The sequence below is a fragment of the Methylocystis sp. ATCC 49242 genome (assembly GCF_000188155.2).
Taxonomy (GTDB): domain Bacteria; phylum Pseudomonadota; class Alphaproteobacteria; order Rhizobiales; family Beijerinckiaceae; genus Methylocystis.
The window spans coordinates 1-115,004 of sequence record NZ_KE124773.1; the positions used below are offsets into that span (position 1 = coordinate 1).

At 60.3% G+C, this 115,004-nt stretch carries 97 protein-coding genes, 8 pseudogenes and 1 riboswitch (1 of these 106 running past the window's edge); of the genes and pseudogenes, 40 read left to right on the forward strand and 65 right to left on the reverse strand.

Going from position 1 to position 115,004, the window contains the following annotated elements:
• Positions 1-65 precede the first annotated feature (65 nt).
• The 3 genes from MET49242_RS01220 to MET49242_RS01230 all read right to left on the reverse strand — a co-directional run bounded on the left by MET49242_RS01220 (position 66) and on the right by MET49242_RS01230 (position 2,452).
• Positions 66-1,295: a family 1 glycosylhydrolase gene (locus tag MET49242_RS01220; protein ID WP_051133907.1), complete on the reverse strand. Its 1,230-nt coding sequence runs from the start codon at positions 1,293-1,295 to the stop codon at positions 66-68.
• 95 nt (positions 1,296-1,390) lie between these two features.
• Entirely contained in the window at positions 1,391-2,011 is a 621-nt protein-coding gene (locus MET49242_RS01225; protein WP_036279808.1) for a class I SAM-dependent methyltransferase, read from the reverse strand.
• Positions 2,012-2,104: 93 nt separating this feature from the next.
• Positions 2,105-2,452 carry a hypothetical protein gene (locus tag MET49242_RS01230; RefSeq protein WP_036279811.1) on the reverse strand — a complete coding sequence of 116 codons (348 nt, stop codon included), beginning with the start codon at positions 2,450-2,452 and terminating at the stop codon, positions 2,105-2,107.
• A gap of 1,532 nt (positions 2,453-3,984) precedes the next feature.
• On the opposite strand from MET49242_RS01230, the gene MET49242_RS01235 reads away from it, so the two are divergent.
• Genes MET49242_RS01235 through MET49242_RS01245 form a run of 4 tightly spaced genes read left to right on the forward strand, consistent with a single transcriptional unit; the run spans position 3,985 to position 7,613 of the window.
• Positions 3,985-5,679: a 2Fe-2S iron-sulfur cluster-binding protein gene (locus MET49242_RS01235; protein WP_158497228.1), complete on the forward strand. Its 1,695-nt coding sequence runs from the start codon at positions 3,985-3,987 to the stop codon at positions 5,677-5,679.
• A gap of 2 nt (positions 5,680-5,681) precedes the next feature.
• On the forward strand, positions 5,682-6,440 hold the full coding sequence (locus tag MET49242_RS01240; RefSeq protein WP_036279813.1) for a hypothetical protein: 759 nt from the start codon (positions 5,682-5,684) through the stop codon (positions 6,438-6,440).
• Positions 6,437-7,135, forward strand: a complete 699-nt coding sequence (locus MET49242_RS23760) for a hypothetical protein (RefSeq protein ID WP_084678818.1) — start codon at positions 6,437-6,439, stop codon at positions 7,133-7,135. Before MET49242_RS01240 ends, MET49242_RS23760 begins: the two co-directional genes overlap by 4 nt.
• Positions 7,136-7,142: 7 nt before the next feature.
• Entirely contained in the window at positions 7,143-7,613 is a 471-nt protein-coding gene (locus MET49242_RS01245) for a DUF4175 domain-containing protein (RefSeq protein WP_144259409.1), read from the forward strand.
• A gap of 249 nt (positions 7,614-7,862) precedes the next feature.
• On the opposite strand, the gene MET49242_RS01250 is transcribed toward MET49242_RS01245, so the two are convergent.
• From MET49242_RS01250 to MET49242_RS01260, 3 genes are all read right to left on the reverse strand, one after another.
• A complete protein-coding gene (locus MET49242_RS01250; RefSeq protein ID WP_036279819.1) occupies positions 7,863-11,003 on the reverse strand; it encodes an efflux RND transporter permease subunit in 3,141 nt (1,046 codons plus the stop codon).
• A 44-nt stretch (positions 11,004-11,047) separates the two neighbouring features.
• Complete coding sequence (locus MET49242_RS01255) at positions 11,048-12,259, reverse strand: efflux RND transporter periplasmic adaptor subunit (protein WP_144259427.1); 1,212 nt, start codon at positions 12,257-12,259, stop codon at positions 11,048-11,050.
• A 65-nt stretch (positions 12,260-12,324) separates the two neighbouring features.
• Complete coding sequence (locus MET49242_RS01260) at positions 12,325-13,653, reverse strand: TolC family protein (RefSeq protein ID WP_244430625.1); 1,329 nt, start codon at positions 13,651-13,653, stop codon at positions 12,325-12,327.
• A 367-nt stretch (positions 13,654-14,020) separates the two neighbouring features.
• On the opposite strand from MET49242_RS01260, the gene MET49242_RS01265 reads away from it, so the two are divergent.
• Positions 14,021-15,706, forward strand: coding sequence for a DUF3141 domain-containing protein (locus tag MET49242_RS01265; RefSeq protein WP_371212508.1), 1,686 nt, complete (start codon positions 14,021-14,023; stop codon positions 15,704-15,706).
• A gap of 37 nt (positions 15,707-15,743) precedes the next feature.
• On the opposite strand, the gene MET49242_RS01270 is transcribed toward MET49242_RS01265, so the two are convergent.
• Genes MET49242_RS01270 through atpD form a run of 9 tightly spaced genes read right to left on the reverse strand, consistent with a single transcriptional unit; the run spans position 15,744 to position 23,100 of the window.
• On the reverse strand, positions 15,744-16,589 hold the full coding sequence (locus MET49242_RS01270; protein WP_036279823.1) for a F0F1 ATP synthase subunit gamma: 846 nt from the start codon (positions 16,587-16,589) through the stop codon (positions 15,744-15,746).
• On the reverse strand, positions 16,589-18,118 hold the full coding sequence (locus MET49242_RS01275) for a F0F1 ATP synthase subunit alpha (protein WP_051133911.1): 1,530 nt from the start codon (positions 18,116-18,118) through the stop codon (positions 16,589-16,591). Before MET49242_RS01275 ends, MET49242_RS01270 begins: the two co-directional genes overlap by 1 nt.
• Positions 18,115-18,861, reverse strand: a complete 747-nt coding sequence (locus MET49242_RS01280) for a F0F1 ATP synthase subunit delta (RefSeq protein WP_036279826.1) — start codon at positions 18,859-18,861, stop codon at positions 18,115-18,117. The genes MET49242_RS01275 and MET49242_RS01280 overlap by 4 nt, the downstream gene beginning before the upstream one ends.
• Positions 18,862-18,864: 3 nt before the next feature.
• Entirely contained in the window at positions 18,865-19,107 is a 243-nt protein-coding gene (locus MET49242_RS01285; protein WP_036279829.1) for a F0F1 ATP synthase subunit C, read from the reverse strand.
• Positions 19,108-19,116: 9 nt separating this feature from the next.
• Positions 19,117-20,694 carry a F0F1 ATP synthase subunit A gene (locus MET49242_RS26470; protein ID WP_084678821.1) on the reverse strand — a complete coding sequence of 526 codons (1,578 nt, stop codon included), beginning with the start codon at positions 20,692-20,694 and terminating at the stop codon, positions 19,117-19,119.
• Position 20,695: 1 nt separating this feature from the next.
• Positions 20,696-20,977, reverse strand: coding sequence for an ATP synthase subunit I (locus MET49242_RS01295; protein WP_036279832.1), 282 nt, complete (start codon positions 20,975-20,977; stop codon positions 20,696-20,698).
• The gene (locus tag MET49242_RS01300) at positions 20,974-21,261 is read right to left on the reverse strand and encodes an AtpZ/AtpI family protein (protein ID WP_036279840.1); all 288 of its coding nucleotides are present in this window, start codon (positions 21,259-21,261) and stop codon (positions 20,974-20,976) included. Before MET49242_RS01300 ends, MET49242_RS01295 begins: the two co-directional genes overlap by 4 nt.
• Positions 21,254-21,676, reverse strand: coding sequence for a F0F1 ATP synthase subunit epsilon (locus MET49242_RS01305; RefSeq protein WP_036279842.1), 423 nt, complete (start codon positions 21,674-21,676; stop codon positions 21,254-21,256). The genes MET49242_RS01300 and MET49242_RS01305 overlap by 8 nt, the downstream gene beginning before the upstream one ends.
• Complete coding sequence (atpD, locus tag MET49242_RS01310) at positions 21,673-23,100, reverse strand: F0F1 ATP synthase subunit beta (protein WP_036279845.1); 1,428 nt, start codon at positions 23,098-23,100, stop codon at positions 21,673-21,675. Before atpD ends, MET49242_RS01305 begins: the two co-directional genes overlap by 4 nt.
• A 656-nt stretch (positions 23,101-23,756) precedes the next feature.
• Here atpD and MET49242_RS25385 point away from each other — a divergent pair.
• From MET49242_RS25385 to MET49242_RS01355, 9 genes are all read left to right on the forward strand, one after another.
• On the forward strand, positions 23,757-23,933 hold the full coding sequence (locus tag MET49242_RS25385) for a hypothetical protein (RefSeq protein ID WP_158497229.1): 177 nt from the start codon (positions 23,757-23,759) through the stop codon (positions 23,931-23,933).
• Positions 23,934-24,309: 376 nt separating this feature from the next.
• Complete coding sequence (locus MET49242_RS01320) at positions 24,310-25,683, forward strand: IS5 family transposase (RefSeq protein ID WP_036280056.1); 1,374 nt, start codon at positions 24,310-24,312, stop codon at positions 25,681-25,683.
• A 190-nt stretch (positions 25,684-25,873) separates the two neighbouring features.
• A complete protein-coding gene (locus tag MET49242_RS26475) occupies positions 25,874-26,275 on the forward strand; it encodes a copper-binding protein (protein WP_371212510.1) in 402 nt (133 codons plus the stop codon).
• A gap of 1,676 nt (positions 26,276-27,951) precedes the next feature.
• Positions 27,952-28,314, forward strand: a complete 363-nt coding sequence (locus MET49242_RS01330; RefSeq protein WP_144259410.1) for a hypothetical protein — start codon at positions 27,952-27,954, stop codon at positions 28,312-28,314.
• 1,111 nt (positions 28,315-29,425) lie between these two features.
• A complete protein-coding gene (locus MET49242_RS01335) occupies positions 29,426-29,824 on the forward strand; it encodes a FixH family protein (protein WP_036279853.1) in 399 nt (132 codons plus the stop codon).
• Positions 29,821-31,065, forward strand: coding sequence for a TolC family protein (locus tag MET49242_RS01340; RefSeq protein ID WP_036279856.1), 1,245 nt, complete (start codon positions 29,821-29,823; stop codon positions 31,063-31,065). Before MET49242_RS01335 ends, MET49242_RS01340 begins: the two co-directional genes overlap by 4 nt.
• Positions 31,062-32,450 carry an efflux RND transporter periplasmic adaptor subunit gene (locus MET49242_RS01345; RefSeq protein WP_036279859.1) on the forward strand — a complete coding sequence of 463 codons (1,389 nt, stop codon included), beginning with the start codon at positions 31,062-31,064 and terminating at the stop codon, positions 32,448-32,450. Before MET49242_RS01340 ends, MET49242_RS01345 begins: the two co-directional genes overlap by 4 nt.
• Positions 32,447-35,635, forward strand: a complete 3,189-nt coding sequence (locus MET49242_RS01350; RefSeq protein WP_036279862.1) for an efflux RND transporter permease subunit — start codon at positions 32,447-32,449, stop codon at positions 35,633-35,635. Before MET49242_RS01345 ends, MET49242_RS01350 begins: the two co-directional genes overlap by 4 nt.
• 21 nt (positions 35,636-35,656) lie before the next feature.
• A complete protein-coding gene (locus MET49242_RS01355) occupies positions 35,657-36,010 on the forward strand; it encodes a copper-binding protein (RefSeq protein ID WP_051133913.1) in 354 nt (117 codons plus the stop codon).
• A gap of 29 nt (positions 36,011-36,039) precedes the next feature.
• Here MET49242_RS01355 and MET49242_RS01360 read toward each other — a convergent pair whose 3' ends face one another.
• Together MET49242_RS01360 and MET49242_RS01365 are read right to left on the reverse strand one after the other, a co-directional pair.
• The gene (locus MET49242_RS01360; RefSeq protein WP_051133933.1) at positions 36,040-38,328 is read right to left on the reverse strand and encodes a copper-translocating P-type ATPase; all 2,289 of its coding nucleotides are present in this window, start codon (positions 38,326-38,328) and stop codon (positions 36,040-36,042) included.
• Between the two features lie 76 nt (positions 38,329-38,404).
• The gene (locus MET49242_RS01365; protein WP_036279868.1) at positions 38,405-38,611 is read right to left on the reverse strand and encodes a DUF2933 domain-containing protein; all 207 of its coding nucleotides are present in this window, start codon (positions 38,609-38,611) and stop codon (positions 38,405-38,407) included.
• A gap of 212 nt (positions 38,612-38,823) precedes the next feature.
• Here MET49242_RS01365 and MET49242_RS25990 point away from each other — a divergent pair.
• Together MET49242_RS25990 and MET49242_RS01370 are read left to right on the forward strand one after the other, a co-directional pair.
• Positions 38,824-39,025, forward strand: a pseudogene (locus MET49242_RS25990) (hypothetical protein); the annotation flags it as partial.
• A 471-nt stretch (positions 39,026-39,496) separates the two neighbouring features.
• Entirely contained in the window at positions 39,497-41,122 is a 1,626-nt protein-coding gene (locus MET49242_RS01370; protein ID WP_244430629.1) for an ABC transporter ATP-binding protein/permease, read from the forward strand.
• 685 nt (positions 41,123-41,807) lie between these two features.
• Here the strand turns inward: MET49242_RS01370 and MET49242_RS01375 are convergent.
• From MET49242_RS01375 to MET49242_RS01385, 3 genes are read right to left on the reverse strand one after another with little or no spacing between them, the layout of a single operon-like run.
• Entirely contained in the window at positions 41,808-43,400 is a 1,593-nt protein-coding gene (locus tag MET49242_RS01375; RefSeq protein WP_084678823.1) for a glycoside hydrolase family 15 protein, read from the reverse strand.
• A complete protein-coding gene (locus MET49242_RS01380; protein ID WP_244430631.1) occupies positions 43,322-44,677 on the reverse strand; it encodes a glucoamylase family protein in 1,356 nt (451 codons plus the stop codon). The genes MET49242_RS01375 and MET49242_RS01380 overlap by 79 nt, the downstream gene beginning before the upstream one ends.
• Before the next feature lie 35 nt (positions 44,678-44,712).
• Positions 44,713-46,539: an ABC transporter ATP-binding protein/permease gene (locus tag MET49242_RS01385; protein ID WP_051133916.1), complete on the reverse strand. Its 1,827-nt coding sequence runs from the start codon at positions 46,537-46,539 to the stop codon at positions 44,713-44,715.
• Positions 46,540-46,721: 182 nt separating this feature from the next.
• On the opposite strand from MET49242_RS01385, the gene MET49242_RS01390 reads away from it, so the two are divergent.
• Positions 46,722-47,822 (forward strand): glycoside hydrolase family 3 N-terminal domain-containing protein, encoded by a 1,101-nt coding sequence (locus tag MET49242_RS01390; RefSeq protein ID WP_084678840.1) that lies wholly within the window; start codon positions 46,722-46,724, stop codon positions 47,820-47,822.
• On the opposite strand, the gene MET49242_RS01395 is transcribed toward MET49242_RS01390, so the two are convergent.
• Together MET49242_RS01395 and MET49242_RS01400 are read right to left on the reverse strand one after the other, a co-directional pair.
• A complete protein-coding gene (locus MET49242_RS01395; protein WP_371212511.1) occupies positions 47,786-48,691 on the reverse strand; it encodes an IS3 family transposase in 906 nt (301 codons plus the stop codon). The genes MET49242_RS01390 and MET49242_RS01395 overlap by 37 nt on opposite strands.
• Positions 48,583-48,933: a transposase gene (locus tag MET49242_RS01400; protein ID WP_036280074.1), complete on the reverse strand. Its 351-nt coding sequence runs from the start codon at positions 48,931-48,933 to the stop codon at positions 48,583-48,585. Before MET49242_RS01400 ends, MET49242_RS01395 begins: the two co-directional genes overlap by 109 nt.
• Positions 48,934-49,028: 95 nt before the next feature.
• Here MET49242_RS01400 and MET49242_RS01405 point away from each other — a divergent pair, with 95 nt between their 5' ends.
• Positions 49,029-50,105 (forward strand): glycoside hydrolase family 3 C-terminal domain-containing protein, encoded by a 1,077-nt coding sequence (locus MET49242_RS01405; protein WP_256378561.1) that lies wholly within the window; start codon positions 49,029-49,031, stop codon positions 50,103-50,105.
• 137 nt (positions 50,106-50,242) lie between these two features.
• Here the strand turns inward: MET49242_RS01405 and MET49242_RS01410 are convergent, their stop codons facing one another.
• Both MET49242_RS01410 and MET49242_RS01415 read right to left on the reverse strand, forming a co-directional pair.
• Complete coding sequence (locus MET49242_RS01410) at positions 50,243-51,511, reverse strand: hypothetical protein (RefSeq protein ID WP_036279877.1); 1,269 nt, start codon at positions 51,509-51,511, stop codon at positions 50,243-50,245.
• 288 nt (positions 51,512-51,799) lie between these two features.
• The gene (locus MET49242_RS01415) at positions 51,800-53,110 is read right to left on the reverse strand and encodes an OmpP1/FadL family transporter (protein WP_036279880.1); all 1,311 of its coding nucleotides are present in this window, start codon (positions 53,108-53,110) and stop codon (positions 51,800-51,802) included.
• Positions 53,111-53,258: 148 nt separating this feature from the next.
• Here MET49242_RS01415 and MET49242_RS01420 point away from each other — a divergent pair, with 148 nt between their 5' ends.
• The 3 genes from MET49242_RS01420 to MET49242_RS23775 all read left to right on the forward strand — a co-directional run bounded on the left by MET49242_RS01420 (position 53,259) and on the right by MET49242_RS23775 (position 55,386).
• Entirely contained in the window at positions 53,259-53,690 is a 432-nt protein-coding gene (locus MET49242_RS01420) for a YeeE/YedE family protein (RefSeq protein ID WP_036279883.1), read from the forward strand.
• A gap of 9 nt (positions 53,691-53,699) precedes the next feature.
• On the forward strand, positions 53,700-54,146 hold the full coding sequence (locus MET49242_RS01425; protein ID WP_051133918.1) for a DUF6691 family protein: 447 nt from the start codon (positions 53,700-53,702) through the stop codon (positions 54,144-54,146).
• A gap of 491 nt (positions 54,147-54,637) precedes the next feature.
• Positions 54,638-55,386, forward strand: a protein-coding gene (locus MET49242_RS23775) for an IS5 family transposase (protein WP_256378562.1) whose coding sequence is annotated in 2 segments (ribosomal slippage) — positions 54,638-54,973 and positions 54,976-55,386 — 747 coding nt in all. Because the reading frame shifts where the segments join, the coding sequence is not laid out codon by codon here.
• A 577-nt stretch (positions 55,387-55,963) separates the two neighbouring features.
• Here MET49242_RS23775 and MET49242_RS01440 read toward each other — a convergent pair.
• The 3 genes and pseudogenes from MET49242_RS01440 to MET49242_RS26000 form a co-directional block, all read right to left on the reverse strand.
• Entirely contained in the window at positions 55,964-56,776 is an 813-nt protein-coding gene (locus MET49242_RS01440; RefSeq protein ID WP_036279258.1) for an IS5 family transposase, read from the reverse strand.
• Between the two features lie 303 nt (positions 56,777-57,079).
• Positions 57,080-57,651: pseudogene (locus tag MET49242_RS26480) on the reverse strand (mercuric reductase); the annotation flags it as partial.
• Positions 57,634-58,422, reverse strand: a pseudogene (locus MET49242_RS26000) (IS110 family transposase); the annotation flags it as partial. The pseudogenes MET49242_RS26000 and MET49242_RS26480, both read right to left, overlap by 18 nt.
• Positions 58,423-58,621: 199 nt before the next feature.
• Here MET49242_RS26000 and MET49242_RS01455 point away from each other — a divergent pair.
• Positions 58,622-59,203: an OsmC family protein gene (locus MET49242_RS01455; protein ID WP_084678825.1), complete on the forward strand. Its 582-nt coding sequence runs from the start codon at positions 58,622-58,624 to the stop codon at positions 59,201-59,203.
• A 363-nt stretch (positions 59,204-59,566) separates the two neighbouring features.
• On the opposite strand, the gene MET49242_RS23785 is transcribed toward MET49242_RS01455, so the two are convergent.
• Positions 59,567-59,689: a fructose-bisphosphate aldolase gene (locus MET49242_RS23785; protein ID WP_244430648.1), complete on the reverse strand. Its 123-nt coding sequence runs from the start codon at positions 59,687-59,689 to the stop codon at positions 59,567-59,569.
• 248 nt (positions 59,690-59,937) lie between these two features.
• Here MET49242_RS23785 and MET49242_RS01465 point away from each other — a divergent pair.
• A pseudogene (locus tag MET49242_RS01465) lies at positions 59,938-60,531 on the forward strand (IS630 family transposase); the annotation flags it as partial.
• A gap of 323 nt (positions 60,532-60,854) precedes the next feature.
• Here MET49242_RS01465 and MET49242_RS01470 read toward each other — a convergent pair.
• Positions 60,855-61,970, reverse strand: coding sequence for an IS110 family transposase (locus MET49242_RS01470; RefSeq protein WP_036279892.1), 1,116 nt, complete (start codon positions 61,968-61,970; stop codon positions 60,855-60,857).
• A gap of 106 nt (positions 61,971-62,076) precedes the next feature.
• Complete coding sequence (locus tag MET49242_RS01475; protein ID WP_202804150.1) at positions 62,077-63,141, reverse strand: histidine decarboxylase, pyruvoyl type; 1,065 nt, start codon at positions 63,139-63,141, stop codon at positions 62,077-62,079.
• A gap of 141 nt (positions 63,142-63,282) precedes the next feature.
• On the opposite strand from MET49242_RS01475, the gene MET49242_RS01480 reads away from it, so the two are divergent.
• From MET49242_RS01480 to MET49242_RS01520, 8 genes and pseudogenes are all read left to right on the forward strand, one after another.
• The gene (locus tag MET49242_RS01480; RefSeq protein ID WP_036279895.1) at positions 63,283-63,792 is read left to right on the forward strand and encodes a group II intron maturase-specific domain-containing protein; all 510 of its coding nucleotides are present in this window, start codon (positions 63,283-63,285) and stop codon (positions 63,790-63,792) included.
• A 313-nt stretch (positions 63,793-64,105) separates the two neighbouring features.
• Positions 64,106-64,882, forward strand: coding sequence for a carbon-nitrogen hydrolase family protein (locus tag MET49242_RS01490; protein ID WP_036279902.1), 777 nt, complete (start codon positions 64,106-64,108; stop codon positions 64,880-64,882).
• A gap of 225 nt (positions 64,883-65,107) precedes the next feature.
• Positions 65,108-65,307, forward strand: a riboswitch (cobalamin riboswitch).
• 465 nt (positions 65,308-65,772) lie between these two features.
• Positions 65,773-68,004: a TonB-dependent siderophore receptor gene (locus tag MET49242_RS01495; protein ID WP_244430637.1), complete on the forward strand. Its 2,232-nt coding sequence runs from the start codon at positions 65,773-65,775 to the stop codon at positions 68,002-68,004.
• Positions 68,005-68,095: 91 nt separating this feature from the next.
• The gene (locus MET49242_RS01500) at positions 68,096-68,683 is read left to right on the forward strand and encodes a hypothetical protein (protein ID WP_051133923.1); all 588 of its coding nucleotides are present in this window, start codon (positions 68,096-68,098) and stop codon (positions 68,681-68,683) included.
• Between the two features lie 94 nt (positions 68,684-68,777).
• On the forward strand, positions 68,778-69,392 hold the full coding sequence (locus MET49242_RS01505) for a hypothetical protein (protein ID WP_244430638.1): 615 nt from the start codon (positions 68,778-68,780) through the stop codon (positions 69,390-69,392).
• A gap of 69 nt (positions 69,393-69,461) precedes the next feature.
• A complete protein-coding gene (locus MET49242_RS01510; RefSeq protein ID WP_036279915.1) occupies positions 69,462-70,160 on the forward strand; it encodes an adenosylcobinamide amidohydrolase in 699 nt (232 codons plus the stop codon).
• 548 nt (positions 70,161-70,708) lie between these two features.
• Positions 70,709-72,066 (forward strand): annotated as a pseudogene (locus tag MET49242_RS01515) (IS1182 family transposase).
• A 245-nt stretch (positions 72,067-72,311) separates the two neighbouring features.
• Entirely contained in the window at positions 72,312-72,611 is a 300-nt protein-coding gene (locus MET49242_RS01520) for an NnrS family protein (RefSeq protein ID WP_036279918.1), read from the forward strand.
• A gap of 54 nt (positions 72,612-72,665) precedes the next feature.
• Here MET49242_RS01520 and MET49242_RS26005 read toward each other — a convergent pair whose 3' ends face one another.
• Both MET49242_RS26005 and MET49242_RS24635 read right to left on the reverse strand, forming a co-directional pair.
• The gene (locus tag MET49242_RS26005) at positions 72,666-72,887 is read right to left on the reverse strand and encodes a hypothetical protein (protein ID WP_036279922.1); all 222 of its coding nucleotides are present in this window, start codon (positions 72,885-72,887) and stop codon (positions 72,666-72,668) included.
• A 220-nt stretch (positions 72,888-73,107) separates the two neighbouring features.
• Positions 73,108-73,263, reverse strand: a pseudogene (locus MET49242_RS24635) (phage integrase N-terminal SAM-like domain-containing protein); the annotation flags it as partial.
• A 243-nt stretch (positions 73,264-73,506) separates the two neighbouring features.
• On the opposite strand from MET49242_RS24635, the gene MET49242_RS23795 reads away from it, so the two are divergent.
• On the forward strand, positions 73,507-73,830 hold the full coding sequence (locus MET49242_RS23795; RefSeq protein WP_084678841.1) for a YnfA family protein: 324 nt from the start codon (positions 73,507-73,509) through the stop codon (positions 73,828-73,830).
• A gap of 48 nt (positions 73,831-73,878) precedes the next feature.
• Here the strand turns inward: MET49242_RS23795 and MET49242_RS01535 are convergent, their stop codons facing one another.
• The gene (locus MET49242_RS01535) at positions 73,879-74,349 is read right to left on the reverse strand and encodes a helix-turn-helix domain-containing protein (protein ID WP_051133924.1); all 471 of its coding nucleotides are present in this window, start codon (positions 74,347-74,349) and stop codon (positions 73,879-73,881) included.
• A gap of 315 nt (positions 74,350-74,664) precedes the next feature.
• Between MET49242_RS01535 and merT the strand changes: the two genes are divergently transcribed.
• The 4 genes from merT (at position 74,665) to MET49242_RS01555 (ending at position 77,452) form a co-directional block, all read left to right on the forward strand.
• The gene (gene merT, locus MET49242_RS01540) at positions 74,665-75,045 is read left to right on the forward strand and encodes a mercuric ion transporter MerT (protein ID WP_036280098.1); all 381 of its coding nucleotides are present in this window, start codon (positions 74,665-74,667) and stop codon (positions 75,043-75,045) included.
• A 13-nt stretch (positions 75,046-75,058) separates the two neighbouring features.
• Positions 75,059-75,337: a mercury resistance system periplasmic binding protein MerP gene (gene merP, locus MET49242_RS01545; RefSeq protein ID WP_036279925.1), complete on the forward strand. Its 279-nt coding sequence runs from the start codon at positions 75,059-75,061 to the stop codon at positions 75,335-75,337.
• Between the two features lie 153 nt (positions 75,338-75,490).
• Entirely contained in the window at positions 75,491-77,125 is a 1,635-nt protein-coding gene (merA, locus tag MET49242_RS01550; protein ID WP_144259414.1) for a mercury(II) reductase, read from the forward strand.
• Between the two features lie 15 nt (positions 77,126-77,140).
• Positions 77,141-77,452: a hypothetical protein gene (locus MET49242_RS01555; RefSeq protein WP_144259415.1), complete on the forward strand. Its 312-nt coding sequence runs from the start codon at positions 77,141-77,143 to the stop codon at positions 77,450-77,452.
• A gap of 37 nt (positions 77,453-77,489) precedes the next feature.
• Here the strand turns inward: MET49242_RS01555 and MET49242_RS01560 are convergent, their stop codons facing one another.
• The 3 genes from MET49242_RS01560 to MET49242_RS01570 form a co-directional block, all read right to left on the reverse strand.
• Positions 77,490-77,804, reverse strand: a complete 315-nt coding sequence (locus MET49242_RS01560) for a DUF6118 family protein (RefSeq protein WP_036279930.1) — start codon at positions 77,802-77,804, stop codon at positions 77,490-77,492.
• Between the two features lie 160 nt (positions 77,805-77,964).
• Positions 77,965-78,678 (reverse strand): SMC-Scp complex subunit ScpB, encoded by a 714-nt coding sequence (locus tag MET49242_RS01565; RefSeq protein WP_036279932.1) that lies wholly within the window; start codon positions 78,676-78,678, stop codon positions 77,965-77,967.
• A complete protein-coding gene (locus tag MET49242_RS01570) occupies positions 78,675-79,712 on the reverse strand; it encodes a DUF1403 family protein (RefSeq protein ID WP_084678832.1) in 1,038 nt (345 codons plus the stop codon). Before MET49242_RS01570 ends, MET49242_RS01565 begins: the two co-directional genes overlap by 4 nt.
• A gap of 224 nt (positions 79,713-79,936) precedes the next feature.
• Here MET49242_RS01570 and MET49242_RS01575 point away from each other — a divergent pair, with 224 nt between their 5' ends.
• Both MET49242_RS01575 and MET49242_RS01580 read left to right on the forward strand, forming a co-directional pair.
• Positions 79,937-80,980: a tyrosine-type recombinase/integrase gene (locus tag MET49242_RS01575; RefSeq protein WP_036279933.1), complete on the forward strand. Its 1,044-nt coding sequence runs from the start codon at positions 79,937-79,939 to the stop codon at positions 80,978-80,980.
• Between the two features lie 148 nt (positions 80,981-81,128).
• Positions 81,129-81,386, forward strand: coding sequence for a WGR domain-containing protein (locus MET49242_RS01580; RefSeq protein WP_051133926.1), 258 nt, complete (start codon positions 81,129-81,131; stop codon positions 81,384-81,386).
• Positions 81,387-81,434: 48 nt separating this feature from the next.
• Here the strand turns inward: MET49242_RS01580 and repC are convergent, their stop codons facing one another.
• From repC to MET49242_RS24650, 12 genes and pseudogenes are all read right to left on the reverse strand, one after another.
• Complete coding sequence (repC, locus tag MET49242_RS01585; protein WP_036279935.1) at positions 81,435-82,763, reverse strand: plasmid replication protein RepC; 1,329 nt, start codon at positions 82,761-82,763, stop codon at positions 81,435-81,437.
• A gap of 193 nt (positions 82,764-82,956) precedes the next feature.
• Complete coding sequence (gene repB / locus MET49242_RS01590) at positions 82,957-84,024, reverse strand: plasmid partitioning protein RepB (RefSeq protein WP_036279936.1); 1,068 nt, start codon at positions 84,022-84,024, stop codon at positions 82,957-82,959.
• Positions 84,021-85,229, reverse strand: coding sequence for a plasmid partitioning protein RepA (gene repA, locus MET49242_RS01595; protein ID WP_084678833.1), 1,209 nt, complete (start codon positions 85,227-85,229; stop codon positions 84,021-84,023). Before repA ends, repB begins: the two co-directional genes overlap by 4 nt.
• Before the next feature lie 310 nt (positions 85,230-85,539).
• Positions 85,540-85,797: pseudogene (locus MET49242_RS24640) on the reverse strand (SLOG family protein); the annotation flags it as partial.
• 98 nt (positions 85,798-85,895) lie between these two features.
• Positions 85,896-86,279: a hypothetical protein gene (locus MET49242_RS26485; protein WP_371212509.1), complete on the reverse strand. Its 384-nt coding sequence runs from the start codon at positions 86,277-86,279 to the stop codon at positions 85,896-85,898.
• A 366-nt stretch (positions 86,280-86,645) separates the two neighbouring features.
• Positions 86,646-87,524 carry an ArdC family protein gene (locus MET49242_RS01610; RefSeq protein ID WP_036279941.1) on the reverse strand — a complete coding sequence of 293 codons (879 nt, stop codon included), beginning with the start codon at positions 87,522-87,524 and terminating at the stop codon, positions 86,646-86,648.
• Positions 87,525-87,812: 288 nt separating this feature from the next.
• A complete protein-coding gene (locus MET49242_RS01615; protein ID WP_036279942.1) occupies positions 87,813-88,313 on the reverse strand; it encodes a hypothetical protein in 501 nt (166 codons plus the stop codon).
• A gap of 193 nt (positions 88,314-88,506) precedes the next feature.
• Entirely contained in the window at positions 88,507-89,466 is a 960-nt protein-coding gene (locus tag MET49242_RS01620) for a ParB/RepB/Spo0J family partition protein (protein ID WP_036279944.1), read from the reverse strand.
• Positions 89,463-91,166 carry a DUF2130 domain-containing protein gene (locus tag MET49242_RS01625; RefSeq protein WP_036279946.1) on the reverse strand — a complete coding sequence of 568 codons (1,704 nt, stop codon included), beginning with the start codon at positions 91,164-91,166 and terminating at the stop codon, positions 89,463-89,465. The genes MET49242_RS01620 and MET49242_RS01625 overlap by 4 nt, the downstream gene beginning before the upstream one ends.
• Before the next feature lie 145 nt (positions 91,167-91,311).
• The gene (locus tag MET49242_RS01630; protein ID WP_036279948.1) at positions 91,312-92,256 is read right to left on the reverse strand and encodes a DUF4238 domain-containing protein; all 945 of its coding nucleotides are present in this window, start codon (positions 92,254-92,256) and stop codon (positions 91,312-91,314) included.
• A gap of 33 nt (positions 92,257-92,289) precedes the next feature.
• On the reverse strand, positions 92,290-93,285 hold the full coding sequence (locus MET49242_RS01635) for a tyrosine-type recombinase/integrase (RefSeq protein ID WP_084678834.1): 996 nt from the start codon (positions 93,283-93,285) through the stop codon (positions 92,290-92,292).
• Positions 93,272-93,655 carry a hypothetical protein gene (locus tag MET49242_RS24650; protein WP_144259417.1) on the reverse strand — a complete coding sequence of 128 codons (384 nt, stop codon included), beginning with the start codon at positions 93,653-93,655 and terminating at the stop codon, positions 93,272-93,274. The genes MET49242_RS01635 and MET49242_RS24650 overlap by 14 nt, the downstream gene beginning before the upstream one ends.
• A gap of 167 nt (positions 93,656-93,822) precedes the next feature.
• Here MET49242_RS24650 and MET49242_RS01640 point away from each other — a divergent pair, with 167 nt between their 5' ends.
• Entirely contained in the window at positions 93,823-94,650 is an 828-nt protein-coding gene (locus MET49242_RS01640; protein ID WP_084678835.1) for a potassium channel family protein, read from the forward strand.
• 105 nt (positions 94,651-94,755) lie between these two features.
• Here the strand turns inward: MET49242_RS01640 and MET49242_RS01645 are convergent, their stop codons facing one another.
• The 11 genes and pseudogenes from MET49242_RS01645 to MET49242_RS01695 all read right to left on the reverse strand — a co-directional run bounded on the left by MET49242_RS01645 (position 94,756) and on the right by MET49242_RS01695 (position 110,073).
• Positions 94,756-95,274 (reverse strand): hypothetical protein, encoded by a 519-nt coding sequence (locus MET49242_RS01645; protein WP_144259418.1) that lies wholly within the window; start codon positions 95,272-95,274, stop codon positions 94,756-94,758.
• A gap of 304 nt (positions 95,275-95,578) precedes the next feature.
• Positions 95,579-96,774 (reverse strand): annotated as a pseudogene (locus MET49242_RS01650) (IS256 family transposase).
• 397 nt (positions 96,775-97,171) lie between these two features.
• On the reverse strand, positions 97,172-97,498 hold the full coding sequence (locus tag MET49242_RS01655) for a hypothetical protein (RefSeq protein WP_036279954.1): 327 nt from the start codon (positions 97,496-97,498) through the stop codon (positions 97,172-97,174).
• Positions 97,495-98,442 (reverse strand): DUF2493 domain-containing protein, encoded by a 948-nt coding sequence (locus MET49242_RS01660; protein WP_036280113.1) that lies wholly within the window; start codon positions 98,440-98,442, stop codon positions 97,495-97,497. The genes MET49242_RS01655 and MET49242_RS01660 overlap by 4 nt, the downstream gene beginning before the upstream one ends.
• 571 nt (positions 98,443-99,013) lie before the next feature.
• Positions 99,014-100,012: a toprim domain-containing protein gene (locus tag MET49242_RS01665; RefSeq protein WP_036280116.1), complete on the reverse strand. Its 999-nt coding sequence runs from the start codon at positions 100,010-100,012 to the stop codon at positions 99,014-99,016.
• 18 nt (positions 100,013-100,030) lie between these two features.
• Entirely contained in the window at positions 100,031-104,500 is a 4,470-nt protein-coding gene (locus MET49242_RS01670; protein ID WP_036279955.1) for a strawberry notch-like NTP hydrolase domain-containing protein, read from the reverse strand.
• A gap of 99 nt (positions 104,501-104,599) precedes the next feature.
• A complete protein-coding gene (locus MET49242_RS01675; RefSeq protein WP_051133935.1) occupies positions 104,600-105,016 on the reverse strand; it encodes a hypothetical protein in 417 nt (138 codons plus the stop codon).
• 80 nt (positions 105,017-105,096) lie between these two features.
• Positions 105,097-107,175, reverse strand: a complete 2,079-nt coding sequence (locus MET49242_RS01680) for a ParB/RepB/Spo0J family partition protein (protein ID WP_036280119.1) — start codon at positions 107,173-107,175, stop codon at positions 105,097-105,099.
• 168 nt (positions 107,176-107,343) lie between these two features.
• Positions 107,344-108,078, reverse strand: coding sequence for a GIY-YIG nuclease family protein (locus tag MET49242_RS01685; RefSeq protein WP_036279958.1), 735 nt, complete (start codon positions 108,076-108,078; stop codon positions 107,344-107,346).
• The gene (locus MET49242_RS01690; RefSeq protein WP_036279959.1) at positions 108,071-108,931 is read right to left on the reverse strand and encodes a hypothetical protein; all 861 of its coding nucleotides are present in this window, start codon (positions 108,929-108,931) and stop codon (positions 108,071-108,073) included. The genes MET49242_RS01685 and MET49242_RS01690 overlap by 8 nt, the downstream gene beginning before the upstream one ends.
• Positions 108,928-110,073 carry a DNA cytosine methyltransferase gene (locus MET49242_RS01695; RefSeq protein ID WP_036279962.1) on the reverse strand — a complete coding sequence of 382 codons (1,146 nt, stop codon included), beginning with the start codon at positions 110,071-110,073 and terminating at the stop codon, positions 108,928-108,930. Before MET49242_RS01695 ends, MET49242_RS01690 begins: the two co-directional genes overlap by 4 nt.
• Before the next feature lie 364 nt (positions 110,074-110,437).
• On the opposite strand from MET49242_RS01695, the gene MET49242_RS01700 reads away from it, so the two are divergent.
• Positions 110,438-111,037, forward strand: a complete 600-nt coding sequence (locus MET49242_RS01700) for a hypothetical protein (protein WP_036279965.1) — start codon at positions 110,438-110,440, stop codon at positions 111,035-111,037.
• A 163-nt stretch (positions 111,038-111,200) separates the two neighbouring features.
• Here MET49242_RS01700 and MET49242_RS25395 read toward each other — a convergent pair whose 3' ends face one another.
• The 6 genes from MET49242_RS25395 to MET49242_RS01730 form a co-directional block, all read right to left on the reverse strand.
• Positions 111,201-111,614 carry a toprim domain-containing protein gene (locus MET49242_RS25395; RefSeq protein WP_158497232.1) on the reverse strand — a complete coding sequence of 138 codons (414 nt, stop codon included), beginning with the start codon at positions 111,612-111,614 and terminating at the stop codon, positions 111,201-111,203.
• A 485-nt stretch (positions 111,615-112,099) separates the two neighbouring features.
• Positions 112,100-112,675 (reverse strand): thermonuclease family protein, encoded by a 576-nt coding sequence (locus tag MET49242_RS01710; protein WP_244430640.1) that lies wholly within the window; start codon positions 112,673-112,675, stop codon positions 112,100-112,102.
• Positions 112,676-112,733: 58 nt separating this feature from the next.
• The gene (locus tag MET49242_RS01715; RefSeq protein ID WP_036279968.1) at positions 112,734-113,498 is read right to left on the reverse strand and encodes a hypothetical protein; all 765 of its coding nucleotides are present in this window, start codon (positions 113,496-113,498) and stop codon (positions 112,734-112,736) included.
• 6 nt (positions 113,499-113,504) lie between these two features.
• Positions 113,505-114,044 carry a hypothetical protein gene (locus MET49242_RS01720; protein WP_144259419.1) on the reverse strand — a complete coding sequence of 180 codons (540 nt, stop codon included), beginning with the start codon at positions 114,042-114,044 and terminating at the stop codon, positions 113,505-113,507.
• A 226-nt stretch (positions 114,045-114,270) separates the two neighbouring features.
• Positions 114,271-114,885, reverse strand: coding sequence for a hypothetical protein (locus tag MET49242_RS01725; RefSeq protein ID WP_036279974.1), 615 nt, complete (start codon positions 114,883-114,885; stop codon positions 114,271-114,273).
• Positions 114,885-115,004: the final stretch of a hypothetical protein gene (locus MET49242_RS01730; protein ID WP_144259420.1), read on the reverse strand. The gene runs 219 nt beyond the window's last position; the window shows 120 of its 339 coding nt (coding positions 220-339); its start codon lies off the right edge, out of view; it ends in the stop codon at positions 114,885-114,887. The genes MET49242_RS01725 and MET49242_RS01730 overlap by 1 nt, the downstream gene beginning before the upstream one ends.

Below are 115,004 nucleotides of genomic sequence, written 5' to 3' on the forward strand. Positions count from 1 at the left end.
CCTGCAAATTTTTCACACGCCTACTTTTGCGAGCTCGCTTTACCGACCGCTTCAGCCAACCCGAGCTAGCCGCAACATGGGCCCAGCGGCACCATCATACAGACACTGCCGGTTCGCATAGCCGCGCCCCATTCCGCAATCAGCTCCTTATAGGCCTGACCTACCGCTCGCGGTTTGCGATCGAGGTCGCAGAGCCCCAGCAAGTTAATCCGCCCGTTGTCCTCCCGGAGCGCGGTGTCCCAATCGATCTGGTCTGTTAGAGAGTACCAGGTGAACCCTAAAATCGGCACCCCGCTGCTGCGAACATGTAGGACATTCGCCCATTCCTTATAAAGCCAGCGAACCGCTTCGTAGCCTTTTGGACCTTCTTCGAAGTTGGTCTCTGTGTGCATGACCGGAATTTGGTACCGCCAGTAATATTCGCTGGTGATCTCGTTGTAGCCGAAGATTTCTCCTGAGAAGGTAGCTTTTCCGTCTGCTGCTACGTAATGCTCGTTGGCGCCATAATAGTCATTTCCCATGATACAATGTCGCTTTAGACCCTGGCGCATGAAAAAATCATATTCGGCCTCGGTCATACCATTGTCCATGAGGAACCGGTAAATTTCGGCGCTGACGGAGTGAGCGTAATTCAGGTCGAGCGAAAGAAAACGTCTTTCGTTTAAGAGGTGCGCTCTTTGTGCCGCCTTTGGGCTGCTGGGGTGAAAATACTCCGAAGATTCGCTTTGTATGAAGATTGCGTCCGGCCGTATCGTCAGAATTGCTTTCATGGCAAGCACATTGGCTTTGACGATGTGCTTGATCGCCGTCACAAATGCTTTGTCGGTGTGGAGTTCCTCGTTCCACCATCCATAGGCAGCCGAGAACGTCGCGCAGACGAACATTTCGTTGATTGGCGTGAACAGCTGCACCCAGGGAAAACGCTGAGCGAACGCCTTGGCATAGCTTGCAAACAATTCGGGAAAATCAGGATTCTGGAAGTCGCCAATCCAGTCCGGGACCCCAAAATGACATAGATCCGCTATCGGGATCAGCCCGCGCTTGTTGAGTTCAGCGAAGGCAAGGTCTGCGAACTCCCAATCAAACCGGTCGGGCCCTAGAAATGCTTTGTAGAGAGGCGGCCCGTAGCGCAGGGCGCCTACGCCTAGTTCCTGGGCCAAGGCGAAATCCTCGCGCCAAAGCTCGTAATGCCGGCAGGAGGCCATTTCATCGACGCGCTTGCGACCGTTGTTAACGGTCGGGCTACTATTCTCGATTCCGGTGGCGAATAAGAACTGTGGCACGGCAGGGTCCATGGAGCCTTGGCCAACGCTTATCTATGAAGCTCTCAGGGGAAGGGAAGCGATCGACTCTACCTTGCTGATCTCCGATGAGGCTTTCGGCCGTCTACTCAACAGGAGTTTGGCCGGGCGGAACCTTCGTAGAAATAGGTGAATATCCGAGGGCCTTGCGCATATTGCAGGCGAAGCCTTCCAAGCTCAAACCCTGCGGCCTGGAGGAGCTCGTCCACCTTGCGATCGAGATGACAGCCTCCCGAGACGCAACGCCAGAGGGGCGTCAGTCTGCGTTGCCAGCGCGCCACTTGACCATCCGGCGCAAGCCCGTGCTCGATATAGAAGAGTTTGCCTTGCGGTTTTAAGACCCGCCTGATTTCCCTGAGCGCGGCGAGAGGGTCGGGCACGGAGCAGAGCGTCCAGGTCATCACCACGCTGTCCATGGTTCTGTCAGCAAATGGCAGAGTCGCCGCAGAGCCCTGGACCAGCCAAGCTGAAACCCCCGCCTCCTTGGCGCGCTTACGCGCCATTGCAAGCAATCGCGGCGATGGGTCTAATCCAATGACAGTCTCAACTTGCGCGCCATATTTTGTGAAATTCAGACCTGAGCCGACGCCGATTTCAAGGACACGTCCGTAGGCCTGGCCGGCGACTGTCAGGCGGTAATCGTCGAGCTGGCTCTGGCGCATGGCCAAATCCAGCAGCGTCGGGAGCACATTACGTTCGTAAAAGTTCACGATAGCCTCGGCTTACTCGACATAAGACGCCATATCGTAAGCTCAAGACAGAATTCGGGTGCGGCGCGCTTTTAGGCGCCGCACCCTGGGGATTTATTGGTTCTTACCACCGTTATAGAGATAAAGATGGCTTTTCGGGTGTTGGAACTCGGGCAAGTCGAGGAAGGCGCGAATAACATTGAGATGAAGCAGCGCTTCGTGCTCGTTTCCGGCTTTGCAAAGGTCCACGGCCTCATGCAAATGAACTCGCATTGACATCACCGCCGCCGTTATGTGCTCGTGACTGCCAATTCCTTTTGCCATAGAACTCGGCTTGCTGCCAGGCACAAGCTTGAGCGCCCCCCAGTCGCTCTTCGTCTTCTCGATCTCCGCGTTACAGTCCGCGGCCGCGGTCCCGGCGGTGGCGGCGATGATTGCCGCCGTAAACAGGATAGTCCTCATCCGTAAGCGCCCCTGTTCAAGCCTAGCGATTATTGACTAGGTTACGCATGGAAACCTAACATCCGGCGCAGCGGGAACAAGCCCAATTGTAAGGCGCCAAGTAGCCTGACGTTCAGATCCAGCGGCATCTGGCGCGCCTAAGGATTGCAACCGCACTGGGCGCTTCAAGCTTCGACTATGCCTATCGCTGGGCGCGTAGTCCCTCTCGGCATGATGAAGCCGCCGCACCTGCGAGCGTAACGCTTATCGTTTTCGCGTTTTCGCCGAGAAGACCCCGCCCTTGGGCATCGTTGTGGCGCACGCCATGAGCGTCATTATTCTCGCCTACGGCATTCTTGGTGGTCATTTGGCCTCAGGTGCTGCCTATTTTCTAAGGGTAAAGGGGACCCTTTGACGTCGGCGATGGCAATTTGACGCTGGTCTCGAAGTCAACCAAGCGAGCGCGACGATCGCAGTCCAAGGGCTGCAGTCACTAACGTCACCGTAACCAGGGCGTCGGCTGCGCGGAGCGTGTGTCTCCCGTCGATATTCGCGGTCGCCACAAAGGGCCTTCAGGCGCCGATGACCTTGCAGCGCAAAAGCCTAAATCTCGAGAGGCGATCCAGCATTTTAAAATTGTCCAGCTCAAAACCTAACAAGCAAGATCACCGCAATCTATGAAAGTAAAGAAGCATCAAACCGATCGCGATCAGCCCCAGCGTCACGATCCAATTCGTTCTCGGCTGCTTTAACTCGGCCCCGCACTCCGGGCATGTACGCCCCGGCCCGCAGATTTCTGATTTGCATTGAGGACATTTGGCTGTTTGCATGCTTGCTCCGGGCTCCGAAAGATCATGGCGGCATGAGGCCCAAATCCGTACCGGCGACTTCCCGTCCACAGTGTTTCGTGGTGGCGCCCTTGTATCAAACACTCGCGCGGCTGCCATTCTGATATTACCATTCAGGTCCGGCACGCCTACACAAATGTAGAGGCGTCTCTCTTTCTTGCGAGGCATTGGCCGTCAAGCCGCATGGCCCGCGAGCATGGGCTTTCGCTTTTTTTCGTCGGGGCATACTTAAATCCCATATCTCCGGCCCGCTGGTAAGGGACCCGCAAGGCGAAATCTCATAAAGCAATGTGCGGGCGCCAAGCGGCAGTTCAGAAAAGCCAAAGCATGTTCCACTGTGCACGTGATTTGCGCCAACACTCGACAGTTCCGATAGCCACAAAACGAGGGCTGGGCGCTGCGCTGCCTCTCGACAAGCTAGCGGCGGCCTCGAAGGCGCCAATCGACCGGGAAAATACATGGGAGCGCTTTTTGGGCCGGCACAACAGCTGGCGCCATCACAAAAGCTCGGGGCGTTTTCGCCTCATTTTCCGCGCGGCAAGCGCCTTGGGACTGGGACTGGCGTTGACGGGTCCAGGTTTCGGCCAAATGCCAGCCGCGGAGCACAAATCACACCATCCCTCTGGCCTGAATATCCCTGGTCAGACGAGGCCGGGCGCCTCGCAACCGGTTAGCCCAGGGACGACCGCCGGGAGCGGCGACGGCATGGGCGACATGATGCGGGAGATGAGGGCGCCGCCGCCAAAAGAATTATATCCGTCTCTGATGGAGCTTCCGTCGAGCCTACCGTCCGTCAAACGGGACGAGCTTAAGCAACGGGCTCTTGATCGGATGACGGCAGGGCGGAAACTTCTGTCCGACGGAATAGAGGCGCTATCGCGATCGGCGGCAGGCGACGATGTCCCCGGTATTGAGCAGGCGACCGCGCGCCTGCGGCAAGGGCTGGCGCAGTTTGAGAGCGGGCTTGCGGTCCACCAAGCTTTGGTCGGGGGCAAACCACCCCGCAGTATCGCGCTCGAGTGGTTCCGGCGTGAGATGAGGATGGAGACGCCGGGCCTTGCGGAGGCGCCACGCGGCGTGTTCGGGCTCTCATGGTTCCATTATGTCACGATCTTCATCTTGCTGACTTTCGCAACCACGATGGTCTGGATGTGGATCCGGAGGATGAATCGGGCGGAAGCATTAGCGGCGAATTTGACCTCCGCCAAACAGGCGGTTCCCGCGACGCCAATCCGCCAGGAGACCGAGGCGCCAGGCGGGACCGAGACGCTGGCCGCCGAACAACAGACACCGGGGGGCGCAACAGCTTCAACAGCTTACAAGGTCGTAGCGCCGGCCGCGCTTCCGGCCGGCCGATGGTCAGGGCAACTTCGCGTCGCGCAGATTTTCCAGGAGACGATCGAAGTTCGCACCTTCCGCCTGATGCACCCAGCCGGAGGCGATCTGCCCTTTGTTTTCCAGCCAGGCCAGTTCTTGACTGTCTCGGTGACGATCGAGGGGAGGGAATTAAGGCGGTCGTATTCAATTTCCTCATCGCCCTGTTGTCGTGGCTGGTGTGAGATTACGGTAAAGCACGCGCCGCACGGTTCGGTTTCCGGATTCCTTCACGAGCAGATCAAGGCGAACGATCTGATCGGAGCTTCGGGCCCCTATGGGAAATTCAGCTTCCGCGGCACAGAATCGCCCAGCATCGTGCTCATCGCGGGCGGGGTGGGGATAACGCCATTGATGAGCGCCCTGCGCTATCTGACCGACCAGAGCTGGTCGGGAGGTGTTTTCCTGATCTATGCCTGCGCGACGCTAAAGGACATTATCTTCCGTGAAGAGTTGGAGTACCTGGTCCGGCGCCATCCGAACTTACACGTTTCGTTCGTGCTTAGTAACGAGACTTCGGCGAACTGGACTGGACCGCGCGGATACATCACTAAAGAACTTCTCCTCCAGACAGTCCCTGATCTAGGCTCTCGGCGTGTGCATCTGTGCGGGCCCCTGCCCATGATGCAGGCGGTGACGCACATCCTGGGCGAGATCGGGGTCCCCTCCGACCAGGTGAAAACCGAAACCTTCCTCGGCCCGGAGCTAACGCCCCCGCCTCATACCGGCGGGCCGGTCTCCGCTCCGCCGGCGCCGGGGCTGGCAGTTCCCGTGTGTTCATTCGTGCGGTCGGGAAAAACCGCGCCCTTGCCCGCGGACAAGACCGTGCTGGAAGCGTCAGAAGACGTCGGCGTTAACATCGAATATTCCTGCCGCCAAGGCTACTGCGGAGTTTGTAAGACGAAACTGTTGTCTGGCCAGGTCGCCATGGCGGTCGAAGACGGCTTGAGTCTGGAGGACAAGGCCGCTCAGCTCATTCTGGCCTGCCAGGCCAAAGCGGCGACGGATATTGCAGTCGAGGCGTAGCCATGCAGGAACGCGAGCGCGTCGTTATCACCTGTCTTGTCCTCCTCATTCTGATCCTGGCGCTTGGATTCTTCGTGCATCGCTCCCCGCGATTTGCAGGCTCGCTTTCGGGCGGCGTGCTGGGAGTGTCCGGCGCGCTGCTCATGGCGAGCGGGCTTGTCTATGCGCTGATCAAACGGGTCGGTCCCCTCAAGAATGCCGTTGAGCGAAAATTTCCCCTGCGAACCTTGCTGTCCTGGCATATCTACACAGGAATTATCGGAGCGATCCTGGCGCTTCTACACACCGGGCATAAGTTTCAAAGTACGCTCGGCATCCTGTTGACCGGCGCTATGCTGATTGTGGTCTTCACCGGCTATGTTGGGCGCTATCTATTCAATCAGGTTGCGCAGGAAATTTTCGAAAAGAGGGTGATGCTTTCAAAACTACAAATCCGTTACGACGCCCTTGCGCTGGATCTTCGGCGTGGCGCCGAACCAAACTCGGCTTTTCCGGGCGGAAACGTGTGGGCGCGCCTCGTCGCTGGTCTGCTCCTTCCGAGCTCGGTCGTCGCGGGTGGAAGCGTAAACGCGGCGCAAGCTTTTGATTTGGCGGAGGCGATGGCCGATGTTGAGTACTCGATCAAGATGCACGACGCTTTTAAGGCCGCGCTCAACTGGTGGCTGAAACTGCACATCGGCTTTTCGACTGCATTTTACGCCCTGCTGGGCATTCATATTTGGTCAGGCCTGTATTATGGGCTGAGGTGGTTCCATCCATGAGCAAATGGCTCTTGATGGCGATCGTGCTTGGTCTCGCTCTGGCGGCGAGCGCCCTGGGCGTCTTTCGCGTGCACGTGACGGCCAGCGCCTCGCGCTTGCAGGATTTTGTCAGCCCCGGCAAGCTGTCGGCGGCTCATGCGTTCCTTGAGAGTGACTGCTCAGCGTGTCACACGCCGCTTCATGGGATTGAAGCCGCCAAGTGCATAGCATGTCATGCCAACAATGAGACGCTTCTCCAACGGCAACCGACGGCGTTTCATTCTAGCATCGACCAATGCAGCGCCGGATGCCACCTTGAACATCAGGGCGCGGGTATGCGTCCAACCGCGATGAACCATGCGGCGCTCGCCTGGATTGGGTTAGGGGAGACGGACGCATCTGCGCCGCAGCGGTTGTTGAATTGCGCGACGTGCCACGCCACCAAAGACCGCCACGTCGGCTTATTTAGCTCCGATTGCAGTCTCTGCCATGGAACCGAGCGGTGGACAATCACCGGATATGTCCATCCCTCGCCTCGATCGAGCGATTGCGCGCAATGTCACCAGGCTCCGCCAAGTCACTATATGGAGCATTTTCGCATGGTTTCAGAGAAGGTAGCAGGAATGGAACATGCGCAAGTGAATCAATGTTTCCTCTGCCACCAAACGACGGCGTGGAACGATATCAAGAGGGTTGGATGGTACAAGCATCATTAGGGAGTGGGTGGCGCAGCTGGACTGGGCAATGGCGCCGCCGTTTTGGCGGCGTGCTCACAGCCTGTTGAGAGAGATCAACCAACGTAAAGCGGGAGGACTTAATATGACCATCAGGAAAACCATGCAGGCGACGGCGGTTCTTGCCTTCGTCAGCGTCGCAGCTGGCTTGACCCCTGTGCTTGCCGAGGAGAAAGGTCAAGGCATGATGGAGCAAGATCATATGGGCGGAATGATGGGACAGCGGCGCGGCAAGATGAACGGGATGGCCGACAAGGAACGGCAGGAGCATGTGAAGAAGATGGATAAGCAAATGCAAGATCTAAATCATCACATGAAGATGATGGAGGGCGTTAAGAACCCGGATGAAATGATGACCGAGATGAAAAAACACATGCAGATGATGACCAACATGATGGACGAAATGCTACGTCAGCAAGAGCAAACGATGGGTAGCCCGGGAGGGATGGAGGACCATTAATAAACTTTGTTTTACCAAGCGAATGTCGTTTCAAAACAGCGCTATGCGGACGTGCTCCACGCTCGAAAGGCGTCTGGCGAGAGCTGCCGGCGACCACATCGGCCGCCGTTCAGCTTCGCGTCAATATCTTTATCAAATGCGCCCTTACGCCGGCAGCTGCTTCTCATTTTTTAAAGCATGCAAGCAGAGCAAAACCCGCCGACCTGGCGCTCGTCAGAGATCCATTCCTGGCGGGAAGGGCGTGTTCGGTTAAGCGACGCGGCGGACCTCCGCCCACCATTTCCACAGCACGTAGATTGCCGGATAGATCAACAACTCCAGGAGGAAACTCGTGACCACGCCGCCGACCATCGGCGCCGCGATTCGTTTCATGACGTCCGATCCCGCGCCGCCGCCCCACATGATTGGCAACAAACCCATGAGGATGGCGAGGACGGTCATCATTTTTGGGCGCACGCGCTGGACCGCGCCCTCCATCACCGAGGCTTCCAGATCATCGAGGCTGTTCATCCGGCCCTCACGCTTCCAGCGATCATAGGCGACGTCGAGATAAAGCAGCATCACCATGCCGGTTTCCGCATCAACGCCCGCAAGTGCGATGATGCCCACCCAGACGGCGACGCTAAGGTTGTAGCCAAGCGCCCACAGCAACAGAAACGCGCCCACGAGGGAGAAGGGGACCGCCGACATGACGATAAGCACCTTGGGCAGCGAGCGGGCGTTTAAGTACAAGAGGACCGCGATGAGAAACAACGTAATCGGGATGACGTATTTCAGCATCTCTCCGGCGCGTTGCATGCCTTCGAAGGATCCGCTCCACTCGAGCCGATAACCGGGGGGCAGCTTCACCATTTCGGCGACAGCCTTTCTCGCGTCATCCAGGTAACTGCCGGTGTCTCGCCCCTCGATGTCGACATAGACGTAGCCAACGAGCTGGGCTGCTTCGCTTTTGATCAGAGTGGGGCCATCAACAAACTGTATGTCGGCGAGCTCCTCCAACGGCACCTGCGCGTCGGTAGGAGTAGCGACAAGCACGCGGCGAAGCTTGTTGAGGTCATCGCGCAACTCACGCCCGTAGCGAACGTTCACAGGGAAACGTTGCCGCCCTTCGATGGTCTGCGTCAAATTTGAACCGCCGACCGCCGCAACGATGACATCCTGCACGTCCGCCACCGAGAGGCCGTAGCGCGCAATTGCAGCACGATTAATGTCAAAGTCCAAATAGTAACCCTGCGCCACGCGCTCAGCAAAAGCGCTGCGCGTTCCTGGCACCGATTTAACCGCCGCTTCGACTTCGGTCAGGATGCGGCCGATCTCGGTGAGCTTTGGCCCATAGACCTTGACGCCAATGGGCGTTCGTATGCCGGTCGACAGCATGTCGATCCGCGCCTTGATCGGCATCGTCCAGCTGTTGGAGAAACCTGGCACGCTCGCCTTCATCGCCGCATTCATCTCGGCAATTAGTTTCTCTGGAGTCATCCCGGCCCGCCACTGATCCGCCGGCTTCAGGTTGATGACCGTCTCGACCATCTCCAGCGGCGCAGGGTCGGTTGCGCTGTTGGAACGACCCGCCTTGGCGAACACGCTTGCCACTTCCGGGAAGCTCATCAGGATCTTGTCCTGCTCCTGGATGGTTTGCTTCATGGTCTGGATCGACGAGCCCGGCAGCGTCGCAGGCATGAAGAGGAGCGACTCTTCCCATAGCGGCGGCATAAACTCACGTCCGAGGGTAGCGTAGATCGGGACGATCGAGGCGATCGCAAGCAGCGCCACAACCACCATTCCATAGCGGAATTTGAGCGCTATCCGCGCGACCGGGCGATAGAGCCATATCAGCAGCCGGTTGACCGGATTTGATTCCTCCGCCGGCACTCGGCCGCGGATTAATAGGGTCATCAGGAACGGCGTGACCGTGATCGACAGCATCGCCGCGAAAAACATGCTGAAGGATTTGGTATAGGCGAGCGGCTTGAACATTCGCCCTTCCTGATCCTGAAGGGCGAAGACTGGCAGGAAGCTGACAGTGATGATCAGCAACGAGAAAAACAGCGACGGGCCAACCTCTCGACCCGCCGCAATGATGACTTCGAGGCGAGGCAGGCGCTCGGCGGGGGGCTTGGCCTCCTCGCGTTCAATATGTTTATGAGCATTCTCGATCATCACAATGGCGGCGTCGACCATGGCGCCGATCGCGATGGCGATGCCGCCGAGGCTCATGATGTTGCTCGTGAGGCCGATCCATTGCATGGCCACCAAAGCCATTAACACCGCGAGCGGCAGCGTGATGATGGCGACAAGCGCGCTGCGCACATGAAATAGAAAGACCAAGCAGACAAGGCTGACGATGGCGCTCTCCTCTAGCAGCCTATCGCGGAGCGTCTTGACCGAATGCGTGATGAGTTCGGATCGGTCGTAGGTTATGACAAGTTCAACGCCTTCCGGCAGAGAAGGCTGGACGGTGGTCGTGATCGCCTCTTTGACGCGGTTCAACACGCCGTAGACGCTCTCGCCAAAGCGAACGACGACGATCCCGCCAGCGACATCGCCCATCCCGTTGAGGTCGGCGACGCCACGACGGATATCAGGACCGATCTGGACGAAACCGATGTCGCGAACGAGAATGGGCGTGCCATCGGACTGCGCCCCGACAGCGATGTTTTCAATGTCACTGGGCGTCTGAATATAGCCTCTGCCGCGGACCATATATTCGCGGCCGGTGAACTCAAGCACGCGCCCGCCGACCTCCTGGTTGCTGCGGCGGACTTGGTCGACGACCTTATTGATAGGGATCTTGTAGGCGAGGAGCTTGTCGGGGTCGACCGTGACTTGATATTGCTTAACGAGACCGCCGATCGGCGCGACCTCGGCGACGCCGGGAACGGCGCGCAGCTGATATTGGACCTGCCAGTCCTGCAGCGTGCGCAGGTCAGCGAGCGAATGTTTGCCAGTTTTGTCGATAAGCGCATATTCCAGCGCCCAACCGACGCCGGTCGCGTCGGGGCCGAGCTTGGGCGAAACCCCCTGCGGCAGCTTGCCCGCCATGCCGCTGAGATATTCGAGCACGCGGGTGCGCGCCCAATAGAGATCCGTGCCATCTTCGAAGATCACATAGACCAGCGACTCGCCATAAAAGCTGCTGGCGCGGACGGCTTTGACATGCGACGTCGACAACAACTGCGTCACGATGGGGTAGGTGATCTGGTCCTCGATGATGTTCGGACTCCTGTCCTCCCATTGCGTGGCGACGATCACCTGCACGTCGGAAACGTCCGGCAGCGCGTCAAGCGGCGTCTTGACGATCGCCCATAGCCCAGCCCCCAGAATCGCGAGCGCCATCAGGAGAATCAGGAAGGCGTTGCGGGCGCTGAATTCGATTATGCGGGCAATCATCGCTGACCCCTGGAGTCTGGCTGCGGATAACCTTCTCGAGCGGATCAGTGGCCCATTGTCGAGTGGTCGGGCGCTGGCGGCGCGGCATTGCCGCTCCCAGGCGGTTCGGGCGGCTTGGGCGCATTTTGCTCGCCGCCTCCGCCATGCTGCATCCCGGCCATGCTCCCGCCGCCCGCTCGTAGCCGGCTTTCCGAGTCGATGAGGAAATTCGCCGAGGTGACGATTTCCTCCCCCGCGCTTAGTCCTCCGAGGACCTGGAAGCTGCCGTCAAAGGCGAGCGGACTAATTTTCACCTCGACCGGCACGAAACGATCGGCGGACACAACCTTGAAAGCGATGTCGCGCTCTCCCGTGCGGATAATTGCCGACGACGCGACGGTTAGGCCGACGCCCATTTCATGAGAAATCAGCACATTGGCAAACATGCCGGGTTTGATGACGCCGTCGGGGTTGTTGAGTTCGATGCGAACCTGAACGGTGCGCGCCGCTTCTTCGACGACCGGCTCGATGAAAACGACCTTTCCGTCGAAAGGTCTATTTGCCAGCGAAGGGAATGTCACTTTGGCGGGCATCCCCAAGACAACGTGGGGAAGTTCATAAGCAAATATCTTTGCTTGCACCCAAACCGTCGATAAGTCGGCGACGTTATAAAGTTCCGCTTGAGGCATCACATATTGGCCTTGAAAGGCCTTCTTTTCGAGGATCGTGCCCGTGATCGGACTACGCAGGATGAGCGATTTGCTGGGCTTGCCGGTTCGCTCCAGCTCATCGATCGTCGATTTGGGAACATCCCATAAGGCCAAGCGCTGGCGCGTAGTTTCCACAACCGTCCGCTGCGCCTCAGAGGGGGAACTCCGGCTGTATTGCAGAGCGGCAAGGAACTCACGTTGTGCGGCGAAAAAGGCGGGGCTATAGATCGAAAGCATCGGATCTCCGGCTTTGACTTTCTGCCCGGTGACGGAGATGAACAGCTTCTCGACCCAGCCCTCGGTTTTCAGATGGATATGGGCTATCTTGGTTTCATTGGGCCGGACAATGCCGACAGTGCGGATGTTCATCACCAAGGTCGTCTTTTCGACGCGCCCGACCATGACGCCAATCCGTTGCTGGATTTCGGGGGCGATTTGGACTTCCGCATATCCTGAAGGCAAGGCAGGACCGGATGACGGAGGCGCCGCGCCGGCCGGCGGCATTTTCATTCCCGGCATTTGATGTCCGCTATGGTCCTGCGCCGCTCCGACGCCGGCGCCGACCATCGCCAACAGCAAAACCGCCACCCCTCCGAGGCTCAGATATCGCGTCATGGGTTCAAAGCTCGCTTCTAGGGCTTGTATTGTGGCAGGGGCGGAGGCTCGATCGTTGCGATCAGCGCTGGCCTTCCCAGCGTTTCAATGTCGACGCCGGCGAGGGCTTCGAGTTCGGCGAGCCGCCTTTCGCGCTCGATTCGGGCTTCCGCGACCAGCCGGCGGATGTTGATATACGTCCGCTTGCTGTCGATCAGATCGGCGAAGCCGACAGTGCCCGCGGCGTATGCCTCACGCGAACTGTTGAGCAATTGCTCGACGAGAGGCGTCAAACGCCGGTGGAAGAAACTCGTCTGACGTTCGGCGTTGCGCATGAAATAAAGCGCGGCGACGAAGCTGGCGGCTCGGTCCTTCTCTGTCTGGCGAATTACGGCCTGTGAGGAACGAACCATTGCTTCGGCGTTGTCAATGGCGGCCTGGATCTGCGGCAGCGTGGTCGGCAACATCACCATCGCGGCGACCGTCTGGGAAATGCTGCCGTTGACGCTGAAGGATGGGCTGATGTCCGGTACATAGGCAAGAAGCGCCACCTCTACCGCGTCTTGCCGTCCAGCGACCTGATGGGCGAGAGCCTCCAACTCTGGATTGCGGTCAACCGCCATAGCAATCAGCCGCGCATCGTCGCGAATGACGGAGCGGGGCGGCGGCAAGCCGGAAACCTCGAGCGGCGCATTAGCATCACGCGCCAGTAGGCCGTTCAATACGCTACGCGCCGCACGCACCTCCGCTTCCAGGTTGCGCAGGTTGTTCTTCGCCAACTCCGAGTCCGTCTCTACCTTCAACAAGTCCTGCAGCGGCGCGCCGGCTTGCGCGCGAGCTGCCGCGGACGCCGAGAGTTGCTTGAGGAGATTGACATTGTCTCGCTCGATACGCGCTCGCTCGGCGGCGAGCGCGAGATCGAGATAGGCGTTAAGGACGCGCCTTTGAAGGTCGAATTTCGCGACTCTGAACCTTTCGCCAGTTTCTCGCGCCGCCTCGAACGCCACCCGCCCCGCGGCTTCCACTTTTATCGGAAGCTGCAAATTCATCGAGGGGTCGAAACCGGCGCTGATGGTCATGCGATCCCAGGCCTTCATGTTCTCCCGCGAGAACATGTAGCTATAGCCGAGCGCCACCCTGCTGTTGGGCCAGGCGGCGGCTTGATTGACCTGAATCAGCGCTCCTTTCCAGTTGAAATAAGCCGACTCGAGGTCGCCATTGGCGAGAAAGGCCCGGAAAAGGATGTCCTGCCAGCTTGGCCGAAGCGGTAGTTCGGGAAGCTCTCGCAATTCCTGAGGCGTTTCGAACGTCGCGCCGGTCGTCGCCAGTTTAGCCTGTTCTTCGACGATCTCCGGCGGCGCGAGCACGCATCCGCTGAGGGCTAGCGGGCCGCCCAGGAAGCAGATAAGAAGAAAAACGCGGCAGGTAAGCATCCCTTTTTATTGCGGAGGCGCCGGCGCCCTGTCCAGCGTAACAGGGGCCTTTGAGGCGGCGTAGGGGCGATCTCCACAGGATGCGGCGGCTCCAGCGCCTTCTCGGCTAGGCTCGACTCTTTCCTAATCGTTGCGGCGCGACCAAGTCTTTAGGTCCTCTCTCTAAAGACGCATCACAGGACGCCAGGGGCAAATGGGCAGGCAGACAGAATCGTCACTCCCAGACCTACGCTTGGGGAGCGGTCCCCGCGATGACGCGCGAGCCCTCTCTGGAGAAAAGCGGCAACTTGCTTTTGAAGGGTTGGGCGAGATTAACGACGCTTTCCTCCGCCTATCCGGCGACGCGGTCCACTATCAGATCGATTTCTGGGAGCGATCGATCCTGTATTGGGACACGCTTCGACAGCGCGCCGATAATATGATTGCTCATGAACGGGCAGGAAAGCCGCCTCTGCTCGATTTTGACTATGAAATGCTCCTCGACGCGCGGCGTTTCGATCGGCCAGTTAGCTACGCCTTGTTGCGCATAACCCGCAGCGGCGACGCATGCTTCGACCGGTGCGTCGATCCGTCCAAGCCGCCCGTGATCCTGCTCGACCCGCGCGCGGGCCACGGTCCCGGGATTGGCGGCATGAAGCGCGACTCCGAAATCGGTATGGCGTTGCATGAAGGGCGCCCTGCCTATTTCGTGACCTTTTTCCCTGAGCCTTGCCCCGGCCAGACCCTCGCCGACGTTCTCCACGCCTTGCGGCGTTTCGCCGAAGAGGTTGCAGAGCGTCACCCGGGTAAACCGCCGGTGCTTTATGGCAATTGCCAAGCGGGCTGGGCAGTCGCCTTGCTTTCCGCAGATTGCGAAGGCTTCGTGGGCCCCGCGGTGCTGAATGGGTCGCCGCTGTCTTATTGGGCCGGCGAAGAGGGCGTCAACCCAATGCGCTTGGCTGGAGGACTGGTCGGCGGCGCTTGGCTGCCGCATTTCCTATCCGACCTCGGCGATGGTCGATTTGATGGGGCGTGGCTCGTTCAAAACTTTGAAAACCTCCGTCCGGAAGCTGTCTGGCAAAAATATGCAAATCTTTTCGTCCATATAGACAGCGAACGCGATCGCTTCTTGGCGTTCGAACGGTGGTGGAGCGGGTTTTATTTCCTCGGACGAGACGAAATCCTCGCCATTGTGGAAAATCTCTTCATCGGCAACCAGATCGAGCGGGGAAAATTCCGGGTGTGCGATTGCTGCTACGCGGATTTCCACCGAATCAGAAACCCGCTCATCGTCTTTGCCTCGCATGGAGATAATATTACGCCGCCTCACCAGGCGTTGGGGTGGATATCTGCGGTCTACAAGACGACCGAAGATCTGGAGCGTTCCGGACAGCGAATCGTTTATCTGACGAACCCTCACATTGGGCATCTTGGCATCTTCGTTTCGGCAAAAGTCGCGCGACTGGAGCATCGCGCCATTCTTGAGAGCCTAGCCGAAATCGAGACGCTGCCGGCGGGCCTTTATGAAATGAAGATCCATAACCCGACAGGCGACCGCGATTGCCGAAAGCCCCAGTTCCAGGTGTCGTTCGAAAGACGTAAGGTGTCGGATATTCGTTATCCGGCGCCTACATTGGATTTCGATTTTGCCCGACGCGTCTCTGAAACAAACGAGCTGCTCTATGCGAGCTTTGTAAGCCCTCTCATCCAAGCGATGGCTACTCCTTGGAGCGCCGCCATGCTCGAGTGGCTGCATCCAATGCGGACAAGCCGCTATCTTCTGTCCGAAGAATTTTGCCCATGGATGCCTGGTATTCGTGAGTTCGCCCGCGTCGTCGAAGACCAAAGATCCGGCCCCCTTCCTGAGGACAACTTTTTCTGCAAGATGGAGCGGGGCTGGATCGAGTTCGTGTCCAAATCGCTGGAAGCCTCCCATAACGCCAGGGACGCCTTCCAGGAGCAGGCTTTTGCCCTTCTTTATGGCAAGGCTCCTCCCACTGAGCGATGATGATCATTGCTGGCTCAGCGGAGCCAGCGGTCTCGGTTTAGCTTTTTGCCAACGCATCAGATCCGGTGATCAGCTCCAGGAGTTCGGTCGTTATTTCGCCTTGCCGCGCGACGCCCTCCTCTTGCTTGAGCTGTTGGAGCTTTTTCTCGACGTTTTCATGGGCTGATTCCATGGCCGCAAAACGTTCAGCATTCTCGCTTGCGATGGATTCGACGGCCGCCTCCATGAGCATGGCGAAGACATATTCGGTCATCAGCGATTCATGCAGGGCGATCGGCTTCAAGTTGAGAAGCGGCGGCTGGCGCGGTTGCTTAGGCGCAAGCGCCTTCAGATCGAGAGGCAACACCAAACGTGTTTCAATCGCAGGCGCGCCTCCCTGGCGGTGGCGTGCGTATACGGCTTCAACCCGCGATATTTCACCATTTACAATCAAAGTGTATAGTTTATTGACCAGCCGAAAGATGACTTCCGGCGCGCCGGTTAGACGCGTCGCCATCGGCGCGTTCCAGGCCATTTCTCTGCCCCGCTCTGTCACGAGCGACGCGCCGCGCGATCCCAACACGAACAGCAAGTCTGCTGGAGCGAGCACCCCTTCGGCAGCCTCGAGGAGCCGCGTATTGAAGCTCCCAACAAAACTATGCTCCGCCATATAGAGGACCGTGGCCTTCTTCCCGTGTCCCTCTTGCCTCTCGGCGGCCGGCTCCGGCATGAGCGGCAGAGTGCTGGCCAATGCTGCGGCGACGGCTTCCGTGTAGCGCGCTGCGGCGGGAAGCGCGCGTAGGGTTTCTTGCAGCCTCATTCCCGCGAGCGAGCGCATCGCCCCAACGATCTCGCTCAACTCGTGGATGCTGCCGATGTGCGCCTGGATCTCAGCGAGCCGCATTACTGCTCATCCTGTCGCTCAGGAGCGCTGGCTAATAATTCCAGCACATGGTGCAGGCGATTGCGCAGATCTTCTGACAGAGCCTCAGACCTCTCATCTAGCGATAGTGCTTCTGGGCAATGCTGAGCCAACCAAGGCCCCAAGCGGCTTCGGAATTTTTTGACTTCCTCAGGCTTTAGTTTGTCCAGAACGCCAGCGTTCAAGGCTAAAAGCAGCGCCACTTCTTCGCCGAGCGCTAATGGCGCAAACTGAGCCTGCGCGAGCACGGCGCGGATTCTTCGCCCGTGTTCAATCGTCTTTCGGGTCCGCTCATCCACCATTGTGCCAAAGCGGGTGAAGACCTCGAGCTCTAAAAACTGGGCGTATTCGAGCCGCAAGCTTGCTGACAGCCCTTTGAGTACGGGGGCCTGGGTCTTGCCCCCCACGCGGGAAACGCTTTTGCCAATATCGACGGCGGGCTTTTGGTCTTCGTAAAACAGACGTGGATCAAGATAGATCTGCCCGTCGGTAATCGAGATGAGGTTTGTGGGGATATAGGCGCTGATGTTGCCGGCCTGAGTCTCGGCGATCGGCAAGGCCGTCAAGGAGCCGCCCCCACGCTCCGGCGCAAGCCTGGCCGCCCGCTCGAGAAGCCGGGAATGAATGTAGAAAACGTCTCCAGGGTAGGCCTCGCGGCCAGGCGGCCGCCGCAGCAAGAGTGAGATCTGCCGGTAGGCCGCCGCATGCTTTGTGAGGTCGTCGATCACAAGCAACACATCGTGCCCCCGCTCGACAAAATATTCGGCCATCGTGCAGGCGGAATATGGCGTGAGCCACTGGAGACCAGGAGGGGAATTAGCTTCGCCCACGACAAACAGACAGCGTTCCGGCGCGCCGTAGCGTCGAAGGGCGTCGACAACCTGCGCAACCGATGAGGCTTTTTGTCCGATCGACGCATAGATGCACAGCACGTCGCTATTGCGTTGGTTTATCATCGAATCGACCGCAATCGCCGTCTTCCCCGTGCCGCGGTCGCCGATAATGAGCTCGCGCTGTCCTCGCCCTATCGGGATCATCGCGTCGATCGCCAATATTCCAGTCGCGAGGGGACGGGTGACCAGGGCGCGGTCAATGATGGTCGGAGCCGGCCGCTCGGTCGGCGCTGTCGAAGTATCGGGGATGGGGCCCTTGTCATCGAGCGGGGCGCCAAGGGCGTCGACCATGCGGCCGAGAAGCGAATAACCGACAGGCGTGCGTGCGACCTCTCCGGTTCCGCGGACGATTCCGCCCGAGGCGATACGACCCATGTCGCCGAGCAGCATGCAGCCTATCAGGTCTTCACCGAGGTCCACTGCCAGCCCGCGTACGCCGCCCTCAAAAATCAGAAGTTCATCGAGGCGCGTGTGCGGCAGCCCTGAGACCGTGGCGACTCCGTCGCCGACCTTTTCGACACGGCCGATTTGCTCGAGCCGTGGCTCCAGTTCGATCTGCCGGATTTTGGCGCGGCTGATGTCCGCCCAATCACGCAAATCCGCCGAAAGCTCGGTCATGTCCTGGTTAGCTCCGATCGAATCGCGCCGAAAGCGCTTCGCCACGAATAGCCCAAAGTCGCGTTACGGAAATGGAGTTCGGCGCCGGCGATGAGGTTGGGGTCCACATCGAATTCAAGGCCGACCTGTTCTCCGAGCAACTTACGAAGCCGCGCGCGCCAAATCTCTTTGGTGTTGTCGTCGACAGGCATAGGGATGCTGATCGTGACAGCAGGGTCGCCCCCCTGCTCATTATCGACGAGCGCCGCTCTTTCCGTCTTAGAAAGAGAAGCGAGCCGTCCCTCTAGTTTTTCAAACCAGGGTTCTGTTCTCACCTCAGTGGGCATCTCGCCTAGGAGACGCTTTGTAACCTCGTCCGTTAAATCAAGCGATAGGCTCCGGGCGGCTAAAGCCGCTTGCGCGCGCTCATCCGCGAGCGTTTTACGCCCCTCTTCAAGAAGAGTCTCGGCGTCGCGTTCGGCTTGTTCCCGTCTTGCCTGGGCAGCCTGCTCAGCCGTGGCCGAGGCCTTTTTTAACAGGGCTTCCCGTTCGCCAAGGATGGCGGTTCGCTCCGCTTCCGCCGCAGCGAGCAGTCTCTTTGCCTCTTCTTCCGCTGCGCTCGCCTCCGAAGCCTGTTTCTCCATTTCCTGCCGCCGCGCATCAATCATATTGAGCGTCGGCTTGTACAAAAGGCGATGGAGCAGCCACACGAGGATGGCGAAGTTTATCGTCTGCAGGCCGAGCGTCCACCAATCGAAGGTCATGGATTATCCTGCGTAGGGATTGGCGAACAGCAGCAGCAGTGCGATGACAAGGCAATAGATCGCCATTGTTTCGATCATCGCGAGGCCGACGAAAAGCGTCCGCGAAATGACCCCGGCCGCTTCGGGCTGTCGGGCGATCGCTTCCATTGCCGCCGCGACCGCTCGCCCTTCAGCCAAGGCGGGGCCTACTGCCCCCATGGAAACAGCGATTGAGGCGCCGATGATGCTGATGATTTTCGGGTCCATAGAGCCTCCTTAGCCTTTCTCAATGCTACCGATCGCGGCGCCGATAAAAACAGTCGCGAGAACGGTGAAGATATACGCCTGAATGATCCCAAGCAGCCCTTCCAGCAACATGAGCGGCACTGGCACGAAAAGCCCGGCAAGCGATACAACGAGGGCGATCATGAACTCACCGCTCATCACATTGCCGAACAGTCGCACCATGAGCGAGAAGGTGCGCGTCACTTCGGAGACGATATTGAGGGGCAACATGATGAGTTTTGGCTCGGCGAAACTTGCAAGATACTTGAGCAGTCCTCGGCTCCTGATCCCGAAGTAATGCACCGAAAAGAACACGATGAGAGCAAGCGCCGCCGGCGTTTCCAGCTTGCTTGTCGGCGCTTCGGCCCCCGGGATCAGAGAGGATAGATTGGCAGCCACGAGGAATATGAACAGGGTCCCGAGCAGAGAGAGGTAGGGTCTGGGGTCTTTCTGCAGCACGTCCTCGATTTGCCGCATGACGCCAATGACGATGAGCTCCAGCACCGCCGCGCGCCTATCGGGCACGGAAGGCAAGCTGCGCGTTACAAGCCACGAGCCGATGGAGAGCGCCAGCATGATCGCCCATGTCGTCACGACTGGGCGGGTGATGGGAACCGGTCCGATCTGGAAAATAACCGCGCTCTCGAGGGGGGAATGTTTTCGAGCCGGCGGTCGGACAGCTTTCTGTGCTTCGACGAGCTTAGAAAGCGTTGCAGACGCCTCAATGGCCGGGCGAAATTCAGGATCAACTCTGAGCGCAGCCTCGAGATCCTGCCGGGCGAGCGGCAAATTACCTTGCGCGCGATACATATCGGCGCGGTCGACGCGGGCTTGAAGAAGTTCCGGATTGAGCTGGATGGCCTCCGAAAAGTCCCGCAGGGCGTTGTCGAGTTCTCCCTTCGAGCGAAAGAGCGTCCCACGCTTCCAGTAAAGCTCAGCCGATTTTGGAGCCCGCCCGATGGCCTCGGTGACGTCAGAAAGCGCCCGGTCGACGTCGCCCTTGGCAAGATAAGCGTCGCCGCGGCCAACGTAAGCTTCGACCTGTGTAGGATCGATGTCGAGAACCCGCCGATAGTCGGCGATGGCGGCGTCCCATTGCTTTCCGGCCCGAAAAGCCTCTGCTCGGCGCAGGAGCGCAAGGACGAAGCGCGGTTGAAACGCTAACGCCTGGGTGTAGTCCGTGATGGCGCGCTCACGGGCGCCCTTGTCATAAAACAAGGCCGCCCTGTCGGCGTAGGCCTGAGCCGATTTCGGGTCAAGTTGCAGCGCGTGTTCCACATCGGCGATGGCGCGGTCGAGGTCTCCCGCCGCGCGATAAGCTTCGCCGCGATTTAGGTACGCCGCAATCCGGTTGCTTTTGCTCTCACGCCGCCCGGCGATAATACTGCCGCACGCTTCTATGCGATGTTGCAGATTTGGGCCGAAACATTCTCCGAAGCTGGCCTGCTGGGAAAAGCTCCCAGTCTGGAACATTAAGAGGAAGGCCACGGCAAAAGCGAAGCAAATTCGCGCTCGCCCTTGTACAAAGCTACGCAAAAGATAGAGTGCGCTTTGCCGAGTAAGGGCCATATCATCGGCCTCTTCGCTGTTGCAGCGCAAACTGGCGAGCAATAAGGAGGCCGACAAAGGTGGCGAGTAAGGGCGCGGCCCCAAGGCGCGCCATGAAGAACAGCAGGATCGTCACGGCGATTATTCGGGCCGCCGTAAGGGTGGTAGGGACCATCCAGCCCGAGCCCGCGACAATGCGCGCCACCGTTGCACGCATTGCCGCGAAATAAGCGAGCCCAAAGACGAAGCCCGATATGGCTGCGACTGCTGCGGGAAAAGCAATAGAAATAACCTCCGGAGTCATTCGCTTTGCATCCTTTTCCACGCTAGCGCGCATCCGAGCGCGAGGCCGATTGCGAGCAGACTCAAGGTCCAGAAGATGCCGGAAGCGAGACGGCCGTCGAGCCAGCGCCCAACAAAGACGCCGATCAATGTGGGCGTCACGATTGTCCAGCCCAAAGCGCCGATAAGCGCGAGGTTGCGTCCAATCGGGCGCTCCCCTTCTTGTTGGCCAAGCGCGCGTCGGCCCCGCCGTAATCTGACAGCTTCTTCAAGATGGTCGTGGTTCTTTCGCTTCCCCTCATTCATGCAACCGCGCGCCCTTTCCGCCCTCAGCCCTTAGAAAGCAGCAAATCTGTCTAATCGCTGCGAGGTATAGCCGTTGGGCGTCGATGCGAGCGGCTTTGTCTTCTTCTTGCGCTCGGCGGAAAGCGCTGAGCACTTCTGCTTCTAGCGTGACCAAATCGTCGGATTGCACGGCTTCCTTTGTGGCGATCGTAACCTCATCTCCCCCGCGCACCTCCAAGATTCCCCCACGCACCGCCGCGTGATGCTCAGTTCCCTTAGAGTCCCGCCAACTTACGACCGAAACCGTGAGCGCTGTAAGGAAGTCAGCGTGACCGGGCAAAACGCCAAACGCGCCTGATTCATCCTCGGCGCGAAGATAAGCGACATCCCAACCATCCAAGACGGTTGCAAGCGGGGTGTAAACGTTGAGTTTCATTTTGCGCTTCTCATTGTCGCCTCTTTCCCACGCGCCTCTGTGATATCGCCCACCATGTAGAGTGAGCTTTCAGCCCAGTCATCGGTCTCGCCCTTTAGGATTGCGCGACATCCAGCAAGCGTCGCCTCAAGCTCAATCGATCGGCCAGGCATTCCGGTAAAACTCACCGTGGCGAGAAACGGTTGGGTTAGAAAACGCATGAGACGGCGGGCTCTTTTGACCGTGCTGCGATCAGACGCGCTTAGCTCTTCGATACCGAGCAGAGCGATAATCTCCTGAAGCTCACGGTAATGTGCAATCGCGCTGCGGACATCCTGCGCGGTTCTGTAATGGACGTCGCCAACCAACCTGGGGTCAAGGAGGCTCGAGGTGGAGGCTAAAGGATCTATCGCCGGGTACATTCCCTCGCTCGCCATGTCGCGGGAAAGAACAATGGAAGAGTCCAGGTGGCTAAATATTTCCGCGACAGCCGGATCGGTAAAATCGTCTGCTGGCACATAGACGGCTTGGATCGATGTAATGGCGGCCCCAGCAACCGAAGCGATTCGCTCTTCGAATTCAGCAATCTCAGTCGACAACGTCGGTTGGTAGCCGACGCGGGAAGGAAGCCGCCCGAGCAGCCCAGAAACTTCTCCTCCTGCTTGGACTAGACGATATACATTGTCGACGAGAAGCAGAACGTTTTCATGGGCGGTGTCTCGGAAATACTCGGCGATGGCGAGCGCAGTGAGTCCGGCGCGCCAACGCGCTCCGGGCGGTTCGTTCATCTGCCCGAACACGAGCGCAGTCTGTTTCAGCACGCCAGATTGGCCAAGTTCCAGGAGTAGCTCATGGCCTTCGCGCGAGCGCTCGCCAATGCCGCCGAATACCGAGATGCCAGAATGCAGCTCGACAGTCGTTCGTATAAGCTCCATGATCAAGACTGTCTTGCCAACTCCTGCGCCGCCGAACATCGCCGCCTTGCCGCCCTTTACCAGTGGGGCAAGGAGATCAATGGCTTTAATGCCAGTGCGGAAAATCTCCAGGCTGCTCCCGCGCCTGGAAATTTCTGGAGGAGCCCTATGAATGGGGCGTCGTTCAATATCGAGTGGGAAAGCCGGCCCATTGTCAGCGGGCTCGCCCAAAGCGCCGAGGAGCCTTCCGAGCACGGGGGTTCCGACGGGCACTTGGATTGGAGAGCTCAGAGCGCGTGCGGGGGTCCCGCGCTTCAGGCCCGCCGTATTCTCTAATGCGACGGCGCGAACGGTGCTCGCATTTAGATGCTGCTGGACTTCCGCAATAACGGGAGCGCCAAGGTCCCATTGGATGGACACCGCTTCGTTTATGATCGGAAGATGCTCGGGCGAGAACCGCAGGTCTATCACCGACCCGTGCACCGCGATCACGCGTCCGGTCGGTCGGGCGTCATTGACTTCTCGATTCATCGAAGCGGCCAGTTTAAAGGGTCTTTCCCCGAAAGTTTCAGAGGGCGACGAAGTCCTGTCAACTCGCCAGCCGCCCTAGCGCCGATCTTCAGCGAATGGTCCCTCGGCAGCTATGCAGCATTTGGAAAAGCTTAGGCTCGATTTTCTGACCAAAAACCTGCTCGACCAACAAAATCTAAGCAGGGACCAGAAATCCCTGCTTAGGTTGTGTTATCTAGCACTGCCACTCCCACTGGCCCATATAATCGTTCCATTCCCAGCAGACGCCGGGGTTGAGGGGACGCCAAGGCCGGCTCCAATCGCGGTGCTGATAGCGCCAGTGCGCGCCGTAATTCTGCAGGTTCCCGCTACCAGGGAACGGGCCGGCGCGTTGGGCTTGTGCTGCCGGCGCAGCGAAGAATAGCGCCGCTAATGTCAAGAGGACGAGTTTTCGCATGTGGCTGCCTCCTCCGGATGGCGTCGCCGTCGCCGGGCGTCACAGGACTTGGCGGCGGCGTTACTTGGAGCGAGAGATAGGGCGGCGTGGATCCGAAGGGAGTGACGAAGAAGCCTGGAGACGAGGTCCGGCGCTCCGATAACCGAGAGCCCGCATTGGAGATGAGCACGCGTGCGCTTCTCATTTTTTGCCCTGTTGGCCGCCTTGGCGAAGGGTCGGCGTGACGACGGTGGACATGGATGATTGCCTCAAGGGGATAAACGGCGAAAACGCCGACCCGCTGGTCGGTGCGGCGCTGAACTGCGGCCTGATGCAAACCATCCTGCCGCCAGCCGAGATCATAGTTTCCTCGACGATGATGATTCGTGCGGCCGCTCAGGCTACGCGACGAACTTGAGCCCCACGGTCTTTCTGGCCCCCCAGACTTTCGGCCGCCAATCGCCTAACTTGCAGCAGTAGGGCGCAGAAGCCCGACGTCGAGACGTCGGAGGTGGCCTGGCTTTTCCGCGACCGCCGAGATCGTGGCGTTTTTATTTTTTTTCAGCAGACGCGCAGACGACAGAAGGTCGTCCTCTGGGGCGCAAATAAGCGGAGCACCGGAATAAGTCACCCGTGAACTATCCATAAGGCGCTGTTGAGACACTGTTTTCCGTATTGGAAAAGTATCGTTTTTTGCAAGAAAGCGGGTGCTTTCGGTCTGTTTTCCGGCGATTTGATCTGGGCGGCATGGCGTGATTCTCTCCTTTTCGGGATCGAAAAGGGAGACGCTTTCGATGCGGCCGAAGGAGCGACGCGACAGCGGGCAGAGCGATCTTTTCCGGGCGCGGCTCGATCAGATCGTCGACAGGGCGCATCCGCTCGTAAAGCTCGCCGCGGCGATCGACTGGGGCTTTCTCGAGCAGCGCTTCGGCGCGGTTTATTCCGACGGTCCCGGCCAGCCGCCGCTGCCGACGCGGCTCATGGCCGGCCTCGCGATTTTGAAGCACATGCACGACCTCTCCGACGAGGTTTTGTGCGACCGCTGGCTGGAAAACCCCTATTATCAGCTGTTCTGCGGCGAGGAGTTTTTCGCCCATCGGCTGCCGTTCGACCGCTCGTCGATCACCCGCTGGCGCCAACGCATGGGCGAGGAGAAGCTCGCGGCGCTATTGCAGGAGAGCCTGTCCGTCGCGACTCGCACCGGCGCAGCGAAGCCCGCCGACTTCACCAAGGTGATCGTCGACACGACGGTGCAGGAGAAGGCCGTCGCCTTCCCCACCGACGCGAAGCTCATGCACCGCGCGCGAGAGAGGCTTGTGCGGCTCGCCAAAAAGCATGGCGTCGCGCTGCGCCAGTCCTATGAGCGAATCGGCAAATACGCGCTCATCGACCATCAGCGCTACAAGCACGCCAAACAGCACAAGCGGGCGAACAAGGCGCTGCGCAAGATCAAAACATTCCTTGGCCGCGTCATGCGCGACATCGCCCGCAAGGCAAAGGGAAACGAGGCGCTCATCGATGTCTTTCGCCGCCCATTGTGGCTGGCCGAGCGCGTGCGCGAGCAGCGCCAGAACCAGAGGGGCAAGAAGGTCTACAGCCTGCATGCGCCGGAGGTGGAATGCATCGGCAAGGGCAAGGCCCACAAGCCCTATGAGTTTGGCGTGAAGGTGTCGGTGGCGACGACGCTGCATCGCTCGAAGGGCGGGCAGTTCATCGTTCACGCCAAGGCGCTGCCGGGCGCGCCTTACGACGGCCACACGCTGGCGACGGTCATCCCCGAGATGGAGCAAATGATCGGCGCGCCGATGCAGCGCATTCTCGCCGACCGCGGCTACCGCGGCCACAATGCCCCGCCAGAGCGCAAGTTCCGAGTGTTCATCGCCGGCCAGAAACGGCGCATGACCAAGGCGATCAAGCGCGAGATGAAGCGCCGCTCCGCTGTCGAGCCGGTGATCGGCCACGCCAAGACCGACCACCGCATGGGCCGAAACTTCCTCGCCCACGCCATAGGCGACGCCGCCAACGCGGTGCTGGCCGCCGCCGGCTACAACTTCAGACGCCTGCTGGCCTGGCTGAAGTTTTTGCGCGCCTTCATCGACGCGCTCTTCTCAGCCTATGGCGAAGCCCTGTCCGCAGCTTCAAGCGCATTCTTCACGGGAGACGAATAAAAATAACGAAGTAATGGCGTTGTGAGGCGCGGCCGTGGCGGCGACGTCCTTTCCCGGTCTCGCCCAGCAGCAGGAAGCTGGTCATGGCGGATGCTATGTGACCCTGAGCCCGACTGACGCGACGAGGGTGAAACGCATCGATAAGCTGCGGCCAACCGAGGCGGCCTCTACAGGAGCGCCATGGGTGCGGGTGGTTGTTCGAAAGGTCGATCTTCCCGCGACTCGCATTACCGTCGCCCATGGAGCCATCCATCGAATCCGCACGCCGGCGATGACGATACAAAACATCCCGGTTACGGACGCCGCCTATCTCGCCTCGCTCCGTGGGGGCGATGAAATCGAGATTCAATGCGACCATAGCGGCGGGGTCGCGAGAATCGTCAACATCCGCATAGGACGAAAATCGAGAGTCCGCCGTGATGACGTCGATTGCCGCCGGCTCTCTACAACGCTCCTCCATCTTGCGATCATACCGCGGATCGCGATTGCGGATCGTTCCTGGCCTGCGGACGCTCCGTATGCCGCCGTGGGCGCCATGCGCCTATTCGGTTTGGCGCCTGTCAAAACCCAGAACAGACCGGTTTTTCTGTAACGCTTGTGACCACGCAACATCCGCGTATCGCCGTACTGGTCGCGCTCGCCTGACGCTAGGGGGTCCCTCCTTGGCGCAGGCGAGACGGTGCGACAGCGGCTCGTCGCTGAAACCGCCCAACAGGCGTCCGGCGAAGGCGTGGTCAAGAGGGTCAACGCGGAGGCACGCAAGCTGCTAATCGCGCATGGTCGGATCCCATCGCGGGATCCGAGCCATTGCCTGAGCGGGTATCGTTGTTGTTCATGGAGTGGGCCTTGAAAGCGGCGTGGCGTGGTTAAACCCGAGCGTGTAGCGTTCGTTCAAATACAGGCGCCGATGAATGATGGGGACACAAGCAAGCCACCGGGACACCCCTTGTTGCTGAGTAGCCTACAGGCGGTCAGGCGTGTCCCTTCTATGTCATCGGGTAGGAGAGATAAGGCCGCAGACACTCACTTTTGCCGCTCTTGTGAGTCCGACCCGAGAGACCCATCTAAGGTGATGTTGACGCCCAAGCCCTCACAAGGAGGCTGCTTCCGGGCGAAGCAAAATGAGCGGAGGACCTAATGCGTAAGCTCGCTCTTTGGACCGCTGCATCTTTTCTCGCAGCCACAGGCTTTCCAGCGATGGCACAGAACAGCGCGCGAGGCACCGACCAAGATATTGGCGGGCACTTTCGGCACATGCACAGAGATTGGAGTCAGCAGGAAGGTCGCCACGTGCATAACGTTTGTTGGGAGTGGAACCCCGGAGTTGGATGGGTGTGGAAATGTAAGAACTAAAAATTGTTGGCCTGCAACCTCTCCATGGCCTTAGGCTCAAACAACGACGTCCTCGCGAGGTGGGCAAAGATCATCCGATTAGGGAGGCGCTTGTTACCGCACGCATCCTGCGCAACGCCCTAGCTTAAGCTAATTGGTCGTCCCGGGAGGGGATCGCGGCTTTATGCTGAATCAGATAGGCATTCCGAGCGATCGAATTCGGTGGCCGTCGCTGCCAGAGCGTCGCGTTGGGCGAGCTGTGGGAGACTGGCGCGCCTCCAGCAAGGACGCCAGCGTCATCATTAAGGTGGGGAAAAGCGAGCGGCCGCCTTTCTGCTGGCGACGGCAGTGATAAGCCGCATAGCTCCAGACCAGATTTTTGGCTATTGTTTGCGCGCCGGTTGTCTAATCATATTGCTCCGACAATTCACCCGAGCTGGCGTAAAGGCCGCACCGTCGCCATGAACATGTCGCCGCGATGCAAGGCCGCATTGAATAGCCCTTCTCCGGAGAGCGGCATCAACCGATGCAGTATCGAGAACTTGAGCTGATTCGGCGAGCATTTCGTTCAAGAGCCCTCGATTTTGTTTCGAAACGGCACTCATGAGCCTGTCACGCTCCACTTAATTGCAAGATTCTGGATTCAACCATTTCAATAGCTTAACCATGCGCTCAATTTGATAACGTGTATTTTATTTGAAAATCTGATCGCGTTTGTTGCACCTTATTTGAGACTTACGAAGTATCGTCTTCGCGACTTTTCTAGGACATTCGACCGATTCTTGAAAAATTGATTGGCGAATAAGATGCAGCGAAGCACCTAAAGCACCGCATTATAACAATTAAGCGCAGCGTGACAGACGTCATCCGCGCCCCCTCTGGATCTTTCGCACGCAATGATTACCTGATAAGAAGCGTGGGAGGGGGAATTGTTTTGTGGTCGCGCGCGTCGCTAAAATTCGTCAGTTGGGGAGCGCCGTGATCCTGCGCTGGCTGCGTCTGTTCATCTCCACGCTTATCATCGCGGCGGCTTTGATTGGCGCGATAGGCGCTTCTTACGCCGCGCCCAGCGCTCATTCCTGCGCGCAGATGGTCATGGATGACTGTCCGGACGGTCACGGCGATGCTGTGATCCCGATTGATTGCGACCCGCTCCTCTGCGGGGCGTGGCAGTTGCCGCCGTCATCCATCGCGCTATCGCCGGTTTCTGCGGCGTTCTCGCGATTGGCGTATTCGCGTGAAGAGTTGAGGCTTCGTGGGCTTTTAAGGTCGCCGGACCTTCGGCCGCCGATCGCCTGAAGGGCGCGCGCTTCACTAGCATCCGAATCAAAGAACGTGCCGAGTTGGCGGGTGCGAGCGCTCGCGTGGCCGGATGCAACAATCGAACTCAAAGTGCAATTCGGAGCGCCGAACGGCGCATGGTTTACCGCAGGCTGACAAGCCTGAAAGGAGTTAAAAATGCCTAAATTCTCACTCTTGATCGCCGCGGCGTTGCTCGCGACAAGTCTACCCGCCATGGCGCAAAGCGAAGAGCATCGCGAACATAGCGCCATGCAACACATCGGCGGACACTGGCGACATCAGCACCGAGACTGGAGCGGTTCATCAGGTGAGCCCGCCCATGTGCATAACGTCTGCTGGGATTGGGACGTCGCACGAGGCTGGGTCTGGAATTGCAACCGTTGACCGGTCGAAGAGAATAGAGGCTAATTAGTCTCTGAACGCAAAGCGAGGGCTCGCCGGATTAATCTGGCGGGCCTTCTTCATTATGGGCGCCGTCGAGAGTCGCGGGTCCCGGCTTAAACACGGGTCAGCCTGACGCGATCTTGGGCAGCGAAAGGCCCTTACAGGCAGTAGCTTGTCGTGCTATCCATTGTTCCAGAGAATGACAATGAAGCTAAGCTGGTTACGCTATCTAGTCTCCGTCCTTACGATTGTCGCGGCTTTGACGGGCGCGGCGTCGGGCTTTGCTGCGCCCTCGGCGCATTCTTGCGCTGGGATGACCGCGACAGACGACTGTCCAGATAGCCATAGCGACCATGCGCCGATACCGAGGCACTGCGACTCTCTCCTTTGCGGGGCCGTTCAGCTGGCGCCGACTTTCTCCATAGCGCCGTCAGTCGCCGCAGGGGTCGATTTTTTGCCTCAACCCCGCGACGACGCGATGCGTCGCGGCCTCTCGGGTTCTCCCGACCTTCGGCCTCCAATCTCCTAAAGCTGCAAGCGCCTTAACTGGGGGTATGGCAAGCTGTTTGTCTCAAAAGCGATGCGACGGACTTCGTCCGCGCCGCTTCGGATAATCAGGCCTTGCTCGCCCGGCCCGGCCGTATCCTCACGATCTCCCCCAGGTTCGTGACAATGGCCCTATTCCACGTAGCGACTCTTCCAAAGGGAAGCGGGAGTATTTCGGATGCCTCCCACAAATTTGCGGATGGCCTGCTGGGCGCTGCTGGCGCTCGGCCTGGTCGGCGCTACTAATGCCCAAGCCGCCATAGCCGACTACGAATTCAAGCTGGTCGATGCGAAACTCAAGAAAGGCCAGACGGTGGCCGCCGTCCGCCTCATCCATAAGCCGGACGGAAAGCCCGTGCCGGACGCCCTGATTTTCGCGACGCGGCTCGATATGGCGCCGGACGATATGGAGGCCATGACAAGCGCGATCGAACAAGCGCCGAGCGCGGAGCCCGGCGTCTATCGCTTCAAGGTCGATCTAACCGACGAGGGGCGCTGGCGCATCTCGCTGGCGGCGAAGGTCCAGGGGGAGAGCGAAACGCTGCAAAGTCGCCTGGTGCTACAGGCGACGCCATGAAGCGCCTATGCCGTCTTGCCTTCTTGGCTGTGACCGCAGTCGTTGCGGGCCTGACCGTGTGGCCTGTTTCAGCGGGCGAAAGGGAGATGCCGGGCGCGACGGTCGAAAGCGTTGTGGCGCTGGCCCGGCGGCTGAGCCCGGAGCTTGCGGCGTCTGTCCTCGACGCGGACGCCGCGGCGCATCGCGTCGGCGCCGCGGGCGTCCAGCCTGACCCCACGGTCACTCTCCAGGCGTGGGACGTGAATAGCCGCGGCGTTGGCCAGCGCTGGATCGGCGTCGAGCAGCAATTCAGACTGTGGGGGAAGACCGATCTGGAAAAGGGCATTGCCCAGGCGGACGCCGACGTGGCTCGGCGTCAGAGCGAGGCGATCGAGGTCGATCTCGTCGCGCGCGTGAAGACGGCCTATGCCCTATATGGCGCCGCCCAGCGTGCCGTTGACCTCTCGAAGTCGCTGAAGCAGCGCGTCGACGACCTGCTAGCGCTGCTTCGCCTGCGCTATGGCGCGAGTTCGGTCGATCAGCAGGAAGTCATCAAGGCGGAGATCGAAGCAGCCAATGCCGCTGCCGATGTCGCCCGACGAGAGGGAGACGCCAAATTGGCGGCGGCTCGATTGAACGCGCTGATCGGCCGCGCGGCCCTTGCGCCGCTCGCTTCTCCCAAGGGTTTCCGGCCGCTGAAGACGAAGCTCACCCTCGCCGGCGTTCAGGACCTCGCCCGGTCGTCAAACCCGCAACTTGCGGCGACGCATGCTCAGGTGCGCGCCGCCACGGGCGCCAAGGAGCTGACCGACCTCAACTACTATCCGGACATTACCGCCGGCGCGACCTTCGTGCAGCGGCCGACAGGGGAAAACAGCGGCCAGTTCCTGCTCGGGTTCAAGGTGCCGCTGCAATATGAAGCGAAAGACGCCGAGCAGCGCGCGGCGAGCGCCAGTCTCGGCGCGGCGCAGGCGCGCAACGAGGCGCTCCGCATCCGGCTTGACGGCGACGTCGCCGAGGCTTGGTTTCGCCTGGAAGCCATTCGCAAGGCCATCAAGATATTCGAGCAGCGGCAGCTGCCGCCCGCGCGACTATCGGTGGAAACCGCGAGCAAGGGATTCGATGCGGGAACGACTGACCTGGCGACGCTTCTCGAATCGGAACGTCGCCTTCGCGCGATCGAATTGGAGCTCCTCGCCTACAAGGTCGAGGAGCAGAGCAAATACGCCGACCTCGAACGCCTCGCGGGAGGCTCCCTATGAAACGCGCTCAAATCGTTCTCGTTACTGCCCTCGCACTGGTGGCGCTGAGTGGCGCTGGATTAGTGCTGCTGTGGCGCGCCAACTGGTCGGGTAGCAAAGCAACTACCGAAACGCATGCGCACGTCGGAACCGGTCCGATCATTTATTATCGCGATCCCGACGGCCCTTTCTTTTCCATTGCCCCGAAGAAGAACGATGCAGGAAAGGCTTATATCGGCGTTCGCGCGAGCGAAGACGTCGCTTTCGAAGACAAGCCGGCGGCGCCCACGCCGAACCCAACCTCAAGTCGCCGCATCCGCTACTACCGCAACCCGATGGGCCTGCCCGACACATCGCCGGTTCCCAAGAAGGACGCGATGGGGATGGATTATGTCCCCGTTTACGCCGATGAGTCTCAGGACGCCTCGACGGTCACGCTCAGTCCCGGAAAAATGCAGAAAACGGGCGTCCGCTCGGAGCCTGTCGAGCGGCGGACACTGACCGTTCCGATTCGCGCCTCCGGCCGCGTTGAGTTCGACCCGCGGCGCACTTCGGTCGTCTCATTGCGCTTCGAGGGTTTTATCGAATCCGTCGGGAAAATTGCGGAAGGCGATTATGTGCGCAAAGGGCAGCCGCTCATGCGCGTCTATGGGCCGGACCTTTCCAGCGTCGCTGCTGAATATGTGGCGGTGCTGAATTCGCGGGCCGCAGCACGCATAGAAGGCGCCAAACGTCGCCTCGTCAACCTCGGCCTCGATGAAGCGACGATCGCTACCATTGCGCGTAGCCGTCAGGTACCCCGCGTCATCACCTGGCCCGCGCCGCAAGGCGGCCATGTGATCGAACGCGCCGCCTTGACCGGCATGCGCGCGGCCCCGGGCGAGATGCTCTTCCGTATCGTCGACCACAGCGTCGTCTGGGTCCTTGCCGACATTCCCGAGCGGGATGTTCCGTCAGTCGCGCCGGGTCAGACAGCCATCATTCGTGCGCGGTCGTACCCGGACCGACCTTTCGAGGGGCGCGTCGCCGTCGTCTATCCGCATCTGAACGCGGAAACGCGCACGGCGCGCGTACGCATCGAACTTCCCAATCCCGGCGGCATGCTGCTCGGCGACATGTTCACGGATGTCGAGATCGCCGCCGGTGGAACCGACAAGGTTCTTGCGGTCCCCGACAGCGCCATCATCGACGCGGGCAAGCGACAGGTCGTGATCCTCGATAAGGAGGAGGGGCAGTTCGAGCCGCGGGAAATCAAGATCGGCCGGCGCGGCGACGGGTTTGCGGAAATTACCAGCGGCGTCGGCGAAGGCGACCGTGTCGTGACCTCAGCCAATTTCCTCATCGACGCCGAGAGCAATCTCAAAGCGGCGCTGCAGACGCTGGATCAGAGCGGGGCAGGCAAATGATCGGCCGGCTCATCGCGTGGTCAGCCCGCAACCTTGTGCTGATCTTCATCGGAACCGTCTTCGCGATCGCCACGGGCGTCTACGCGGTGCGAACCTTGCCGCTCGACGCCATTCCCGATCTCTCGGACGTGCAGGCGATCGTCTACACGGAATATCCGGGCCAGGCGCCGCAGGTGGTCGAGGACCAAGTCACCTATCCGCTCGCGAGCGCGATGCTCACCGTGCCGCGGTCGAAAGTGGTCCGTGGCTTTTCCTTCTTCGGCGTCTCGTTCGTCTATGTGATTTTCGAGGACGGTGTCGACGTCTATTGGGCGCGCAGTCGCGTGCTCGAGTACCTTAGCGCCGCAACCAAGCGCTTGCCGGCCAGCGCAACGCCAGTTCTCGGCCCCGACGCCACGGGCGTCGGCTGGGTCTATCAATATGCGCTCGTCGCCAAGCAGATGACGCTAGCGGAGTTGCGCTCGCTCCAGGACTGGACGCTCCGCTATGGCCTCGCCAAAGCCGAGGGCGTCGCCGAAGTCGCGAGCGTTGGCGGCTTCGTCAAGCAATACAATGTCGTCGTCGATCCGAACCGGTTGCGCGCCCTCAATATTCCGCTCTCCAGGATTCGCGAGGTCATCCGCGCCAACAACGCCGATGTCGGCGGCCGGACGGTCGAACTTTCGGAATTCGAGTTCATCGTTCGCGGGCGCGGCTATCTGAAGGGAATCGCCGATCTCGAAAACATCGTGCTGCGCGCCGGAGAGGGGACGCCGCTGCTGCTGAAGGACGTCGCCCGTATCGAACTCGGCCCTGACGAGCGACGCGGGATCACGGAGCTGAACGGCGAGGGCGAGGTCGCAAGCGGCATTGCGTTGCAGCGCTATGGCGCAAACGCGCTAACGGTCATCGACAATATCAGGGCGGCGCTGGCGCAGATTGCGCCGAGCCTGCCCAAGGGCGTCGAAATTGTCCCCGTCTACGACCGTTCGCAGCTGATCCACGCGGCGATCGAGACTTTGCGCAGCACGCTCGTCGAGGAGAGCGTCATCGTCGCGCTGGTGTGCGTCGTCTTCCTCCTGCATTTTAGAAGCGCGCTCGTCGCCATCATCATGCTGCCGGTGGGCGTGCTCATGGCCTTCGCGGCGATGAAGGCGCTCGGGCTCGGCTCCAACATCATGAGCCTGGGAGGCATCGCCATCGCCATCGGCGCAATGGTCGACGCCGCCATTGTCATGATCGAGAACGCCCATAAGCGACTGGAGAAGGCGCCGCCCGAGGCGTCCCGCATCGAGGTCTTGATTGACGCCGCAATAGAAGTTGGCCCCGCGCTGTTTTTCAGCCTCTTGATCATCACCGTCTCGTTCCTGCCGATCTTCACGCTGGAATCCCAGGAAGGGCGCCTGTTCAGCCCGCTCGCTTACACCAAGACCTTCTCCATGGCGGCGGCCGCCCTCCTGTCGGTGACGCTGGTGCCGGCGCTGATGATTCTCTTCGTGCGCGGGCGGATCATTTCGGAGGCGCGGAATCCGATCAATCGGGCCCTGATCTTCATCTATCGCCCGGTCATCCAACTGGTGATGCGTTTCAAGCTCCTCACCATATTGCTGGCGGTCGCCGCGCTCGGGATCACGATGCTCCCCGCGCGGCAGCTTGGCTCGGAATTCATGCCCGCCCTCAACGAAGGCGCGTTGCTCTACATGCCGACGACTCTGCCGGGCCTTTCGGTGACGAAGGCCGCGCAATTGCTGCAGACGCAGGATCGGATCATCAAATCCTTCCCTGAGGTGGAGTCGGTCTTTGGCAAGGCCGGGCGCGCCTCGACAGCGACCGATCCCGCGCCGCTCGAAATGTTCGAAACCATCATCAACTTGAAGCCGAAGGAACAATGGCGGCCGGGGGCAACGATCGAAAGCCTAATCGCTGAAATGGACGCGGCGCTGCAATTCCCCGGCGTTTCGAACGCCTGGACCATGCCGATCCGCAACAGGATCGACATGCTCGCCACCGGCATACGGACCCCAGTCGGGATCAAGATATTCGGCCGCGACCTGGCCCAGATGGAGAGCCTCGCCCGGCAAGTCGAGAAAGTGGTGAAGGGCGTCCGCGGCGCCTCCTCGGCCTACGCGGAACGCGTGATGGGCGGCTATTATCTCGACATTACGCCCGATCGGTCGGCGCTTGCCCGCTACGGCCTCATGATCGACGATATGCAGACGACGATCGCGACGGCGCTCGGCGGCGAGACTGTCACCACCACGGTCGAAGGACGCGAACGCTATGGCGTCAACGTGCGCTACCCGCGCGATTTTCGATCAAGCCCGAGGGCGATCGCCAGCGAAGTCCTGATTTCGCTCCCCGGCGGCGGAACGATACCGCTCGGCGAAGTCGCGAAGGTGGAGCTGGTTCGCGGCCCGACCTCGATCCGCACGGAGAACGGCCAGCTCGCCGTCTATATCTTTGTCGACATCCGTGACCGCGACATCGGCGGCTTCGTGAATGAGGCGCGTAAGGCCGTCAATGAGGCGATCGACTTTCCGTCAGGCTCTTATGTCGTCTGGAGCGGGCAGTTCGAATATCTTGAACGCGCCGAAGCCCGCATGCGCATCGTCGTGCCGGTGACGCTCTTCATCATCTTCCTGCTGCTCTACCTGAATTTCCGCAAAATTACTGAAACGTTGATCGTCATGTTGTCGCTGCCCTTCGCGCTGGTCGGCGGCGTCTGGCTGATGTGGCTCCTGAACTTCAACATGTCGATCGCCGTCGGCGTGGGTTTTATCGCGCTCGCCGGCGTCGCCGCGGAAACGGGCGTCGTCATGCTGATCTATCTGGAGGCGGCGATGCAGGAGGTCGCGGAAGCGCGGGCTACTGAGGGGAAGCCATTCACCAAGGCCGATCTCCGCGAGGCGATCATGCTCGGCGCTGTTGAGCGCGTACGGCCCAAGATGATGACAGTCGTCGCCATCATGGCCGGCCTCGTGCCGATTCTCTGGAGCACGGGCGCCGGTTCGGAAGTCATGCAGCGCATCGCCGTCCCGATGATCGGCGGCATGGTGTCGTCCACGCTGCTGACGCTCGTCGTCATCCCGGCGATTTACGCGCTGATCAAGGGGACTGGTTTGCCGGCGGGCGATGACGGGGGCGGCTCAGGGCACGAGGAAGCAAGCGCAGGCGGAATCGGATCGCCGCAAGTGGCGGTTCGATAAATTCAACCAGAAGGAGGCAAAATGAAAGAGGAAGCGAAACAGTCACTGTTGTTGGTCGTCGTCGCGGTTGCCGGGTTGGCCATGGTCGGCGTAGCCCCTTCGGCAGCTCAGGCTCAGAACCGGCAGGAGGCCGCGCAAGCGGGGGAAAAGGCGACGGGGAAGGGCGTCATCAAGGGCGTCAACAAAACGGATCGCCAAATCCAAATCACGCATGAGGCCATACCGGCGCTGAAATGGCCGGGGATGACAATGGCCTTCAAGGTCGCGCCGAACGTGGACCTCGAAGGGCTGGCGCCTGGCGCGAAGATAACCTTCACCCTAAGCAAAGCGCCACAAGGCGGCTACGTGATCGAACAGATACAGCGCGCCGAATAAGGCTCCCGCTCAGAGCGCCGCCGGCGTTGCTAAGTGGCCCCTGGAAATGGCGGCATTTCCAGAAGCCGCTTAGGCTCGATCTGAGCTTGCCGCAAACGCAATGAGTTGGCGACGACGCTGACCGAAGACAGCGCCATGGCTGCGGCGGCGATCGTGGGCGAGAGCAACAAGCCGAAGGCGGGGTAAAGAGCGCCCGCCGCAACGGGCACGCCGGCGGCGTTGTAGAAGAACGCGAAGAACAGGTTTTCGCGGATATTGCGCATCGTCGCTCTCGACAGGCGACGGGCGCGGACAATGCCGCGAAGGTCGCCCTTGAGCAAGGTGACGCCCGCGCTCTCGATCGCCACATCCGTCCCCGTGCCCATGGCGACGCCAACGTCGGCCGCGGCCAAGGCGGGGGCGTCGTTTACCCCGTCGCCCGCCATGGCGACGATACGGCCAGCCTGACGCAGGCGGGCGACGACCTTGCTTTTATCCTCCGGCAGGATTTCGGCTTCGACTTCGTTTATCCCCAGCCGCTTCGCGACGGCGCGCGCCGACGTCCAATTATCGCCTGTGAGCATGACGACCGAGACGCCATCGTCGCGAAGCGATTTCAGGGCATCCGGGGTCGTCTCCTTGATCGGATCGGCGATCGCTATGACGCCGGCGGCTTTGCCGTCGATGGCGATGAAGATTGCCGTGGCGCCGTCTTCGCGCAGGCGCTCGGCCTCGTTATCGAGCGCGGCCGCATCGACGTCGAGCTCCGCTAGAAAACGGCGGTTCCCGATGACAATGGATCGTCCGTCGATCCGACCGGTGACGCCCTTGCCGACCGGCGAGTCGAAATCCGTGGCCGGGGTCAAAGCCATATTTCTTGCCAGAGCCTCCTGAACGATCGCGATCGCCAGGGGATGTTCGCTTGCGCGCTCAAGGCTCGCGGCGACAGCCAGCAGGTCATTCTCGGCCAAGCCCTCCACGGGGCGGATGGCTGTCACACGCGGCTTGCCTTCGGTGAGCGTTCCGGTCTTGTCGACAACGAGCGTATCGACCTTCTCGAAGCGCTCCAGCGCCTCAGCATTCTTGATGAGAACGCCCGATTGAGCGCCGCGCCCAATCCCCACCATCACGGACATAGGGGTCGCAAGGCCTAGAGCGCAGGGACAAGCGATGATGAGAACCGAAACGGCGGCGATAAGGCCATAGCTCATGCGCGGCTCCGGTCCCCATATGGCCCAAGCGGCGAAGGCCAGGAGAGCGACCAGGATGACGAGTGGCACGAACCAGCCTGAAACCTGGTCGGCAAGGCGCTGGATCGGTGCGCGGCTTCTCTGCGCGGAGGCGACCATGTCGACAATGCGCGAAAGCATCGTGTCGCGGCCAACCCTCTCTGCTTGCACCATGAAGCTGCCTGTCTGGTTGATTGTGCCGCCGATGACCTTGTCCCCGGCGCTCTTGGTCACCGGCATGGACTCGCCCGTCATCAGGGATTCGTCGACGGAGCTTCGGCCCTCGAGAATCGTTCCGTCGACTGGGACCTTCTCGCCGGGGCGCACGCGGAGGCGGTCGCCGACATGGACCTCGTCCAGGGAGACTTCCTCATCCGATCCATCTTCCCTGACGCGCTTTGCCGTGACCGGCGCGAGATTGAGAAGCGCCCGAATAGCGCCGCCGGTCTGCTCTCGCGCCCGCAGTTCGAGAACCTGTCCGAGAAGCACAAGCACGGTGATGACGGCGGCTGCCTCGAAATAGATCGGGACCGAGTTGTCCGCGTTTCTGAAGGTCGCGGGAAAGAGTGAAGGCGCAAAGGTCGCGACAACGCTATAGAGCCACGCCACGCCCGTGCCCATGGCGATCAGCGTGAACATATTGAGGTTGCGCGTGACGAGGGACTGCGCGCCTCGGACGAAAAATGGCCAACCGGCCCAGAGAACGACGGGACTCGCCAAGGCGAATTGAATCCAGCTCGACATCTGCGGCGCGATGTAATGGTGGAGATTAAGGAAGTGCCCGCCCATCTCCAGCACGAAGACAGGGAGGGTGAGCGCGAGCCCGACCCAGAAGCGCCGCGTCATATCCGTGAGTTCGGCGCTGGGTTCGGTTTCCGCCGCCGAAACGACAGGCTCAAGGGTCATACCGCAAATCGGGCAATTGCCGGGCCCGACCTGGCGAATTTGCGGATGCATGGGGCAGGTGTAGATCACGCCCTCCCCAGACGGGGGAAGGCTTTGTCTAGTTTCGGCGCGGTCTACATATCCGCCCTGCGACGAATGAATGCCAGCATCGCGCTCCGGCGGATGGCTGTGGCCGGACCCGTGATGATGGTGTTCATGGCTCATGTCCATTCCTTCCGAGACACAACGCGGGAGGGAGCTGGCTGCGTTCGCGTCCCGCGCGCGCGAAAACACGGTTTCGTTAGACGTCGTGTTTTTCTGAATTATCAGGGGCCTTGTCGTGATGGTGGCCGTGACCGTGATGCATGAAGAGATGCATCAGAGGGCACGCGAGCACGACCAGGAATGGCAAGGCGTCGAGAACGTGCCGCCAATGCCAGTAAAGGACGAAGGCGGCAGCTAAAGCGTAGAGCGCCAACAAAGGCGCTTTCGAGAGAGAAAATTTCATAATCGGCCCCTTAGAGAGGAGATAAGATCGTTGACGCCGGACAGACTAGCCGATCGCCCGTCGGGAAGCCATGGAGTGTCAAGGCGATAGGGGCCCTAGTGCTCGATCGAGCGAAGCGAATCGCACCGGATCGGCCAAGCGTCGCCGCCCCTTCTGTGGCGCCTTTCGGTCGCCACAAGCCGCGAGCCGCAGCAGCGTGAAATTGTTTCGGCTACGCGGAACGCGTCATTGGCGGCTATTATCTCGACGTCATGCCGGACCGCAGCGCCCTAGCGCGTTACGGCCTCATGATCGGCAACGTGCAGGAGGTTATCTCGACCGCACTGGGCGGAGAGACGATAACGAATAACGACAACGGTCGAGGGGCGGGACCGCTATGGCGTCAATATTCGCTATCCGCGCGATTTCCGCTCAAAGCTGATTTCGGCCCTCTCTGCAGCTGACAGCGCAAATAGTGCTGCTCAACATCATCGACGAGTTCCCGCGCGAGGCCCTTGCGATTCGCATCCATCGCGAACACTCTCCGCGTCGGCGTTTGGTGTGATCGCCGAGCTGTTCATCCTTCGGGGCGCCTCAGGCGCCATTCCAACGAGGTGCGGCTGCATTCGTCGCTTGGAAATCGACCGCAAGAGCCGCCCGCGCTGCTCGCTGTGCGCCACGGCGCTACCTCGACCAGCTCCGCCGTGCCCTCAGCGGCTGGCCCGAAAGCCGGCTATGAACTAACATTCCAACCGGATAACGCCAGGTGGCTGCCCCGGCGACAGGAACAACATGGTTGAAGCCATTGTTACAACCAAAGCCGACGCCAAGCTTCTGCGACATTTTGCAAAGCTCTCCTTCGGTTTCTGGACCGGCCCGACGCGCAGAACGGCCGCCTTATTTGTTTTGGGCCTCTTCGGCTGCCTTGTCCTGAACCTCATCCCAGCCATCGCGGTGAACCGATGGAACAAGTTTTTTTTCGACGCGCTGCAGAACAGGGACCATCGCCTGATCTTATTCAGCATCGGCCTCATGCTCGTGCTCGCCTTGATCTCTGCGTCGACGAGCGTCGCATTGCTGCAAATGCGCATGCGCTTCCAGTTGCGCTGGCGAGAGTGGCTGACGCGGACGCTTGTGCGGCGGTGGATGGAGCGCCGGCGCTTTTATCAGCTCAGCGTCCTCCGTCTCGTCGATAATCCGGAAGCACGCATCGCCGAGGACGGGCGTATTGCCATCGAGCTCTTCGTCGACTTTGCGACTGGCGTCACAAATGCTCTGCTCATGGCGGCCTCTTTCGTCAGCGTGTTGTGGTTCATCGGCGGCTCGCTGACCTTCTGGGGCGTCACGATCCCCGGTTACCTTGTGATTGCGGTCGTGATCTATTCCGCCTGCACGTCTTATGGAATGCTGCTTCTGGGCCGTCCGCTCGTCGCACGCGTCGAGGGGAAAGCGGCCGCTGAGGCGGATTTCCGCTTTGAGCTCTCGCACACGCGCGAGAATGCCGAAACGATCGCGCTAATCGGCGGCGACGACGCCGAGCGAGAGCTGCACTGTGCGAGATTTGATCACGTCGCCTTGCGATGGATTGACGTGATTGGACGGCAGGCTCGCATGCTGTTCTTGTCAAGCGGCAATAACGTTCTCGCGCCGGTCATACCACTCATGCTTGGCGCACCCAAGTATCTAGCCGGCGAAATGTCGCTCGGCGATCTCATGCAAGCGGCGGCTGCCTTCATACAGGTGCAATTGGCGCTCAACTGGCTGGCCGACAATTCGATGCGCCTCGCCGACTGGTTCGCGTCAGCGCGGCGCGTCGCCACGCTCGACCTCTTCTTCGATAGCCTCGACGAGCTCGCGATCGGGGCCGAGGAGAAGATGATTGATCTCGGCTTCAGCGACGATGGCGCCTTGCATCTCTGTGGTCTCTCGATCGCCCAGCACGACGGCACACTTATGCTCGCGGACACCGATGCCGTGATTGAACGCGGCGAGAAAGTCCTCGTGAAGGGAGAGTCCGGCGCCGGCAAGAGCACGCTGATCCGCGCGATTGCCGGTTTGTGGCCCTGGGGCAGCGGCCGCATTCTCCGTCCAAAGGATGCATGCATCGCTTTCATGCCGCAGCAGCCATACCTGCCGCGGGGCACGCTGCGCGATGCGCTCGACTATCCCCACGACAACACCCCACCGGACCCGGCGCGCATCGAAAAGATCCTCACCGCCTGTGGCCTGGGTCATCTCGTGTCACGCCTGGACGAGGAGCAGAGCTGGTCCGATGTGCTCTCCGGCGGCGAGCAGCAGCAGCTTGGCTTCGCGCGGGTGCTGCTGAGGCCGCCCGACATCATCATCATGGACGAACCCACCTCGGCGCTCGACGACCTCAGCCAAACCCGGCTGATGGAATTGCTCAGCGAAGGGCTGCCTGGCTCGACCATTGTCCATGCCGCGCGCCGCAATCTGGATAAGCGATTCTACAATCGCGAGATTCAGCTCAAGGCTAGATCCGCGTCCACAAACGCCAATGGAGCTAGATAATAGTAACCGCATTAGAATGCTAGGCAACAAACCTTCCATATGCCAGATGCGAGCGACAGAAAGCCCGGGAAGCGCGCTTGGATCTCGCGTTTACAGCCATGCTAAAAACATGGCCTCCTGGCATTACGACATCAGCGCCCCTTAGACAAAATTTGGATTAAGGAACGGAAGTTTTCTGGCTCACGTAGCCCTTCAGAAGTCGTGCCGGGTAAGCAGATGACTGACGGGGCAACGGGGAAAGATTGCTGGGCCTCCCAAATAGGCTGGAGAATTCTTTTTGCATAAGACCTCGGGAACAGTAAATCCCTTGGCACGAACTGACGCCCCGCTGTGGCGGGACCGGCGCGCCTTGATTCATGCGCCGAACTTGCCGAGATGGGACGCGCCGCCGGCAAAGGGCCGGCAATTATTGCGTACATCACCATTTCAACCGGCGTGAATGGCGTTCGCATTGTCGACGGCGAAATCGACCGCGCCACTTATGGTTTCGAAAGTAGCCGGAGCGCATCGCTATAGGCGGCTCTATGCTGAACCAGATAGGCATTCCGATCGATCGAATCCGGTGGCATCTGGAAATCTTGCCTCGCAAGAATCCGTGGTTGCCAGAGCTTGTCCATGCCGCGCTGGGCGATGTTGGCAGGCTATGGGGTGGGCTGGCCCGCCTCCGCCAACGACGCCAGCGTCATCACAAGGGTGGGCAATAGCGAATGGCCGCCTTTCTGCTCGCGACGGCGGTGATGAAAGCCGCATAGCTCCAGGCCAGATTTTTGGCTGATGTTTGCGCGCCGGTTGTCTGATCAAATTGCTCCGACAATTCTCCCGAGGCTGGCGTATAGGCCCGCACCATCGCCATGAACATGTCGCCGCGATGCAGGCACGCTTTGAATAGCCCTTCTCTCGATAGCGGCTCAACCGCAGCAGTATCGAGGACTTGAGACGATTGGGCGAGCATTTCAGTTAAGAGCCCTGGATTTTGTTTCGAAATAGGGATCGTGGCGCCGCCGCCGATCGCTTCCGCAAAGCGGAAATAGAATTGCGCCGCGCCGAGCGTAGAAAAATAGTACGCGCCGCCGCTGTAGTAAACGTCGCCGGCATAACGACCCATGGCGGGAGCGCAATCCGAGCCGCGCCCCTCGTTGATCTGGTACTCTTTTGCGAAAAGCTGTTCGAGCCGACCCAACGTGGCGAGCGCTTTCGGATCCAGTACGCTGTGTGCGCCATTCGTCCGCGCCGCATGGATCACGCCAAGAGCTACGGCAATGTCGAGGCGCGTCGAAACCGCGACGCCCGATGATTCGGATCCGTCGGCGACGCAGCCAACGTAAACTCCCTCATCAGCATCAAAATGATCGTCGAGACGCCGAGCGATTTCTTCGGCGGCCAATCGGTAATTTCCGGCGCGCGTCCTATCGCCGCTCGCATCCATCCACGCCGCGCCATCAGCGAGCGCGGCAAACTGGACGACCCGCGTGTGGTAATGATGAGCGAAACTCTCTTCCCAAAGGTCGAAGCAAGGCTCCTCCCAATGCCGAAGCGTGTAGTCGAGATCGTGTTCGAGGAGCGCCCTTATGGCAGCCTCATCCGCGCGTTCACGAAATGCCTCGAGCCGCCAGGAACGCAAGACGCTAAGGGCGCGCAGCGCCGGGCCGTCATTTTGCGGGCGAGCCCATCTGATTATGTCCAGTGTGCCGTCAGGATTGTAACGAGCCTCCCCGAGCGTGCGATCGCCGTGAATTTGATTAAGTTCGTCCTCGGTTCGAGCGTGTTCGAGAAATGATGGATCAATCGCCCGCCGAACCTTGCCAGAAGAAAAAGCGCGACCGTCGAGCTGACAAAGTCCAAGGCTAAAGTTCACGAAGTCGACAAGATGCTCGATCGCGTTCGATTCGAGCGTCTGCTCCGCAATCAGCACGCGCAAGGCGTCAATGATAATTGCCGAGTCACGCAACCAATGAAAAAAATAATCTGGATTTGGATCATAAGAAGCGAGCTCGGGCGAAGCCAGCACGGATCCCCGCGCCGGCCGAATGGCCTGACCAAAATGCGGCCGCTCCTTGATGAGATCCGTCGCGGAAACGGCTCGAAGCATGGCTTCGACGGAAAATCTGTATTGGCGCGCCATCCACTCGCAAAGCGCGCTGTTCGAGCTGTTCGCTTGTTGGTCGCCCCTTGAAACTTGCGAGATTCCCATATCAAGCCTCAGGTTACATCTCCGCTGCGAAATCCCAGTCGGCGCAAACCCGCCTGCACGTCGGGATCTTTCATGAACAGGCTCCATAACAGGCCTGTTCGGTAATTTTCGATCATCGCAACGATAGGGCCCTGATTGATCGCGGAATAACACTTCGAAAACCAGTTGATATCCACGCTGAACGCATCGGCGAAGCCGAAACGACCCCAAAGTTTGCCGCCAAGTCGTTCGTAAAAATGCCGCATGGCGCGAAGCGCCGCATCCGGCGCATAGGGAAAGCTGGACAAAGCCGCGGTCGGCGAAATGACGCCGTTGTCTTCGTCGGGCGCGTGCCGCCTGCAACACCGCCCTGCGACATTTCCGCACCCATAACCACAACCGCAAGTGAATTCATCAGGCATATGCACGTTGTAGCCCTCTGGGTCGTCACTCGCCGTAAGTCCCCAGCAGGACGGTCCGTAACCCTTGTGTTGTCCCGGATTGTGAACGCAATGTTCAAAATTGATTTGCACATGATGTGTATTCTGTCGCCAGTAATCGGCATAAATGTCCTTGAGTCCCCGCGGATCCAGGCCGCAAAATGAATAATGGCTGAAGAACAGCGGTCCGCCAAAAGGGGGGCCGAGCGGTAGTTCGACGCCATAGTAGCCTTTGCCGTTCAAAAAGCCGCGGCCCTGCGCCCAACCGTCGTGATAGACGGACGCGTCGATTGCATAGCGCGGCGACGCCGCGGCGAGCACATAAGTCAATAGGCATTCATTCCAGCCGCGTATTTCATGGGCGAGGCTGAAGCCATTATTGGGACTCCAATGCCAATTCAACACACTGCGTCCATCTCGAGTGTGCCAGTTCCACTCCACGTCACGCCACAAACAGGTGATGCGTTCGCGCAGACGTTTTTCAACCTCGTTGTCCTGATCGAAATACTGCCGCGCGCACAGCAAGCCTTGAAAGAGCAGCGAGGTCTCGACGATGTCGCCGCCATCGTCCTTCCGGCTGAAAGGTATAACGGCGCCGGTGCTTCCATTCATGAAGTGCGGAAAATGGCCGTGAAAACAGGGCGCGCGCTCCAGCAGATCTAGCATGAGCATCAGGCGTGTCGCTGCGCTCTCGCGGGAAATCCACGCCCGCGATGACGCAACGATAATGGCCATGACGCCGAATCCTGACCCGCCGATCGCGACGATGTCATTTTCAGGGTCCGAAAGAACGCCGACGTTGTCGCGCGCGAGGCCGCTGGCCGGATGCGCTCCATCCCAGAAGTAGAGAAACGTCTGTCGCTGCACGAGCTCGAGCAACGCCGCATCTGACAGGGTCGCCTCTTCTCGTCCGGAGTCTTCACGTTCCATAGCGGTTGTCATCATCGAGACTCCTGTTCGGCCCTTGCGGTCCTGTCGCGTTAGTACGGGCTCGCGAAAGCGGCATGCTCGGGGTTCGGCGGCGAAAGACATGGCAGGCACGGGCGCGCCAAACATCGGCCATGCGGATTCTTGCTCAGATACAGTATGCGCGTGTAAAATTTGTCTTGGGCCTGAGGCCCGCTGATATGAACCAAGGCCGTTGTCGCTAATTCCTTCTCGAAGATCTCGAATAGCGTTTTGCGCGCCGCCGCAGGTAGCGATTCAATCGCTTCATCGACGATGACCCAGCGCGGCTTATGTAACAGAACGCGCGCGAAGGCGAGGCTTTGCTGCTCCGGCTCGGTCAGCTCCTTATCCCACCGCGCGAGGCGATCAAGCCAACATGACAGATGTGCGAGTCCGATTCGCGCCAGGACGTCGTGGAACTCAGCCTCCGTAAAGCTGTGGAGGGGCGCCGGGTAAGCAAGCACTTCGCGCAATGCGCCTTCGGGAAGATAGGGCCGCTTCGGCAGGAACATCATGCGCTGCGACAAGGGCAAACTAATTCTGCCGCTTCCCCAAAGCCATAGGCCCGCTATGGCCCTAAAGAGGTTCGTCTTGCCTGAGCCCGGCGCGCCAACGATCAAGACACGGGCGGGAGCGTCAATCTCGACATGCGATTCATTCAACTCCGTGCAACCCGAAGGGGAGACGACGCACACATCATTCAGCCGTAGCTTTTCCTCGCGTGCTGTCACAAGATCAACGCCGGCCTCTCCCTCGCCAACCTTATCCATCATCGTTAATGCATAACGAAACCCGCCGACACGGAAAAGCGTCGCCCGCCAATCGGCGATAACGCCAAAATTGTCGACGAACCAGCGCAAGGATTGCTGGACTTGGTTGAACGCCCCGACCGCCATGAGCAACCCGCCGAACGAAAGCTTTCCCGAAAAATATGCCGGGGCCGCCACGACAATCGGCGCCGCGATCGTGAACCATCCGTAACCAGCGGTTACCCAAGTAAGGTTCGTCGTCGCGCCCACGAGTCGTCGCAGAATGTCGGTGAGGCGTCCAAGTTTCTGATCAAGGCGATCTTTCTCTTCTGTCTCGCCGCGATAAACCGCGATTCCATCCTTATGTTCATTGACATGGACGAGGGAAAATCGCAGGTCCGACTCGCGGGCGTAACGCTCCGCATTGAGATGGATGAGGGGCCGGCCCACGCGCCAACTCGCCCACGACGCCGCTCCAGCGTAAAGAAGCGCGGACCACACCATATAACCAGGGACAGAAAAGCTTTTGCCCTCCAACTCGAACGTCACTCCTGCCGACAGACCCCACAGAACTCCGATGAAGCTCGCGAGGAGAAGCGCCGCCTGGAACAGGCCGACGCCCAGATCTGTCGAGAGTTCGGCCAAGTGGCGAGCGTCTTCGTGGATACGCTGATCCGGATTCTCTCCAATGTCGCCCATTCCCGCGAGCAGAAAGGCCCGTTTCGGCATGAGCCACTGCGCGAACAGGTCTCGCGTCAATCCTATCCGCAACTTCAGCTTCGCCAACTGATTGAGCCAGGTCTGGGCCACGTTTAGCACCAGGAGTGCGCCAGCGAGCCAGGCGAACACGAGCAACTGCGCGCCGAATGCGCCTAGATCCTTACGGGAGAGCGCGTCGTAAAACGGTTCGTTCCACGCATTCAGCCTGATCTGTGCATAGGCGGTCGACGCGACGACGACGACGAGTCCTCCGCCGATCAAAAACAATTGGCCGAGCTCGCGTGAGCCATAGTAGGCCCGGAATATCGTTGCGATCTGGGCGGCCAGTCCGTCGCCGGGGCTGGACCGGTCGGCGATGCTTCGATTCGTTGTCTCAACCTGCTCCGCCATCGATCCTTACCCCCGTCCGCTGGCGCCGGTACGATAAGACGAGTTTTATGAGAAGGAGATGGAACAGCGTTTCGTAAAAGCGCCCGCCATCGCTATCAAATTTGGGGATTCACCCCCCCCCGCTCTTGACCGACAAGATCAAGGGGAAGATTTGGTCGACCCAAACAAAGTCGAGCATCGCCATGAATTACGTCGACTCCCTTCTCGCCAGTATGACCCTTGAAGAAAAAGTCGGCCAGCTCAATCTTATCGCGGCGGGACAGGCCGTGACAGGACCAAATCGTACCTGCGGAACGACCGACGATGTTCGAGCGGGAAGGATTGGCGGCGTCTTCAATCTTTGGGGCCGGGAAGAGATCAACAGCTTTCAGAAGGTCGCGGTCGAGGAAAGCAGGCTGGCGATCCCCCTCCTTTTCGGTCTCGATGTCCTGCATGGATATAAAACGATCTTCCCTATTCCGCTGGCCGAAGCCTGCGCGTTCGATCCTCGCCTTTGGGAGCGGACGGCGCGCGTGGCGGCTGAGGAGGCGGCAATCGATGGAATCGATTTGACGTTCGCGCCGATGCTCGACGTCGCGCGCGACCCGCGGTGGGGCCGGATCGCGGAAAGCCCGGGGGAAGACCCACTGGTCGCGGCGAGGTTCGCCGAAGCGAAAATTCGCGGTTTTCAGGGACGAAATTTGGCCGCGGAAACCTCGATCGCCGCGACCGCCAAACATTTTTGCGCCGGCGGCGCCGCCACGGCCGGGCGCGACTATGCGGCGGCGGATATTTCTGAGCGTTCGCTGCACGAAGTCTACCTGCCCCCTTTTCAAGCTGCGGTCGCCGCGGACTGCGCTGCGATCATGCCCGCCTTTAACAGTGTGGCCGGCGTCCCTATGACCGCACATGCAGCGCTTTTGCGCGGATTTCTCAGATGTAAGCTCGGTTTTGATGGCGTCATCATCAGCGACTACGCGGCGATCGCGGAACTTGTTCGACACGGCGTTGCGAAAGATCTGATCGACGCGGCGGCGCTTGCTTTGAGGGCGGGCGTTGATATTGATATGGCGAGCGGGGCCTACGTTCGCTACCTGCCCGAAGCGATGGCGCGCGGCCTGGTCGAACACGAAGATATCGACTCCGCGGTGCGGCGCGTTCTTAAGCTTAAGCAGCGTCTTGGTCTATTCGACAATCCGTATAAACCTGTCGCGCCAAAGGCAAAATTTGCGCAGGCCTGGAGTGGGCCCCTCGGGCCGGGCAGAGGTCATGCCGCTGATTTGACCGCCTGCCGGGTGTGTTGATCCTCGAACTGCTGGGGGCTCAGATAGCCCAGCGCCGAATGCAGCCGGCGCCTGTTGTAAATGTCGTCGATGAACCGGGGAAGGCCCTCGGTAACGTCGTCGAATGTTTCGTAAGCCATCGGATAGACTGCTTCAATCTTTAGAGTCTTCATGAAGCTCTCGGCCTTGGCGTTGTCATAGGGGTTGCCCCGCCTTCCCATCGATCCGATAAGCCCATGTTCGGCAAGCACCTCACGATAGCGCCCGGCGGCGTATTGCGAGCCGCGGTCCGAGTGATGCACGCAGCCTGGGGGCGGCTTCCGGCGCTCGATTGCGGCCTTGAGGGCGGATATCGCGAGCCGCGCGTCAATTGCGCGGCTGATAGCGTAACCAACCACGAGGCGCGACCAAGCATCGAGGATCACGGCCACGTAAGCGAAGCCCCCAACGATCGCGACGTAGGTGATGTCGGCGACCCAAAGTTGGTCAGGACCGGACAGAGCCATGTCCCTTGCCAGATTGGGAAAAATTGGCTGGTCGTGATCACTGTCAGTCGTCGTGACGTAGCGCCGACGGGTTCTTGGTTGGAGATCGTATTCGCGCATGAGTCGCCGAATTTTCTTATGGTTGACGACCATTCCTCTATGGCGCAGCTCGGCGCGGACTCGCCTCCATCCATAATTTTCACACTCCTCGCAGATAGCTGCGATCGCCTCGACAATCGCGATGTCATCCGTAGGGACCTGCCGGGTGTCGTAATAGGTCGAGCGTGCGATACCCATCAGCCGGCATCCTTCGGCAACGCTGAGCCCCCGGGGCCGACAACAACGGATGTATTCCCGCTTCTCGGCCGCGGAGTGCTTTTCAGAGCCCCCTTTAAGAACTCCAATTCGAGCGCCTGCTTGCCTACAAGACGTTCCAGGGCGGCAATCCGAGCCTCGTATTGCTGGAGAAGGTCGGCCGTCTGAGCGTCCTCGTCGAACTCGCCCGCTTCATATTTCTGGACCCAGACGCGGATCAGGTTCCGGCAGATGTCATGGCGCTTCGCTAGACCATGCAGCGTCTCTCCGGCCAGGTATTCCTGGGCGACTTGGCGCTTGAACTCGACGCTGTAGGTGCGGTGTTTGGCCATGGCTTTCTTCCTCTGAAAGCCCGGCATACCGGTCAATCGTTAAGCTCGCCTCTGCCCGGCCTCAAGGGCCCACTCCAACCAACCGGGAACTGGCATTGGAGGCAGCTCGACGCGCAATCACACTGCTATCTAACCGCTCTATTTTACCGCTCGCGGCTCATGTGCGCCGCATTGCGGTCATCGGTCCTCTCGCTGACGCGCCCGCGGAAATGCTCGGCCCCTGGTCAGCGGCCGGCGATCCAGACAACCCCCTCACGGTCCTCGACGGTTTGAAAGCCGGATTGCCGCAGCGCGAAATTTTGTTCCTCGCTGCCGGGAGCATCGATGGTCAGGATATAGGCGGCATAGGGCCAGCATGCAAATTAGCCGCAACGGCGGACGTAGTCGTGCTTTGTCTTGGCGAAGCCGCCGGCATGAGCGGGGAGGCGGCAAGCCGGGCAAATCCGGGCTTGCCTGGACGTCAACGCGAACTCGCCGCAGCGGTTCTCGAAACCGGCGCCCCCGTTGTCGCAATTCTCTTTTCCGGACGGCCATTGATGACAACTTGGCTCGTCGAACGCGCGCATGCGACGCTTGCGGCCTGGTTCCTGGGCGACATGGCGGGACAGGCGATTGCTGACGTGCTGACCGGCCAAGTCAACCCGACAGGTCGACTTCCGGTCACCTGGCCACGAGACGTCGGTCAAATTCCGATTTTCCATGCGGCGCGATCTTCGGGACGTCCTGCCGACGCCGCCAATCGATTCACCAGCAGATATCTGGATCTCTCCAACGAACCACTTTTCCCTTTCGGCCACGGGCTATCCTTCAGCGCGACAAAACTCACAAATTTGCGCGCCGATCGGACCGAATTTACGCCGACAGATGTAATCGAGATACAAGTCGACGCCGCCAACGTGGGAACGATCACGACAGAAGAAACGGTCTTCCTCTTCATTCACGATTGCGTGGCGCGTGTGGCCCGCCCAACCATGGAATTGAAAGCCTGGGCCAAGGTCGCATTGGCGTCCGAGCAAACCAAGACGATCACGTTCACGCTGACGGCCGATTCCTTTTGTTACCTGAACGAGAGTTTTGGTCCGGTCGTGGAGCCCGGAGAATTCGACATTATGGTTGGCGTCAGCGCCAACCGAGAGGCGCTTCTCTCCATACGGGTCCGCGTCTGCTCTTAAACCTCAGCAGCGAAGAGCAAAGCGAGCGCGCCCTTGCCTTTGGCGGAACAGAACGCGCCGGATAGATAGTCGTTGTCGTAACGCAACGGCGTTCCGACATGGGGCCCCTGATACTCGACGCCGATTTTCGCGAAATTTCACAATGCGCGCGAAATCGCGTGGATGCCCTTAATTCCCGTGCCGAACCGAGCAATGGCGTCGCGGTTCCTTTCCAATTCGCCATATGGCAAGTAGCGCACCTGCAAATCGGCGACGCGACTGAATGCTGGCCGCCGGAGTTGTGATCGAACCTCTTCTTCACGCGCATCGGGGGCAACGAGAAAAAGTCCTTCCGCTGCATGCACCTCGTTGCTCAAAGCCAAGTCGAGCATGCGTACGATGCCAGAGTAGATTGACGTCGTGTGTTCGACTTCGAACGCCGCCATTACACGCGTGCGTTCCCTATCGACCCACAGGATGTCAATTAGACGGATTGAGTCCGCCCCCGGAGCGCTTTCGACTGAAATGGGAAGGCAGTCTAAGCACCCTTTTCCCAGTTGCTCTCCGCCGTGGATACGGCCGCGATCGTTTGCGGCAACCCAAACCTCATAGCCAAGCGCCCGACCGAGGTCCCTGAGCCAAGCCTGAACTTCAGTGTGTGTGCGGTCGCCTTCCGGCTCTACACCCACGGATGCAGCGAACTTCTTTGCTGTCTCACGGGCAGTTAATAACTCGGCAAGCCAAGCCTCGCGCGCCGCCTCATTGTCTGCGGCTGGGGGCGCGAGATAACGGCCCGCGCCAATATCAAAGAGAAAACCCGCAACGGCGCCGAGATCGTTCGACAGAAGATCGCGGTATGACTCGTTGAGTTGTAGCATCCCTGCTCGCATCGCGAGGTATTGGTCCCATCGACCGAGTTTTACCTTGGATCCAGTTACTGAGTTGAAACCTCTGACGATCGCCGTGTTGAAGGGCGGCATCAATGTGGGGTGCAAAAAATAAAGGAGATTTGCTACGGCCGGCCCGAGACCCTTGATGGCGAGTCGGTCGATCGCTTCAATCCCGGCAATGATCGCCTCCGCTGAGTTGCAACACGAGCAATGATGGAGGAGGCGGCCGAACGCCTGCTGGTTGCTTTCGCTTTCGTAGATGTCCGGGATTCGTAGCTTTGGCTTCCAGAGGAAAGCGTGGTCGGCGCCTTTAAAGATCTGACGTTGCTCCGCGATCGAAGCAACAACCGTCTCAAGCGACGAACCTTTATAAACGTTGCCAAATCTTCCCGCCTCGATCTCCTTGACGACCTGCGCGATGCCACGTCTGATAGACCGAAAATTCTTGAGGCGTTCCTCCCAAAGGAACCATGACCTGTAAGTGGCGCGGGGGTCTTCTCGCCAACAAATAATCAAATCGCGAAGAAGGTCCGACAAGAAATTCTCCTTGCCTCTGTTTTTCGTTCTCGGCCTGCTTTAGCAGCGCACGAATTGCTTACCCTACTGCCGGCGATCCAACAACGTTTATGGCGCAAATTCCCGATGATCTACATCCCTCGGTTAGCGCCCAACCATGGATTGTTGTTCCTCCAGTGAGCCGGCAAGCGCTCAGGGGCAGTCTGGCAACCAACGTAGTTCGGGCGTTGTTGCCCCTTCCTTGCGCTAGCTAATTGCCCGCCAAGCCTGCCGGCTGTCTTGTCCTCGCTGCCCGAGTCGCTTCAAATATTAGAACTTTGCCGCGACGGAGACTGGCGCCGCGTCAAAGCGATGCGTCCATCCTGCCGTGATCTCAAATGAACTCAGGAAAAGCGTTATGGTGCGCATATGGTTCGGCCCCAGCGGCGTCCGCTCGATGCCCGAGACCGTGCCCCGCGGCGAAACGACCGCAGCCAAGTCAATCGAGGATGACGGCGTCACATAATAGCTGAGGCCGCCGCTAATGTGATGCTTCGTCACAGCCGGCGCCAGAATATTGAGTGTCACGTCGCGAGGGTTGATGGGATTGGTGTTGTAGCTATAGCCCAGTCTTAGGGCCAGCTTATCAAATCCTCTATATTCCCCGCCCACTTTGATCACGTTGATGTCACGCCACCCAAATCCGGGGCCGCCCATTGCCCCGAGCAGAAGCTGCTCGGTCGATGAATTGCCAACCGAGGGAACTTGCGAATAGAAAATATGCTTCCAGTCGGCGAGCAGAGTGAAGGTTGGCAGAACGTCATAGGCGACGCCAGCCGTCAAATTCGCGGGGATATCGAAGTCGCCTCGATTGGCGAAGAGCCCCTTGTAATTCTCGAAGGGCGACATCCAGATCGGCGAGGAGCCAGCGACGCCAACCCGGAAACTGTCGGTCAATTTGTATTGAAGGCCGGCGCGCACACCCGCGCCAACGGACCAATTGTAACTGTGGTTGGTGAGTTGCTCCGGGGCCGAGGAGAAGGGCGCGAAGATCTCAAGACCTCGGGCTTTGAAAATCTGGACAGCGAGCACCGGCGCAAAGCCTACCGAGAGCCTTCCGAAGCTCTGTGCATATCCAGCGGTGATGAAAGCCTGATTGAGATCAACTCCGGAGTTCCTACCACAAAAGACGCCTGTCTTGCCGCAGAACGGGCTTGGGAACGCCTGGCCGGCATAATCGGCGGAATAGGTTGTGTTCATGCCGCCGTTCCCGTAGACGGCGACGCCCCATGCGGAGGTCTGGTTGAAGCGCTGGCTGTATCCGTCGTTGGGAATTGGGAAGAGCCCGCGCCCGCTTTGGACATAACCGGGAGCCACAAACCCGGGGCCAGAAGTCCAGTAGCCACGATCCGGCGAAAAGGCGGTGAGCCCGAGCGTATATTGGTCCTGCACATCCACGAGGCCGGCCGGGTTGATGGACAGGGCGAGCGGATCCCTCGAATCCGCCGCGCCTGCGCCGCCAACGGCCTTTTCGCGCGTGCCATAGCCTTCAAGGAAATATCCTTCGGTGGCCATTGCGGAATGCGCGCTCAGTGCTGCTGCGGCCAGGAGGGAGGCGGCGGCGCGGGAAAACCGAATCATTGGGGGACACCTTCTTCTTGCTTCATTAGTATAGTTAAATTCTAGAGTTTATAGATTTTGTATGTAGCTTCTCTGCAACACCGGAGATAGAATGGCTTAGCGAAAAGGGGGCTGCTCTCTAGATCTCTCAAATTATGGGAAAAACTGGATGCAAATCGACTGGGTGCATTTTTCTCCGGTTAGCGCGCTCGCCGGTGGCGCGCTGATTGGGATCTCCGCAGGCCTGACAGCGCTTCTCCTTGGCCGAATAGCCGGGATCAGCGGCATCGTCTCGGGGCTGATTCCGCCCCGCTCCAATGACGCCGACTGGCGGCTGGCCTTCCTGCTTGGCCTCTTCGCGTCGGCTTTCCTGATTGGCTGGGCCCTTGCGCCGGCTCGACCGGTTTTCCAGACCGCTTACCTACTGACCGGTTTCGCCGGCTTTCTGGTTGGCTTTGGTTCGCGCCTCGGCGGCGGTTGCACGAGCGGACACGGCGTGTGCGGCCTGTCTCGCCTCTCTCTACGGTCAATTGTCGCGACGGCTACCTTTATGGCGTCGGCGATGGCCACCGTGTTCATTGTTCGCCACGTCGCTGGCTGAGAGGCGAAAATGCGAATTTTGATTGCTTTCGCACTCGGCGCCCTGTTTGGCCTGGGTCTGTACGTGGGCGGCATGACGGATCCCGGCAAGGTGCTGGGATTCCTTGACGTTCTCGGGAATTGGGATCCTTCGCTGGCCCTCGTGATGGGAGGCGCCGTGTCGATCGGGCTCGTTGCGTTTCGGATTGTCTCTATAAAGGAAACACGTCTGGCAGGATGTTCCATCCAGCCGCGGTGGGCCCAAACGATTGACCGAAAGTTGCTCTTGGGCGCAACTATTTTTGGCATTGGCTGGGGCCTCTCCGGCATCTGTCCGGGCCCAGCAGTTTTCAACCTGGGGCTTTTCGACCCCCAGGCCGTGCTGTTTTTCTTCGGAATGCTCGCGGGAATGGCGACGGAATGGGCGTTACCGTTCTTCGGCACCATCGACCTCCAAGGGGCCAAACAAGATGGGTAGGCTTTTCCCGCCCCTCACGTAATTCCGGGGAAAAGCGGCATGATTGGCAGCTTCTTGGGTTCGATGCGCGCCCGCCTGAGTCTGAGCGAATTAGTCACTCTCGATCGCCACATCAGTTCCAGCGCCCATGGCGATGCACCCATCCGCCGCCGCCAAGGTTGTAATAAAGGAACTGTTCCCCCGATCGCTCGAGAAGCCGCTAGTGGGTCGCTTCAGCGAATCTGAATAGGCGCTTCCCCCAGCTGGATATCCCTGATTCGCTAGCGCCATTGATTCGACGCTCGGGAGGCGAAGATGGCGCGGGAAGCGATTGGGGTGAAGCGGTATGTGGTGCGCTTGACCAGCGAGGAACGGCCGCATCTGGATGAGCTTACCCAAGCCACGCAAAACGGCTCGCTAGCTAGGGCCTGTCATCAATTGGGGGCTTGATCCTCACATAACCCTCCAGATTCCCAAGATTGGTTTTGCGTGATTCATAAGCGGTCGGCCGAATCGGAGGGGCCGACCGATGGCGCGTCGTCATTCTCTGCGATGATCAATGGGAGCGCATCAGGAACTTGCTTCCCGGGCGCAAAGCGACCGTCGGCGTGACTGCCAAGGATAATCGGCTTTTTATCGAGGCGGTGCTGTACCGGTATCGCACGGGGATACCCTGGCGCGATCTGCCCAAGCGTTTCGGCGATTTCCGCGTTGTGCACTTGCGCTTCAGCCGCCGGGCCAAAACCGGCGTTTGGGCCCGGGTTTTTGAGCATTTGGCGCAAGATGCCGACAATGAATATGCCATGATCGACGCAACAATCGTGCGCGCGCATCAGCACAGCGCCGGCGCGCAAAAAAAGACGGCAACGACCAAGCGATCGGCCGCAGCAAAGGCGGATTGAGCACGAAAATCCACGCTACGGTCGACGCGCTGGGCAATCCGACCCGCTTCCATCTCACGCCCGGACAGGCGCATGATCTCGAGGGTGCCGACGCGCTACTTGCCGACAAGGCCTACGCCGCCGACGAGGGGGTGATCGAACCCTTGCGCCACGCCGAGATAGAACCGGTCATTCCCACAAAGGCCACCCGCAAAGAGCCGCGCCCTTACGACAAAGACCTCTATAAAGCTCGCAGCCTGATTGAAAATTTCTTTTGCAAGCTCAAGCAATTTCGGGCCATCGCCACGCGCTACGACAAGACGGCTCGAAATTTTCTCGCCGCGGTCCACCTCTCCGCAGCTATCGTCTGGCTCAATTGATGACAGGCCCTAGGCCAGTGAGCCCAAGTCTTGGTAGAGTAGAAACGGCGCCTGTGTGTTTCTCTTCCCCAACAGCAGGGACTGCTAGCGGTTGCAAATCCAGACCCAGCCACGCCGGAGATCCCAATTCCAGCAGACACTGTGCCTGTGGCGTCCCTCCTGTTGGCTCCAGTCCCTATGCAAATGCCGATAGTGGCCGCCAATGTGCGGCATAGCGCTATGCTCGCGATTCTCGTCACTTTGCGCCATAGCGGGCGCGTTCGCCGCGAGCAGCGAGGCGACGATCAAGTGCGGACGTCTACGCATTTTCTCCCCCGTGTCAGGCTCGCCGTGCTCCTGTTGAAGAGCAATTTAGCTTTGCATTTGCGACGCCGTCCATCAAATTTGATAGGCAGCTGCCTGTGCCCTTGATTAAACATCCTAGCCCACGCCACCTACCTTTCACGGTAAGCATAGGCACAGCCGCATAGCCATTTGGCCGCGCATAAGACTATCGTCAGGTGGTTTTCGTCACCTCGCGGCGCGAGTTCGGAAGTCCCGTATGTCGCGATCGACGCCGCCACCCGCCTAGAGGGTGTTATGCACCTTGGATCATGAAATCTGCTGCGCGCTTGAGCATGAGACATGCGAAGGCGACGACGTGGAGTCCTGCGAGGGTCTGAGCATAGCGCTCGTAGTCTTTGACGAGCCGCCTGCATCGCGTCGCCCAGGCGAATGAACGCTCGACCACCCAGCGCTTGGGCAGCAACACGAAGCCTTTTTTGGCCTCGGCGAGTTTGACGACGCAAAGCTCGGCGCCCTGCGCCTTTGCGGCCTCGGACGCCTTTTCGCCGGTGTAGCCCTGATCGACATAAACGAGTTCGACGCTTTCGCCTGTCACATCCTGCACGGCTGCGATGAGCTTGCCGACCTCGGCGCGGTCATCGACATTCGCCGGCGTGACATGCAACGCCAGCAAATGGCCCAATGTGTCGACTGCCATGTGCAGCTTCGAGCCGCGCTTTCGCTTCGCGCCGTCATAGCCCGCTCGTGGGCCGCTCTCAGGGGTCGAGCGCAAGGTGCGGCTGTCGATGATCGCCGCCGTCGGCTCCGCCGCCCGCCCGGAAGCGACGCGCAACTGGGCGCGCAGATCCTGCGCAAGCGCCTCGAACACGCCCGCCGACAGCCAGCGCTGCGATTGCTGATACACGGCGAACCATGGCGGCAGATCGTTGGGCATGGCGCGCCAGGCGATGCCGTAGCGCAGCACGTAACGCAGGCCGTTGAACAGCTCGCGCAGCGAATGTTGACGCTGCGGCGCGCCTTCGTCCATGAGCGTCAGATAAGGCGCAACCAGCGACCATTCTTCGTCGCTGACGTCAGACGGATAAGGTTTGCGAATCGGAGACATCCGATTCTACTAAGACAATCAATCACCAAAGTACATAACACCCTCTAGCCTATGTCGAGGTCCTGCCCGACGAGAGAAAACAGTCGACCACGGGCTTCCTGATTCGGGCACTCGTTGGTTCAGAGCCCGCGGCGTCTAGGTCGAGCGCGTCACGACTGACAATGGCTCGGGCTATGTCGCCAGGCTCTTCCGCAAGGCCTCGCACATCCTTGGCATGACAGTCGCTCGGCGTTGCCCTTGCGTCCAACGGAGGCCAGTCGGCCGAAAATGTACGCAACAGGACGTCGCACGTTCCTTCATCGCTCATCCCGCGCAGCAGGAAAGCTGCTTCACATCTTTGTTATAGGTCTGCGACGCGAGTTTGAGCCCGTCGACTATTGTGAGATATGGGAAAAACTGATCGGCCAATTCCTGCACGGTCATTCGGGCTCGAATGGCGAGCGCCGCAGTTTGAATGAGTTCCCCTGCTTCCGGCGCGACTGCTTGCACGCCAATCAAGCGGCCCGAGCCAGCCTCGGCGATAAGATGATGAAACCGCCGCGCGTCGAAATTGACGCGCGTGCGGTACATTGTCCAAAGTGAGCAGGCCGCTATCGGTCTCAATGCCGTCGTGATGGGCCTCCGCCTCGCTGTAGCCCACGGTCGCAACCTGTGGCTCGGTGAACACCACGGCCGGCATTGCGGTCAGATTGAGGGCGGCTTCCCCTCCCGTCATGTTGATCGCCGCGCGGGTCCCAGCCGCCGCGGCGACGTAAACGAATTGTGGGCAGGTCGGTGCAGTCGGCCGCAAAGATGCTCGGAGCGCTGGTGCGCATCCGCGCGTCCGCGATGATGGCGCCCTGCGCGCTGACCGCCACGCCCGGAGTTTCCAGCGCGCCCGTCACGTCGGTCTCTCCCGAGTGGTATTTTCTCGGCGTTAACGCCAACAACGCCCCAACTGCTTTGGACTTTCGGATCCGCGCGGGGTTGTCGATCGCCGTTTTGAAAGTGATGGCCACGAGCGGACCCACACCCGGGACGCTCATCAGCCGCCAAGAAATCTCGTCCCGGCGCACGATCACCAGCATCGCCTTGCGCAGCTTCGAATACTCCTTCCACATAGCGGCGCGCGCGGCGAGCATTGCCTCGACGATCTGCTCCAACATTGCTTGACCGACGCACTGCTCGCTCACGCGAGCCTCGAAACCGTTGCGCGTCGCCACGCCCATCCTCAGCCCGAAGCCGCGCAAAATGCCGCGTATGCTGAATTCCACGTCCAGCAGCTTTCCCAGCAATTGTTTGCGCGCGACGAGCAGAGTCCGGACCTCTTGTGATGCTGGAAATTTACAATGGACTGGCCCAGCCCATCCGAAGGAGCTGGGCGATGCCGCGCGCGTCCCGTCCATCCGTTTTGACCGTCATCGCCGAAAGCGCCGCCTTCACATGCCGAGTCTCGAGCAATACCGCTTCGAAGCCGCTTTGGTCAGGCCGGCGTGCAGCCACCGCGAAAGAGGCCCAGCCTCCAGACCGATCCGCTCGATAGAAAGCCTCAGCTTGCGTAAAAAGGCGACGATGGCCTCGGGATGGCTCTTCACCTTCGCCTCCGTGATTATTTTCCCGGCTGCGTCGACGACGCAAAGGCTCGAAAGTTCCAAAGAGACATCGATTCCCGCCTAATGTTCAATGGCTTGTCCTCCGACCCGCATGCTTGAGGCCGGCCTCAACCAGAACCCCGTTCACAATGACACGGGGGGACAAGCCGCTGTCCTTCGCCATCAGGCTCAGGCCAGGGCCATTACGGCATCTAGACACTAACGGAAAATACATTTAGACTATGGTTTTAGTAAACTTATAGAAGGCCTGCCTATGTCACTCGCAGAACTCATCACTTCCACCAAATTGGTCATTTCGTCTGATCCGGCTCGGGCCCAAGCGCGCTTCGAAGCGCATCACGATCTGGTCGGCCCCGCCGAGGTAAGCGTTAAGGTCGGATCGGGGCACAGATTCACTGTCGACGAGCCGCAAATACTCGGCGGCGCCAACTCGGCTGCCAACCCAGTGGAATACGCCCTGGCGTCGCTGGGTTCTTGTCAAGCCATCACCTACCGAATATGGGCTGCCCAACTCGGGATCGCGCTCCATAAGGTCGAGGTGGAAATCGACGGCGACATCGATCTGCGCGGGTTCTTCGGCGTGGACGACCGGATTCGGCCCGGCTTCAGCGCCATCCATATTCGGGTTCACCTGATTGGACCCGAACGCGCTGAACGTTACGAGGAGCTCGCCGCGGCCGTCGACGCTCACTGTCCGGTGCTCGATCTTTTCCGCAATCAAGTTCCGGTAGACCGAAAATTGTGCGTCGGCAGACGGAAGCTTCGCTCGTCTTTTGATCGCAGCAATAAACCGGTCGATCCGGAGAGGGGGACTGCGACCACGATGTCGCCCTAAGACGAACGATAGAATGACCCAGCTACGAGTGCCGACAGCCGCGGCCACACGTCACGCGACTTCTCGGCGAGAGGGCTCAGCTCGTCGGCAGCCAAATTGACGCACGAAGAGCATATCGTCGTCGAGGCGACCGGCAACGCGCAGGCGGTGGCCGAAGCGGTTGCAACCTTTGTTGGCCGTATCGCGAGCGGTTCGTCTTCAGCCCGAAGGCCTGGCGCATGCCGGGGCGGGGCGGTGTCTGATCCTCGCATTGGTACGACCGTGTCGGCATCGTCACCGCGAAGGTCATATACGATCCTCGCTGACATCTTCCGGATGCTTGTCGCCCTCCAGGAACCGGATAAACGCCCCGAAGATCAGAACCTATTGCTCGACGATGGCCGCGAGACACGCCTCCTGACAGAGTGCCGCAAATCCCGCGAGCGCTTGCACATTCGCCTGGATCAAAAATCCGTCGGGATGCCCCTGGGGGCGATCAACGGCGATTACGGCGCGCCATTTCGCGAAGTGCGCTCCTAGGCGGCATTAGGCGTTCGCGCAGATGCGGCAGTTGCGGGCGGGAGGGAGAGAACGTGGCGCGGTGCGCAGCAAGCGGGTGAAGACGACCATAAGCGACAAGACGGCGTCTTGCCCGCAAGGCAAGGTGAAGCGGCGATTCGGGGGCGAGCGGCGGGAGGCGGCCGGTTGAAGGACGCGGGGGTCGAACTTTGCAGTCGGCAGCGTCGGGGATTCCGCTGGTGCTGTGTTGCGACGAGAAAAGCCAATGCCAAGCGCTGGAGCGCTCACAACCCAGTTTGCCGCTCGGTCCCGGCCATCCGCGCACGATCACGCATGACTACAGACGCCACGGCACAACGACGCTGTTCGCGGCGCTCGATTATCTGCAGGGCAAGCTGATTACGCGCACAGAGCAACGCCACACGCATGTCGAGTGGTTGCGCTTTCTCAAGCAGATAGACCGGGAGACGCCCAAGAGCTTTGAATTGCACCTGATCGCTGACAACTACGCGACCCACAAGCATCCTAAGGTGAAGGCATGGCTCGCAAAGCGTCCGCGCTTCAATATGCACTTCACGCCGACATCATCATCGTGGCTCAATTTGATCGAACGGTTCTTCGCTGATCTGACCGAGGATGTCATCCGATCGGGCAGCTTTGCCTCGGTAAAGGAGCTGGTTGACGACATTAACCCCTATCTCGCGGAACGCAACGCCAATCCCCAGCCCTATAAATGGACCGCAAAAGGCGAGGCCATCCTCGAAAAAATCAGCCGCGCCCGCAAGGCTCTCGAGAAAGCAGAAGCGGATGAGTTATTGGTCGCCAATTGAGAGTCAGGACACTCTCATGATTGCTGACAAGGGCCTTTGGCATAAGACTTGGCCCGCCGATTCCGATCGACGGCAGAGGTATTTGTACGACAGATATGCGGTGCAGGAGGCGGGACTTAAACGTCGGTCAACAATCTCTCATCCGCGGGTCGAACCGCATGACCTTGCTTCGTTTGGGGCTGCCTCTGTCTAGATAGCGAGCGTCAAAAAGCTCATAGTGTACACGAGGGCTCCCCGGCATTGTCCCGCCCCCAGCGCCGCATATCGCGCCGAGGCTGTTATCGTGTTCGCGGCCTCCTCTACTGACTGTCGTCAAGGAATGGTCAAGCCGGCTTTGGCGCGGATTGAATCGTGCAGGCGATCGACCAGATGAAGCCCACCATCTCGCGTGCGATGGCGACATTGACGACATTGGCGGTCTTGCCACGCGCGGTCAGCCGACGATATCGAGCGCAGAGCCGAACCTGCGCTTTCCATCCGATGTCGCGAACGACTTTTGGCAACGCCTCGATGCGATCGACCTTGTGACGGCCGATGCGCGGTTTCATTCGGTAAGCCCAGGCGCCTTCAACCAGCGCACGCCGGGCGTGGGCGTTACCGGTCTTGGTAATGCCGCCGCGTCGGACGGTCTCACCACTCGATCGCTCGCCCGGAACTAGGCCAAAATAGGCCATGAGCTCGCGCGGGTTCGAGAAGCGTGTGAAGTCGCCGACTTCCGCGACCAGCACCACGGCATTGATCAGCGCTATACCCCGCATCGCCTGCAAGGCGTCAACGACCGCGCGCAGATTCCATTCCGGGAGAAGGCTGAGGATTTGTTCCTCGACCCGCTGCAGGCGCCGTTCCGCATCCGTGACGGCATCGACATAGTCCTGAAACGCGATCTGCTGGGCGGGATGTTCGAAGGCCAACGTCGATAGCCATCGCCGGTAAGCCATGCGCCATGCCGTCCCACGCCCGTGCTTGCGACCGTGACGCAGCAGAAAACCTTGAAGATGCTGACGCGCACGCGTCACGATATGCCGGACGACACTGCGCAGACGGATCAAGTCGCGCATGGCTTCGTGATCGGTGTCAGGCACCCAGACGGGCGTCAACTCTCCGGCTCGATGAAGTCGGGCGAGCATGGTGGCGTCGCGACGATCTGCCTTCACCCGATCGCCAGACTTCACTGGAATCAGCGACGGCGCCACCACGTCGCAGCGATGACCGAGGCTGGTGAGTTGGCGATGAACACCATAACCGCACGGTCCAGCCTCATAACAAAAAATCAGCGGCTTGCCGGGAAGACCGAGACGGCTGCACAACTTGCTAATTGCGTGGGGATCATTGGCAATCTCGCCAAGGTATTCCACTGCCCCAGTGCGGCCGCTCTCCGCCACCGCAATCGAGAGCCGTTCTTTGTGAATATCCAAGCCAACAAATCGGGTATGTTCCATTCGGCCCGTCTCCTATGCATGAGGCTCTGTGCCGGCCAGCCGGCCCAACCCTCGTACCGTTGCATATCGGATGACGGGCCACCCTCAGGCCCAGCAATCATAGGGTCTAGTTGCGCCTTGCGTGTTTACCACTTTGTAGGGTTTTCTCCCAATCAGATATGTTTATTTCCAGCAGCTTTTCGGGCCCGCCGGAGGGAACAGCCCCCTTTGCCAACACGACATAGGGAACGGTGGCCATCGCATAACCAACAGAGCCCTCGAGAACGGATTCATTCGTGACCCCGACGAAAATTTTGCTGTATCTGACGCTTTGATTCTTTCCAACGCGTATCACGCTTTTAGCTAGATTCTCGCGCACCAGATGAAAGTACTGTTCCTCTGTTTCGTCGATGGTGTTAGCTTTAAATTCACCGCACAGTTCTATGATCACGTTTGCATTGATTTTACGATCCTCGGCGATGGCGATAGCGAGGCCACACCAAACATTTGTCGGCCCGAGGGCGGTGATTTCCTTATGGGCAGCGACGACATGAGCCCCAGGAAGCAATGGAAATCTCGGGCGGTCCCGTGTCCCAAAGAGACGGGAGCCTGCGTCCAACAGCGGATCGAGAGAATAAACGGGAATTATGCTGTTATCCGATACCGTCACCTCAAATAGCTTGCCTGGCCCGCCCTTGGCAATGTCGGCTGCCTTTGCAATGTCGAAGCCCCAAATCGCACCATTAGTTCCGCTAAAAGAGGAGGCGACTATTAGGTTGATTTGCCCTATATACGCGCCGGACGCTTCGGCGCGGTCAAAAGCGACTGTTCCATCCAAGCCTTCCCCCTTTTGACCTGGTATGACTAATTCTCTTGACGCTTGTCCCGCGTGGAGTGTGACAACAGAGACATAGCCTAGGCCACTGGCGCCCGGATTACCGTATCCGTCGCAATGAATAGAAAAGGGCCCTACTGCACCTTTAACAATTTTACTCAGAGACAGAGCCGACGACGATGTTTCACGGAAGGTCTTTGTACCTTTGCTATCATTTCGGGCTTCCGCAAGCTCGCAAAAGATTGTCATCGCATAAAAAATTGAGAAAATCGTTCTGAGGGCCGGTTTCGTTTGAATTTTCCAGCGCTGCAAAATGCCAGCGCACCACCTCGCTAAATGCGTGCTGTTGCATCTCATTCGGAATGCTCCACCGATTCGGAGTTCGCGAAAGCTTATTGCTCTTCGCGAAGCATGTGGATAGGACTTCTATTCCTCATCTGTTCGATCAACGCAGGACAATGATTGACGCCGATGAGGCGCGCGAGTTTGTCAGGAGTGATGGAGTTGATTGACTACATGGTGGGCGTCTACTCGGCGCACGTCAAGTCGCCCGCTGCGGCCGAATATGACGTCGCCTTTCTGCTCGGCGCGCCGGCGGTCAATGAATGTTTCCATCTCAAAGCGGCGCCCAATCCGTCACGCGCGCGTTCGATCCAAACAGCCGTTATCGATTATCTCGATGCGCCAAATCGCGCCGCGGCTCGCGAGACCATTCGCTGGCGTTTTCGGCTCGACGACCCGCAAAGCGGTCGATGCGCCAGCGAAATCATGGCGACATGCTCGCTGTCGACACGACCTGCGGTGAACAAGCCTTCGCTGAGCCCGATGCGGTCGACGATCCACGATTTCCAGCTGCTCAAGAGAACACAGGAGATGCTGGACGATAGCGCTCGCGAGCTGAACCCGGCCGCACAAGGTTGGCTCGCCTACCATGGGCGATATACGCGTTCGGCACTCTATCCCCTTGTTCGCTACATCGACCAAACGCGCGCAAGTGATCAGCGTTGAGACCTGCCGAACCGTTGGCTGCCCATTTGCTCCAGGTTTAAATTTCGTACGCCTCTGCCAGAGGGACCAAAATCGATTTTCTCTCTCTGCGGTCAAGCTGTGACTTAACCCCCAATCGATCAGGGGCGCAACGGGAAGTGAAGAAGAACCAAATAGGCTGCCACAACGCGCGCAATCTGGCGCATTCTTGCAATTTGGCACAACGTGCCAGCTTGGGCTAGGTTGGACGCCAAGGCCATCAACCCGGCCCCGCCCTTGGCGGCGTATTCTAACGCGTGCCTCGGCTGAAAAATCGGGAAACCCGACTTATCCAATGGCGACTTCCCTAACGCGGATTGCTCTCTTGCACTTGGCCCCGACTCCGGGCGCTTTGGAGCAAAATCAGCAACTTGTCGAAACCGCGTTGGCGGCTGCGGCCGATGCGGGCGCAGAGTGGGTCATTACGCCAGAACTCGTGACAACTGGATATGAGTTTGCCGAGCACATAGGCACTGACTGGATTGAGAGCCAGCCAGACTTGTGGGTTCAAGGCATAGCCGCGTTGGCGCTGCGACGTCGCCTCACCGTATTCCTGTCTGTTCCGGAGCGCGACGGGGAAAAGCTGTATAACAGTATGATTGCCATCGACCGGAGAGGTCGGATCGCCGGGCGTCACAGGAAGATCAACGCATTGCGTGTGGGTGCGGAGTCCTGGTCCACACCAGGTGAAACCATTTCCCCTGTTAAAATCGACGGATTTGGCCTTGTCGGCATGCTTATATGCGCCGACGCGTTCACGCCAGTCATCGCGGCCTCCCTTGCAGATCAGGAGGCGCGTGCACTGGTTTCGTCCGCCGCCTGGGGACCTGGGCTTCATGGTCCGGATGGAGAATGGGAGGCAGTCAGTCAGGCGACATCGCTGCCCATTTTCGTTTGCAACCGCACCGGCCAAGAACGCCAGATGGACTTCACGATCGCACAAAGCGTCGTGGCTAATCGCGGGAGACGAGTCGTAAGTTTCACGGCGCCTCGAAACGCTATCTTTTTGGTCGATTGGAGCTTCGAGGGAAATCAGCTTGCTCGGTATTCCCAAATAACTCCGCTTCCATAACGCTCAGCGGAATCAGATAGCAAAAACGTGCTTACTTCAAACGGCGGCGCAAAAGCCCGCGGCAAGTGCATCGCACCACTGTCACGCAAATTGGGCAGGTTTCTTCCTTACTGACAAAGTCGCACTATCCATCTGCCCGCCCCGTCGCGCTGATGCGAAAATGCAACGCTTCAGGACTGCTCGAGGCACCCTCCACAAAACGGCTTGACTAAACCGGCTGGCTTCGGCCTTTATAGGCCAGATGGTTCCCTTCGGGGATCAAAAGGGAACTCGGTGCGCGCTGCATAGCGCTATGCCGAGGCTGCCCCCGCAACTGTAAGCGGCGAGCCTTAGAGCCAAAAAGCCACTGGGGAAACCTCCCTGGGAAGGCGGCTTAAGGCGGCGACCCGTGAGCCAGGAGACCTGCCATCAATCGTGGTCACGCGCGAAAGCGTCGGGCGGGGTGCACCGAAGCGGTCAAAACTGTCGCTGAGCGTCAAAACGCAAAGCGACAGGGATAGACCTTTCGCAGTGACGGCCCACGTTGCTGCGAGTCTCGGCTCATGAAATCCCTTCTCCCGACAGCTGCCAAAGACGGCGTTCGCGGCGCCGTGCGGCGCAATTCGCCGCTCCTGTCCTACGTTCTTTCTGCAGCCGTCTCGTCGCCAGCTCTCGCCCAAGAAACGCTCCCGGTCATCGAAATCGGCACGCCGAAGCCGAGCTTCGGCCGCGCCTCCGAGGCGCCCGGAACGGAACGGCCTGTTGCCGGTCAACAGGCGGAAGCGGACGGTAACGGCACAGAAATCGGCCCTGGCGACAATGGGCAAATCTGCGCGGACGGGGTTTGCAATAATCCCACGTCCTACGCCGCGCCGATCGAGTCGCTTGGGACCAAGGTCAACACGCCGGTGATGAACACGCCGGTCGCCACGAAGATGGTCACGCGGCGGATGCTCGAGGACCAACAGGCCATTACGCTCGACCAGGCGTTGAAGAACGTCAGCGGCGTCGCCGTCTCGGGCGGCGGCGACGCGGCGCTGGGAAATTCCTTCCGACAGATCATCCTGCGCGGCTTCGCAACGCAGAACTATTTCCGCGACGGTTTCCGGGTCGACAGCTTCGGCCTCAATTTCGCCGGCTCCAGCAGCGCCGAAATGGCCAATGTGGAGAGCGTCGAGGTGCTGAAAGGCCCCGCCGCCATCCTCTACGGTGCGGTGGAGCCCGGCGGCATCGTCAACATCAACACGAAGCAGCCGCTTGCGAAGCCGGCCGCCTCCGTGCAGCAGCAAATCGGCAGCTACGCCTCCTATCGCACGGTCGTCGACGCCACGGGGCCGGTGACCGCCAACAAGGACGTGCTCTACCGCTTCATCATGTCCTATGAGAACGACGGGTCGTTCCGCGCCTTCGACTACAACAAAAATATCATGATCAACCCGGTCGTCAGATGGAACATCGACGACAGCACCTGGATCAGAGCGTCCACTCAGTTTCAGCAGAACAATCTGAATCAGGACTGGTTTTATGTGCCCTATTACGGGATGTTCTCCCCTCTATGGCTCGGGCGCAGTTTCAACTGGGGGCCCAACTCGCCTTACACTCAGCAGCAGAACTTCAGCGAGCTGACGTGGCATCACGACTTCGACAAGGACTGGTCGATACAGCAAACCTTGTTCATGCAACTGTTGCATAGCAATTGGCAGAACAACGGCGGGACCACCTCTATCACCGATTGCGTGACTCCCGGCGCCTACTCTTTTGGCGGCTTCTCGCTGTGCGGATTCAACGGCGCCTTTACCCCGGTATCCCAACCAAACAGTGTCATCCTGAACTATAGTTCTTTTCCGTCTGACAATAGACAGGCGGAATATGCGACGACAATCAATCTCGTCGGTCATTTCAACACCGGGGAATATCTCAACCATACGCTGTTGTCGGGGGCGGACTACTACCGGTATAACTTCAGGGGCCTGAATATGCTCCCGCAGAACTACGGGGCGGTTGGCCTGTTCGGCGCGCCGTATTTCCCGACCCCCATCGGCGGGCTTGTTCCCTACAACGCCACCCAGCAAGCCGCCGACAATTACGGCGTTTATCTGCAGGACCAGATCAAACTGCCCTTCGGCTTTCACGTGCTCGGCGGCGCCCGTTGGCAATATATCGACAGCAGAACCGGCGCCTCTGACAACACGCATTTCTGCGGGCCTTTTTCGTCCAATTGGTTTTCGGGAATTGCGATTCCATGTAACTTCAACACGCTCGGCAACACATCGAGGTTTGTCAGCCAGAGGGTCACGCCGCGCGTGGGGGTGTTGTGGCGGCCGCTCGAATGGATCAGCTTCTACGGAAATTACACCGAGTCCTACAGCCCGAACTACGACGGCAAGCTAGTCTACGGCTCGAACGACCCGACGCCCCCAAGCGCCGGCGAGCAGGAGGAAGGCGGAATCAAGCTTGCCCTGTTCGATAACAGGTTTCAGGCCACGGCGGCCTACTACCATTTGGTCAAGACCAATATTCCGATCGGGATCCCCAATGATTTCAACCACGTGTTACTCATAGGCCAAGGGCGTTCGCAGGGCCCGGAACTCGACATCCAAGGCGAGCTTCTGCCCGGCTGGAGCATCAATCTCGCCTACGCAAACACCGACGCAATCACCACCAAGTCAAATCCAACTTACCTCGGGGTCCCGGTTGTGGGACAGCCGATCCCCTTCGTTCCGCGTAATGTCGGCTCCCTGTCTTCGGCCTATGAATTCAGGGACGGCCAGATGAAGGGTCTGCGCGTGGGGACGCGCTACGATTACACCGGCTATCTTCCTTTCTTTCATACCGCCAATGATGGATCCTATATTTATGGGAAATCCACGCCGAGCTATGGACTCGTTGGCCTCTTCGGAGCCTATGAGTTCAACCTCGACCGATTCAAGGTCGTCGCACAGCTCAATGTGAGCAATCTTTTCGACAAGACCTATTTCGTCACCGGCGGCTTGGGTCCTCAAGCCTTCGACGCCGCCCATCCTGGCGGCTTCGCGGTGCCCTTCACCAATCCAGTCCAGGTGGGCTGGAACACGCCAGGGTACAATTTTAACGTAATCGGCGCCCCGCGGATGTTCCGCGGGTCGATCAAGGTGTCGTTCTGAGCGGCGCGCCGTCATGCATCCTCGAGGAGCGCGCGATGCGCCTCCTCGGAGATAGAGGTTCTGCTCCGTCGACGAAGAGAAAGTGAACGCCATGTCAGAGGTTGCCGAATATGCGCCGACACGAATGGTCGAGCCCGATGGAACGCCGCTCGACGTGTTCTCGCTGCCCACAGACCCGGCGAGCCTCGAGGAGCTTCTCCGCGATCTCTTCGAGAACCATTGGCGGGAGATCACCTTCGGCATCCTCATTCAGGGCGCCGCTTGGGAGATGAAGACCGATCGCCCGCCGACGCGCATCGGCGTGCTCGACGGCTATCTGACGGTGGCTTTTGGCGTTCCGCATTTCCACATCTGCATCGGCGAGAACAAAGGCCCGCGCAGCCGGCCGACGTCCCCGGACTTGGCGCGTCATCGGCGCACGGCGCGTGCGGAGATTTATCGTCGAATCGGGCGCTCCTGTGTGCCGATGTCATGGGGAGTGCAGCTCTTCAACGGCGCGAACGAGCAGCAGCTGACCGTGCTCCTGCCCAACCCGTTCCTGCATCCGGAGACCGACAAGTTCCTGAAGGAGCCCGATTGGTCGCGTCTCGCGCTGTGGGACAAGCTTCGGGCGCGATGGTTTGGCCTTGCCGACCCCGACCCGATCGACCGTTCAGGTCGCCGCTTCGCGCATGCCTGATTGTCGCACACATTTCCCGGCGGCAGCTCCGAGCAGCGACCGCTGGGCTTCTTCCTTCTCGTCAGACTAAATATAACCGAGACGAGCGGAGCCGATGGCCGAAGAGGTTTCAGCCATCTTCAATTTACGGAGACCTAATATGACCGCGATTAATGTGGGTTCCACGCACACGGCATCCTCTCCTTCGCGCACGGCGATCGGCATTGGCGCGTTGACCGTCGCAAGTGTTCTGACGACAGTAGGCTTTGCCTGCGCGGTTCCGCTCGCGGCCTTCGCGGCGATCGCCGCCATGTCGTTCGGACGCCGCGAAGCCTTAGCGGCAATCGGCGCAGTATGGCTCGCCAATCAGGCATGGGGCTTCACCTTTATGCATTACCCGATGAATGGCGAGACCTTCGCCTGGGGCGGGGCGCTTGGGATGATCGCCGCGCAATCGTGCGAGGCGGCCGGACTGCCGACGCGGCGGTTCTCGGGGGCCGTTGGCGCTTTCGTTGCGTTTTTGGCAGCCTTCCTCGTCTATGAAGGCTCGCTCATCGCAATCGATCTTGCCGTCGGTATCAGCGCCGATGACTTCGCGCTGGCGACCGTTGCGCGGATTTTTCTCATTAATGCTTGCGCCTTCGGCGGTCTCTGGGCCCTGAAGACAGTCGTCACGAATGCAACGTCTCGGCGCAAGTTGCTGGCGACACTCGTGCCGCGGCACATCTGAAGGCGCTTCGCGGAGCGCCCGGCTTCCAGCCTGCGCTCCGCAGGATTGCTTGATTTGCGGATATTCTGCATGACTCAGTTGCCATTTCGTCTCGATCTGGAGCCCCCCTTCCTCATCGTCAAGTTCGAAAACCCGCAAAGAACCTTGGGATGGTCGATCACGAAGCCTGGCTTTTGCTGCACCCGAGAAGTTGTTTGGCTGGAAGTTCGCAACGCGGATCTGACGCCCCATGTCGATCCGGTGGAGTTCTTGAAGAAGAGATTGGCGTCACGCGGCCTTTCTGATGCTGCGGCCTTCATGACTTCTCGGGAAATACGCCGTCATCATATTTCCCAGTCACGCGTCGGTTCGGTCATCGCAACGTGTTTGACAACAGTCGGTCTGACCAATGGGGAGAGAATCGGTGCGCGTCGCGGTCAAAATGTTCTTTTGCCGGGCACGATCAATACGCTTGTCCATGTCTCGCGTTCGCTCTCGGCCGGCGCTTTCGTCGAATCCGTCTCCATTGCGACGCAAGCGCGAACGGCGGCGATCATGGAGACGAACCCTCATCGGGGCGACCCAGCCATTACCGGCACGGGAACGGACTGCATCGTCGTCGCGGCGTCCGAAGGCAATCAGCTAGTGTCTTGCGCGGGTCTCCACACCGATCTCGGTGAGGCCATCGGCGCGGCTGTGTATGAGGCGACCTATGCCGGCGCGATGGAATGGAACGCAGAAAATTGCGGGGATAGTCGCAACTCGAAAACTTCGGAAGGAGCGCTATGAGCGTAAAGTCTTACAGTGCGTCGCCTGTCGGGCTGCGGGCGCCGGATCGGGCACAACGAGGGCACCCGCGCGGTTCAATCGCGAGAGTGACAAATCCACCTCGTAAGGGCTTTAGGACTGCCAGTCTTCTCTTTTCAGATATCCCGGCGCTCGAACAGCGGGATCGCGAGCGTAAGGGGAAAACGATAGACGGGACCAGACGGCAAGAAGCCAAAGTAACGTTTGCGGCGCGGCCGCTCCGAGACTGGTGCGCGAGAAACGCAAGAGAAGGCGGATAATGCCCCCTCCTCGCCGGGACACCTGCCTGGCTTCCCTCCAACGCGAAGCTCGCGACGTGGCGCGCCCCCAGCTTATTTCCTGTGTTAGAGGCCGAGCGCCATTCTGCTCGTTGGCCACTGCCAAGGGAGCCGAAAGTCATGCCTCCAATTTCGCGATACCACGCAGAGGTTAGTCAAAGCCCTTTAGCAGCTTGTCGGACTTAAACACGGCGCGATTGTTCGGTTTAGAATCGGCTCGTTGATTCCCGACCGGACGACGAGCGACTGTGGATGTCCAACTTCCGAACGATAGACCGGCAGACTGGATTTTTGCTGCCGCCATCCGTCGACGAGTGGCTGCCGGAGCGGCATCTGGCGCGGTTTATGGTCGAGGTCATCGACGGGCTCGACCTTCGGGCGATGAGCGCAAGCTATCGCGGCTCCGGCTCGGCCTCGTATCATCCCGCGATGCTGCTGGGCATTTTGGTTTATGGCTATGCGACCGGCGTGTTTTCGAGCCGCAAGCTGGAGCGGGCGACTTATGATTCGGTGGCGTTCCGCTTCGTCGCCGCCAATGATCATCCCGACCACGACACGATCGCAGCGTTCCGCCGAGGTTTCTAAAAGAGATAGAGGTGTTGTTCGTTCAGGTTCTTTTGCTGGCGCGCGAGATGGGCGTGCTTAAGATCGGCACGGTGGCGCTCGACGGCACGAAGATCCACGCCAACGCCAGCCGGCACAGCGCGCTGTCATACGAACACGCGGGTAAGATCGAGGCGCAGCTGAAAGCCGAAGTCGCCGAACTGATGGCGAAAGCCGAAGCGGCGGATGCGGCGGATATTCCCGACGGCATGTCGATCCCCGAAGAACTGGTGCGGCGCGAGGAACGCTTGCGCAAGATCGGCGAAGCGCGTGCGAAGATCGAAGCGCGCGCCAAGGAACGCCATGCGCGCGAACTGGCGGAGCATGAAGCCAAACTCGCGGTGCGCAAGGCCAAGACGGCGGCCACGGGCAAGAAGCCCAGCGGCAAGGCGCCGAAACCGCCGACCGAAGGACCGTTGCCGAGCGATCAGATCAATCTCACCGACGAAGACTCGCGCATCATGCCTGTAGCGGGCGGCGGATTCGAGCAGTGCTACAACGCGCAGGCCGCCGTGGCGGCGGGAAGCATGCTTGTGGTCGTGGTCGATGTGACGCAGACGCCCAACGACAAGCAGGAGATCGAGCCGACGCTGGAGAAGCTCGACGCCTTGCCCGAAGAATTGGGCGAGGTCGAAAACCTGTTGGCGGATACAGGCTACTTCAGCGCCGCGAATGTCGAAGCCTGCGAACAGGCCGGCGTCGCGCCGCTGATCGCGATGGGCCGTCAGCCGCATCATCCGCCGCTGGCCGAACGCTTCGAGACGGCGCCGCCGGCGCCGGAAAATGCGACGCCGGTCGAGGCGAAGGCGCATTGGCTGAAGACGCCGGAAGGCCGCAATCTCTACGCGCTGCGTAAACAGACCCCGGAGCCAGTGTTCGGCATCATCAAATCGGTGCTCGGATTCCGTCAATTTTCGATGCGCGGACTGGAAAAGGCGCGCGGCGAGTGGAGCCTTGTGACCATGGCCTGGAATATGAAGCGGATGTTCGCCCTCGTCCCCGCCTGAAGGCGCCGTAGGCGGTCTGGCGCAGCTCAAAGCGCCCAAGCGAAGGTCGCAATGGGCGCCTCAGCGAGCGTTTGGGAGGAGATCAATCGCAAAACAAACGCGAAAGGCGGCAATCCAGCCTCGCCGCGAAACCCCAAAACGTCAGTCCGACAAGCTGCTAGCGATCTTTCTTTCGGCAGGCTTCCGCCCGTTCTTCCTCGCTGCCGCGCTCTGGGCCGCCGTCGGGCTACCGCGCAGTCGCCTATTTGGAGGCGGCGGCCGAACTGCATGCGCTCACCGCAGGTGCCATTGAAACAATGATGCTCGTGATGACCCGCGTAACGCGCGGCCACACGGGGCGCCCCCTCGTCGCAGATCGGGGCACGGTCGCTATCTATGTCGCCGTAACGCTCGCAGCCCTCCTGCGCGTCGGCGTGCCTTTTGTGGGTGACTATAATTTTGTCGCCCTCGCGGTCGCGGCCGGGATGTGGAGTTCGGCTTACGGGCTCTTTGTGCTCCTCTATTTCGGGATGCTGACACGGCCACGCCTGCATCAAGCAGGCTAAGGCCGGCAGGTTTAGTAAAATCCCACTGTAGCTCTAAAGGAGGGCCTGCTCTCTTTAAGCCTCGGCTTCCGTGTCGTCGACGTCGGTTTCTGGCGACCCCTCTTCGAATACCCCAAGCGCGTCGTCGAGCGCGGTTTCGACCTCGTCGTCAATCTCTCGCGCCATCGCGCCGGTGGCCTCGAGCGCGTCGAGATCCGGCAAATCGCGGAGACTCCCGAGCGCGAAGGCTTCGAGGAAGCGTTGCGTCGTTACCCAGGCGATCGGCGCGCCCGGCATGGGCGCGCGCGGTGTCAGGATACATCAAAATACGAGAAATCATTCCCAGGGTTGCTTAGCCGGGGATATTCGGGAATGTGCATCTGAGTTGAGAAACCGACTGCTCGTGTACGCTTAATTCGAAAATTCGGCTCCCAAACGTTGGCCACCTATGCTCGGGGAAAACAGACATCAATAATGAGAAGTTGCCCCGTCCCTTCGGCTCCCCCCAGCCTAACCTCCGTACGTCCTCCACCCCGAGACGATCGGGGGAACGCGCGAAATACCGGCTGAACTTCGCGACGGCGTGGATGTAGGATTGCTGGGTCGCCGGCGAAAGATTGCGGACCGTCATGTCCTCGATCATGCGACGACGCAGAGGGCTGATCTCGGCCATCTGGAAACCTCCTGTCTGAGGGTGGGTTGCAACGCCCAAATCCTCTCAGACAGGAGGCCAATCACGCGACCTCGCCCCTCCCGCCGCGATCAGCGGCTTCGTTCAATACGTTTACCGATTTCGATTCGCACGTAATTTCTGCAAGAAAAACATTCTTATGTGTCAATGAATTAGATTCAGTGCAAAGTTCTTGATATTTGCAACTCCCTTGTCATGCTCGTGCTTCGATGTAGGGTGGGGGACATGACCACCATCTTTGCCTACATCACGGCTGCGCTCGCGGAGATTTCTGGATGTTTTGCCTTTTGGGCATGGTTGCGTCTGGGTAAGTCCGTTTGGTGGCTTGTCCCCGGAGGCTTCTCCCTAGCGTTGTTTGCATGGGCTTTAACTTGGGTGGATAGCTCAGCGGCGGGACGAGCATATGCCGCCTATGGTGGTGTTTACATCGCAGCGTCGCTTGCTTGGCTATGGGTAGTCGAGGGTGTTCGACCTGACAGGTGGGATGTTCTGGGAGTGGGAATTTGCTTGATTGGCGCTGCAATTATACTCGCCGCGCCGCGCGCCTGATTTGCAAAAGTCTTTTGCACAAAAGCTCCTTTGGCAGGTATCGAAGCCTCAGGCACTCGTCGATCTCGCCCTCTTGGGTGGCGATTGACTCTTATGGCGTTCATTGGACGGCGGCCGCGGATCGAATAGAGCGTCGATGACCGCGCATTCGGGCGCTTGTTCCCCGCTGCATTGCGCGGCCATTTCTTCCATCACTCGTTTGAGCCGCTTCAAATCTGCGATCTTGCGGCGAATCTCCGCCACGTGATCCAAGGTCAGCGCACGAACTTCCGCGCATGTGTAAGCGTCCCCGTCGACAAGACGCAGCAGGCCGCGGATTTCGTCGAGGCTGAATCCAAGTTGTCGGCTGCGCCGCACGAAGCTCAAGCGTTTGAGATGGTCGTCGCCGTAAACGCGGTACCCCTTGGCGCTGCGATCGGGCGCGGGCATGACGCCGATCTTCTCGTAATAGCGGACCGTCTCGATGTTGACGCCGCTGTGTTTCGATAGCGCGCCGATCGAGAGCCCGTCTTTCTTCATGAGAGCCTCCCCGCATTCAACAAAAAATCCTTCTTGACCCTGTAGTGGCTACAGGGCCTAGGGTCTGATTAGTGCAGCCGGCGGGCGTCGGCAAGCAAGATGGTGGGAGGGGACAACGATGTGCGACGGCGAGGGTCTGGGCCTCATTCAGATGGCAATGACGCCAACGGGGCTCGCGGCAACGGCGGCGGTCGCGGCCCTGCTTTTCCTCTTCGTGCGCTGGGTTCGCGCCGAGTAGGTCTCATGAGAACCGTATCCGGCCGCTTACTGGGGTTCCGGAAACAGATTAGGAAAACCTCCATGTCCGAACAGACAATGTCTGCCAAAACAGCGTCCAGCCAACCGGCGGCAGACCAAACGGTCGGCCGCAAGGCGCTGGCCGCCGGCGGCGTCGCGGCGATCCTCGCATCGGCTTGTTGCCTTGGGCCGCTGCTCTTAGTCAGCATCGGCTTCAGCGGCGCCTGGCTCGGCAGCTTCAAAGTCTTCGAGCCGTTCCGTCCGGTCTTCCTTAGCGCGGCGGCCGTCGCGCTCATCGTCGCCTGGCGACGAATCTATCGCCCGGCCGTAGCCTGCAAGCCGGGGGAAATCTGCGCCGCGTCGCAAATCAGCTCCGTCTACAAAATGCTCTTCTGGGGCGTGACCGGTTTGGTCGGGGCGTCGGCCGTCTTCCCCTACGCTCTCCCCTTCTTTTACTGAAAGAGATGCTCTCATGAAAAAAATCGTCGCGGCCGTGGCTCTTGGCGCCGCCTTGAATGCCCCGGCCTGGGCCGCCACCAAGACGGTCACGCTGGCCGTGTCCGGCATGTCCTGCGCCGCCTGCCCGATCACCGTCAAGAAAGCGCTCTCCAAGGTCGACGGCGTGGAAAAGGCCGAGGTGGGCTACGAAAGCAAGGAAGCGGTCGTCACTTTCGACGACGCGAAGACCAGCATCGAAGCGCTCACCAAGGCGACCGAGGGCGCCGGTTATCCTTCAGAAGTGAAGAAATGAGCCATGGACCAGCGAACCACTTTGAGGTCAGCGCTCGCTGGCTCGTGGACGGCCGCTATCGGACACGCCGCGCCAATTCTCGCGCGCTGGCGCGACGGCCTTAGACAGCGGCGCGCTCCCGCCCAAGAAACGGCCTGCTGCGCAGGCCATCCGATGCGCGAACCAAGGCATGATGAACCAAGGCGCGAAACGAGCAGCCTGGTGGTGGAAATCGCTGGCATGGCCTGCGCCGGTTGCGGCGACGGCGCCCTTGACCCTGCAGCGCTTACCGCCGCGGTGCGTGCGGAGGGCTACGACACAGCGCTCGCAAAAGGCGCCGACGCGGGCCGCCTTCCGGAAAAGCAGCGCGAGGAAACGCCTGGTGGAACGCAAAAGAGAGAGCAACGGGGCGCGCCATTGCGCGTGGCCGTCATCGGAAGCGGCGGCGCCGCGATGGCGGCGGCGCTCAAAGCCGTCGAACGCGGCGCGCGCGTCACGCTGATCGAGCGCGGCGTCATCGGCGGCACCTGCGTCAATGTCGGATGCGTGCCGTCCAAAATCATGATCCGGGCGGCGCATATCGCACATCTGCGCCGAAAGAGCCCCTTCGACGAAGGAATCGCCGCCGCGGAGCCGGCGATTCTTCGCGAACGGCTGCTGGCCCAGCAACAGGCGCGCGTTGAAGAATTGCGTCACGCCAAATACGAGACCATCCTTGAAAGTACGCCGGCCATTACTGTGCTGCGCGGCGAAGCCCGCTTCAAGGACGGTCACTGCCTCCGTGTGAATTTGAACAACGGCGGCGAGCGCGAGGCGCCATTCGACCGCTGCCTGATCGCCACCGGCGCGAGCGCGGCTTTTCCGCCGATCCCTGGCCTTAAGGACACGCCCTATTGGACGTCGAGCGAAGCGCTCAAAAGCGACGCGATCCCTCGGCGTCTTGCCGTGATCGGCTCGTCCGTCGTGGCCGTCGAGCTGGCGCAAGCTTTCGCCAGATTGGGAAGCAAGGTGACGATCCTGGCCCGCAGTACGCTGTTCTTCCGCGAAGACCCGGCGATCGGCGAGGCCATTACCGCGGCTTTCCGTGCCGAAGGCATCGAGGTTCTAGAACACACGCAAGCGAGCAAAGTGGTCTTTGTGGGGGGCGAATTCGTGCTCGCCACGGCGAGTAGCGAAATACGAGCCGACAAGCTCTTGATCGCGACGGGCCGGATGCCAAACACTGGTGGCCTCGCATTGGAAGCCGCCGGCGTCGATGTCAACGCGCAAGGCGCAATTGTCGTCGACAAGGGCATGCGCACCAGCAACCCGGACATTTACGCCGCTGGCGACTGCACCGACCAGCCGCAATTCGTTTACGTCGCCGCTGCGGCCGGAACCCGCGCGGCGATCAACATGACAGGCGGCGAAGCCGCTCTCGATCTGACTGCGATGCCGGCCGTGGTGTTCACCGATCCGCAGGTCGCGACCGTGGGCTACAGCGAGGCGGAGGCGCATCACGACGACATTGAGACCGACAGCCGGCTCCTCACCCTGGACAATGTCCCGCGCGCGCTCGCCAATTTTGACACGCGCGGCTTCATCAAGCTGGTTGCCGAGGCTGGCTCAGGCCGCCTGATCGGCGCTCAGGCGGTGGCCCCGGAAGCGGGTGAATTGATCCAGGCGGCGGCGCTCGCCATTCGAGCGCGAATGACCGTGCAGGAGTTGGCCGATCAGCTGTTCCCCTACCTGACGATGGTTGAAGGGCTGAAGCTCGCGGCGCAGACCTTCAGTAAAGACGTAAAACAGCTCTCCTGCTGCGCGGGCTAAGCGATGAAGGAACGTATGACGTCCTGTTGCGCCGACGGCTCTCCCGATTGGCGTCCCCTGAACGCGGGGCAGCGCTGTGCGAGGTTGATCGTCGGCATCGTCTTGCTGTTGTTGGCTCTGGCGCTCCCATGGTCAGGTGCCGGTTGGGTCGCACTGGCTGTCATCACAGGCTGGTTCGGCGCCACCCATGTTCTCGCGGCGGCGATGGCCTATCCCGGTTGCCCGGAACTCGGGGTGGCGCCCAGTCTTCTGCTCGGCCGCTGGGTGAGAATCGGCTGCACCCCATGGCGATGGTTGGATGCGAAGTTGCGGCTGACGCTCGAATGAACGCGCCACGCTTTCTGTTCAGCGCTGTCCGCGCCGCTCACCGCGCCAGCACTGCGATGGTGCACTTCTGCTCCTTTCCAGCCTTTGCCGCCGCATCGCGGCTCACTCTGAGCGTATCGGCGTTCGCGCGCGCCAGAGTCGCGCCGGCGACAAACTCCCGCCAGCCTTCCGGGCTCGCTTCCTGCATCAAGGCGCCGCCGGCATTGGGAAGGCCCGTCAATTTTGCGCGCGCCGTCTCCCAGCAAAATTGCGCGCGGGCGGCGTCGTAATCGGCGAGATTGGGCGGCGTCGCGAGCGAGGCCGCATCCTTGTGGATGCTGGCGTAGCGCAGGCCGTGACTCGGCAGCCCCATTCTTGCCTCTCGATCCCGGCGCACATCAAAACCGCTTCCTCTTTGCGAAGGACCTGACGTCGCGCGTGAGCAGCGCCTGTTCGCATCGGAGTTTTCATGAGGTCTGGAAAAATTGACAGAGCGGGCGACGCCTTTCAGCGCCTCAACAAGGCTCCGATCGTCACGCCTCCCACTCCGTCTCAGTAAACGCGCCATCGTCCGCCGCGCCTGGCTTCTCGAAGAGCCCTAGGGCGTCGTCAAGGGCGCCTTGGACCTCGTCATCGATTTCCATCCCCCCGGTACCGGCGACGCCTGGCGCGTCGAGATCGGGCAGATCGTTGAGGCTGCCGAGCGCGAAGACTTCGAGGAAGCGGGCGGTTGTCACCCAGGCGATTGGCGCGCCGGGCTGAGGGGCGCGCGGACCGGGCGCGATGACGCCGAGGCTCTTCAGCCGGCCGAGGATGTCGCGGCTGATGTCGTGGCCGGCGAGACGCGAGAGTTCCGCCCGTGTGACCGGCTGCTGATAAGCGATGGCCGAGAGCGCCAGCATTTCGAGCCTCGTGAAAGACGGCGGCCCTGCATCCTTTGCCCCGGCGAGCGCGCGTAGGGTCTCGGCGTGGCGCGGGCGCGTGCGAAACTGATACCCCCCTGCGACGAAGACGATCTCATAGGGGCGCGCTTTGAGCTCGTCGTTGATGTCGGCGATGAGCGCGTCGAGCCGACAGGCGTCGCCGACGAGCCCGGCGAGCGTCTCGCGCGGAACGGGTCGCGCCGCGGCGAAGATCGCCGCCTCGGCGCGCATCATCCATTCGCGCCAGCGCATCCCCTCGGGCAAGTCGGCAAGATCGCGGTCGGGAAGATCGCGGTCGAGACGGGCGGCGCTGGCGCGGCTCATAGGCCATAGATCCTGAAAACGTCGCGTCCCGAGAGTTCGCGCACGGCGCCCAGCGCGACGAGCCGGTCGAAGAGACGGCGCGCAGCCCGATCGGAAAGGCCGGCACGGGACGCGGCGGCGGCGGGCGTGACGGCGTCGTCGGCGAGCAGCATGTCGATGACGCGTCCGGCGCCGCGCGCACGCAAGACGGGCGCGACAGAAAGGAGCTTTTGCGACCGCCGGGCCAGATCGACAGCGAGCGCATGGGCCTCGACGACCGCGAGCCCATAGGCGCGCGCGACCGCCACGGGCCAATCATCGTCCCTCGGTCGCGGGCAGCGCGCCTTTTCCCTTTCTCTTTCCGTCGCCCCTGCCCCGCGCCGCAGCGACGGATGCCGGATCGCAACGGCGAGAAGCGGGATCGGCCGCGCCCAGGTTAGACGGCTTGCCAAAGCCAGATCGGCGACCACGAAGGCAAAGATTTCGGCGTCGGCGGCCTGTGTGCAAAGTTTCAGGGCGGCGGCGCTGGCCCGCGCGGCGGCCATGAGCGGGTCGGGCGTCGCGGCGGCGATGGCGGCGAGCGCGCGGGCGTCGATTGCGTCCCTGAGCCCGAGAAGCTCCGCCGCGGGCGCCGCCGCGTCGACGCGGGCCGGCAGCGACGCGTAAAGCCGGAACAGGCGATGCAGCAGACCGGCCGGGCTCGTGTCGCCGCCACCCGGAAGATGCTCGGCGTCGCGCAAGGCGCCCGCATCCTCTCGCAGCCGCGCCAGCGTCGCGCAGGAGTCGGCGGCTTTTAGCGCGAGACGCTGACGCAGGCAGCCGGCGAAGACCGGCTCGCCGCCGTCCGGACGGCGCAGGAGGGCGTCGAAGAGCGCAAGGCCGGCGCCCGCCGCAAAGATCGCCGCGCCGGGGTCGGGGCTCTGCGGCCGCGCCCAGCGCGGCAGGGCCTGCAGCGGCTCCTCATTCGCGGTTCCCAGGGCCTCGGCGCGCCGCGCGCGCGGCCGCGGCGCGGTGGCAACAGGGCCGAGCGCTGACATCGAATCAAGCACTAGCATGGCCAGAATCGTAGCCGACGGCGGCGCTTTGTCACCTGTTTTCGCGCCCTATCCGCCGGGCTTGTCTTCTCTCATACATGTCCGATAATGTGCGCTTATCGGACGTACAGGGAAACCCCTGCTAGACTCGGCCGCGAAGCGCCTTTTCGGCCGCCCTCAGCGCGCCGAGGCGTCGGATTTTTGAAGCCCCGGCGCGCCCCGCGACGAAGCAAGCGAGGACAACAATGGCTAAAGCCGACGAGGACACCACCGGCGGCAGGGCGCTCGCCGAGCCCGCCCCCCATCTCGCGGCGCTCTCGGAAAAGGCCCGCGACTACGCCCGCAACGCCCGCTCGGAGAACACCCAGCGGGCGTATGACGCCGACTGGCGGCAGTTCGCCTCCTGGCTGCGCCGGCAGGGGCTCGATCCCCTGCCCCCGGACCCGCAGACCGTCGGCCTGTATCTCGCTGCCTGCGTCGAGGGCGGGCCGGGCCGGCCGACGTTGTCTGTTTCCTCGCTGGAGCGCCGGCTCTCCGGCATTTGCTGGCGCTATCGCCAGCTCGGCCGCCTGCTGGACACGGGCGATCCCCATATCGCTACCGTGCTGGCCGGCATCCGCCGCGCTCACGGACGCCCGCCGGTTCAGAAGGAGGCGATCTTCGCCGACGAGCTGCTGGCCATGCTGGCGGTCCTGGGCAATGACCTGCGCGGCCTGCGCGACAAGGCCATTCTTGCCATCGGCTTCGCGGGCGGCCTGCGCCGCTCGGAGATCGTCGGCCTCGATTGCGGGCCGGAGCAGACGGACGACGGAACCGGCTGGATCGAGATCGTCGGCGCCGACCAGAACGGCGGCGGCCTGCTTTTGACCCTCAACGGCAAGACCGGCTGGCGCGAGGTCGAGATCGGCCGCGGCTCATCTCCCCTCACCTGCCCTGTCGCCATGCTCAAAATCTGGCTCGGTCTCGGCCGCATCGGCAGCGGCCCGGTGTTTCGCCCGATCGCCCGCAAGAATGGCGGCGTCTCGGCGGCGCGGCTCTCGGACAAGCATGTCGCGCGGCTCGTCCAGAAAACGGCGCTGGCCGCGGGCCTACGTGGCGACCTCCCCGAAGGCGAAAGGCGACGCGCCTTCTCCGGCCACTCCCTGCGCGCCGGCCTCGCCTCCTCGGCACAGATCGAGGAAGGCCATGTGCAAAGGCACCTTGGCCACGCCTCGGCGGAGATGACCCGCCGCTACCAGCGCAAGCGCGATCGGTTCAAGATCAATCTCACCAAGGCGGCGGGGTTGTGAAACCGCACCCCGTCAAAAACATGGGTCTCAGGCGTCGGCCAATCTAACATTCAGCCGGTGGCTGACTGAGCTGGGGGATCAAGCCGGGCGTCGCCGCCCGCAGATAAGCGCGCGTGACGGTGCCTCTGCTTTTCCGGGGCACAGTGTCTTGACCGATGCTCTGCCGGGACTCAGACTCGCGATCGTGGACGCCATCCTTTTGCATCGCATAGACCCAGCCAAGAACATGCACCGGTTCTACCGCCTCGATATCGCGCCTGATCTGTTCGGGCGCTGGTGTTTGGTCGCGGAATGGGGACGGATCGGCCGGCTGCGCAGCACTGTTTGCGACGACATTGCGCAAGCGATGGAGGCTCTGGTCCGGCAGCGGCGCTTGAAGGAGCGTCGCGGCTATGTCGCCCGGTGACGGCGTGCGCCCGGATAGATCACGGCCCCGAACGTTGCGCGACAAGCATCATCCCGCTCGTTTTCGCTCGCGCGCTGCTTTTGCGGCCTTCCCGCGCAGTAACGCCATCAGAACCGGGCCAAGCGAAAACTCCCCTGCCCTCGCTTTCGCGGTCAGGACACGGAGATAGCCGCCCGCGGATTTGATTTCCTCGCCACGCTGGAGAATTGCCGCAATGACCACCGTGGCGTCGTGCTCGCCCAAGACGTCGAGCGCCTGCGACCAGGCGTCGGGCGAAACGCCCAATGCCGATCGCACTGTCCCCGCCGTCGCGATGAGATCCCGCCAAGAAGAAATCCCGCTTGGCGCAAAGTCCAGGATATCTGGGCAGGCGTCGAGGACCATGCCGAGCGGATAGGTTCGCGGCGGTTGAGATTTAACGTCCAATTTGGAGGGCTTGGTTGCATCGATTTCAGGCTCTGGCGCTGATGGGGTCCCCAAACCTCCGTTGTTAAATCCGGACGCAGTGCCCCTGCCTTCTTGAAGGCTAGGTTCAAGATCAGAAATGTTTGTGGTTTGATTCTGTATATGCCGCTCAGTCTGAGACTCATTGGCGGTTATATTTTGCCGTTTTACGTGATTTTCCAGCAAAGTATTGATCTCGGCCGCGAGAGCGACAAGTTCCGTCGCCAAGGCCTCCAGGTCTGTCCTCGTCATCTTGCGCACCTGGCGAATGGTGAGCGCCTGGTAGTCGCCGTGGCGGGCCTCCCAATCGCCCGGAACGCCCTCTTCTATCGCCGTCTCGATCATCTTGGCGATGTCCCGCCGCGCCAGAGTGATCTTTTCGCGCAGCAGCGCCATGGCGCGGTTTTCAGCGCGGATTTCCTCGGCGAGATTCTCGATTTCTGCGGCGCGGGCGACGAGAGGAGTGAGATCGAAACCGAAGGCGTCCGCGATCTCGCCCCCCTTCCCTCGCCGCGCGAAACGTTTGCCATTGGGCGAGTCGCGCCGAATAATGAGCCCGGCCTCGACCAGCACGGCGATATGCCGCCGCAGCGTCGCCGGCGCCATCCCGTGCGCGCGGATCGATAGCTCCTTGTTCGACGGAAAGACGATGATCCCAGGAGCCGCCTCAGTTTCCGAGGATTTGAATTCCTTCTCCAGCATCAGCGCCGTCTCCTGATGGAAGCTCAGCAGCGCGTGCAAAACCGATAACGCCCGGTCGGTGACGCCAAGCGGTGCTTTTGCCTCCGTCAGCGCCCGAAACAGTCGCCATTTATGGACGACGGTTTCTGACGCGTCTGGACGAGACGTGAATTCTTTCGTCGCCGCCTGGCTCGCCACCATGGCGAGCGAAAGCGATCGCCGCCCAAAGGGCGTCGTTGCTTGTCTTTGCATGACCTTTTGCCTCGTTCAGGCAAAAGAAATCTGCTCACCGAAACGGCGCCGACTCTTGACAGCGATTCGCGGAAGTGTGATTCTCTAGGTGCTAACTACGAGAAGGGCTTCCGGGGCGATGTTTCGGGGGCCTTTTTCTTTTGTCGGTTTCTCCTGCGATGGTACTTTTTGACGCCACGCTAAACGCTCGCCGTCATCGACGGGATTTGAACTCCTCATAAAGCGACTGCAATCGCTCGAGGATGTAATCTCCAAATTCAGGGACAACTCGACGGTCGATCGTCACCGAAATCTTTTCGGCGTTCTGCACAATTTTGGCGAATTTTGCGCCCTCAGCCGTCGTCCAGTTTTCAAACCGAGGCCGTTCAATGCTCGGTCTCGCCACAGCGTGCGCCTGCCGAAACCGCTGATCGCTTTCGAGGGCGAGGAAGTCCGGTGCCAAAATCAAGGCTGCTACTGATTCTGCGACGAAGGGGTCGGAAAATCGCTCTGCGAGGTCGATCCATCCTCGTCGTCCGATCCCAAGCGCGGGTCCGATAGCGTTGACGACGTCCTCGGGAATTCGCGAAATGACCGAGAGCATGTTCGAAAGATCGCTCTTGTACACGGAAAGCGCAGTCATAATCGTATCGCGCTTGAATCCCTTCTCTTCCAAGTCGCGCGCGAATCTTGCCTTTTCGATGAACGACAAATCTTGTCGCTCATTGTTTTCCTGCCCTTGAGCGATGACGAGTTCGTCGTCGGAAAGAGCCTTGACGACGGCGCGAACGGTTCGCTGAAGCTCCAATGCAGCGCGAAGGCGGCGATGGCCATATGCAACCTGGTACCGCCCCATGTTACTCGGATGAGGGCGGACTAGAATCGGCACCTGTTGCCCATGCTCTCGAATGGCTTCAACTAATCGAGCGTGCGCCTCCTTACTCGTTGGCATACGATCCTTCACAAAAGAAGGATCAATCAGAGTTGGATCAAGATCAACGACAGCCTGTCCCTCGGCGAGCTGGCGCTCAATTGCGGACGCGCGCTCGGATTGAGCCTTGAATTCGCTGAGCGATTGCCCTAGTGCACCGACAGGTGCGGCGGCTGTCTTTATGAGCTCCGGAGCACCTAGAATTGGCCGAGACCTAAGTCTCGCCGCTCTAATCGGATCAGCGACCGACTTGTCGTCCCCTGTACGATCTTCGGATTTGACCGTCGCTTCGCTCTCGGCTGCCGAAACTGAAGCAGGTTTCAAATTGGCGAAAAGAGCTTTCCGGCTCATGCTGCTCTCCCCCAAGCTCGACGGATCAAGCCTTCGATCTCTCCGTTGACCTGGTTCATGGATTCGATGGCGCGATCGTAAGTTGATCGCGTAAACTGCTGTCTTTCAACCTCATACAGGGTTTGGTTGGTGATCGATGCGTCTGAAATCGCCGTGCTTTTCAGCATTGGATGAATGAGCACATGCTGCCCAAATATTGACCTCAGGAACGCGACCATTTGGTTTTGAGGGCCGTCGCTAGGTTCGAACCTCGTTACGAGGTAATTCATCCAGTCGTAATTGGTTGTCCCTCCCGCATCAGCGACGACCTCCAAGAGATCTCCCGTCATCGTTAGGAATTGCGCCATCGACAACACGTCAAGCATCTGAGGGTGTATTGTGATCAGAACTGCAGTTGCGGCGCTCAACGCTGACAGTGTCAAGTAGCCAAGCTGCGGAGGGCAATCGATGACGACAATGTCGTACAAATTCTGAGCCTCAGCTACTGCTTGAGCGATACGCCCGAAAAACATCAAATCCCCGGGGTCACGCCGCATTAGCGCTCTCGGCGTCTCGTGCTCAAATTCCATCAACTCGAGATGGGCAGGAATCAAATGCAGGTTGGGAATGTAGGTTCCTCTAACAACTTCGCTGATTGATCGACGATGCTCGTCGTATCGAATCGCGCCGTAAAGTGTTTCGTTCGGTCCTACGTCTAGCTCGGGCTGCGAACCGAAAAGAGCGGACAGGCTGGCCTGCGGATCGAGATCAATCGCAAGGACGCGGTAACCATGCAGAGCCAAGTACTGCGACAAATGCGCGGATGTCGTCGTCTTCCCTGATCCTCCTTTGAAGTTCATCACGGTGATGATCTGCAAATGCTCGCCATCAACCCGATGAGGTAGATAGCGACGATCCCCTCGGGCACTCTGATCGAGAATGCGGCGGATATTCTGAATGTCCTCCACCGAGTAAGACCGCCTACCGTTCGTCACCGTCGCGGCGATTCCCCGCCCCTCTGACGCAACCTGCCGCAAGTACCCCTCGTGAATTCCGATCAATTTTGCCGCTTCCGCGGGCGAAAAAAGGCGGATACTTTTTTCGGCGGAAGGAGGAAAATTGTTTCGCTGATGCGCCTGCAACTGCTCCGACAGATTTTGAGCGTGCCGCTGAATTAGCGTCCTCAGTTCTGTCCCCTGCGAAAGAGTGGCTGGTTTGTGTGCCATGCCGGAAAGGCTCTCACCAAATCAAAGCTGCGGAGTTTTTCAAAGTTTCGCACTCTAAGCGCGTCTTTGCGCATTAATGCCGATTCTGCCGGGAGGCGCAACGTTTTTAGTGCTAACAAGACGTTAACGGCTTCTCGATTCGCCTTGCCGCAATAGATGCAGCGCCAGATCTTGCGGGCGCAGTGAATTCTAGGCGCCGCCCACCTAATCGGCGGGCACGGGGTCGTTAGCCGCGGCTAACTTTTTCTGCTTTTCTCGTTCGGACTAGAAATTTATAGGCGCGGTTAGCCGCGGCTAACTTCGGCTCGGATAACATGTCCTCAAGGACGCCGCGTGCCTTATCAAGCGTATCCCAGATTCGTTGATGATCGTTGCAGTCCGCGCTGCCGGTGAACGCGATGCGAGGTCCAAGTGGCAAAAGCACCTGCGTCTCGGCGAGCCTTTTGGCGCTCAGGAAATCCCGACTGTCGATCATCGCCGCCGTCAGGGCGCGGTGATTAACCTGCCATCCCGAGCGTGGACGCCAGGGGGAACCGGTCTCGGTCGCATAGAACTCTGCGAGATGGTCCGAAAGAACCAGGGGGCGGGGACGCATGAAAAATTTATGCAAGCATTCGATCGAGACAATGAAAGGCCCCGCCAGCAATCCGGCGGGGCGCGCGCCCTTCAGGCCGCTTCTTCCGTCGGCTTGGGCTTGCGGATGACAATTTCGGCTCCGTTGAGGGGAACCAGGTCCAGCTTCAAGCTGAAGCCCTCGCCATCCGGGTGAGCCCAAGCCGCGCCGATTTCGCGCCAGAAGCTTTTGTCGCCGCGCTTGGTGACCGCATAGGCCCGATGCGTGGGACGTTTCGATTGATTGTTGCTCATGGTCTGTCCTTTCTTGTTTGCGATGCCCTGGAATGGGGGCTCGATGCGGTTCGGCCACGGACAGACAGGTCGCGCGTCAACGGTCCTTCGCAGGGAACCGGAACGAAAGAAAACGCCGTCGCCGTCACCACATGGCGGCAGGCGCTTTTCTGTTCGTTCTGGGTGGAAGGCCGTTGCACGCATAGGCGGCGGGTCTGGCTGTAGAACCCGCACGTTTCGAGGCCCTTCATGGGCAGCGCGGGAAGGGCAGGGGGCAACGGGATCGGGCGAAGCAGACTTACGCGAGATTTTCGATGTCGTCGTGAGCGACAGGCGAAGCTGCCCCAAACGGCAGGTGGCTATCATGCAGCGGCGGGTAGGGACGTTCTGCAAAAGGACGGCCGGAACCAGGACGGAGCGGGCCGCTCGCCAGTAAAAGCAGACGTTGAGGAAGGAGGGGCCTTTGAGCGCTCCTATGCGGCATGAACCCTGACGGCTTAGCCGCGAAAATACAGCTTCCTAGCTTCCTAGGAAGATAGCCTCCCTCACCGAGACTAAGAGGCAGGGCGCTTATGCGCCCTGCAAGGTGGCGAGAAACGTCACGGCCTCGGAGGCCTTCGAGGCGGCGGTGAAGATGGCCTTCTTGTCGGCCTTCAGGACGCGCAGCCAGCAATCGAGATATTGGGCGTGATCCGGACGCGGGGCGTCGGTGATCCGCAGATCGGCGCACAGGAAGGCGGCACCGAGCTCGGCCACCAATTCCTCCATGGCGTAGGCGTCATCGCCGAAGCGCTTGCCGAGCTGGCGATTGCAGCGAGCCTCGGCGCTCGTCCAGTGAATGAGCTCGTGCAGCTTGGTTGAGGCGTAAGCTTCGGCGGGGGTGCTGGTCGGCGAACCGACAAAAGCCTCGCGCAAAGGCAGCTGAATGCTGTCGGTCGATGGGCGGTAGTAGGCGCGGGTGCCGCCGTGATGAACGATTGCGCCGGTCTGGGCGACGAAGGTTTCGGCCGCCTCGATCGGCGAGAAGACGGTCGCAACATCTTCAACCACGGGCGCTTGGTAGCCGTCGACCTGCTCGGCGGCGAAGACTGGCGTGGCGCGGGCGAAGAGGCGAGTTTCGGCCTCGTCGCTGTCTTCAGAAGCGACGGCGATCTCCTTGTAGAAGACGACGTAAGCGGCTTTCTCGCCTTTGCGGACCTGTGCTCCGGCCTCGGCCCATTGCTTGTAGGTGCCCCAGGTGCCGGACGAATAACCCAACTCATCAGCGGCCGCCCAGAGGGTGAGGATGTTGACGCCGCGATAGGCGTTCTTCGAGGCGATATTGACGGGGCGCATGATGTTGCCGGCTGAGCGATGCCAGGGGAGGCGGAATTCGCCGGTGCCGGACTCAATGGCGGCAATGATCTGGTTGGTGATGTGCTGGTGAATGTCGAAGCGTTCGGTCTTCATGGCGGTGCCCCCTTGTTTGGCGGGCCGCGGGAGTGCGGCCTCGTGGGGGCAGGGGGACTGGGACCATTGAGCCGGGGGATCAAACGCCGCGCCTTCAGGCGCGCCGCAGAGCGGGGCGCAGCTGCACAAGCGAAGCGCGGAAGCGAGCCGCGTTGATCGCCCGGCGGTCCCGGTCAAACGTCCCCACATGAGAGGCCGCCATGCGGATCGCTCCAGTCGGGGGGAACCGTGAAAGAAAGGCTGCGAAGACGTTTCGGCGCAGACGACCGAAGGAGCGGGATTACTTGCTTAGGTTACAGCAGCCGCAGGTGCAACAAGCTCATATCTGGCCATCAATCCAGCTAACGAGGCGCTCGGGAGGACGGCATCATGCGGAACCAGCGCATAGGCCCATAGCTTTCCGCCTGTCTGCGCGGCGTGCTCGTTGGCATAGCGGACCCATTTGCAGGCGGCCCGGGCCTTGGCTTGCACGACGGGGTCCGTCATTTCGTTGGCTGCCTTGATCTCGACGATGAGCTTTTGGGTGCGGGTCTCCACCACAAAATCGGGCTCATAAGGCTGTCCGTTCGCGTATTCGATCCGGAATTGTCGTGACCCGGGTTTCATCCAGCGAAGCACGTCGGTTTCGTTGGCGCTGTCAATGAGCACGGCGAATTCCCGCTCTTCGTTCGATTGGAAACGCTGATAGGGATAGCAGCAGCGCTGAAAACCGCCGAAAACATGCTTCCGGGTATCGCCGGCCCGGACAACGGGCTGGCGGAAGTTCCGCACGGCTTGATTATTCGGCACATTGAAAGCTTGCGGGCGGAGGAGCTGGAAACCACGGGCAACCGTCGCCTGGTAGTCCGTCGGGGAAGCAGCATACCGCCGAATAAATCGGGCTGGAGATCGAGCCGATAGAACCGGCTCATATTGCGCGCGGCGTCGATGCGGCAGAGATGCACAACATTCATAGTTTTATCCGAAGTTCCGTGCTGCTGGTTTAAGGGGAAGTAAGGGCCTTCCGAAGAGATTTTAGCAATTCCTCGGCATCCTCAATTTTCTTAAGCAGGCTGGCATCGCCCTTCATTTTCTGGAGGGTGGTCCAAGGTACACTTTTCATGGCTTCAACTGCGGAATCCAAATCGGTTAGAAGGCCGTCGTTGGCTTTCTTTTCGACCGCACGCAGACGTAGCTGCGCCGACTCTAAATCGCCATCATCACTTAGGAAGTGAGCACGGGCGACCGGATCTGGAAGAATGACTCGAAGCTTCCGCAAATCCTTCGAACTCGTTATGCGTTTTTCATTCACCTTTTTGACGACAGCGTCGATAACGCTGGGGACCAAGAGCTTTTTGCTCACGCCCATCAATTCGCGCGCCCAGGTGATTGCGGCGCTCGGATCGCGCAATTTCGTGAATTTCTCCGAAAGCTCGAAAACCTCAACGAGTTTGTCGAGCTCACGAACTGTAATGCCGAGGATGTTGGCCGCACTTGCGCGCCCCATCAAATCGACGAGGCGATACGCAACCATCTCCTTTTCCTTGGCGTCCCATTCCTTGCGTTGGCGATGAATATAAATCCATACGCGGAGCCGCTCCTCCTCCGAGAGCGTTCTGTCTGTCACCTCGACGGGAATCTGGCGATATTGCTCGCGCCCTCGTTCAACGAGAATGCGGGAGTTCGTCCATCGGCGATCGCCGTCAATGATCCTGAATTTACCTGGCAACTCAGGATGAGGCTCGACGAGGAGGGGCTCGAACAGCCCCTCATTTGCTTCAATTTGGCGTTGGAGCTCCTCATCTTCCTTCGGCCCTAACCGTGGCTGGTTCGGGTTAGGAACGACCTCGTCGATATCAACTTTCGTGCGATAGGTTCGCAGGATCGTGCGGTCGAGGCGACGTTCCTGGAGCCCTATAACCTTCGACCGATGTTCGGGCGTAGTATGGTGTGGTTTGGTCATAGGTGTGCAGCTTCTAGGGTCATTTCTTCATCTGCTGCGGTGCCAATAATTCCGCTGATTTCGTTGGACAGTTCGGCCTGCACCTTTTGAATCGAGCGGATTAACTCGCCTTCCTTTTTCCAGGCCGCCTCATGCTGTTTCCTCTCCTTAACCTGCTGTTCCAGCAGCTCATCAGTGTGGGCGTCGACCAGGCCGAAGAGTTGAGTGCAGCGTTCCGACGTAATGAACGCATAAAGAGCCGCCGTTTTGCTCTCTCGTTCGGTGCTGCTTCGGCGCAAAGTATGGGTCTGGAGCAAGTGCTGACGGATCAGGGTGACGACCGACACAACGCGAGCGGGATTGGCGAGCAACACACCATCCTGGACATGCAGCTGGCGCGTTCCAGCCGGAAACTTATGTGTGGAAAGAATTGCGTGCTCAGCCTTTGCGGCCAGCTGGTCGTTGAGAAGCTTAGTAACGTGGTCGTTGCGGAAGGCGTTGTGGTTCTTTGAGTCGTAGATGATAGTTCCGCACTCCCTGCCGTTGTGCAACACAACGTGGATGATATCAGCGCCCGGGGCTCCCTTCGCTATGCGCTCGATCCGGTCGCCCGGAAATTCCTTTTTGAGAGCCTCAAACAAGTCAATTTCGGCCCCTTCGCCGAGCTCTTCATTTGTCTTTTTTTCAAGGGCGCGCTGCAGTTCGTTCACTTTATTGGACAGCTTCTGATTCTCATCAAAGGCCCTAGCTTTCTCGACGTTGATCGCCTCATCCTTGGCCTTTTCCATGACCTCTCTTAGAGAATCGAGGCGCTCTTTAAGAGCGAGCTCATGTTGCTCCGAGAGTTGCGAAAGCTTGGTTTCGGCCTCCGCGGTCTTCGCCTGGGCCTCGGCAAGAGCCTTTTCGTTGTCAGAGATTTTCTGACGGATGGACGCTTCGGCGAGCTCGGTCGCCTCTTGACGGATGCGGCTGGCTTCGGCCGCGGCATCTTCTCTAACTCGCGCCACTTCAGCTTCTTTGGCCTTATGAAGTTCGTCAAGTTGAAGCTGAAGCGCCACTCCTTTCTGCTCCGCCGCGAGCTTTGTCTCTTCGGCCAGAGCGATCCGCGCCTGCAACGCGGCCTCTGATTCAAACCGGGCGCTTTCGCTAGCTGCAAGCTTCTCGGCTACCGTAGCTTCCGCCGCCCGCTGCGCTTGAGCCAGAATCTCGGCCTCGCGCGCCTTGGCGTCGGCCTTTGCCGTCGCTAGAGCCGTCTCATTTTCCTGGCGCAGTTGCTGGAGCTGAGCCTTTAAATCAATTCCGGCCTCCTCGGCCGCCTTCCTGGCCGATTCTGATTCCTCGACCTGCTTCTGCAGCGCGGTTTGCAATTCTTGGCGGCTTTGCTCCGCCGCGGCGAGTTTTTCTGCGGCAGCAATTTCAACAGCTTTACGTGTTTCCTCGCGCGCCGCCGTCTCCCGTGCAGCACTCTGACGACGTTCAGCATCAATGTCCGCCCTGGCCTTTGCCTCAAGCTGAGCCTTGTCAAACGCATATTGTTGTTCAAGTTGCGCGGTGATTGCCTTCGTCTGTTCCCGCTCGCGCGCTGCGATCTTTCCGCTGATCTCCTCGAGCTTTTCGACAGGAATTTCTTGTTCGCACCAGGGGCACGTCTCGCCGTCTACGTGGAGATGCGGCGACGAAGGCTCGCGGAACAACGAGGTATTGGGGGACTGCGGAATCATAGCTTGGTCTCCTGCAAACTTAGGTCCTATTTTGTCCTATTTTCTCCTAATGTCAAGCGTCTCGGTCGTGCTGCGCAGCTAGAGCGCGACATAGATGACGTTATATTGCCGTATTTGCTGCCTTCTGCGATTGCAGCGGCCGGCTTCATGCTTCCCGTAGCTGCATGGAGGAAATTACAAAATAGCCGTCTCCAGTCCTTATTTCCTCAGTGTGAGCCTGCACTCGAAATCGAGCGTGCTTTCGGACGAAGTCCGGAATCCAGGGGAGGTCATCGCGGAAAAACACGAGCTCCTCCGCCGAGCGGATAATCGTCTGGTTAAGGGAGCAAACCTCAGAATGATTAGGCCGGACGACGCGAAAGCGCATCTTGGAAAAACTGAGGTCCACCTCTCCGCGCGTCTCGGGCTGGGGGATGATCCGCAAGGCCAGCTCCGCTGTGAGTGGCACGATGCGATTTAGGACGCGCGGGTCTTCTGCGTGCTCGACGGCAACAGGGAAATCGCTGGTGAAAAACGGGCTATGGCTCGCGTGATCATTGACGATGATGTCCCAAAGCCCATTGCCGAAAACAGATGCAGTTTTGAGAATGTTGGAAATCCCAATGGCCTGCGGATACTTCTGGTCGACATTGACCTGTATGGCCTTTGATTCAAGAAGCTCTGTGAAGCTTCGGCTTCCCAAGCCAGTAGGCGAAGGGCCGAACATACCTTTTGCGTCCAGTATTTTTGAGGTCGCTTCCACGACTTGCCGCATAGGCGCTGAGTGCACGCGCATCGCTGCGGGTGAGCATGTCGCGACGTAGGCAGCAAAGCCCGCAATCACATAGATCGTTGTCTCGTCGATTTCGCCGCGCCGAAGACAAGAAACTGCCTCGTTATATCTCGGCTCGACGCCCTTCAAGAACTCCTCAATGATGCGTTCTTCGGTCAGGTAGGCGTTTGTGCTGCCATCATCGATGCGACAAACGTCCTTTGACCCGCACGGAAACTTGAGCAGATCACGTTTCCTGATAGCGTGCATCTTGTTGCCAAGCACGGGAGAGTAGAAGTTGCGTAGGTGGACCTGCGAAACGTAATGGTCGAGGGCCATCAGCCTTGGTCTTTCGTGCCAGAAGAGCTCATCTCAAATCACCACTCTCTCGACCTCGTCGAGGCTCATTTCATCCCGCCGCCTGTCATAGAGCTGCGTCGTGCGCGTCGAGGCATGGTTTGCCATGCTCGCGGCCTTCTCCAATGTCCCCCCGTTTTTGAGATAGGCGGTGATCCCTGTGGCGCGGAAGCTATGATTGCCGACCTTGGTGGCGATCCCCGCCGCCAACGCGCGCCGCCGGATCATGGCATAAGCATTGGCCTGGGGCAGAGGAGTCAACGTCAGCTCGCCTGTGCCACGTCCGATCGTACGGAACAAATGCGCCTTTGGATCGGCTGCGAGGTAGCAGCCGTCGATATAGGCGTGCAAGTAAGACTCCAGATTATGATGACAGGGCATTTCATGTCGCTTGCCGCCCTTCTCATGCAGTCGCACCCAAAGGCGGCGGTTCTGTACGTAAACATCTTCGACTTTCATGGCGAGCGCTGCGCCGACGCGCGCGAAGGAATAGACCATCAGCGCGATGAGAGCGCGATCGCGCAAGCCGACGGTCGTCGTCACGTCGATGCTGTCGAGCAAGATGCGCGTCTCCTCCGGATCGAGCACCGGCGTCTTTCCGACTTTCACGACATGCTTGGGGCCGCGCACGCTGGCGGCCGGATTGGTCGGGATGATCTGGCCGGTCACCAGCCAATCGAACAGCATGCGAATGGCGGCAAGGCGCTGTTTGGCGGTTGGCGCGCTATGGCTTCGCGTCAGCGCTTCGACATAAGCGCCAATATGCAGCGGATCGATGTCGATGATCGAGGCGAGGCCGCGCTGCTCGCACCAGGCGAGGAATTCGCCAATCGAGCGGCCATAGGCACGCCGCGTGTGCGCGTTGCGGATGTTGTTGACGAAGAATTCCCAAAAGCGGGTCTGGGCGCGCTCGCCGGCAGAGCGGACGAGCGCGGGAACCCGCGCGGAGGCATGCATTGGAAGCGTGTTGATCGCATTTTCCTGCATGACTTTGAGCTCATGCCGGGACATAGCCACAAGCCTTGGTGAGCCTAGCGTAATCAGATGGATCGTAGGGAAACTGATGCAGCTCCGCACACGGGGCGGGCGGCTTAACGTTTGGATTCTGGCCTATTTGAAAAATCTTGCCGATCAGCGCGAGATCAGATCGGTCGACAAGCGCGATGTGAATAAGGGTGGCTTTCCCGTTTCTTTCTGACCGAATGGTCCAATCACCTTTGAGCGTCTTGCCAAGGACCTCAATTAGAACGCCGTAAGGCGTCGGGAATTTGCGCCCGTCACGAGCTAGTCCGACGCGCGGTGCTTTCCAGCCAAACCCTGTGACAACACAGATTGCTTTCGGGTTAGCCTTCACAAAAACGTCCCAACTCCGTTTGCCCATGACGCCCTCCAGAATCTTTGATAAAGGACATTATCATATATAGATTAAGCTTGGCAATAAGGTCGGATCGATACGATCCCGATGGATACCAGGAGCGTGTGCGTAACGGACGCTTTCAGTTACGCTGCAATTTACGGTTCGTCTTTGGGGCTTTGGAGTTTCTTTCAATGTCGATAGCGGCGCTGTCAGAACGGATTTCTCGTGCTCTTTCGGGGTGCGATCCACTGTTGTTCCTGGTTTGCTATTTGGCGCTGTTGCCGCTGTTTGCGGGCCTCTACTTGCTGTGCGCGCCGAACGGTTTCTATGCCCCATATTCACAACGAGAGCCGCTTGCAAATGTCGATCGGGACCAAATGCTTTCTGACCTGACTGCGGCCATGAGGCGCGACGCCAAGAAACACGAGATTTTGGAAGTCGAGGGGAAGCCGTGTCGGTTTGCAGCGGAAATTGCATCCGTTGAGGATCACGAAGGCGACATGCGGGATCGAATCCCGTTTGATGTTATATTGCCGTGCGTTGTGTCTGTGAACGACAAGGACGTAGTCTGGATGTTCAGAGCGAATATTATGATGTATGCGGACGGGGCAAATACGTTGGGTGAAACCCTCATCCATCATCGTGTTGCTTACATGCTGGACACGACGCAATCTGATGACCGTCAAATTTTTACGGCGAAGGCTTTGAATATTTTGTTTGATCGTGGAGTTGGTGATTATGCGAAGATGTTTCGCGGGCCGCAAATTTTGCTGACAGCCGAGGAACAACGCCGCTTTGAGGATTATGTGCGCGGTGCGCGCGGGAATCCTCTGAAAATCAGCGGCTCATTCGGGCGTATGTTGTATTTGAGCGCGGTCGTGCAAACGACGCTTGGGCTCGGCGACATTCTGCCTATGACCGCCATGGCGCGCTTTCTTGTCGCTTCACAGGCGGTCGCCGGAATCGTCGTAGCCGGACTATTTCTCAACGCTATCGCGTATCGGGCCTCGGCTCCCTAGTCATCTGGAACTGAAGTTAGATTCATTGTAGGAACGCTCTTTCACAGGAATAGCGGCAAGCTATTCGCTGTCACAATAACTTTCGCACCTAACTTTTGCACAAAATTAGACCTTCAGAATCAGATGGTTAGTTTTCATCCGAAAGTCTTGACTTATGCACAAATCAATGACGTCGTAATCGAATCGATGCCCGAGAACGTCCTTCGCAGCCCTTCGATTTTGGGCCAGAGGCTTCGTCGACAATAGCGAAGGCGGCGTCGCCATCTTTGTCGTCGCATCGGCAGCTCTCGAGCCAGAATCGGCGGCAGTCGCTTTTGCTTCCGTTGCAACGACCGCTTTGTTCTTGCGGCGGTTGGTCGTCCGGGCGCGAGCCTCGTTGATGTACTTGATTAATGTGGCGGCGGCGATAGCGAAGCCATTTTCCCGCATGATTTCGGCAAGTTCCGTGCTGGTATATCCCTTTGCGCGGAAAGCGAGCAGATCCGGGAGCAATTGGACGACTGCGGCTTTGAGAGGACTGCGGGAGCGTGTGCTTTTCCTCGACGGCGCCGAGCGCAACGCCGATCGCAATGCAGACACCTTATCAATGGGCGGCCCGCTCGCTTCGACCTTTTTATTCCCCATGGCGCCGCCCTTATTAGATTCACCTTTGCACTGTCACCGTACCAGCCTCAATTTGATTCCACCCTAACAACCGGTTTGGTTGGACATTGTTTCAATCGAATCAGAGCATTAACACGTGCGATAGCTTCGTTCCGCTTTGCGACAAGATCGGGGCATCTGTGATGACTGAGGTGTTTTTCAGGGAAGGGACGCAAGTTTTCCGTGATGTCTTGGGGGCGCGGATTTGGCACTCGCATGCGTCGAACAGATCGTGTCCCGTGGCGTGGTGTCTAATCGCCGGTCCTCGGCCTGGGTCCGAGGGTGATCAGGCCGCCACGGCGGGCAGGCTGATGATGGGATCGTTGCTCATCGGCTCGAGTGATTCAAGGCTCATGTAGCGACGTGTCACCGCCCACTCATCAGTTTGTTCGAGCATGAGTGCGCCGACGAGGCGAATGATCGCCCGCTCGTTAGGGAAAATGCCGACGACGTCGGCCCTGCGTTTGACCTCGCCGTTGACCCGTTCGATTGGATTGGTGCTGGCGATCTGCGGCCAGTGCTCGCGCGGAAACGCCATGTAGGCAAGCACGTCCTCGCGGCTTGCGTCCATCATCTCTGCAAGCTTTGGAAAGCGTTCGCGTAAGGCGTCGGCGACCTGCCGCCACTGGGCATGCGCCGCCTCCGCCGATTCTTGCGCGAAGATGGTCTTCAGCATGGCGATGACCGCGGGCCGCTGCTTTGGCGCGACATGGGCGAGCGCGTTGCGCAGCCAGTGCACGCGACAGCGTTGCTGGGTCGCGTTGAAGACCTTGGCTGCAGCGGCGCGCAAGCCCTTGTGATCGTCGGCGATGACGAGCTTTACGCCGCGCAGGCCGCGATCAGCGAGCCGACGCAGAAAGCTCTTCCAGAAGGGCTCGGCTCCGAGGGGCCAGTGACGACGCCCAATACTTCGCGCCGGCCGTCGGTGTTGACGCCAACGGCGATTATCGCGGCGAGTGAGACTATTCTGCCGCCCTGGCGGACTTCCAGATAGGTCGCGTCGATCCACAGATATGGCCATTCTCCTTCGATCGGCCGCGATAGGAAGGCGTCGACGCGCTCGTCAATCTCCTCGCATAGGCGGGAAACCTGGCTCTTGGAGACGCCCGTCCCGCCCATCGCCCTGACGAGATCGTCAACGGCGCGCGTCGAGACGCCGTGCATATAGGCCTCCTGGATGACGGCGGCCAACGCCTTCTCCGCCGTGCGGCGTGGCTCCAGGAAGGACGGGAAATAGCTGCCCTTACGCAGCTTGGGGATCGAAAAATCGATCCGGCCGGCGCGCGTCTCCCAGGGTCGCTCGCGATAGCCATTGCGCTTGTTCTGCCGGTCGGATGAGCGCACGCCGCAAGGGCCGCCGGTCCTCGTTTCGACCTCCAGCTCCATCAGCCGCTCGGCGGCGAAAGCCAGCATCTCGCGGATCAAATCCGCGTCGGCCCCCTTTTCGATGAGTTCGATGAGGGCCATTCTCTCGTCGGTCATTGTCGTCTCCTGCCAAGGATTTTCGATTCGCAAACCGAACCTTAGCTGAAGACCGGCAATGGCCGCCGCTGCGCCACCCGCTTCGCTACGGCGCTATGCAGAGCGCACTCGCGGGCGGCGGCGACGGCATCACCTCAGACACCACGTGCGGGGACACGATCCGTCGAACAAAATCTCGGATAGTGAGCTGTCTCCTCCAGCCCGATGCTCTAGCCGCGCGGCGCCCTACGCGCCTCGGCGACCGCGGCCGGTTAGGCGCGTTCGTCATTGTCGCTCGACCGACTCCTGCACGGCAAGGCGCGCTTCCGAGTCTTGATGGTGCTATGTGAGCAACTCCCGACGAAGGGCGACGGCGACGGCGTGCGGCAGCGTTGATGCGCCGAGTTTCTTCCGGCCATTATCCGGATGAAACTTCACCACGCGCGGGGTGACGTCCAAAATCGTCGCCATCTCTTGCATCGCTTGCTTGCAGACGCCCATCCCAGGCACTGCCGCCTCTGATTGTGTGCAAGCCGCTGTCGCCGGCGGCCTCCGATGGATCCGACATTCTGGCCTTAACGTGAGCATGGTAGATCATCTGCAGCAGATTCTTAAAGTCCTCCGCCAGACGCTCGAGGGCGGAAATCCGATCGTCGGCCGCCAAAGTGCACGCGGCGAAGCGGCCGTAACCGGCGGCAATCGAGACGGTCAGGTCCCAAATCGGACTCAGATTAACGGCGCTCATGCGCCCTCCTTCGCAAACCGCCACACCGGGATCCCCATCTTGCGGGCCTTGTCGGCGAGGTTCTCGACGATCCCCGACCCCGGAAAGATGATGACCCCGATGGGCAGCGCCTCGAGCATCGCGTCGTTGCGCTTGAACGGCGCTGCGTTTTTGTGGCGTGTCCACTCCGGTTTGAAGGCGACCTGACGAACCTTACGGTTATCCGCCCAACAGACGGCGATCCGCTCCGCGCCCTTCGGCCCGGCTCCGTGGATTAGGACCATGCCCGGGTGCTTCGCGTGCACCTTATCGAGCGTATCCCAGATCCGTTGATGATCGTTGCAGTCCGCGCCGCCGGCAAACGCGATGCGAGGACCGGGGGGCAAAAGCACCTGTGTCTCGGCGAGCTTTTTGGCGTTCAGGAAATCCCGGCTGTCGATCATCGCCGCCGTCAGGGCGCGGTGATTGACCTGCGATCCCGAGCGCGGGCGCCAAGAGGAACCGGTCTCAGTCGCGTAGAGCTCTGCGAGATGGTCGCGAAAGAATTCGAAGGCGTTGCGTCGTTCGGTGAGTGTGAGCCCTTGCGCGATTAGCCGCTCAAGTTCGACTGAGCGGATTTCTGAGCCATCCTGTTCGGTCTGCGAACGGCGCTGCGCGGTTTCGTTGTCGTCGAGTTCGCGGTCGATGCGCTGCGCCTTGCGATGAAAGAGATTGACGAAGGACCACAGGAGATCGGCAAGATCGGCTTCGAGACGGGTGTCGAGAAAGAGGCTCGACAGAGCTTCGAGGGCGGACTCGAGTGCAACGGACGCGGCGTCAGAAGAGGGCAGGGGGCGCGAATCCGGTTCGTCGTCCAGGGGGCGATAGCCGTGCGAAACCAGTTCGTCCAGAAGGTGCGAAGAAGCTGAAGCATTATGTTCGGGAACAATGGTCTCGAAGGACTGAGAGGCGAATTCATCGTTCATGACGGAAGTCTTTCGCTGGAGGCCGCGCCGATCGCGGCCTGACAGCGATCTTGAGCCGCGGGCGGATCTCGCCGCACCCGCAGGGTCGAAGCAAAGCGAAGAACGCTTCTCGCCGACTTCTTTGACGCGCGAGGAATGCCCGAAGCGCAAACATAGGGCAGGGGAAAGAAGTCGGCGAGGAGCGTTGCGGCAAGCGAGCCGCTTGTGGCGTCATCGCTGCTCTTTCAGGCCAGCGCGAGGCCCTCTCGCTAAAGAGACAGCCGCTTACGATGAGACCGCCCTCGAGCACCGTCGAGTCTTCATTGGGGCGCTCCGTAAAGCGTCTGCATCTTACGCCAGCAGCGCCGAGAGCGAGGGCGGTGCGCCTTCGAAAGCGAACGGATGCAGGAACTGCCTTCGCCACAGCAGGCTTCGAACCACGTCGCTGAGGGCGGCTTCGGCGCAGACCGCCGCACATCGATCACAGATGGTCGTGATATTTGGCCTGTTTATCGATCACCACGGAGGCCTTCGCAAAATTCAAGACATAGAAGGCGCCTCGTTCAACGGCGGCGCGGCGCCAACTTGGCGTTCAGCCCCAAATCAGCCGTGTAACCCGGTCGTGCATGCTTTCGCGCGAGGTCTTACGCAGCTCGCCGTTGAAGTCAGCGCCGAGCGGAATGATCGTTGTCGCGTCGATGAGATGCTCTCTCATTTGCGCAGACAGTCTCTGCGCAGCGCTTCGACCTGGCTCGTCATTGTCGGCGGCAATGACAAGCCGTCGTAAATTCGATGGCGGACGCCAAGCGGCAAGATGCGCGGCGGAAAGCGCCGCGACCATCGGAATGTCGGGAAAAGAGCTGTTGAGCGAGAGGACCGTTTCAATTCCTTCGCCGATGATGGCGAAGTCATCGATGACACCGAAACGCACGCCGTTGCCGAGTATGGCGCCGAGCGAACGTCGCGGCGAAGCGACGTTCGCCTTGACGTTACGCGCCAGATCGAGAAAGGTTCGATGAATGCCCCTGATCTCGCCGCTGTTGTCGGTGACGGCGGCGACGAGCGCCGGCAATTTTCTGGGTGCAGATTTGGGATCGCGATAAAGCAGCGCCGAGTGATAGCGCAGCGGCGCGTCATGAAGATCGGCGGCGATTTTCCGCGCGCGGAGATAGGCCTCCGCTGGCGTGCCGTCGATCGGGTGCGACGCCGCCCAAATCTCTCGAGCGAGCGCAACGGTGTCGCGCTCGCTCGAATGGGGATCTCGTCGCTCTGGAGTTCTTACGCGCGGCGCCCCCAAAAAGCGCCGCGCCTCGGCGAGCGTATCGCGAAAGGACGCGAGCCCCTCTCGCGCGCGGATGAGATCAAGAAGGTCGCCATATTCGCCTGTCGCGCCATCAGCCCATTTGCCCCGCGCTCCCTTACCAGAGAGAGGGCCCTTGAGCCGCACATAGAGGCTTCGGCCGACGTGGTTGTTCACGTCGCCGACGATCCAGTAATTGCCGCACCGACGACCGTTCGAGAGATAATGCCTGCAGACGTCCTCGACATGCTCGGCGAGGCCGCTGGACAGAGTCCGAGTTGGGCTTTCCATCATCGCCTCCCACTGTTCTCAAGAATTCACGCGGGTCGCAGGCGCGACGCGGAGCAGGGGATAGAGCGCCAGGAGCTTCTCGACGATATTTGCAACGTCGTCGCCGAGCGGCACGAAGAGCCGCAGCTTCCAGGCGATGATTTCGGAAACAAGGCCCTGCGCCTTCAATCGATCAACTATCGTGTCGTTAAAGCCCGAGAGTTCGAGCCGATGCCGGTTCATCACGAGCGAGCGCTTGAGGACCAGCCCCTCAGCGAGCACGAGCCCCGCGCCGTCCTCCATCACCGCGGCAAGGGCCGCTGCTGGCGCAAGGACAGGGGCCCCGGCGCCCGTCGCTTCGAGTAGGACGGCGGCGCTCGCCGGCGAGACGAGCCGGCCGATGATCCGTTCGCCCTCGTCGGTCTGCAACCGATAGACCCGCGCCGCTTCGTCGGGGAGCCGGTTCCAGACCGGGAGCAGGAGGCCGGTCACGATGTGGAACGTGCTCTCGGTCAGTTCCGGAAGGGATGCGACCTCTATCTCCCACGCCCGCCGGAATTCCTCCGAGCTCGCGTCGCGCCAATGCGAGCGCTCCAAGGCCTCGACGGTGACCACATCGGCATGGGCCGGACGCAGCAGACGAACCCGCGGCTGAACCGAGCCGTCGTCCTGCATCAGCGCCGTCGCGGACAATTTGACGGCGGCGCGGCCCGACTGGTCGTTGATCATCAATCGCGATTTTTGCGAGGCGGTCGCATAGTCGAGCGCCTCGCCCAGCGTCGTGATCCGCGTCTTGTCCTTGCGCAGGATAGTCAGAAGCTGCGTCTCCGCCCCGCTCTTGCCATGCACGGCAATCGTTTGGCGGTTCGTGACAACAAGGCTTTCGGCCACCAGCGTCTCGACGCCGACGTCAAAGACGCCGGCCTGGATCGCCGCCTCGACCTGCGCTTCCATCAGCCCCTCGAACACCTCGAAGAGGAGGTTCTGCAGCGCGATCGGCAGAGCGAGGATGCGGTTGAGGAAGGTCGAGATCGGCGGCAGCTCCTCCTTGAGGCTGCCGTCCTGGTCGGTGAGATCGAGGCCCGTCGCTTCCATAAAGCGCGTCAGCGAACAGCCTTCGACCTTGCCGGCATAGACCAGCTGATAGAGCCGGCGCAGCGCCGTGCGGCCGTACGGCGATTCGAGATTGTCCTCGGGCCGGAACAGGCCCTGACCGCCGGTCTGGCGCTGGCCGCGGGTGATCGCGCCGAGCGTGTCGAGTCGGCGGGCGATCGTTGAGAGAAACCGCTTCTCGCCCTTCACGTCGGTCGCGACGGGACGGAACAAGGGCGGCTGCGCCTGATTGGTACGGTTGGTGCGCCCAAGGCCCTGGATGGCGTTGTCAGCCTTCCAGCCGGGCTCCAGCAGGTAATGGACGCGCAGCCGCTGGTTTTTGGCGGTGCGATCGGCGTGATAGGAGCGCCCCGTGCCGCCGGCGTCGGAAAAGACGAGGATGCGCTTCTCATCATCCATGAAGGCCTGCGTCTCGCCAAGATTGGAGGAGGCCGGACGGCTCTCGACGCAAAGCCGATCCGAGCCGTCGGCGTTGGTCTTGCGGACGATCCTTCGCGAGCGACCGGTGACCTCGGCGACCATCTCGATCCCGAAGCGCTGCACGATCTGGTCGAGCGCGCCCTGCACGGCGGGAAGGGCGGCGAGATGCTCGATCAGCCGATTACGGCGCTCCATGGCCTCGCGCGACTGGACCGGATTGGCCTGCTCGTCGACCACGGGCCGAGAGTGCAGATCGCCGTTCTCGTCGGAATAGACTTCAAAGAGCTGGATCGGGAAGGAATGGGCGAGATAGTCGAGAACATATTCGCGCGGGGTGATGTCGCAGGAAAGATCACCCCATTCCGAAGTGGGTATTTCGGCCAGGCGGCGCTCCATCAGCGCTTCGCTGGTCGAGACGATCTGAATGACGGCGGCGTGGCCGGCTTCCAAATGCCGTTCGATCGAGGCGATCAGGCTCGGGACCTTCATCGCCGTGATCAGGTGATTGAAGAAGCGCTGTTTGTTGGACTCGAAGGCCGAGCGCGCGGCGCTTTTGGCGTTGCGGTTGTAGGCCCTGCCGCCCTCACCAGTGATGTTCGCGGCTTCCAGCGCTGCGGTCAGATTGTTGTGAATGATCTCGAAGGCGCCGGCGTAGGCGTCATAGATACGAATCTGCTCCGGCGAGAGCTGGTGCACCAGCATCTCGACTTCGACTCCGGCGTAGGAGAGGGCGCGCGAGGCATAGAGGCCCAGCGCTTTCAGATCGCGCGCCAGCACCTCCATGGCGGCGATGCCGCCGGCCTCCATCGCCGAGACGAAATCCTGCCTCGTCGCGAACGGCATGTCCGTCGAACTCCAGAGCCCCAATCGCATGGCGTACGCGAGATTGGCGACGGTCGTCGCCCCGGTCGCCGAGACATAAAGGACCCGGGCGTCGGGCAGGGCGTTTTGCAACCGCAGGCCGGCACGGCCCTGCTGCGAGGCGGTCTTCTCGCCACGCTCGCCCTTGTCGCCGACCGCCTTGGCGAGGGCGTGCGCCTCGTCGAAAACGATCACGCCATCAAAATCCGCTCCCAGCCAGTCGACGATTTGCGTCAGGCGCGAAGCCTTCAACGCGCCGTCGCGGCCCTGGCGTTCGTCCGAGCGCAGAGTCGAATAGGTCGTGAACAGAATGCCCTCCGACAGCCGGATCGGTGCGCCCTGCTTGAAGCGCGACTGCGGCACGATCTGCAGCTTCTCCTGGCCAAGCGCCGCCCAGTCGCGCTGCGCGTCTTCGAGCAGCTTGTCGGATTTGGAGATCCAGAGCGCCTTGCGGCGGCCTTTCAGCCAATTGTCGAGAACGACGCCCGCCACCTGGCGGCCTTTGCCGGCACCGGTGCCGTCGCCGAGATAATAGCCGCGGCGGAAACGGACCGCTTTCTCCGCGTCGTCGGGCGCGACGGAGACAGTATCGAAGCTGTCATCGACGAGAAAGGAGCCGGCAAGATGGCCGGAATGGGCTTCGCCGGCGGAGATGACGCTCTCGAGCTGCGCGTCGGAAAGCAGCCCCGACTCGATGACGTTTTTCGGGAGATGCGGCCGGTAGGTCGGCTTTGGCGGCGCGACCGACGCCATGGCGGCGGATTGCACGAGGGTCGTCGGATGGGGCTTCGCGCCATGAATTGCGATCGACTGCACGGCGTAGGGCTCGTAGAGCCCGGCGCTGAGCACGCCGACCTCGGGCACTTTCCATTGGCGAAGCTCATAGGCGAGCTCGACGATCTCGACCGGCGAAGCGGGGTGCCGGGCATGGACCGGAGCCGCGTTGCGCGGGGCGGGGCGCGGCGGCTCCGTGAACGCTAGAAGCGGGGCCGCGCGGTGAGATGTAGCGATCGGCGCGAACGAATCGACGGTCGCGCCGACGCCGCCGAGGACCGATGTCTCGCCATAGACCGGCCCGTCCGCGGCGAAGGGCGCGCGCGGCGGAACTTCCCGCTGCACGAGCGCGAGCAGCTCGGGAAGGCCGGCGATCGGACCGAATCCGCTGGGAAATTGTTTTGGGTTTTCAGCCGGCGTCTTGTCGAAAACTGTCAGCCTGCTTTCGACGCTCGTCCCATGTCGTGCGAAAAATCCGCGCGCGAGCGAGGCGGTGAAGACAAGCCGCCCTTGTTCCTGCAAGCGCTCGAAGCTTGTGCGCCAGCTATTCGAGGTCGGCGCAAAGGTCTCGCCGGTGATCGCGACAAGCCGGCCGCCAGTTCGAAGCCTCGCGAGGCTCGCACGAATATGCTCGAAGGTCGCGGCGGCGTGCCGCCCCTCGATCAGCGGCGATGAGGAGAAGGGCGGATTCATCAGCACGACGCTCGGAACGAAATCGGCGTCGAGCCGATCGTGCAGCTGCGCGCCATCAAAACGGCTGAGCGGCGCTCCGGAAAATAGCAGCTTCAGGAGATCGGCCCTGGTCTCGGCCCATTCATTAAGGACGAGTTTCGCGCCGGCAAGCTCGGCGTGGATCGCGATCATCCCCGTGCCGGCGGAGGGTTCGAGCACGATGTCGCCGGCGCCCAGCCCCGCCGCGAGGCTCGCGACATAGGCGAATTCCAGCGGCGTCGAGAACTGCTGAAGCGCGTGGCTTTCTTCCAAGCGCCGCGTCTCGCTCGGCAGCAGCGCTCCGATCTTCGAGAGCATCGCCAGGGCCCGCGCGGGTTCCTTGTTCGCGCGCGCAATCATCGCAGGGCCATAGCGGCGCAGGAACAGGACCTGCGCCGCCTCCAACGCCTCGTGAGCATCCTTCCAACGCCACGCTCCCTCCGCGTCGCTCGCGTCAAACGCTCTTTCCATCGCCGCGCGCAGGCCGACGACATTGATCGGCTGGCCCTTGGCGAGCAGATTGACCAGCGCTTGCGCCGCCATCATCAGCGCGTGTGGCTTGTCGTCGGTTGCGAATGAAAATTCGGCTTGGGTTGCTTTACTGCGGACAGCGGCGAAGTTCTGGCTCATCGATCATCTCCGGGATTATTGGCATCGGCCCGGGACGCTCTCTCTTGTCGCCTCCCGGGCTCGCCCTTCCCGGCAAAGCCCTCTTGCTCTCCTTTCCGCTCACCCGCGCGCCAGCCGCTTATGCACGAGCGGTCCGAACATCCGGCTGACCACCGAAAGCTCGCCGCTTATCACCACGCGGACGTATTCGGCGAGTTCGGCGGGGTGATCCAGCAACGACAAGGGCGCGAAATGATTGCGCCCGCCGTCGTAGTCGCGCCGACCCTCACACGTTCGGATCAGAATCCCGCTGTCGGCGCCGATCGCTGGTTGGCAAACTTGGATGTACACCCGTTCATGGTGCAACGTGATCTCACCACTGACAGCGACGCCGCCACGGTTCGAACGCAAGTCATATGAAACTTCCGAAAGGCGCAGTTCCTTTGCGAGGGCCCGCAACGCGGTTCGCGCTCGGCGATGGAAGGCTTTCTTTTGTTCGCCGTCATAGGCGCAGCGTCGATACCAGTCGAACGTCATAACAACCTCCGCATAAGAAAAGAGCCCGCCGGTGAAGGCGAGCTCGCTCAAAGATGATGGGAATGAAGGAGTTGTGCCGACTATTCTGCAGCGGCGGGATAATCTGGGCCTACGGTTGTCTCGTCGAGAAACGCCGGCAGCTCGTCGCCCTTCGCGATCGAAGCATCGCTCTCTGAAGCGCTCGCTTCCTCAATTGGAGCGGGCTCATCGAGGCGAGATGAGCGCAAGCCGTCCGGTAGCCATCCCGTTCCTTGCAAGAGGCGCTCGGCCTCAGCGGCCATGTCCGCCTTCTTCAGGTGAGCGATCATCTCCGCCGTCTCGTCGCCCTTCGCCTCCCGCACCGCCGCGAGGATGTGCGCCTTCGTGACCTTGCCGAGAAAGCTCTCTACGCTGGCGCTCCAAAAGCCGCGCATATCGAGCGCGAGATGCTCGGCGAGATGGTCCGCGTGCCGGAGCGCGCCGGTTCGTCTCTCCCAGGGCATGTTCAGCGCATTGACGCTGAGGGCGATGCACAGCGCGAAGAGTTCGGCGCGGATGGTCTCGTCCTGAGCGAGCAGCCAGGACCAGAGATCGCCCGCATCGGCAGGCAGGCGCATCTGCCAGTTCCCGAAGGATTCGAGCAGCGTTCGCGCCGCGAGGCTGTCGCCGATGCCAGGGGCGTGAGAGCCGAGCATAACGCTGCGCTCGGAGAGATCGAGACAGGAGTGGGAAGTCGCGCTGTAGAAAGCGTTCAGCACCAGCGCATGCGTCGCGGCGAGGAACGCGGCCTGGGGATTGCTGGCAAGGCTCAACCGCATCGCCACGGTGCGATGGGCCGAAAGCTCGGCGATCATGAGACCAGACAGTTTTGGCGAGGTCTCGACCTCTTCTTCCGCGAGGGCGCACGAGGCGGGATCCGTCTCCGTGCCGGCGCCCATCGCCGGGTCGCCGGCGCTCAATGGAGCGCCGGACCGGGGCTCCCCCTCTACGGCTGGAACGCCACCCTCCTTGCGCGCTTCATCCTCAGGACGGACAAATCCGCGCTCGACCTTTAGGCGACCGTCGTAGTCGATACTGACGAAAACGCCGGCGCGGGCGATCCCGGCGCCATCATAGATCGCGGGACGGTCATCGACCCTTGCGATCTCCGCCTCGAGTTCGGCCATGCGCCGATCGACCTCTTCCGGCAAATCGTCTGCGCTTTCATGCTCCTCCGAGAGACGATTATACTCGGCGACAGCGGCGGCGTAGCGGACTTGCTCTTCGTCGGTGAGCGGCGCTTGGGTTCCCGGCAGTCGCCGCAAGCCATTGGTGTGGCCGTAGGGGAAGTCGATCGCCGTCTCCGACCACTTCCAACCTTCCGCGCGGATTTCCTCGGCGGTGCGCTCGAGCTTCTCGCGCGAGAGACGATCGAGCAGCGCGGCATCCTGCAGCCATCCGCCGTCGTCGCGGTTGAAGAGGTCGCGAAGCACGACGCCGCCCGCGCTCTCATAGGTCTCGCTCCCGACGAACAGCGCGCGCTTGTCGGAGGCCCGAACCGCGCCCTGCGTCAGCTGGCGGCGGATCGCATAAGGTCCCGTGTCATAGGAGCGCGACAAGGCCGCCCAGACTTCCTCCTGCCTTTCGTGATCATCCGTGACGCAAAAGGCCATGAGCTGCTCGAGCGACAATTCCTCGTCAACATAGAGATCGAGCAGTTTAGGGCTCGCTGCGGCGAGCTTCAGGCGCTGACGCACGACCTGTGCGCCAACAAAAAACCGCGCCGCGATGTCGTCGATGCTCAGGCCTTGGTCATGCAGGTTCTTGAAGGCTCGGAATTGATCGAGCGGATGCAACGCCTCGCGCATCGTGTTCTCGGCGAGCGAGTCTTCCTCTTGGACGCCATCCGACTTCACGATGCAGGGAACCGGCGCGTTCTTCGCGAGACGCTTCTGCTTGACGAGAAATTTGAGAGCGGCGAGCCGTCGGCCGCCGGCAATCACGCCATATTTCCCGGTCTCGCCGCCGTCGTTATCGACGAGCGGGCTCACGCTCAGCGACTGCAGCAGCCCACGCCGGGCGATATCCTCGGCCAAATCCTCGACGCTCACCCCCGCCTTGATCCGTCGGACATTCGCGTCCGACGCGACCAGCTTATCCAGCGTGATATCGCTTGCAACTGCCAGTGTGATCTTCGACATTTCCATCGACTCCGCGAAGGGCAGGCGAAAGACTCTCTCTCGCTCCCTTTCCCTTCGAAGAGCCCGAAGGGCCCTCTCGCTCTCGCCCAACTCAGCCTGGCAGCTGCCAATCAAAGCTATCGATCATGGTTCTCTAGGCCAGCAGTTGGAGAACGCGGTCGCATCCCTTCAAGAGTCTTCGTCGCCCCCGTGTCCGACGGACGACGCCCCGCCAAGAGCGTCATACCGCCTGGATGCAAGCCATTGGAGGCGCAAAGCCTGGGTCTGCAACACGCGCCGCAAACCTCCTTGCACCTTCCTTTCAGAGATCACCTGCGCGAGACGTGAAATAATGAGCGCTCGCCGTGCGATTCTGAAGTCAGGATGAGATCTGATTTCATATACGCGGTCTGAAACGATCCTCCCCCGAAGTGATGGCGGGGCGTCAACGACGAGTGAACCAAGAGGGGGATCCTTCTCGTTCAAGATGGCTTTGAATTCAGACTGATCTATCGCGCGTTGAGTGATCAGCCGCTCGAGGGCGTCGAGATGCTGCCGGGCGCCGACGTCGGCGCGGCTCGTGTCTTGAAATTGCGGCAAGGGCCACACCTCGATTTCGAGAACCTCAAAAGGATCGAGTACGGACATCGCAACAGCGTCAGTGCGCTGGTTCGTCAGATGACGGCGGATCCGGGTGCGCAACATCTCATTGGTCTGCCCAACATAAATGGGTTCACTGTCATAATCGAAGAATGCGTAGACACCCCATTTGTAGTGTCCGACCTTTGGCGTTTGTCCCGCCCCGTCGTCAAAAGGAACATCGAGAAATTTAGTTAGATTTGCCCTCAAGTCCTCCGTTTCAAACGGAGGAAAATTCACATAGTCCGGATTGCGTGGCGCCCGGCGATCGGTGTCTTTACCCACGTCGGATCGCCGTCATTTCAGAAGAATGCTGCACGATTCCACCACGTTCTATGGTGGTGCGTCGCATCGTCTCCTCTGGGTGAAAAGCGACGTCGAAATTTACGTAGTTGATCTCGTCGTCGTGGCCCCGAAAGCTGGCCTGAAATGCAGCGAGGAGTTCGACGTTGGATAGCTGTTGTCCTCTGACGCTCGGCGCTTCGACCGATGGGATCGAAGCGGGGAAAACATAGATGCAGGGCGGAGGCGCGCAAAATGGGCCAATCAGCGTTCTTCTATCGACGTCGCTGTCCCGCGCCAACTTTGGACAGGACCGCCCAATGGTTCCGCACATCATGTCCCATATCACCAAGCCGTCGACGAGCTGGTTGCGCGTGACGATCTCGGCGCTGATGCGCGTATGAATTCCAGACCAGGCGTTCCGCCGCGGGTCAGCGCCAACATTGGTGCACAGGCTCCAGATAACGAACTCATCGGCCCCGCTCGGGCGCTCAAATAGCTTGGTGTTGTCGCCGTCCAAACAGCCATTCAAATCGATTATTGCGGTCCGCCCGCTCTTCAAATTCACAACGTAGTCATGCAGCACTCCTCGCTTCGTACGATCCCAACTCGCTATGAAGCCCCGATCTTCCATATGATTGAGCACATGCTGGACAAACTCCCGCTTGTCTCGCATCGTTGCCGAGAATTCGCCGCGCACCTGCTGGATGGCGCAACGGAATATCGGCGAAGCGTAGAAGTCCTTTTCCGTGAGGCCATGGTCCCCGAGCTTATGAGCTTGCGTCTTGAGCACTTCGGCGAATCGTTCGATCTGACGGCGAAGACCCGCGTCCTGCTCGCACGGGATGACGCTCACGCCGCCTTCTCCGCTCGAGCTTTGACTCCGAGAATTGGCTCGAACAAATATTGTGCGAGATGCCGCACAACATCGACCACAACCCCGTCTCCCATAAGGTGGTAAGCTTCATTGTAGTTCTTGGGCAGCTTATAGCCGTCATCGAGACCCATCAATCGCGCCGTCTCTCTTGCAGAGATCAATCGCGACCGAATCTTATTTCCGTCGACAACCATGATGGTCTGTCGGCTAGAGCCGCCGGCTGGTGTCCGCAGGCATCCGGCGACATCATCAAACCGAACTTCCGCTCGCTGCACCTTTACGCCATCTTCGTCGTATCGCGTTCGCTTATAGACCCCTCCAACCATGCGACGGCCCGAGCGCTTGGCCGCTTCAACTTTCGCCAGATTGACTTCGGACATCATCGCCAAAATCTGCTTGGTCTCTGCGGGACTGTGCCAGTCGACGCTCGTAGGGTTCTCTTCGATGAGTTCGGCGAATGTTACTTTGCGATGGGGCGGGGTCGGCAAATTCCACCATAATAGCTTTGCGCGATCGCGCGCTGATATTCCGTCGACCGCCCTGCGTAGGGCGCGAGTGTGAAACGGCTCGATCGGCTCAGGCGAGACGAGGGAAGCTTCAATCGCAATGTCCTGGTGAACGCCGATTACAAATAGTCGCGGGCGCGATTGCGGCCGGAACATAGACGCATTGATGATCAGAGCGCCATATTGGTATCCCGCCTCGGAGAAGGTTTTGCAGATCGCCCCGAAATCCTTCCCGCCATGCGAGGTGAGTGTGCCGCAAACATTCTCGATTGCGACAATCTGCGGGGCGCGACTGTCCGCGATCAATCCGCCGATCACGTCCCAGAACGGATAGAAAGTTCCCGACCGCTCCCCTTTGAGGCCTGCGCCGCCCCCTGCCAAAGACAAATCCTGACACGGGAACGAGCCCCAAACCAAGTCGGCGCATCCCGGAAGTTGGCTCGGCGTGACCTTTCGAACATCGCCAACCAGCAGCTCTCCTCCTGTCCCCCAATTGGCTTGATAGGAAAGGCCCTTCTTGTGATCGAAGTCGTTTGCGAACAGGCAAGTCCACCCTGCGCCGAGCCCCTTCCTAGCCATGCCGCCGCCAGCAAAAAACTCATAGAAATCAGGCATGACGCTTCCGATCGGGATCTTGCCTGTCGAATTGGACCGTCGCGCGCGAGCTTTTCTTCAATGGCTTCTGCGATCCAGGTATTGCGGGATACGTTGCCAGGGCGCGAACTGCGAGCATCGTCGATCGCCTCGAACATTGCTGGCGACAGGCGAAGATTGATGCGGTCAATAGCGCGAACTGCGCTCGATTTCGACGAATCGCTCATGCATCAAGGGTGGCGCCTTTTTGGCGCCATGTCTAGAATGTTCTATATATGTTCCAACGGGCGCGCAGGACCTTTCCACATTCCCGAGGCTCGGGTTTCAAGGCTCAGTCGCCTGAGAGGCCGGTAGCGTGACATCTCGTCGTTGGGAAGAAACTCAGATGCCTTGGATTCCTCGCTCGTTCCCTGTCGAAATTCGTCGCAAGCCGGAATTGGGTGATCTCGCCGACATATCGAGCGAGGAGCTCGAGCATGCGGAAGTGGAAGGGTGGCTCGCAGGCAATCGCTGCTATCGCGACATGCGCGGTTTCTCATGGGATGAGGTTCGTGCGGCACTCGACTTGGAGACAGATATCATAAATCGACTCAAAACCGCCGAGCATCCCGAGGCCGAGCTCGCGGCCTTTCTCGAACTGCAAGCGACGTCGTTTGAGGATGAACCGGCGCTTTGGGGGCTCGATATCGGCGTTGCATCAGCGACGATTGCAATGTCGGCCTATGGCGCGACGCCCGTATCGAGCTGCAACGCAGGTGCCTTTGGCGGCCAGCATCACGCAAAATATCCCTATGTCGCCTTTTTCCTTCCAAAGGAGTTGGCTTTGGACGTGTTGCTTGCTGCTGAAGATAGCGACGTTGGGCTGAATTCCGATGAGAATGGAATCGCGCAGATCTATGGACGGGGCGAAATGGATCTGGTCCGCTTTGCCGAGACTTCTTGGCGGCGGCACAGCGGCGTTCGGAACCCAGTTTCAATGCGGTGAACCGCGGCGCGGTCGCCACCAAAATCTTCCGATCTCTATGGCTTTTGGCTATCGCTGAGGGGTCGGACGCTCGCCGACAGCGGCAGTTTCTGTCGACCAAATGTTGGCGCAATTATCACACCCCCTATTGCCCAGACTCGCTGAACGATAGGGCAATACTGGGTCACCGGTGCACAATTTCACACGAGTGACCGCCCTCCAATCGCCGTCCCAATGCACGCGCGAAATCATCACCAGCCATCGTCGGCGTCGCGATCCACACCTCGAGCCCCGGGCGGCGCTCGAAGAACGAAAGAGCTGCCGATAGGCCCGGCGCATCGTAGTCGGCAAAAATCGTAACGCGCCTCACGATTGGTGGGAGCGCGACTATCGCATAGCGATCGGCGCCAAGCGTCGCCCAAACGGGGAAATTCTCGTGAAGCAAAGACGCAGCCCAGGCCGTCTCGAAGCCTTCTCCGAGCCCGATATGCTCAGCGGCGGGCGCAAGGCGCAGAAGCCCATCGCCGAGCGGTCCGATCGCGCGCCGTGGGTGCGGCACGTCGGCCTTTCGAAGCCCGGAAGCATCGAGGAACGTCAATTGAACGGCGACGATCGCCCGTGAAGGCGCCTGCACGGCGGCGATTAGGCATGGGAAACGCCGCGTTTCGTCATAGCGATATGTGGGAAGGAAGCGAATGGTGGGAGGTGGGATGGGCGGCAAGCGTCGTGCGCGAAGGTAGGTCTCGGCGGGCGTGCCGGCGACGGGAAGCGCCGCCTTCCAAAGCTTCTGCGCAAGGGCGGAAGTGGTTTTCGATTTCTTCGCGGGTCTGTGAAGGGTTCGACTTTCTAAGCGAGGCTTGGGGCCGTGGTCCGGCGCAAGCGCATTCAGAGCGGCGATAATGTCACGGGGTTTGCAGCCGGCGAAGCAATGGAAGACGAGCGCGCGTTTGCCGTCGGAGACGCTTAGCGATGGACGGAGATCGCCGCGCCCCTTGCCGTGCCCCTTTACGGGACAGGAGCAGAGGTAGCCGCCTCCCTCGGGCTTCCCGCCAAGAATTTTGGCTATCGTTGCAGCGTCATGCTTCATCGCGCGGACGAATTAGTGGCTCTGCGATAGGCGTTCCTCAGAATGGCCGACGGGTGAGGGAGGTCGGGCGAAGCCCATAGGCCACGTCTATTTTTCTGGGCGTCGCTCTCTGCCACGGCGTATTGAAAGTTCACGGGCTTGCCGTTGGGATCGGTGGCCGCGAAGGCGAATCCTTGTGTGATGAGGATCGTGCCGAGATCAACCGTTTGTGCGCCGAGATGGGCGGCGCAAACGGCAAAGGTGACGGAGCCCGACTGTGCAAGCGCTGTGCATCGAGGTTTGGCGTCTTTGATCAGCGCGGCGAAATAGGCAATCGAGGCTTCTCCGCAATCGCGCTTTATGCCGGCAGCATTGGTGAAGGTTGTCCCGCGAATGCAGGACTGGACCGCATAGAGCCGGAAGGTCTGCCCGCCTTGAGTCCAGGTGTCTCCCGTTTGGAATTGAACCCCCTCCGGCGGAACATCGAAGACGGGAAGAGGCGCGGCCTTCGGCGCTAGAGCTTCGAGATTGGCGCCGCTCGACGACCCCGCCTGCTGCGCCTCGGCGCTCGAAGGCGCGATTACAGCGAACACGCCGAGCAAAAATCCGCAAGAGACGCTAAGGCAGGCGAGAAACATGCGCTCAGCCTTCCTAAGCAAGATTTGCGGGAAGCGAAACGGGCGCGTTGCCCGGAGACGGCGGGATGACGCCCCCGGGCGTGGACCCACCGCCAGGGCAGTTGGTGCCGCCACCACCAGAGCCGGTTGAAGCTTTGCACGTCGTCGCCGCTTGGTTGATTTTGTTCTGGATCGATTGTCCCCAGGAGCAGATGGATTGATTGTTCCCATCGAGGTTGGCGGTACCATTGTGAAGCGTTGCGCCGGTGGCTCCAACGCCGCCATTGCCGGCGGTCGGGCAGGCGCCGCCGTTGGACTGCATGAAAGTGATGTCGTTCTTGCAGATGAGCGGGCCGAATTGAAAGCAGGCCATCATCATGCCGGGCGTAACCGCCGTGCCGGCGATAGACCTGTTGTTGGCGAGAGTCTGGAAGCCCCCTAATGTGTTCGAGTTGCCGACCTGTTGAGCCCAAAGGCAAACCTGCTGCTGCATAGGCAGATTGAGATATTGGGTTGGGCTCATGCCGGCGGGAAGATTCGATCGGGTGAGCTGGAGCACGCCAAAGTTGTTGCCGTTCGATTCGCAGGTGTTGCCGCCGGACTCGGCCATGGCAGCGCCGCCGAAATTGCAGGAATTGTTTTTCAATGTGCTGTTGGCGTTCGCGCAGCCTTGGAGGGCATCCGAGATGTCGGATGCGGAGTAGCTTTGATTGGAGCAGCCGCCTGCCAGAAAAGCGCGCACCGGCGCGCAAAACGCGGCGGACAACAGGGCGGCAGTCACGACGGAGGTGCGGCGCATGGCGTCCTATTGGAGCTTGATGTGAACGTCGATCGGGCTCTTTTCACCGTTCGATACGTCGGTGAAGGAGATTGAGCGCGTCGCCGGATCGAAAGAGGCGATCGTCATGAAGCGCGTTTGCGAATTCGACGAAGCGTCGAAGCCGTATTCGCCGCGCACCGAAGAAATGGGAAGATCGAAGTCGGCGATGACGCGGGTCTTTCCGCCGATGATCTCAACGACGCGGGCGGGACAAGTTAACGAGTTGGGGTCGGCTGAACTCGACGTGCAACCGTTATTGACTGCGGAAACGACATAGGAGCGATCGGCGCCCTTGAAGGTGGTCGTCCAGACTTGGGCGATCGGCTTGAGATGGGCGCCCGGCGCAAGGGCTTGGACTTCGGCTCTGTCGGCGCGAAGCTTCGCAATCTTGTCGGCCCAAACGGCCGTTTGGAGGCCCGCGGGGCCGACGAGTGAAAAATCCTCGGCCACGAGCCGGTGCGACGCGGCGTCTTGCGCATAGCTGGCAAACGGGACAAAGAGGGTGATGACTGCTACGGCGCTCACGAAAATCTCCTTCGCAGTATTGGCCGATGCGAAGCGAGAAGCGTGGACGGCCGCCGGCGTCAAAGGCGCGAAGCGTCGGTGGAAAGGCAGAGGGTCCGCTTGCGGAAACTGCTTTTCCGCTTGACGCATGGAGGCGAGCGGCCATGCTATAAATCGCTGCGCTCGGATCAACGGCAAAGAGAGGCGGGTTCGCTTGGTCATTGTCTGTGCTCCGATGAACTTGGCGCTAATTCGTAGGGTGAAGAGGCACGGTTTGCCCACATTGGGGAATTTCCACATGCGAAACCGTGTAGCGGATTTTAAAGGAGCGCGCCCCGACGTCATATGACACTTCCGTGCGCGTGGCGGAGGAGTCTTCGATGGGCGCTTGCGGCTGCTTTTCGAGAAAGCAGGCGGCCCCGTCTATCACGAGTGCGTAGCGGTCCGCCTCGAACATGGCGAGTCGCATCGGACAGACTTTGATTTTCACGCCCACTGCCGGGGAGGGGTATTCGTCCGTGCAAACATTGGGCGCGTCGAGTACGGTCAGGGCGGCGAGCTTGGTTTGGAAGTTGATCGTGAAGTGCCATTCCGAGGCGCCGCGATTGCCGACGGCGTAGCTGAGCGAGGGATCCGTGAGCGGACGCCCCGGAAGGGGCGCCGGCGGCGGCTTCGAATTGCTCTCGTCGAGCCGATCCCGCCAGATCGAAGCGTATGACTCCGCTTCTCCCCGGGGAAGGCGAAGGTCGGAATAGGCGACCGGGCGCCATCGCTCCGGGTCCGGCGTGAAGGATTCGGCCGACGCCGTCGCGGGCAGCAAGACAAGCCCAGCCGCCTGGATCGACGAGAGCAACGCGCGCATCAGCGACGCCCCACGAAAGGCCGAAGAACGCGCATAGCGGTCCGAAAAATTGCGCGGGCGGCAAAATAGATCGCGGCGAACAGAGCGACCGTCGGGAGAAGCACCAGCAGCGCCGAACC

Bases quoted from the DNA above. Each gene is read 5' to 3' on its own strand.
- MET49242_RS01220 (WP_051133907.1), bottom strand. From the start codon at position 1,295: ATGGACCCTGCCGTGCCACAGTTCTTATTCGCCACCGGAATCGAGAAT.
- MET49242_RS01230 (WP_036279811.1), bottom strand. From the start codon at position 2,452: ATGAGGACTATCCTGTTTACGGCGGCAATCATCGCCGCCACCGCCGGG.
- MET49242_RS01235 (WP_158497228.1), top strand. From the start codon at position 3,985: ATGGGCGACATGATGCGGGAGATGAGGGCGCCGCCGCCAAAAGAATTA.
- MET49242_RS01240 (WP_036279813.1), top strand. From the start codon at position 5,682: ATGCAGGAACGCGAGCGCGTCGTTATCACCTGTCTTGTCCTCCTCATT.
- MET49242_RS23760 (WP_084678818.1), top strand. From the start codon at position 6,437: ATGAGCAAATGGCTCTTGATGGCGATCGTGCTTGGTCTCGCTCTGGCG.
- MET49242_RS01250 (WP_036279819.1), bottom strand. From the start codon at position 11,003: ATGATTGCCCGCATAATCGAATTCAGCGCCCGCAACGCCTTCCTGATT.
- MET49242_RS01255 (WP_144259427.1), bottom strand. From the start codon at position 12,259: ATGGTCGGCGCCGGCGTCGGAGCGGCGCAGGACCATAGCGGACATCAA.
- MET49242_RS01270 (WP_036279823.1), bottom strand. From the start codon at position 16,589: ATGCGGCTCGCTGAGATCCAGGCGCACATCGGCAGCATCCACGAGTTG.
- MET49242_RS01275 (WP_051133911.1), bottom strand. From the start codon at position 18,118: ATGACCGAGCTTTCGGCGGATTTGCGTGATTGGGCGGACATCAGCCGC.
- MET49242_RS01280 (WP_036279826.1), bottom strand. From the start codon at position 18,861: ATGACCTTCGATTGGTGGACGCTCGGCCTGCAGACGATAAACTTCGCC.
- MET49242_RS01285 (WP_036279829.1), bottom strand. From the start codon at position 19,107: ATGGACCCGAAAATCATCAGCATCATCGGCGCCTCAATCGCTGTTTCC.
- MET49242_RS26470 (WP_084678821.1), bottom strand. From the start codon at position 20,694: ATGGCCCTTACTCGGCAAAGCGCACTCTATCTTTTGCGTAGCTTTGTA.
- MET49242_RS01295 (WP_036279832.1), bottom strand. From the start codon at position 20,977: ATGACTCCGGAGGTTATTTCTATTGCTTTTCCCGCAGCAGTCGCAGCC.
- MET49242_RS01300 (WP_036279840.1), bottom strand. From the start codon at position 21,261: ATGAATGAGGGGAAGCGAAAGAACCACGACCATCTTGAAGAAGCTGTC.
- MET49242_RS01305 (WP_036279842.1), bottom strand. From the start codon at position 21,676: ATGAAACTCAACGTTTACACCCCGCTTGCAACCGTCTTGGATGGTTGG.
- atpD (WP_036279845.1), bottom strand. From the start codon at position 23,100: ATGAATCGAGAAGTCAATGACGCCCGACCGACCGGACGCGTGATCGCG.
- MET49242_RS01320 (WP_036280056.1), top strand. From the start codon at position 24,310: ATGCGGCCGAAGGAGCGACGCGACAGCGGGCAGAGCGATCTTTTCCGG.
- MET49242_RS01335 (WP_036279853.1), top strand. From the start codon at position 29,426: ATGCCTCCCACAAATTTGCGGATGGCCTGCTGGGCGCTGCTGGCGCTC.
- MET49242_RS01340 (WP_036279856.1), top strand. From the start codon at position 29,821: ATGAAGCGCCTATGCCGTCTTGCCTTCTTGGCTGTGACCGCAGTCGTT.
- MET49242_RS01345 (WP_036279859.1), top strand. From the start codon at position 31,062: ATGAAACGCGCTCAAATCGTTCTCGTTACTGCCCTCGCACTGGTGGCG.
- MET49242_RS01350 (WP_036279862.1), top strand. From the start codon at position 32,447: ATGATCGGCCGGCTCATCGCGTGGTCAGCCCGCAACCTTGTGCTGATC.
- MET49242_RS01355 (WP_051133913.1), top strand. From the start codon at position 35,657: ATGAAAGAGGAAGCGAAACAGTCACTGTTGTTGGTCGTCGTCGCGGTT.
- MET49242_RS01360 (WP_051133933.1), bottom strand. From the start codon at position 38,328: ATGAGCCATGAACACCATCATCACGGGTCCGGCCACAGCCATCCGCCG.
- MET49242_RS01365 (WP_036279868.1), bottom strand. From the start codon at position 38,611: ATGAAATTTTCTCTCTCGAAAGCGCCTTTGTTGGCGCTCTACGCTTTA.
- MET49242_RS01375 (WP_084678823.1), bottom strand. From the start codon at position 43,400: ATGGAGCCTGTTCATGAAAGATCCCGACGTGCAGGCGGGTTTGCGCCG.
- MET49242_RS01380 (WP_244430631.1), bottom strand. From the start codon at position 44,677: ATGATGACAACCGCTATGGAACGTGAAGACTCCGGACGAGAAGAGGCG.
- MET49242_RS01385 (WP_051133916.1), bottom strand. From the start codon at position 46,539: ATGGCGGAGCAGGTTGAGACAACGAATCGAAGCATCGCCGACCGGTCC.
- MET49242_RS01390 (WP_084678840.1), top strand. From the start codon at position 46,722: ATGAATTACGTCGACTCCCTTCTCGCCAGTATGACCCTTGAAGAAAAA.
- MET49242_RS01400 (WP_036280074.1), bottom strand. From the start codon at position 48,933: ATGGCCAAACACCGCACCTACAGCGTCGAGTTCAAGCGCCAAGTCGCC.
- MET49242_RS01415 (WP_036279880.1), bottom strand. From the start codon at position 53,110: ATGATTCGGTTTTCCCGCGCCGCCGCCTCCCTCCTGGCCGCAGCAGCA.
- MET49242_RS01420 (WP_036279883.1), top strand. From the start codon at position 53,259: ATGCAAATCGACTGGGTGCATTTTTCTCCGGTTAGCGCGCTCGCCGGT.
- MET49242_RS01425 (WP_051133918.1), top strand. From the start codon at position 53,700: ATGCGAATTTTGATTGCTTTCGCACTCGGCGCCCTGTTTGGCCTGGGT.
- MET49242_RS01440 (WP_036279258.1), bottom strand. From the start codon at position 56,776: ATGTCTCCGATTCGCAAACCTTATCCGTCTGACGTCAGCGACGAAGAA.
- MET49242_RS01455 (WP_084678825.1), top strand. From the start codon at position 58,622: ATGTCACTCGCAGAACTCATCACTTCCACCAAATTGGTCATTTCGTCT.
- MET49242_RS01470 (WP_036279892.1), bottom strand. From the start codon at position 61,970: ATGGAACATACCCGATTTGTTGGCTTGGATATTCACAAAGAACGGCTC.
- MET49242_RS01475 (WP_202804150.1), bottom strand. From the start codon at position 63,141: ATGAGATGCAACAGCACGCATTTAGCGAGGTGGTGCGCTGGCATTTTG.
- MET49242_RS01480 (WP_036279895.1), top strand. From the start codon at position 63,283: ATGGAGTTGATTGACTACATGGTGGGCGTCTACTCGGCGCACGTCAAG.
- MET49242_RS01490 (WP_036279902.1), top strand. From the start codon at position 64,106: ATGGCGACTTCCCTAACGCGGATTGCTCTCTTGCACTTGGCCCCGACT.
- MET49242_RS01495 (WP_244430637.1), top strand. From the start codon at position 65,773: ATGAACACGCCGGTCGCCACGAAGATGGTCACGCGGCGGATGCTCGAG.
- MET49242_RS01500 (WP_051133923.1), top strand. From the start codon at position 68,096: ATGTCAGAGGTTGCCGAATATGCGCCGACACGAATGGTCGAGCCCGAT.
- MET49242_RS01505 (WP_244430638.1), top strand. From the start codon at position 68,778: ATGGCCGAAGAGGTTTCAGCCATCTTCAATTTACGGAGACCTAATATG.
- MET49242_RS01510 (WP_036279915.1), top strand. From the start codon at position 69,462: ATGACTCAGTTGCCATTTCGTCTCGATCTGGAGCCCCCCTTCCTCATC.
- MET49242_RS26005 (WP_036279922.1), bottom strand. From the start codon at position 72,887: ATGCCGGGCGCGCCGATCGCCTGGGTAACGACGCAACGCTTCCTCGAA.
- MET49242_RS23795 (WP_084678841.1), top strand. From the start codon at position 73,507: ATGACCACCATCTTTGCCTACATCACGGCTGCGCTCGCGGAGATTTCT.
- MET49242_RS01535 (WP_051133924.1), bottom strand. From the start codon at position 74,349: ATGAAGAAAGACGGGCTCTCGATCGGCGCGCTATCGAAACACAGCGGC.
- merT (WP_036280098.1), top strand. From the start codon at position 74,665: ATGTCTGCCAAAACAGCGTCCAGCCAACCGGCGGCAGACCAAACGGTC.
- merP (WP_036279925.1), top strand. From the start codon at position 75,059: ATGAAAAAAATCGTCGCGGCCGTGGCTCTTGGCGCCGCCTTGAATGCC.
- merA (WP_144259414.1), top strand. From the start codon at position 75,491: ATGCGCGAACCAAGGCATGATGAACCAAGGCGCGAAACGAGCAGCCTG.
- MET49242_RS01555 (WP_144259415.1), top strand. From the start codon at position 77,141: ATGACGTCCTGTTGCGCCGACGGCTCTCCCGATTGGCGTCCCCTGAAC.
- MET49242_RS01560 (WP_036279930.1), bottom strand. From the start codon at position 77,804: ATGGGGCTGCCGAGTCACGGCCTGCGCTACGCCAGCATCCACAAGGAT.
- MET49242_RS01565 (WP_036279932.1), bottom strand. From the start codon at position 78,678: ATGAGCCGCGCCAGCGCCGCCCGTCTCGACCGCGATCTTCCCGACCGC.
- MET49242_RS01570 (WP_084678832.1), bottom strand. From the start codon at position 79,712: ATGCTAGTGCTTGATTCGATGTCAGCGCTCGGCCCTGTTGCCACCGCG.
- MET49242_RS01575 (WP_036279933.1), top strand. From the start codon at position 79,937: ATGGCTAAAGCCGACGAGGACACCACCGGCGGCAGGGCGCTCGCCGAG.
- repC (WP_036279935.1), bottom strand. From the start codon at position 82,763: ATGCAAAGACAAGCAACGACGCCCTTTGGGCGGCGATCGCTTTCGCTC.
- repB (WP_036279936.1), bottom strand. From the start codon at position 84,024: ATGAGCCGGAAAGCTCTTTTCGCCAATTTGAAACCTGCTTCAGTTTCG.
- repA (WP_084678833.1), bottom strand. From the start codon at position 85,229: ATGGCACACAAACCAGCCACTCTTTCGCAGGGGACAGAACTGAGGACG.
- MET49242_RS26485 (WP_371212509.1), bottom strand. From the start codon at position 86,279: ATGCGTGCAACGGCCTTCCACCCAGAACGAACAGAAAAGCGCCTGCCG.
- MET49242_RS01610 (WP_036279941.1), bottom strand. From the start codon at position 87,524: ATGAAGACCGAACGCTTCGACATTCACCAGCACATCACCAACCAGATC.
- MET49242_RS01620 (WP_036279944.1), bottom strand. From the start codon at position 89,466: ATGACCAAACCACACCATACTACGCCCGAACATCGGTCGAAGGTTATA.
- MET49242_RS01625 (WP_036279946.1), bottom strand. From the start codon at position 91,166: ATGATTCCGCAGTCCCCCAATACCTCGTTGTTCCGCGAGCCTTCGTCG.
- MET49242_RS01630 (WP_036279948.1), bottom strand. From the start codon at position 92,256: ATGGCCCTCGACCATTACGTTTCGCAGGTCCACCTACGCAACTTCTAC.
- MET49242_RS01635 (WP_084678834.1), bottom strand. From the start codon at position 93,285: ATGTCCCGGCATGAGCTCAAAGTCATGCAGGAAAATGCGATCAACACG.
- MET49242_RS24650 (WP_144259417.1), bottom strand. From the start codon at position 93,655: ATGGGCAAACGGAGTTGGGACGTTTTTGTGAAGGCTAACCCGAAAGCA.
- MET49242_RS01640 (WP_084678835.1), top strand. From the start codon at position 93,823: ATGTCGATAGCGGCGCTGTCAGAACGGATTTCTCGTGCTCTTTCGGGG.
- MET49242_RS01645 (WP_144259418.1), bottom strand. From the start codon at position 95,274: ATGGGGAATAAAAAGGTCGAAGCGAGCGGGCCGCCCATTGATAAGGTG.
- MET49242_RS01655 (WP_036279954.1), bottom strand. From the start codon at position 97,498: ATGAGCGCCGTTAATCTGAGTCCGATTTGGGACCTGACCGTCTCGATT.
- MET49242_RS01660 (WP_036280113.1), bottom strand. From the start codon at position 98,442: ATGAACGATGAATTCGCCTCTCAGTCCTTCGAGACCATTGTTCCCGAA.
- MET49242_RS01665 (WP_036280116.1), bottom strand. From the start codon at position 100,012: ATGGAAAGCCCAACTCGGACTCTGTCCAGCGGCCTCGCCGAGCATGTC.
- MET49242_RS01670 (WP_036279955.1), bottom strand. From the start codon at position 104,500: ATGAGCCAGAACTTCGCCGCTGTCCGCAGTAAAGCAACCCAAGCCGAA.
- MET49242_RS01675 (WP_051133935.1), bottom strand. From the start codon at position 105,016: ATGACGTTCGACTGGTATCGACGCTGCGCCTATGACGGCGAACAAAAG.
- MET49242_RS01680 (WP_036280119.1), bottom strand. From the start codon at position 107,175: ATGTCGAAGATCACACTGGCAGTTGCAAGCGATATCACGCTGGATAAG.
- MET49242_RS01695 (WP_036279962.1), bottom strand. From the start codon at position 110,073: ATGCCTGATTTCTATGAGTTTTTTGCTGGCGGCGGCATGGCTAGGAAG.
- MET49242_RS01700 (WP_036279965.1), top strand. From the start codon at position 110,438: ATGCCTTGGATTCCTCGCTCGTTCCCTGTCGAAATTCGTCGCAAGCCG.
- MET49242_RS01715 (WP_036279968.1), bottom strand. From the start codon at position 113,498: ATGCGCCGCACCTCCGTCGTGACTGCCGCCCTGTTGTCCGCCGCGTTT.
- MET49242_RS01725 (WP_036279974.1), bottom strand. From the start codon at position 114,885: ATGCGCGCGTTGCTCTCGTCGATCCAGGCGGCTGGGCTTGTCTTGCTG.